This window comes from Caballeronia sp. GAWG1-5s-s (assembly GCF_023631445.1).
In the GTDB taxonomy this organism is placed as follows: Bacteria; Pseudomonadota; Gammaproteobacteria; order Burkholderiales; family Burkholderiaceae; genus Caballeronia.
The window spans coordinates 1-115,343 of record NZ_JALQDC010000001.1 but is presented as its reverse complement, the minus strand read 5'-3'; the positions used below and the strand labels follow the sequence as shown (position 1 = coordinate 115,343).

The window sequence follows — 115,343 nt, the reverse complement described above, 5'->3', positions numbered from 1 at the left end:
GCACGGCGCTCCAGCCATCGGCGGTATCGCTCGACGACAGCGCGCGCCGCACCTCGCCCACGTTTTCCAGCGGCGGCGACGCAAATCGCACGATGCGCCCGTCCGTCAGCCGATACCGCACCACCTGCAGGCGCGGCGCGGTGGCGGGCGCGAACACGCCGCGCACGATCTGCAGCGTGCCGTTGCCGAGCGAGACGGCGGGCTGGCCGGCTTCGTCGTCGGTCGCGGCCTGACGCGCGTCGATGCGCATCTGGTCGAACAACTGCGCGACCACGCGCTCGTCTTCCATCGCGTTCGTGATGGTCGCGCGGCCGCGAATGATCTGGTCCAGCCCGCGCCACGACAACACGGCGATCACCGCGAGAATGGCGATGGCGATGAGCATTTCGAGCAGCGTGAAACCGCGCTGCCGGCGCGCCGCGCGGCGCGAATCAGAGCGAACGATTCGTTTCATTCGCCACCACCGTGACCATCTGCGCGAGATAACCGGCGCGCCCGGGCGTCGCGACGAACATTTCGACGCGACGGAAAATAGGATTCGGCGTCGCCGAGACGCGCTGCGTGCAGACGAGCTTCAGATTGCCCTGCGAGCAGTCGAAGGTGCGCGAGCCGATATCCGGAAACACATGCGCGAGCCGCAGTTGCGCGAGTTCGTTGTCCGCGCTCCAGCCTGCGAGCAGACGCCGATGCAGGTCCGCTTCGCTCGTCGCCATCGATCCGACCGCGCGCAGCGACGCCGCGAGCGCCACCGCGAGGATCGCCAGCGCGACGAGCACTTCGATCATCGTGAAGCCGCGTTGTGCGTCGCGTTCTGTGGATCGCGCGCGCATCACCGCACCTGAAAGCGGCCGTTGCCGCTGCCGATGATCGTCGCGCGCCCCACCGCCGAGACGAGCGTGATTTCCATGGGCGTGTCGATGGCTTCGGTGCCGAAGACGAGCCGGCTCACGGTCTTGTCGGAATCGAGAAATTGAATGCTCACGCTCGTCACGCCGCCTTCCCAGCGGCGCGCGCGCAAGAGGTCGTCGCGCAGCGGGCGCCAGCCGTCTTCGGTGCGAATGTCGAAGCGGAACCCGCCTTCCACCGGCTGAAACGCGATCGGCCGGGCGCGCACTTGCGCTTCGTCGCCCGCCGATTCGAACAGCAGCGCGAGCCGTTGCGCTTCTTCGTTCAGATCCGTGCGCGGATTGCGCGTGAGCTGCAGCGACGCGAGCGACACGAGCAAGCCCGCGATGACCAGCACGACGAGCATTTCCAGCAGCGTGAAACCCGCATTCCGACGCGCCGCCCTGTGCCTGCCGTGCCTGTTCACTTCACGTTCCTTTTACTGCCACGAGCCGACGTCGGCATCGTTGCCCTCGCCGCCCGCCTTGTTGTCCGCGCCGTAGCTGAACACGTCGATTTCGCCGTGCACGCCCGGATTCAGATATTGATACTGGCCGCCCCACGGATCAGCCGGCAGGCGTTCCAGATAGCCGCCGTCCTTCCAGTTGTTCGGCACGGGTTCCGTCGTCGGCTTTTCGACGAGCGCGCGCAGACCCTGCTCCTGCGTCGGATAACGGCCGTTGTCCAGCCGGTACAGCTTCATGGCCTGCATGATGGTGCCGATGTCCTGCTTCGCGGCCACCCGACGCGCTTCGTCGGGGCGGCTCATGATCTTCGGCACGATCAGCGCGGCGAGAATGCCGAGAATCGCGATCACGACCATGATCTCGATGAGCGTAAAACCCCGTTGACGGCGCGCCTTGGCCTTGGTGATTTCCATGCGGCGTTGCGTCCACATTTGCATGACTGCTACCTCGTGTTGATTCAGGGCTTGCGCCCGCTTGATTTAAGAAACATGCGGCTTCGTTTGACCGAAGCCGCCGAGCATTCTATCGACCGGCCTTCATCGCGCCGTGACCGTGCTCAACGGACGTAGATCGTCGGTCCGGGCGGCACGGGCGGCAGGAAAATTTCCGACTTCACGCCGTTGCGCTCGACGATGATCGAACGCGCCTTCACCTGCGAGAGCTTCACGCCCTGCGCGAGCGGCCCGCCGAGCGACACCGCGCGCGGCGGCTCGCCGCCGTAGCTCACGATGGCCGCCGCGCCGCCTTGCAGCGCGAGAATGCCGAACAGATGCACGTCCGAATTCGCTTGCCGCTCCAGTTGCCCGCCGAAGATCGTCGCGGCCTGTTCGACCGACGGCGTACGCGTCGCGGCGGCGGCGGGCAGCGGCGCGGTCTGGCGAGAAGTCAGCGTGACGACCCAATAGGTCACCGTCACGCAAAAGAGCGCGAGCGCGGCGAGCGTGAGCAGGCGGGTTTGCAGGGCGTTCATTACTGCACCAGATTATTCAGTTCGATGATCGGCAGCATCACCGCGAGCACGATCACCAGCACGACGCCGCCCATCGCGAGAATCAAGAGCGGTTCGAGCAGGCTGGTGAGGAACATCGTGCGGCGTTCGAGTTCGCGCGCTTCGCCTTCGGACGCGCGGTCGAGCATCGTGGTGACGTCGCCGGTGGCTTCGCCCGAGCGGATCAAATGCACGAGCACGGGCGGGAACGTCTTCGTATTGGCGAGCGCCCGCGAGAGCGCGGAGCCTTCGCGCACGCGCACGATGGCGTCGTCGACGTTCTGGCGCATCGCGGTATTGCTCAACGTTTCGCCCGCCGCTTGCAGCGCGCGCAGGATCGGCACCCCGGCGGCCGTGAGAATTGCGAGCGTGCTGGCGAAGCGCACGGTGTTATAGCCGCGCACCAGCTTGCCGACGAGCGGCGCCGTCAAGAGCCAGCGGTCGAACGCCAGGCGCGGTCCGGGCCGCGACAAAATGCGCCGCACGAGCCACGCGACCAGCACCACGCCGATCAGCACCGCCCACCAGTAACTGCGCACGAAGGCGGACAGCGCCATCATCATCACGGTGAGAAACGGCAGCGCCTGCTTCGTGCTGGCGAACACGTTCACGACCTGCGGCACCACGTAACTCAGCAGAAACGTGACGATGCCGAACGCGATGATCGTCACGATGCCCGGATACGTGAACGCGAGAACGATCTTCTGCTTCAACGCGTTGCGCTGCTCGATGTAGTCCGCGAGACGCGAAAGCACGAGCCCCAGCTTGCCGGTGTGCTCGCCCGCCGCGACGAGCGCGCGATAAATCTCCGGGAAGTCCTTCGGATGCTGCGCGAGCGCGTTCGCAAACGAATGGCCGCCGAGCACTTCGGCGCGGATCGCGGCCATCAGTTCGCGAATGTAATCGCGCTCGGATTGCTCGGTGAGCACGGACAACGTTTCGCCGAGCGGCAGCCCGGCGATCAACAGACTCGCGAGCTGGCGCGTGAGAATGGCCTGTTCGCGCTGCGACAGCCGTCGCCCGAGCGAGAGCCGCTGCTGCCGTTCGCCGCGCGTGCGCGTGCCCGCCGCCTCGACGACGAGCGGCGTCAGTCCTTGCGTGCGCAGGTGGCTGCGCGCGGCGCGGGCGCTGTCGGCGTCGAGCACGCCGGTCTGCGTCTTGCCCGCCTGGTCGATGGCTTCGAAACGGAACGCCGGCATACGCTTATTCTCCGCCAGTCACGCGCAGCACTTCTTCGAGCGATGTCACGCCCGCGTTCAGCCAGCGGTTCGCGTCCTCGCGCAACGTGCGCATGCCGTTCGCGCGGCCCGCCGCGAGAATCTCGGCGTCGGCGGCGTTGCGATGGATCAGCGGTCGGATGGCGTCGTCGATCAGCAGCAGTTCGTACACGCCGCGCCGGCCCACGTAGCCCGACTGGCCGCACCGGTCGCAACCGACGGGATGCCAGTGCTTCACGCCGTCTTCTTCCTCGCGCGCTTCCTTGCACACCGGGCACAACTGGCGCACGAGACGCTGCGCGAGTACGCCGAGCAGCGACGACGCGAGCAGATACGGCTCCACGCCCATGTCCGTGAGACGCGTGACGGCGGAGGCGGCGTCGTTCGTGTGCAGCGTCGCGAGCACGAGGTGGCCGGTCAGCGACGCCTGCACCGCGATCTGCGCGGTCTCGAGGTCGCGGATTTCACCGATCATGATGATGTCCGGGTCCTGACGCAGAATGGAACGCAGCGCCCGCGCGAACGTCATGCCGATGCGCTCGTTCACCTGCGTCTGGCCGATGCCCGACAGATCGTATTCGATCGGGTCTTCCACCGTCATGATGTTGGTGGTCGTGGTCTCGAGCCGCGACATCGACGCGTAGAGCGTCGTCGTCTTACCGGAGCCGGTCGGCCCGGTCACGAGCACGATGCCATGCGGCCGGCCGATCAGCTTGTCGAACTGGACGAGCGTGTCGCGCGCCATGCCGAGCGTTTCGAGATTCAGCCGCTGCGCGTCCTTTTCGAGCAGACGCAGCACCGCGCGTTCGCCGTGGCCGGTCGGCAGCGTGGACACGCGCACATCCACCGGGCGGCCGCCGACGCGCAGCGTGATGCGGCCGTCCTGCGGCAAACGTTTCTCGGCGATATCGAGCTGCGCCATGATTTTGATGCGCGAAATCAGCGCGCCGTGCAGCGCCTTCTTCGGACGCACGACGTCGCGCAGGGTGCCGTCGACGCGAAAGCGCACGACCGACGCGTTTTCGAACGGCTCGATGTGAATATCCGACGCCTGTTCGCGCGCCGCCTGCGTCAAGAGCGCGTTGATCATGCGGATGATCGGCGCGTCGTCTTCGGACTCCAGCAGGTCTTCCACTTCGGGAATGTCCTGCATCAGGCGCGAGAGATCGACTTCGCCTTCCACTTCGCCGACCACCTGGGCCGCGCTGCCGTCGTTACGGGCGTACGCCGAGTTGATGGCGGCTGCGAGTTCGTCGCCGGACTTGCGGACAATCGTGAGTGCGCCGAAATTGCGCGCGACTTCCGCGAGCGCCGCGTCGTTCGTGCGCTCGCTGATCCACACTTCGATGCCGTCGGCATGCTGCTGGGCGACCAGAATCTGGCCGGTACGCGCGAAGCCGTAGGGCACGAGCCGCGCTGCGAGCGGCGACGCGGCCGTTGCTTCCGTCGCGGTCGTGGTTTCGGCTTCGGCGTTCAGCGTGTTCACGGCTGTCCTCCCGTCTGATTGCCGCCGAGCGGCGCGGCGCTCGGCGCGTTGTTCGGCACCGCGTAGCCCGTGGCGGCGTTGCCGGGCATGGCGTTCGTCGCCGCGTTGCCGGGCATCGCGTTGGTCGCGCCGTTCGCGGGCGCCGGGTAACTATTTTGCGGCGCGCTCTGATACGGCTGCGGCGCCGGACCCGCGTTCGGGTCCTGCGGCAGCGTCGAGCTGGGCACGCCGCGCGTCAGGTTGTTCCAGTCGAGCAGATTCTGGGCCGGGGCGCCACCGCCTTCGCTCGGACCGAGCGGCTTCGGCGGCATCATCGGCACGTTCTGGTCCTTGATGATGCGGTTGTCCGTCGTCGAACCGTACTGCTGATTGCGCAGATATTCATAGCGCGTATTGGCGATCTGCGAGGCCGTCGCCTGATCGCGAACGATCACCGGGCGCAGGAACACCATGAGGTTCGTCTTCGTTCGCGTCTTGCTTTCGCTGCGGAACAGGCTGCCGATGAACGGAATGTCGCCCAGCAGCGGAATCTTGCTGTTGTTGTTGTTGTACTGATCCTGCATCAGCCCGCCCAGCACGACGATCTCGCCGTCGTCGGCCAGAATGGTCGATTGCACCGAGCGCGTGTTGATGGTCACGCCGCCCGGATCGGTCTTGGTCGTCGCGTCGACGCTCGAATCTTCCTGATAGATCTGGAGCTTGAGCACGCCGCCGTCGGTGATCTGCGGCTTGACGTGCAGCGTCACGCCCACGTCGCGCCGGTCGAACGTGTTGAACGCGGTCACGGACGTGGCGGCGTTCGCGGTCGGCGTGGCGTAGGAGCCCGTCACCACCGGCACGTTCTGGCCGACGACAATCTTCGCTTCCTCGTTGTCGAGCGTGATCAGGTTCGGCGTGGACAGAATGTTCGCATCCGCCGAGGTGGACAGCGCCTGAAGCAGGCCGCCGAGCCCGAACAAGTTGCCGAAGCGATGCAGCAGACCGATGTTCAGGCCGTTGGCGAGCAGGCCCGTGGTCGAGGTGACCGCCGACGGATTCTGCGCGATCGCATTGCCCTGCACGGTCAGGTCGAAGATGTTCGTGTTGCCCGAGCCGAAGCTCGTGCTGCCGTAGAGCGCGTTGTTGCCGCCGTTCGAGAGCAGCAGGCCCTGCCACTGAATGCCGAGATTCGCGCCGCTCGTGGCCGAGAGTTCGACGATCAGCGCTTCGATATAAACCTGCGCGCGGCGCGCGTCGAGCTGGTCGATCACCGTGCGCAGATTGCGGTAGACCGGATCGGCTGCCGTGATGATGAGCGAATTCGTCGCGGAATCCGCCTGGATCATGCCGCCGCCGCTCGTGTCGTTGCCGGTGTCGTTGTCCTTGTTCGAGGAAAAGCCCGCGTCGCGCGTGCCGCCGGTGCCGGACATCGGATTGTTGCCCGTGCCCGAACCGCTGCTGCCGAGGCCGCCGGGCAACGGCGGAACGCCTGAGGTGCCCGTGGAAGACGACGAGTTGCCGAGCCCACTCTGCCCGAAGGAATTCGACGAGTTGGAGCCGGAGCTGGTCGACGAGTTGTCCGAGTTGCCGCCGCCCTTGCCCAGCATGGCGCGCAGCGTCTTGGCAAGCCGCGTCGCGTCGGCGTTGCGTAGCGGCACGACGTGCATGTTGCCCGGTTCGGACGTCGGCGCATCGAGCTTTTTCGCGAGCGCCTTGGCCGCCGCGAGCCGCGCGCTGCTGGAGGCACGGAACATCAGCGAATTGGTGCGCGCATCGGGCGTGACGGTGACTTTCAGCGTCGCGTCCGTGCTGCCGATGGTGCCGGGATCGAGCAGCTTGTTCATCTGGTCCGCGACATCGATTGCGTTCGCGTTCTTCAGCTGCACGATGTCGACTTCACGGCCCGCCGCCGTGTCGATGCCCGCGATGATGCCCGCGATGCGCCGCACATTGTCCGCGTAGTCCGTGACGACGAGCGTGTTGTTCGCCGGATAAGCGGCGATGGTGTTGTTCGGCGAGATGAGCGGCCGCAGCACCGGCAGAATGTTGTTCGCCGACTCGTTGTGCAGCACGAACACCTGCGTGACGACCTGGTCGCCGCGCGCCGGCGGCGCATTGCCGACGTACGTCGGCACGCCTTGCAGCTTGGCGTCGGCTTCGGGCACGACTTTCAGAACGCCGTGATCCTGCACGAGCGAGAAGCCCTGCATGCGCAGCGACGCCTGCAGCGTCTTCAGCGCCTGCTCCTCCGGCACCGGATTTTCCGAGACGAGGTTGAGCTGCCCCTTGACGCGGGGATCGACGATGATGGTTTTGCCGGTGGCCGCGCCGATCGCCTTCGCGACCTGGTCGATATCGGCATTGACGAAATTCAACGTCACTTGCGCGTGCGCGGCTTGCGCGACGATAAGTCCCGCCGCCAGCAGTGCCGTCGCGATGCGACGCAGTGCCATAGGTTGTCTTCTCATGGATGTGATGTCTGAGCCGGGATACAAAGAACCGGCTAAGGCAGCACCGTTCGTCAATCCGAGGGCGCTGCCAACCGTGGTGCGAACGTGTCCGCCCGACCACGATTATTTATAAAAATGTGACGATAGCAGCTTTGTGTAACGAAATAGTGCAACTTCGTTCGCCGCCGCTTTCGCCCAGCGGCTGCATGCCAAGTGTTCCAGTGCGCTCAAGCTTTCCGACGCCCTGCCGATAACCCATCGGAAGGCTTTTGTCAGACAAGCGACGCACACGGGACCCGAATTGTAACCCGATTAGATTACTTTATTATTCATACGTTTAAGAAACCGCCGATAGTCAGCAGAGGATTCCCGTTGGTTCAATCCGCGGTCCGTTGGACCTATGTCGGCTAGCCAACTTATGGTCGAAGACGTCAGCCGGTATCATACGGGCGGTTCCGTTCCCCAGGCGTCGGCGTAAAGCTCGGGTTTTCCCGATGCCACGGGCGTCAGACGAGAGCGGACAACGAATCTTGGCGCACGCGCGAGGCGCGGCGCCGGCAGCATGACGGTTCCGCACAGGCGGATGGAGTAGAACGAAGATGAAGCGATTCCTGCGAATACTTGCGATGGGTTGCGGCGCCATGCTGGCGGCCGCGTCCGCTCACGCTGACTGTTTCGACGAAGCAGCGAAGTATCAGAAGGTCAATCCGCTCATTCTGCGCGCCATCGCCTGGCAGGAATCCCACAACAAGCCCGACGCCATCAACAAGAACGCCAATGGCTCGACCGACTACGGGCTGATGCAGATCAACTCCATCCACCTCAACACGCTTTCCCAATACGGCATTTCGAGCGGCACGCTGATGGAGCCATGCAAGAGCGTCTATGTCGCCGCATGGCATTTGCGCCAGAAGATGAACAAGTACGGCAATTCGTGGCAGGCCGTCGGTGCTTACCATTCCGAAACGCCCGCGCTGCGCGACAAGTACTCGGCGCAGATCATCGAGATTCTGCGGCGCTGGAAGTTGCTGCAAGCGTCGAAGTAATTCCCGGTTCTTCAGCGCGCGAGCCGCCGCGCCGCTCGGCGCCTTGCCTCCGCTCACCCCGCGTTTGATGCAGAATCGTGACTTCGATTCTCGTCCACACGCCCGCAATGAACCAAACGCCACTGCCAGTCACCGTGCTCTCGGGTTTCGTCGGCGCGGGCAAGTCCACGCTCCTCGATGCATTGCGCAACAACAGCGAGGGCGTGCGCATCGGTTCCTTCGCTTGCAGCGCGGGCGATGACGCGATGCAGTCCATTGCCGATGCCATCACGCGGCTCACCGAGCAGCAGCCTCGTTTCGATGCGATCGTGATCGAAGCGCCGCCCGGCGTGAATCCGATGGATATCGCCGAGCACTTCGCTTTCGGCGACGACGAAGACGCGCCTTTTGCAGGCCGCGCGCATCTCGATACGTTCGTCACCGTCGTCGACGCATCGACTTTCATGCGCGATTACGCGTCGGCGGAGTCGCTTGCCGAACGCGGCATCTTGCTCGGTGGCGAAGCGTCCGACGAAGACAAAACGGTCGTGGAGGCGCTCGTGGAGCAGTTCGAATTCTGCGACGTGATCGTCATCAACAAGACGGACTTGGTCGGCCAGGACGAAGTGGACCGGCTCGCGCAGATCTTCCGCGCGTTTAATCCGCGCGCCGTTCTGCTGCGGACGGAACACGGCAAAGCGCCGCTCGGCGAACTGGTGAACACCGGCCGTTTCGATCTGGATGCGACCGGCAGCGCCGCAGGCTGGCTCGCGATTCTGAACGATGAACACGAAGACGCTAGCGACGCGGATGCGTCGGGCGTCCGGCATTTCGTCTATCGGGCGCGCAGGCCGTTTCATCCGGAACGGCTGTGGAATCTGCTTCACGAGGAATGGCGCGACGTGCTGCGCGCGAAGGGCTTCTTCTGGCTTGCGACGCGCAGTGTCGTCGGCGGGTCGCTGTCGCAGGCGGGCGGCACGTTGCGGCACGGTCCCGCCGGCGTATGGTGGGCCGCGCAGGACAGAAGCGAATGGCCAACGGATGATCCGGAGCTGGAAGCGGAGATCGTGGCGGAATGGTTCGGCGATCCGGACGACAACAGCATCGGCGATCGACGGCAGGAGCTGGTGCTGATGGGCGTCGATCTCGACATCGAAGCGTGGCAGCGAAAGTTCGACGCGTGCCTCTTGACCGACGACGAATGGACGCGCGGCAGCGATGCGTGGCAGCACTTCGGCGATCCGTTTCCCGCGTGGGATGTCGAGGATCACGACCATGAGCATGATGACGACCACGAGCACGACCACGGCCCCGACTGCGACTGCGAAGACCATCATCGGCATTAGAAGATGAAAAAAAACCCGCCGATGGCGGGTTTCATGGTCCTCTTGGTCTCCGGCTTTTTTCCGCTCATGCGGACGAACCTGAGTAGCTTGCGCAAGACGGGCGCTATCAAGATACGAACACGGTACAACTAAACACGAGCGATGGCGCTGATAAACGCTGAAAGAGCTGCCAGGCGCTGCGCAGCGAGGCGGGCCGCCACGGGCCAGACGCTCAGCGCTTGTTGACTGCGTCCTTGAATGCCTTGCCAGCCGTGAACTTGACGGTCTTGGCGGCCGGAATCTTGATGGATTCGCCGGTCTTCGGGTTACGGCCCGTGCGTGCTGCGCGCTTTCCCGAACCGAAGCTTCCGAAACCGATCAACTGAACTGCGTCACCCTTCGAGACAGCCTTCTTGATGACTTCGAGCAACGTGTCCAGCGTCTCGCCGGTTTGAGCTTTGCTGGCGCCGGTCTGAGCGGCTACGGCGTCGATCAATTCCTGTTTGTTCATTAAGGTTCCTTTATCAGTTTAGGTTGACACGAACAGCGCGAACGCGCCGATTATACGTGCGCAAGCCGTGCAGTCGAGTAGGGACGGGCCTCTGGCGCGTCCGTCCGACGATTCGGCGCAGTTTCGCGCCATGTCACCGGCGTTGCATCCCATCAAATCCCTCGCGCCGCCTTCGAACGAGGCGCTTGGTATGATAGCGCAGCGCAAACCCAATCTGGACAAGGGTTTCAAAGATTTACCCTTATGTAACGGGCTGTTCCGGGCGGCCTCCGTGGGCCGATCACGCGCGGCTCGCTTTCGTCTGCCAAAGCCGCCTGATCGGACAGCGCGCCGTTGGTTTTTGCCAACGTTTCATCGCCAATTCCTTGGCCGTTTCGCGCTGTAAGCCTTGTCGGTACTGGCTTTGGCGGATGCAACCGGTCGTGCTTCAGTGCGGCGCGCGGCGGCGTTCGCCGACTATCCGACGCCTCACAGACGCCCGCTTTCCCTCCCAGGCTTGATGCATGACCGATACATCGCCCGTTAGCGAGCCGCTTCTCGCGCAGCACGATCTTCCGGCGCGCTGGAAGACGAAGCGCGTGTTCACCTTCGTCGATGCCGCCGTGCGCTTCGACACTCAAAGTCTCTTTCTGGCGCTATGGCGTCTTTGGCGCGACGACGCCGCGCGCTGCGAGCGCCTTCATGTGGTCGCGGTGGCGCCACTGCGCGCGCTCGATACGCCGCCGCCCGCCGACAGTGATCCTCTCTTAGCCGAACTCGCCCGCGTCTGGCCGATGCGCGTGCCCGGCGTGCATCGGCTCGAATTCGAAGCGGGGCGCGTCGTGCTCACGCTTGCCGTCGGCGACGACATGCTGTCGAAGCTCTGGCTGCGCGCGGACGCGTTTCATGTCGATGCAACGCAAGACGACGATCCGCGCAAGTGGAGTAAGACGCTAGCGCGCTTCGCGGGCGATGGCGCGACGCTCTGCGTCGACGTCGCCGAGGCAGGCCGCGACTCGTGGACGCGTGCGCTCGCTACCTCCGGCTTCGAATGCCGTCCAAGCGACGGTCGAATCGCTGCGCATTTCGCGCCGCGCTGGCGCGTTCGGCGTCATGAGCCGCCGCTGGCCGCGAACGTGACAGCGCGCGAGGCCATCGTCATCGGCGCGGGACTGGCGGGGTGCGCGGTGACGTCGTGCTTCGCGTCGCGCGGCTGGCGCGTGACGCTGATCGACCGGCACGCATCGCCCGCGCAGGACGCGTCGGGCAATCCTGCCGGCGTCTTTCACCCGATCGTGTGGCGCGACGACAGCATCGCCGCGCGCCTCACGCGGGCGGGCTTCCTGTGCGCGCTGCAACGATGGCAGACGCTCGAAGCCGCAGGCCACGACTTCCGGCGCAGCGCGGGTCTGCTTCAAATCGCCGATTCGGAAGAAGACGCGAATGCGCTCGCCGACGCCATCGCGCGATTCGGCTATCCGCGCGACTACGTGACGCCGCTGACGCGCGACGAGGCTTCGCGCATGGCAGGCGTAGAAGTGGCGCGAGGCGGCTGGCTCTTTCCGCGCGGCGGCGCCATTTCGCCCGCCGCGGTCTGCGCGGCGCAACTCGCCGCTGCCGGCGACGCGCTCACCACGCGCATGAATACGGCCGTGACGCAGATCGCGTTCGACGGCCGCGACTGGCGTGCCTTCGACGCCCAAGGCGAACTGATCGCGAAAGCGCCGGTTATGGTGCTCGCCAATGCGCACGACACGGCGCGTCTCGCCAGCCTGCACGAAGATCCGACGCGCGGCGTGCGCGGTCAGCTTTCGATTGTCGAGAAGAGCCCGCTCGATGCGCTGACGCTGCCCGTGGTCGGCGACGGCTATGCGGTGCCGCTCGGCGCGCGGCGCACGCTGATCGGCGCCACCTACGACATCGACGACACTGATCCGCACGTGCGCGAAGCCGGGCATGCGGAGAACGTCGAGCGCGTCGGACGCATGCTCGGCGGCATCGACGATATACGCGCCGCGCAGGGCCGCGTCGCGTTTCGCTGCGTGACGAGTGATCGCATGCCGATGATCGGCTCGCTCGCCGACGAAACCGCCGGCCGCCGCGATGCCCGGCGTCTTTCCGGCGCATGGCCGCTCGACCTGCCGCGCTTGCCGGGCTTGTATGGCGCGTTCGCCTTCGGTTCGCGCGGGCTCGTCTGGGCGACGCTCGCGGCCGAATTGATCGCGTCCCAAGCGGAGGGCGAGCCGTGGCCGATCGAACGCGAACTGGCCGAAGCCGTCGATCCCGCGCGATTCTTTTTACGAGCGTTACGTCACGGAGAAATCGGCCCGGCCTAGTTATCCTCGGAAATCTGTGGATAAGTCGGCGAAATCCGCAAGAACGAGCTGTGGGCTCGTTGTGCACGTAAACGGGACAAGCCGGAGACCACCCGTTAACCGCCAAAAGTTGTTCCGAGTTAACGGCGCGAGACGACTGGGTTTACCGCGCGCTTTTTCGGTTGACATGTGCTTGATCGGAAAGCACAAAAGCCACTTGTCCACAGCGGCTGCGGCGCCTTGTTAACTACTACTACGTTTATATACAGTAAACCTGTAAACACCTGAAGACGACGTCATCGGAAGCACTGGAAACGCGTGAACTGCCGGTCAGCTTTTCCGAATAAGATCGTTTGCGGTCGGCTTTACCTCATAAGAATCATAAACTTGCAGTTTTCGCCGGGGACATGACTGTGTGGCACAATCGCGCTTCTTCCTGCGTCGCGCCGTCCAGACGGCGAGCGCCTCAATGGAACGACGCTTGCAACGCGAAACTCCGATCATCGCGCTGCAACGCCGTTCGCTGCGTCCGGCCAGTCTCGCTTTAAGCGTCGCACTGGACCGGGGCGCATCGTCTAATCCTTGCACGGCCGGTTCCGTGACGCCGTGTTCGTTCGTATTCGTTTCGCCTGAATGAACTACGCCCGTGGCGGGAGCGGGTCGTGAGCATGCGTGTCGTCCGCTGACGTTTTTCGCCCACCGCGCGGCCGGACGTGCCCCTCTGCCTGAAGCAACGAAGGAGAAGCCCACACGATGAATTCGGCATTTTCATTTCTGCCCGCCTGGCCGCTCGAACCCGACGCCATTCTCTGGGCCGGTCTCGCGCTCGTCACGGCGGGGCTCGCCGGAGAACTGCTATGGCGCGCGTGGCGTCTGCCGCGCATCACCGGCTATGCGGTGATCGGGCTGATCGCGGGCAATGCGGGCCTCGGCGTGATCGACGCGAGCGCGGGCGGTCTGTCGCGTCCGCTGCTCGACGTCGCGCTCGGGCTCCTGCTTTTCGAACTGGGCGGCCGGCTCGATTTGCGCTGGATCCGCCGCAATCCGTATCTGATTCTGTCGAGCATCGCGGAATCGACGCTCACGTTCGGTCTCGTGCTGATCGCGCTGATCCTGTTCCATGTGCCGACGATGCCGTCGGTGGTGATCGCCGCTATCGCGATGTCGACGTCGCCGGCCATGGTCATTCAGCTGAAAACCGAGCTGCGCGCGGAAGGCCAGGTGACGCAGCGCCTGATGACGCTGACCGCGTTGAACAGCATGTACGCGGTGATCGTCGAAAAGCTGGCGGCGGGCGTGCTGCATCAGGAGATTTACGGCAACGCATTCGCGACGATCCTTCAGCCGCTTTATCTGCTGATCGGGTCGCTCCTGCTGGCGTTTTTGCTGGCGCGCGGCTGCAATCTGCTTTATCGACGCCTGAACGCCAACGATGAGCATTCGTTCGTGGCGCTCTTCGGACTCGTGCTGCTCGCCATCGCCATCGCTCACCTCTTCAAGCTTTCGACGATCTTCGCGTTGCTCGCGGCCGGCATCATCGTGAAAAACGCGGACGAGCGGCCGCAGTTATGGCCATCGCACTTCGGTTCGGCGGGATGGCTGCTCACCGTCATTCTGTTTGCGCTCACGCTGACATCGTTTGCGTGGCGAGATATCGCGCTCGGCGGCGTCGCGGCGCTGGGCCTCGTGCTCGCGCGCTTCATCGGCAAGCTCGTCGGCGTGCTGATCTTCGCGAAGCCGAGCGGGCTCGAATGGAAGCAGGGCGTGGCGCTCGGCGTGGCGTTGACGCCGATGTCGGCGCTCGCGTATCTGCTCGTCGACGATATGTATGTGCTGTATCCCGATTACGATCCGACGCTGCGCGCCATCGTGATGTGCTCGATCGTGCTTCTGCAGATCGCGACGCCGTTCGTGGTGTACCGTAGTTTGTCGGCGGTGGGCGAGCGGCGCGAGTGAGCGCGTTCAAGCATCGCCCGGCCGGGAAAGCATTGATTCAACAAGAGGCGTCATGGCACTAGAACCCTTCATCAACTCGGAACCGTTCACGTTCGGCGTCGAGCTCGAAATCCAGGTCGTGAATACGCACGACTACGACCTGACCAAGGCCGCGTCCGACCTCATGCGTCTCATCAAGGACGAGAAGATTCCGGGCAATATCACGCCCGAAATCACCGAAAGCATGATCGAGCTCTCGACCGGCATCTGCACGACGCACGAACAAGCCGTGACGGACTTGCGCAAGATTCGCGATACGCTCGTGGCGGCGGCCGACCAGCTGAATGTCGGGCTGGCCGGCGGCGGCACGCATGCGTTCCAGCAATGGAGCGACCGCCAGATCTACGACGCGCCGCGCTTTCAGTACATCTCCGAGCTGTACGGCTATCTCGCGAAGCAGTTCACGGTGTTCGGTCAGCACGTGCATATCGGCTGCCCCGACCCGAACAGCGCGCTTTTCCTGCTGCATTCGATGTCGCGCTACATTCCGCACTTCATCGCGCTCTCGGCTTCTTCGCCGTATATCCAGGGCGTCGATACGGGCTTTCACTCGGCGCGGCTCAATTCGGTGTTCGCGTTTCCGCTGTCCGGCCGCGCGCCGTTCGTGCTGACGTGGGACAGCTTCGAGGAATACTTCTCGAAGATGGTCCACACGGGCGTGGTGAACAGCATGAAAGACTTCTACTGGGACATTCGCCCGAAGCCCGGCTTCGGCACCATCGAAGTCCGCGTGATGGATACGCCGCTTTCGGTCGATCGCGCGGCGGCCATCGCGTGTTATATCCAGACGCTCTCCCGCTATCTGCTGCTCGACAAGCCGCTCATGCCGCAGGAAGACGATTACCTCGTCTATACGTTCAACCGCTTCGAGGCATGCCGCTTCGGGATGGAAGGCACGTGCGTCCATCCGCAGACGGGCGAGCGGCGCACGGTCGCCGAAGACATTCTGGCGACGCTCGACGTGCTCGCGCCGCATGCGGAAGCGCTCGGATCGCAGGCCGCGCTCGCGCAGATCGCCGACATCGCGCGCGGCGGCGTCAACGATGCGACGTGGCTGCGCGGCGTATTCGACAAAGAAAAGTCGTTGCACGAAGCCGTGAGACAGCAATGTCTGCAATGGCGCGCGTAAGCGAAGCGCGTGAATGGCGTGATTCGAAATCCTTAAGGCACGCTTAAGACTTTTCGAGCATCGTGACGTATTGACGGTTCGCCCACATAGGCCGCTTGGAACATCTCCTAAGCGGCTTTATTGTTTTCCGTGTGTAGGGAATGCGTGCATGCCGCAGTGAGAATAAAATGCGCGCGCTAACGTTTGAGCGTAACCAAAGCACTTCCCTCAAGGTTTCCGTGTAGCGTCCGTATACATCAGGAAGGCTGTCGGTGAACGCGGAGTTAGTGCGGACAACACAGGATTCCTGTAGCGGTAAGAAACGTTACGGAGCGTTACGGGGCATGTAGCCGTTGGCAAAAAAGCAGGCACCATGACGGTAATTGGCAATGAACGGCAGTCCTTTTAGCTCGAGCGGCAGTCGGTTGGTGGTCCAGAGCGCAGTCTCAACGAAATACCGCGCTTTTCCACGGGTTATCCACAGTTTTGCGTGGATAATTAAGGTGTACGTTTGGTCTCAGTCGCTTAGAATGGCGACTTCGCTGATGGCGGGGTATAGTCGGCGAAAAAGCAGCGCCACGGCACCATACAAGAAGGCGCAAAACGAAGAGGGTGCAATGTCCCCATTCAGGCAAACCGAATTGGCTTGGTACGCCTGAATTTTGAGACGGCGGGGACCACAAACCGGGAGTCATCCCGAGAAACGGGGCAACCTGAATCGGGGCGGCTTTCGGGGCGAGGTGTTCGCTTATCAGCGAACGGGCTGTCGAAACCCATAAAGCGGAAAACAAGCGAAATATTATGAGTGAAGGCGTTTACGGAGAGCAGGCGACGGGGCGGGTGACCCACGGCCTGCTGCGGCTGAGCACGGCGATGCGCAGCCAGGCATGGGAATGGGCGGAAGGTGCGGGGCTGACGCCTACCCAGGGTGAAATTCTCGTGTTGCTGATGCAGCGCAAGGGGCCCATGCGCCTCGGCGAAATCGCACGCGAGACGGCGCTGACGGCCGCGACCACGAGCGATGCCGTGAGCACGCTCGAAGGCAAGGGGCTCGTCGAAAAGCGCCGCGCGCTGGACGACGGCCGCGCGCTGGCCGTGCGCCTGACGTCGCGCGGACGCACGGCGGCGAAGAAGGCGCTGCAATGGCCCGACTTCCTGTCGAAGGCGGTCGGCACGCTGCGCGAAGACGAGCAGGCGACGTTCTATCGCACGCTGCTCAAGACCATTCGCCAACTGGAAGCCCAGCAGCACATTCCGGCGCATCGCATGTGTCTCTCGTGCACGCACTTCGAGGTCAGCAAGAACCCGAAGAAGGTCCCGCACCATTGCGCGCTCCTGCAGATCGACATGGCGGACACCGATCTTCGTCTCGACTGTTCGGTATACGAAGAAGGCGATCTGAACACGCAGAAGAAGAGCTGGAAGGTATTCGCGCAGATCGCCTGAGTTCGGGCGCAGCGGCATTTGCGGCATTCCACGCTGTGAGGCGGCGGCCAGTCGGTTAGACTGTGCCCGTCGCGCCTCGCCGCGAGGCGCGGCTCGTCTCGTCATGTAGAGACGTTCCGAGCCACGCACGCCGATCCACGGAAAGCCGCCGATGAAACCTGAAGTCCTGGCCATTCGCCACGTTCATTTCGAAGACCTCGGCAGTCTGGAACTCGTCGTCGGCGACCGCGGCCATCTCGTGCGGTATCTCGATGTCGGGCGCGGGCGCATCGGCGCGCCCAATCCGCTTGATCCGTCGTTGCTCGTCGTGCTCGGCGGGCCTATCGGCGCGTATGAAGACGCGCAGTATCCGCATCTCGCTCCGCTTTTGTCGATGCTCGAAAAGCGCATCGCCGCGGGGCTTCCCACCATCGGCATCTGTCTCGGCTCGCAACTGATCGCGCGGGCGCTCGGCGCGCGCGTCTATTCATCGAATGATCTCGAACTCGGCTGGTCGCCGCTCACGCTGACCGAAGCAGGGCGCGCGTCGCCGTTGCGTCATCTCGAAGCGGACGGTCACGCAGTGCCCGTATTCCACTGGCACGGCGATACGTTCGATCTTCCCGACGGCGCGACGCTGCTCGCGTCCACCGAGCGATGCGCGCATCAGGCGTTTTCTTGGGGCGACCATGTGCTCGCGCTCCAGTGTCACGCCGAAGTGCTCGCGGATCGCTTCGAGAACTGGCTCGTCACCTATCCGGGCGATCTCGCCCGCAGCGGCACGACCGCCGCCGCCTTGCGTGAAGCCACCGCGCAGCATGGTCCCGCGCTGCAACGCGCCGCGCGCGCGATGTTCGGCGAATGGCTCGACCGCTTTCCGATCAACGCGCATCGAGACTGAGCCCGGCGCTGCACGAACAAAACGCCGGTGCTATTCTCGTTCGCTTCTTTCTTCGCGACGGGCTTAACACATGAGCGCGCTGTTCACTCCGGCCACGCTGCGCAGTCTGCAGTTGCCGAATCGCATTGTCGTTTCGCCGATGTGCCAGTACTCCGCCGAGCGCGGCGAAGCCACGGCGTGGCACATGATCCATCTCGGCCATCTGGCGCTCTCCGGCGCGGGCATGCTGTGCATCGAGGCGACGGCCGTGGAGCCCGACGGACGCATCACGCCGGGCGATCTCGGCCTCTGGGACGACGCGACCGAAGCGGCATTGCGTCCCGTGCTCGCCGCCATTCGCCAGCATTCGAAGATCGCGGTGACGATGCAGCTCGCGCACGCAGGCCGCAAGGCATCGAGCCAGAAGCCGTGGGAAGGCGGCCAACTCGTTTCCGTCGCGGATGGCGGCTGGATGACGCATGCGCCGTCCGCCATTGCTCACAAGCCGGGCGAAACACCGCCGCTCGCGCTGGACACCGCCGGCTTGCTGCGCGTGAAGGAAGCGTTTGCCGCGTCGGCGCGGCGTGCGGCACGGCTCGGCATCGACGCGCTCGAAGTTCACGCGGCGCACGGCTATCTGCTGCACCAGTTCCTGTCCCCGCTCGCCAATCAGCGCACGGACGAGTACGGCGGCTCGCGCGAGAACCGCATGCGCTATCCGCTCGAAATCTTCGATGCCGTGCGCGCCGCGTTTCCCGCCGACAAGCCGGTCGGCGTGCGCGTCTCGGCGACGGATTGGGTCGAAGGCGGATGGGATATCGAAGACACCATCGCGTTTGCCGCGCAACTGAAAGAGCGCGGTGTCGACTGGATCGACGTCTCCTCGGGCGGCGTATCGCCGCAACAGAAGATTCCGCTCGAGCCGGGCTATCAGGTTCCGTTCGCCAAGGCCGTGAAGGAAGCGACCGGCGTGAATACCATCGCCGTCGGTCTCATCACGGATGCGAAGCACGCGGAAGAGATCGTCGCGAGCGGGCAGGCCGATTTCGTCGCGATGGCGCGCGCCATGCTCTACGATCCGCGTTGGCCGTGGCACGCGGCGGCCGAACTAGGCGCGACCGTCAGCGCGCCGCCGCAGTACTGGCGCTCGCAGCCGCGCGAGCAGAAGCATCTGTTCGGCGACATCTCGTTCGGACAGCGTTGATGCCAAGCGGTTGAGATCGAAGCGCGCGGGAGTGTACGATACCGTGCTGACGGTCGAACGCGGCGCCTTCGAGGCCACCGCGTTTTTTTATTGCCACAGGCCAAAGCGCCCCACATAGATTCGATATTGAAGGACCATTCGATGAGTTCACGGAGGATCACCGTTCGCCGCTCGGGCGTGCATGGCAAGGGCGTGTTCGCCGCGAAGCCCATCGCGGCCGGCGAAGAGGTGATGGAGTACAAGGGCGAGCGCATTTCGTGGAAAGAGGCGCTGCGCCGGCATCCGCATAACCCGGACGAGCCGAACCACACGTTCTACTTCGCGCTGGAAGACGGGCGCGTGATAGACGGCAAGATCGACGGCAACAGCGCCAAGTACATCAACCATTCCTGCGCGCCGAATTGCGAGGCCGAAGAGATCGAAGGGCGTGTGTTCATTCGCGCGCTGCGCGATATCGAGCCGGATGAAGAGCTCAATTACGACTACGGGCTCGTGATCGAAGGGCGCATCACCAAGAAGCTCAAGAAGGAATACGAGTGCCGCTGCGGCGCGAAGAAGTGTCGTGGAACGATGCTCGCGCTGAAGCCGGAAAAGAAGTCGAAGAAAGAAAAGAAGTAAGCGGACCGCGCCGCCTAGTGCCGCGTGGAATCCGTCGCCGAAGCATGCGCTTTGACCGGCAGACGCACGATGAACCGCGCGCCGCCTTCCGGCGCATCCTCGTAATGCACGCTGCCGCCGTGCAGCGCGACGATGTCGTGCACGATGGCAAGCCCGAGGCCCGCGCCGCCTTCCACGCTTTGTCCGTCGCCACGGAAAAATCGCTTGAAGAGATCCGGCTGCTGGTCGCCCGGCACGCCCGGACCGTTGTCCTCGATCACCACTTCGCCGAAGCGCGCGCCGGTCGCGTCGCGCCATTCGCCGACCGTCAGCGTGATGCGCGCGCCGTCATAGCGTGAAGGCGGCACGTACTTGAGCGCGTTGTCGATCAAATTGGCGATCACTTCCCGCGCCAGCACGACATTGCCGCGCACGACGATCGGATGTTCGTTCTCGGGATCATCCGTGCGTTGAAAGCCGAGATCGACGCCGGCTGAAAGCGCCCGCGGCACCCATTCCGCGCCGGTTTCGAACGCCAGCGCGGCGAGATCGAAATCTGCGAAGCGCGCCGCCTGTTCGCCCGGTTCGGCGCGTGCCAGCGACAACAACTGATTCGACAGCCGCACGGCACGGTCCGCCGACGCGCGAAGTTCCTTCACCGCTTCGACTGCCTTCGCGGGATCGCGTGAACTGAGCGCCTGCTCTGCGTGCAGCTTCACGGCCGTCAGCGGCGTGCGCAACTGATGCGCGGCATCCGCGATGAACTTGCGCTGCGCATCCAGCGCCGCCTGCAAACGCACGAGCAGCGCGTTCATGGCGCTCGTGAGCGGACGGACTTCGCTCGGCACGTGCGATTCGTCGACCGGTTCAAGCGAGATGTGCGTCTGGCGATTGAGCGCGTCGGCCAGATCGGTGAGCGGGTTCAGCTGCTGGTTCACGACGCGCCACACGATCACCCAGCCGGCGAGCAGCAACAACAGCAGCGGCATCATGATCGCGACGAGAAACTCAACCGCGATGCGATACCGCGACCCCACGCGCTGCGCCACTTCGACGACGATCGGATTGCCGCGCGGTTGCGGCACGCGAACCTGCGCGGCGCGCACGCTGGTGCCCTGATAGTGCGTCTCGAAGACGTAGGCGTAGTGAATGCGCCGCACGGAAGTGCCCGTGAGCGGCAAGTCGGAATCGCCGGCGATTTCCTGATCGCCCGTGCTGATGCGATAGACGAGCTGCTCGATGGGATCGGAGAACATTGCCTGCGCGAGCGGCGGCACGGTGACGGGCGCATCGACGCCGGCAAGCTGGATCTGCTTGGAGATGGCCGTGGCGAGATCCGCGAGCGAGCGGTCCACCACATGCTGCGTGTACTGCCACGCGAGCCAGTACGCCATGAGCCCGCTCATCAGCGCGAGCAGGGACAGCGGCGCGGCGAGGCGGCGCAGCAGCGTGCGCCGCAGGCTCGGAGGCGCGGCAGGGTGAGCGGGCTTCGATCGCGCCAGATCGAGCCAGTCTTCGCGGGCGAAACGCTGATCGCCCGCGCGCCGGGTGGGAAGTCGCAAAGCGTTCTAGGGCAGAAGCGGCCGGTGCCTCACGCCGCCTGCCGGATCTCCTGAAGCAGATAGCCGAAACCGCGCACCGTGACGATTTCCACGCGCGTGTTCTCGAGCTTCTTGCGCACGCGATGCACGTAGACTTCGATCGCCGTATCGCCGAGATCGCCGCCGAAGTGCGTCAGATGATCCTGCAACTGCGCCTTGCTCACGACGCGGCCATGACGCAGCAGCAGCATTTCGAGCACCGCGAATTCGCGCGGCGAGAGTTCGAGCGGGCGCTCGTCGTTGAAGATGCGGCGATCCACGCCCGAAAGCCGCAAGCCGCCGAGCGTCACTTCGGGGCGCGGCACGTCGCCGTGCGGCCCGCTGCGGCGCATCACGGCGCGAATGCGGGCTTCCAGTTCCTGCGGCTCGAACGGCTTGAGCATGTAGTCGTCTGCGCCGCTGTTCAGGCCCTGCACGCGGTCGTGCAGTTCGTCGCGCGCGGTGAGGATGATGACCGGCGTGTGCCGGTTGCCCTGGCGAAAGCGCGAGAGCAGCGTCATGCCGTCGATGCCGGGCAGGCCCAGATCGAGAATGACGAGCTCGTGGCGGTTTTGCGCGAGCGCCTGCTCGGCGAAGATGCCGTCGTGAACCATGTCGACGGTGAAGCCGGATTGCTCCAGGCTGCTTTGAATGCCGCGCGCAATAGGGCGGTCGTCTTCAATCAGAAGGATTCGCATGAAGTCGCTCAGTACAATTGGGTTGCGCTCGAGCCGGGCGCCCAGGCCGGTGATTGACGACGCGGCGGCGCAGGTTCGAGCCGGATCAAAACCGTTACCTCTTATGCGGCGCCGCCGACGCCTCGTTCGCGCGAGCGGCTATACACCGAATGCCTGTCCCTGGACGTGGCTGTCTGCCACTCGGCGCACCGTCGAGCCGAATCGTCGTGGATGCGGCCGGTTGCCGTCTCTCAGCGGCACTGCGCTGTCCGTGGTGCGCTGCTGATTGTACAGCTTCAATATCGCGAGCCTCGTTGACGGCCGAACGCCCGTGGGCCGCGAAGTTGAACAAGTTTACGCCGACTTGAAAATCCGCCTACATGAATGAAAGATACGCTCCGCAGCGGCTTACGGTCTTTCTTTTTTTGCCTTGCAGAGCGCGTGCCGACGGGCGCGGACGGCATTGGATGCCTTTCGGCAATGTCATGGTTGGTAATACGCCCGTTACCTTGTTGGCTACCGTAAGCCGATATTCAGGTCGTGCGCGAACGGCGCGCTTCCTGCGTGGTTATGGCGGTTTCCCGCGGCCGATGCGCTAAAGTCGCATCTTCCCCCGTCTTCGCGCGCGCCGCCATGCTGGAACTGGACCATTTCGACCTCGCCCTGCTGGACGTCCTGCAACGCTTCGGGCGCGCGACGCATCAGCAGCTCGGCGAGCAGGTGCCGCTGTCGCCGTCGCAGATCGGACGGCGCTTGCAGCGGCTCGAAGCCATCGGCGTAATCGAGGGCTACCGCGTCATGTTGCGGCCCGAGAAGCTCGGTCTCGGCGTGACCGCGTTCACCAGCCTGAAGCTGAAGCATCACAGCGATTCGGTGATCGAGCAGTTCCAGCAGGAAATCGACACGCTGCCGGAAGTGCTCGAATGCCACGCGACCGTCGGCGATGCGGACTATCTGCTGCGCATCGTCGCGCCGGATCTGAACGCGCTTTCCGGCTTCGTCATGAAGAAGCTGATGCGCGTGCCGGGCGTCGACAGCGTGCGCTCGAACATCGTGCTCACGACGTTCAAGCGCAACGGCCCGCTGCCGCTCGCTCACCTGGCCGCGGACGCGTCCTGACCAGCGTTCAGCAGATCGACATACGCGAGCGGCACGAGATCCGCCGCGCCCACGCCGAGGCGCTCGAACATGGCGTGCGCTTCCGCTTCGCCGCCGGCTTCGTCGTCGTCCTGCCCGAGCAGCACTTCTAGTTCGACGAAATCGCCGAGACCGTCCACGCGATCCAGATGAATGCGCGTGCGCCCGACCAGAAACACATGCCGCTCTTTCGAGACGATGCCGCGCGTGGTGAGCGCCTGCGCCAGCAGCGCGTGCATGGCTTCGGGGTTCGTCACCGGGCTGCGCGAGTAGTAGGAGACTTTCGGGCCGTCGCGGTCGTCGCGCTGATAGAAGATCAGTTCGGACGGCGTGCCGTCGTCGAACTGGCGCAGCTTCAGGCGGCCGGTCGGCACGTCGTAGAAGAAGTCCTGTTGCCGGAACACGAGCGGCGCATCCGTGGCGAGCGCGGCAGCGCGTTCCCGCAGTTGGTCGAATTGATGCGCGCGTGCCTTGATTTCGATGTTGCGTGCCATGAACGAGGTCTCCGGTTGTCCTTCGGGTGAGGGCGCAACAGCGAGACTAGCAAAGAAATCGTGAAGCTTGGGTTACACGGACCACTGCGCATCGATCAGGCGCAGCGCCGCCGCGATGGCCGGTTCCTCGCGACGCTCGGCGAGCGCGACGAACGAAAGCTGCGTCGGCACGGTGACGCCTTCGACGATCGTGAGCGCGTGCGCATGCGCCTCCGCCAGCGCGATGGAGTCCCGCGCGAGCGACAATCCCACGCCCGATTTCACGAGATCGAGCATCGACGGCTCCTGATCCACTTCTGCGACGATCACCGGCGTCGCGCCCGCCTCGCGGAACACGCGCGACAGCAGCCGGTTATGCGCGGATTCCGGCGGCGTCCAGATCCACGGCAGCTTGGCGAGCGTCGCCCACGCGCGCTTGCCCTTGTTCACGCGGTTGTGCCAGCCGGCCGGCGCGAGCACGCGATACGAGAACGGCGTGAGCCGCACGACATGAAAACGCTCGCCGTCGCGCGAACCGTCTTTTGCCGGATCGCCGATGTAATAGCCGACGTCCAGCTCGCGCGAGCGCACGCGTTCCAGCACCCAGCCCGACATGCCGTGACGCAGCGCCGTTTCGATGCGCGGATGCGCTTCGACCAGTTGCCGCAAAAAGCCGCCGAGTCGCAGGAACTCGGGATCGAGAATAGTCCCGATACGCAGCGTTCCGCTGACGTCATGCCGCAGCGCAGCGGCCGCGCGCTGCACGTCGGCGGCGGCCGCGAGCGCGCGTTCGGCGTGCGGCAGCAGGGCTTCGCCATCGCGCGTCAACAAGAGACCGTGCGACGTCCGCGCGAACAGCACGACGCCCAGCGTTTCCTGCAGGTTTTTGATTTGCAGGCTGACCGCCGGCTGTGTGAGATGCAGTTGCGCCGCGGCGCGCGTGAGATTGCCTTCACGCGCCACGGTCAGAAAAGCGCGGAGCAGGGTGTAGTCCATCGGCTGATATTAGCGCGTCTTATATCGCTCTTGAACATATCTCATTGGATCGGCGGACGGCGACCGCAGTACGCTTGACGGCACCGATGTGTCGACACATCGGAAAGGGCGCAGACAAAAGAGACACGCAGACGCCCACGCCGAACAGGAGACAAGTCATGAAACAGAACGCCCGCAAGCTCGAAGGCGAATTCGACTACATCATCGTCGGCGCGGGCACGGCCGGATGCGTGCTTGCCAATCGCCTCACCGAAGACCCCGACGTGACCGTGCTGCTGCTCGAAGCGGGCGGCAAGGACGACTATCACTGGATCCACATTCCGGTCGGTTATCTGTATTGCATCGGCAATCCGCGCACGGACTGGCTGTACAAGACGCAAGCGGAACCCGGCCTCAACGGACGCGCGCTGTCGTATCCGCGCGGGCGCGTGCTCGGCGGATGCTCGTCGATCAACGGCATGATCTACATGCGCGGCCAGCGCGAAGACTACGACGAGTGGGCGCACATCACGGGCGATTCCAACTGGTCGTGGGATTCGGTGCTGCCCGTCTTCATGCGCAGCGAGGATCACCACGGCGGGGCGAATCCATGGCACGGCGTGGGCGGCGAATGGCGCGTCGAGAAGCAGCGGCTCAAGTGGAAGATCCTGGAGACGTTCGCGCAAGCCGCGCAGCAAAGCGGCATTCCCGCCACCGACGACTTCAATCGCGGCGACAACACAGGCGTCGGTTATTTCGATGTGAACCAGCGCGGCGGCATTCGCTGGAATGCGGCCAAAGCGTTCCTCCGCGAAGCGATGAAGCGGCCGAACCTCACGACGATCACCGGCGCGCACACGCAACGGCTCGTGTTCGAAGGCACGCGCTGCGTGGGCGTGGAATATCGCGGCGGCGATGTCGAGTACATCGCGAAGGCGCGCCGTGAGGTGGTGCTAAGCGCAGGCGCGGTGAACTCGCCGCAGATACTCGAACTCTCGGGCATCGGCAATGGCGCGCGCTTGCAGCGGCTCGGCATCGACGTGGTGCGCGATCTGCGCGGCGTCGGCGAGAACCTGCAGGACCACTTGCAGTTGCGCATGGCGTACAGGGTCAACGGCGTGCGCACGCTCAACACGCTTTCGGCGCGCTGGTGGGGCAAGCTTTTGATCGGCATGCAGTACGCGTTCATGCGCAGCGGTCCCATGTCGATGGCGCCTTCGCAACTCGGCGTGTTCGCCAAGTCCAATCCCTACGATGCGTCGATCAAGCGGCCCGATGTTCAGTATCACGTGCAGCCTTTGTCGCTAGAACGCTTCGGCGAGCCGCTGCATGCGTTCAATGCTTTTACGGCGTCGGTCTGCAATCTGCGGCCGACATCGCGCGGGAGCATTCATATCACGTCGCCGGATGCGCATACTCCGCCGCTCATCGCGCCGAACTATCTCTCGACCGACCGCGACCGCGAAGTGGCCGCGAACTCGCTGCGTCTCACGCGGCGCATCGTGAGCGCGCCGGCGTTGGCGCGCTATGCGCCGCAAGAGATTCTGCCGGGCGTGCAGTATCAAACAGAAGAAGAACTCGCGAAGGCGGCGGGCGATATCGGCACGACGATCTTTCATCCGGTCGGCACATGCCGCATGGGCATCGACAACGATCCGGGCGCGGTCGTCGACAGCCGCTTGCGCGTGCTAGGCGTGCAGGGTTTGCGCGTAGTGGATGCGTCGGTGATGCCGGTTATCACATCGGGCAACACCAATTCGCCGACGTTGATGATCGCCGAACGCGCGAGCGACATGATTCGCGAAGACCGACGCGCGGTGCGGTCGCAAGAAGTCATCGCGGCGGCGCTTGCGTAGCCACAAGCCGTCGCGGAGCACGCGTCATGCCTTGGACGCGTGCAGCGACGGGGCTTCGAGGCTTGCATGAGTCAGTGCAAATCCCTTAGTGCAAATCCCAATGATTGCGCTGCATCATTGGCGCGACAATGGCCCCGGATCACGTGATGCTCGCTGTTTGTCGCGCCTGCTTTCCTGCGGTGCGCAACCGGCTACGAAGCGAAGCGGCATCGTGACGGAGACACCGTCCGGTGCGCGCGACAGAAAAATAAAGCGCAGGCGAACACATCGTTCAGCGCCTCACTTCGCATGGAAGGGGACATGATTCTCGGCGACACCATTCTGGAAACGCGAGGGCTCACGAAAGAATTCAAAGGCTTCACGGCCGTGAATGACGTGAACCTGCGCGTGCGCCGCGGCTCGATCCACGCGCTGATCGGACCGAACGGCGCGGGCAAGACCACTTGCTTCAATCTGCTCACCAAATTTCTGGAACCGACCGCGGGCCAGATCGTCTTCAACGGCACCGACATCACGCGCGAGCGGCCGGCGCATATCGCGCGGCGCGGCATCATCCGCTCGTTTCAGATTTCCGCTGTGTTTCCGCATCTGACCGTGCTGCAGAACGTGCGTATCGGCTTGCAGCGGCAGCTCGGCACGTCGTTCCAGTTCTGGCGCAGCGAACGTTCGCTCGATGCCTTGAACGATCGCGCGATGGACCTGCTCACGCAAGTCGGCCTCACCGATTTCGCCGATGTGAAGACCGTCGAGCTTTCGTACGGCCGCAAGCGCGCGCTCGAAATCGCCACGACGCTTTCGATGGAACCCGAACTCATGCTGCTCGACGAACCGACGCAAGGCATGGGACACGAGGACGTGGATCGCGTGACCGCGCTCATCAAGAAGGTATCGGCGGGACGCACCATTCTCATGGTCGAGCACAACATGAACGTGATTGCCGGCATCTCCGACACCATTACCGTGCTTCAACGCGGCGAAGTGCTCGCGGAAGGCAGCTACGCGGAAGTATCGAAGAATCCGCTCGTGATGGAAGCCTACATGGGCAGCGCCGACGCGGCGCTCACTGGAGCGCACGCATGAGCACGATTACGGAAGAACGCCGCTCGCGCGAGGCGAACGGCGCGGCGGGGAATGCGCCGGCGCTGGAAATCGAAGGCTTGCAGGCGTGGTACGGGGAATCGCACATCCTGCATGGCGTGGACCTGAAGGTGAATCGCGGCGAAGTGGTCACGCTGCTCGGCCGCAACGGCGCGGGACGCACCACGACGCTTCGCGCGATCATGGGTCTCACCGGGCGGCGCACGGGCTCGATCCGCGTGGGCGGACGCGAGACCATCGGGCTGCCCACGCACAAGATCGCGCATTACGGGGTCGGCTATTGTCCGGAGGAGCGCGGCATTTTTTCGAGCCTGTCGTGCGAGGAGAACCTGCTTTTGCCGCCGCTCATTGGCGATCCGAAACAGGCCATGTCGCTCGACGAGTTGTATTCCATGTTCCCGAACCTCAACGAGCGGCGCGCGAGCCAGGGCACGCGTCTGTCGGGCGGCGAACAACAGATGCTCGCCGTCGCGCGAATCCTGCGCACGGGCGCGAACCTTCTGCTGCTCGATGAAATCTCCGAAGGCCTTGCGCCCGTCATCGTTCAGACACTCGCGCGCATGATCCTGATGCTGAAGTCGCGCGGCTACACGGTCGTGATGGTCGAGCAGAACTTCCGGTTCGCGGCGCCGCTCGCGGACCGCTTCTATGTGATGGAACACGGGAACATCGTCGAGCATTTCGGCGCGGGGGAACTCGAAGCGAAGATGCCGGTGCTGCACGAACTGCTCGGCGTGTGACACGACACGCATCGCGCATCGGCCGGTTATCACGGCGACAGGACAACACCAGTAACACCAGCAGCGCAGCAACAATCAAAAACTCATGGAGACTGGAATGAAAAAGAAGACCCTCGCGCGCCTCTCTACTCTTTGCTTTGCGGCTGCGGCGGCGAGTGTGACGCTCATGAGCAGCGGCGCGCAGGCTGCCGACGGCAATAGCGTCAAGATCGGCTTCGTCACCGACTTGTCGGGCCTCTATGCCGACATCGACGGACAAGGCGGGCTCGAAGCCATCCGCATGGCGATCGCGGACTTCGGCGGCAAGGTGAACGGCAAGCCCATCGAGCTCGTGTATGCGGATCATCAGAACAAGGCGGATATCGCGGCATCGCGCGCGCGTGAGTGGATCGACCGCGACGGCGTGAACGCGATCATCGGCGGCACCAATTCGGCCACCGCGCTCTCCACCGCGCAAGTCGCGGCGGAAAAGAAGACGCCGTACATCAACATCGGCGCGGGCGCGGACAACCTCACGAATGAACAGTGCTCGCCGTACACCGTGCACTACGCCTACGACACGATGGCGCTCGCCAAAGGCACCGGTTCCGCGGTGACGAAGCAGGGCGGCAAGACGTGGTACTTCCTGACCGCCGACTACGCGTTCGGCAAGGCGCTGGAAAAGAACACGTCGGATGTCGTGAAGGCGAACGGCGGACAGGTGCTCGGGACGGTGCGTCATCCGCTGTCGGCGTCGGACTTCTCGTCGTTCCTGTTGCAGGCGCAGGGATCGAAGGCGCAAGTCCTGGGTCTGGCGAACGCCGGCGGCGACACGATCAATTCGATCAAGGCCGCGAAGGAATTCGGCATCACCAAGTCGATGAAGATTGCCGCGCTGCTGATCTTCCTCTCGGATATTCACAGCCTGGGACTGGAGACGACGCAAGGTCTCGTCGCGACGGACAGCTGGTACTGGAACAAGGACGACAAGACGCGCGAGTGGGCGAAGCGCTACTTCGCGAAGATGAAGAAGATGCCGACGAGCCTGCAAGCCGCCGACTATTCCGCCGTCACGACGTACCTGAAGGCCGTGCAGGCCGCCGGCACGACGGACAGCGACAAGGTCATGGCGCAGATGAAGAAGGCGAAGATCGACGACTTCTACGCAAAGGGCTACGTTCGCGAGGACGGCGCGATGATTCACGACATGTACCTGATGGAAGTGAAGAAGCCGTCGGAATCGAAGGAACCGTGGGACTACTACAAGATCACGGCCACCATTCCGGGCGATCAGGCGTTCGGCACGAAGGCCGAGTCGCGCTGCGCGGCCTGGAAGTAAGTTTTTCGGCGACTGACGCCGCAAGCGGTCCCGCGCGACTGCTTGCGGCCATGCTTCGATCCAACCCTCGGCAGGTTCAATGGAAATATTCGGCATCCCGCTCGCCGCGATGATGAGCCAGTTGCTGCTCGGACTGGTGAACGGTTCGTTCTACGCGATCCTGAGTCTCGGGCTCGCGGTGATCTTCGGCTTGCTCAACGTCATCAACTTCGCGCACGGCGCGCTCTTCATGCTGGGCGCCATGCTCGCGTGGATGGGCTATTCGTACTTCAACGTCCCGTATTGGGCGATGCTGCTGCTCGCGCCGATCATCGTCGGCTTGCTGGGCGTGGTCATCGAGCGGTCCATGCTGCGCTGGCTGTACAAGCTGGACCATTTATACGGGCTCCTGCTGACTTTCGGCCTGACGCTCGTGATCGAAGGCGTGTTCCGTTCCATCTACGGTTCGTCGGGCCAGCCGTACGACGTGCCGTCGCTCCTGTCCGGCGCGACGAATCTCGGCTTCATGTTCCTGCCGAACTATCGCGCGTGGGTCGTGGTGGCGTCGCTCGTCGTGTGCTTCGCGACGTGGTTCGTCATCGAAAAGACGCGCATCGGCGCCTATCTGCGCGCGGGCACGGAGAACCCGAAGCTCGTCGAAGCGTTCGGCGTCAACGTGCCGCTGATGATCACGCTGACCTACGGCTTCGGCGTCGCGCTCGCGGCGTTCGCGGGCGTGCTGGCCGCGCCGGTCATTCAGGTGTCGCCGCTCATGGGCCAGTCGATGATCATCACCGTGTTCGCGGTCGTCGTGATCGGCGGCATGGGCTCGATCATGGGCTCGATTCTCACGGGTCTGCTGCTCGGCGTGATCGAAGGCTTCACGCGCGTGTTCTATCCGGAAGCGTCCGCGACGGTCGTCTTCGTCATCATGGCGCTGGTGCTGCTCGTGCGCCCGGCGGGACTCTTCGGCAAGGAAAAATGATGCAGAGAAAAGTGCTCTACGCGCTGTTGCTGGTCGCGTTGATCGCGGTGCCGTTCGCGGGCGTGTATCCGGTCTTCATGATGAAGGTGCTCTGCTTCGCGCTTTTCGCGGCGGCGTTCAACTTGCTGATCGGCTATACGGGCTTGCTGTCGTTCGGCCACGCGATGTTTCTGTCGAGCGCGGGCTATACGGCGGGCTATGCGATCCAGACGCTCGGCTTCACGCCCGAGCTCGGCATCGTGCTCGGCACGGCAGTCGCGACGCTGCTCGGCGTGATCGTCGGACTGCTCGCGATTCGGCGGCAAGGCATCTATTTCGCGATGGTCACGCTCGCGCTCGCGCAGATGGTCTACTTCGTGTTCCTGCAAGCGCCGTTCACGCACGGCGAGGACGGCCTGCAAGGCGTGCCGCGCGGCAAACTGTTCGGCGTCCTCGATTTGAGCAGCGACGTCACGCTCTATTACGTCGTGCTCGTGTTGATGCTGCTTGCCTTCGCGCTCATCGTGCGCATCGTGCATTCGCCGTTCGGGCAGGTGCTGATTGCGATCAAAGAGAACGAGCCGCGCGCGGTCTCGCTCGGTTACGACACCGCGCGTTACAAGCTGCTCGCGTTCGTGTTGTCGGCGGGGCTCGCGGGCCTCGCGGGCGCGACGAAGACGCTGGTGCTCGGCTTCGAAACGCTCGGCGATGCGTACTGGACGATGTCCGGCCTCGTCGTGCTGATGACGCTCGTCGGCGGCATGAGCACGATGTTCGGACCGTTGCTCGGCGCCGCGATCATCGTGGCGCTGGAAGACCGGCTCGGCGATATCGGCGCGGGCATCGCGAAGGTGACGGGCGTCGCGTGGTTCAACTCGCTCGGCGAATCGGTGACCATCGTGACGGGCATCATCTTCATTGCGTGCGTGCTGGCGTTCAGGCGCGGCATCGTGGGCGAAATCGTCGCGCGGGTGAGGCCGTTGCAGGGATAGGATTTAATTGGGTATCCGAAACGACTGTTATCAGCAAGCCGGTAGTTAACGGCGCGAGAAGCGCCCTTTTAAGGTGCTTGTATGCACCACTAGGGTAAATGCTAGGTTGTGGCGAAATGATACGGCCATTAATATCCGTCCTAGTTCTGAAGCACCCAGATTTTTGAGGTGGAGAACGAGGAGACATGAGGCACGAAGTGCCCGAGACGAAAGGCGCTGTTGGATGAGTCCAACGGCGCCTTTTTATTTTCCCGGCCTGTATTTCCATGCCGCGAATATGAATCGCCTGACGGATTCATTCTCGCCGCGCATCGAGCGCGATTCATCGGTCAGAGCATAGCCACTAAAACGTCTGCCGGATGTGGCCGAAACGCTTGATGCGCGGCGCTTGCATGGCTACACTGCATTTCCCGACTCTTCGGTCGGCGATTCGCATCAGATAATCCGCAGTAAAGAATCAGGCGTTACTTCTATTCGGACACACGATCGACGGGGTGGAAATCAATGAAGTGGGCATTACGCGGTAAGGCGGTCGCAATGGCCGTCGCGGGATTATCGGCGGTATTCAGCACTCAGGTTTTTGCAGACGTGAAAATAGGCGTGACGGTATCGGCCACGGGGCCGGCCGCATCGCTCGGCATTCCCGAAAAGAACACCATCGCGCTATTGCCGAAGGAAGTCGCGGGGCAGAAAGTGCAGTACATCGTTCTCGATGACGCCACCGATTCCACGCAAGCCGTCAAGAACGCGCGCAAGCTCACGAGCGAAGATCACGTCGACGCGCTGATCGGTTCCACGGTCGTTCCGAACTCGCTCGCGATGATCGACATCGCTGCCGACACCACCACGCCGATGATCTCGATGGCCGCGGCCGCGAGCATCGTCGAACCGATGGACAGCAAGCGCGCGTGGGTCTTCAAGACGCCGCAGAACGACATTCTCATGGCAACCGCCATCGCGCAGCACATGTCGAATCACGGCGTGAAGTCGGTGGCGTTCATCGGCTTCTCGGACGCGTACGGCGAGAGCTGGTTCAAGGAATTCTCGAAGGCGGCGGACCTCGCCAAGATCCGCGTCGTCGCGAATGAACGGTTCGCGCGCAACGACGCGTCCGTCACCGGCCAGGTGCTCAAGATGATGTCGCAGAACGCGGACGCGGTGCTGATCGCGGGCGCGGGCACGCCGGCCGCGCTGCCGCAGAAGACGCTGAAGGAGCGCGGCTACAAGGGCAAGATCTATCAAACGCACGGTGTCGCGAACAACGACTTCCTGCGCGTATGCGGCAAGGATTGCGAAGGAACGTTCCTGCCCGCTGGGCCGCTGCTCGTCGCCGAACAACTGCCGGACAGCAATCCCGTGAAGCAGGCCGCGCTGACCTACAAGAAGGCGTACGAAGGCGCGTATGGCGCGGGATCGGTGTCGACGTTCGGCGGCCACGCCTGGGACGCGGGCCTGATTTTGCAACACGCGATTCCCGTCGCGCTGAAGAAGGGGCAGCCGGGCACGCCCGCGTTTCGGGAAGCATTGCGCGCGGCGATCGAAGACACGAAGAATCTCGCGGCATCGCACGGCATTTTCAACATGAGCGCGAACGACCACTCCGGCCTCGATCAGCGGGCGCGGGTGATGGTCGAGATCGTCGGCGGCAAGTGGAAGCTCTCGGGCAACTGACCGTCGATATGTGAGTCGATCTGAACCAAGGCGCGTTTCAACGAACGCGCCTTTTTTTCGTTCCAAAGAAGAGGGCGCACAACTGCGCACGACAGCCTCATTGGTCAGGGAAAACGAGCCTAGGCATGCGCCGGGGTGGTCCATAGATTGGGGCGGCTGAATCGGCAGGGTTATCGATAACAACTCGCAGCAGCGCACCGCGGGGGTGCGCCACAAGCAAGATCGCGTTTGGAGACGAGCAATGAAAACGAAGAAAGCATGGGTCAAGAGCAGCATTGCGCTGGCAGTCGCCGGCAGCGCGATGCTCGGCGCGGGCGCAGTGTTCGCGCAAGTGAAGATCGGCGTGACGCTGTCGGCGACGGGGCCGGCCGCATCGCTCGGGATTCCCGAGAAAAACACCGTCGCGTTGTTGCCGAAGGAAATCGGCGGCAAGTCGGTCGAATACATCGTGCTCGACGACGGCACCGACACGAGCCGCGCCGTGCAGAACACGCGCAAGCTGATCGACGAAGATCACGTCGATGCGATCATCGGCTCGACGGTGACGCCGAATTCGCTCGCGATGATCGATCCGGCGTCGAGCGCCAAGACGCCGATGATCTCGATGGCCGCGTCCGCGTCGATCATCGCGCCGATGGACGCCAAGAAAGCGTGGGTCTTCAAGACGCCGCAAAACGACGCGCTGATGGCCGACGCGATCGCGAGTCACATGGAAAAGCACGGTGTGAAAACGGTGGGCTTCATCGGCTTCGCGGATGCATACGGCGACGGCTGGTACTCGGTCTTCAACGCGGCGGCGACTGCGCACAAGCTGAAGATCGTCACGAACGAGCGGTATAACCGCCCCGATACATCGGTGACCGGTCAGGTGCTGAAGACGATGGGCGCGAATCCCGATGCCGTGCTGATCGCGGGCGCGGGCACGCCGGCCGCGCTGCCGGCCAAGACGCTGAAGGAGCGCGGCTACAAGGGCAAGGTGTACCAGACGCACGGCGTCGCAAATAACGACTTCTTGCGCGTATGCGGCAAGGATTGCGAAGGCGAGATTCTGCCGGCCGGACCCGTGCTCGTGACCGAGCAATTGCCGGACAGCAATCCGGTGAAGAAGTCGTCGGCCGCGTACAAGAGCGCGTACGAGAAGGCGTACGGCGCGGGCTCGCTCTCGACCTTCGGCGGCCACGCCTGGGATGCCGGACAGATGCTCGCCCGCGCGATTCCCGAGGCGCTCAAGAAGGGTCAGCCGGGCACGCCCGAGTTCCGCGAGGCATTGCGCGCGGCGCTGGAGAACCTGAAGGACCTGCCGGTCTCGCACGGCATCATGAACACGACGCCGAACGACCACAACGGCTTCGACGATCGCGCGCGCGTGATGGTGCAGATCGTCGATGGCAAGTGGAAGCTCCTGAACGACTGACCGCGCAGGGTATTTTCAAGATAGAGAAGCGGCGCGCCGGTGGTGCGCCGCTTTTCCCATGTTCATCGGCCGATCACGGCCCTCACGTTTGAAGAAGCTCTGAAGAGGAAGTATGGACTTATCGATTGCGGCGATTCTCGCGCAAGACGGCATCACGACGGGCGCCATCTACGCGTTGCTTGCGCTCGCGCTGGTGCTGGTGTTTTCCGTGACTCGCGTCATCTTCATTCCGCAGGGCGAGTTCGTCGCCTATGGCGCGCTCACGCTGGCGGCGCTGCAAACGCAGAAGCTGCCCGCGACCTGCTTTCTGCTCATCGCGATGGGCGTGGGCTGCTTTATCGCGGAAGTCGCGGGTATCGTGCGGCACCCGGCGCGACATCATCGGATAGGGCGGCTCCTGGCCGTGCTCGCGGGCAAGTATTTGCTGTTCCCGATCGCGGTGTGGGCGCTGACGCAGGCGGTGTTCGCACAGACGCTGCCGATGCTCGCGCAGATCGCGCTGACGCTTTTGATCGTCGTGCCGATGGGACCGTTCGTGTACCGGCTGGCGTATGAGCCGATCGCGGAGGCGAGCACGCTGCTGCTGTTGATCGTCGCGGTGGCGGTGCACTTCGCGATGGTCGGGCTCGGGCTCGTCATGTTCGGCGCGGAAGGTTCGCGCACGACGGCGTTTTCCGACGCCAGCTTTAACCTCGGCAGCGTGTCGATATCGGGGCAGAGTCTGTGGGTCGTCGGCACGGCACTGGTGCTGATCGTCGCGTTGTACTTCTACTTCGACCGCTCGATTTCCGGCAAGGCGCTGCGCGCGACGTCGGTGAACCGGCTGGGCGCGCGGCTTGTCGGCATCGGCACGGCGCAGGCCGGGCGACTCGCGTTCACGCTCGCGGCGGGTCTCGGCGCGCTGTGCGGCGTGCTGGTCGCGCCGATCACGACCATCTACTACGACTCGGGCTTTCTGATCGGCCTGAAGGGCTTCGTCGGCGCAATCGTCGGCGGTCTCGTGAGCTATCCGCTGGCCGCGGCCGGCTCGTTGCTTGTCGGGCTGCTGGAGTCGTATTCGTCGTTCTGGGCGAGCGCCTACAAGGAGGTCATCGTCTTCACGCTCATCATTCCGGTGCTGCTATGGCGAAGCCTGGCCAGCCCGCATTCCGACGAAGACGAGGAGTAAGCCATGACCTTTCTCCATCGATATCGCTTCTTCTGGCTGTTCCTGCTCGTCGTCTTTGCGCTGCCGGTGCTGCCGGGGCCGGTCGCCGTGCCGGAATACTGGATCACGCTTCTGAACTACATCGGCCTGTATTCGATCGTCGCGATCGGGCTGGTGCTCCTGACCGGCATCGGCGGCATGACGAGCTTCGGACAGGCGGCGTTCGTGGGTGTCGGCGCCTACGCGACCGCGTTTCTGACGACGCGTTATGGCGTTTCGCCGTGGCTCGCGCTGATTGCAGGCGTCGTGCTGACGGCGTTTATCGCGCTGCTGCTCGGCCTCATTACGATGCGGCTCTCCGGGCACTTTCTGCCGCTCGGCACGATTGCGTGGGGGCTCTCGCTGTTCTATCTCTTCGGAAATATGGAACTGCTGGGCAAGTACGACGGCATCAACGGGATTCCGGTACTGAACCTGTTCGGCTGGCAGCTCGAATCGGGGCGCAGCATCTACTACCTGATCTGGGTCGTGGTGCTGCTCGCGGTCGTGTCTGTTCAGAATCTGCTTAATAGTCGGCCCGGCCGGGCGATTCGGGCGCTGCGCGGCGGCGGCATCATGGCCGAAGCGATGGGCGTGAACACGGCTTGGATGCGCGTCGTCATTTTCATCTATGCGGCGGTGCTCGCGGCTATCTCGGGCTTTCTCTATGCGCATTTGCAGCGCGCGGTGAATCCGACGCCGTTCGGCCTCAACCACGGCATCGAATTCCTGTTTATGGCGGTCGTCGGCGGGGTGTCGCATGTGTGGGGTGCGATTCTGGGAGCAACCATCCTCACCGTGCTGCAGGACTATCTCCAGACGCTGCTGCCGAAGCTCATCGGCGCGAACGGCAATTTCGAGATCATCGTGTTCGGAGTCGTGATGGTCCTGCTATTGCAATACGCGCGGCAGGGCGTGTGGCCGTTCGTGGCGCGTGTGTTTCCGAGAGGGCCGCGCGCCCACGTGCCGGAGCACGGCGAGCCTTTGCCGCAGCGCAGCAAACCGGCGGCGGGCGAGCCGCTGCTGGTCGTCGATACGGCGCGCAAACAGTTCGGTGGCCTCGTTGCCGTGAACGACGTGAGTTTCGATGTGAAAGCCGGCGAGATCGTCGGCCTGATCGGGCCGAACGGTGCAGGGAAGTCGACCACGTTCAATCTCGTCACGGGCGTGCTGCAGGCGACGAGCGGAGCGATTACGTTCCACGGCGAGCGCATCGACAAGCTGACGTCTCGGGAAATCGTGAAGCGTGGCATCGGACGGACGTTTCAGCACGTCAAGATGCTGCCCGGCATGACCGTGTTGGAAAACGTGGCGATCGGCGCGCATCTGCGCGGCAAGACTGGCGTCTGTCGCAGCGTCGTCCGACTCAATGCGGCTGAGGAGGCGCGGCTTATGTCCGAAGCGGCGAAGCAGATCGCGCGCGTCGGGCTGGAGAAGCATCTCTACGCCGAGGCGGGCAGTCTCGCGCTCGGTCAACAACGGATTCTTGAGATCGCGCGAGCGCTGTGCTGCGACCCGACGCTGCTGCTGCTGGACGAGCCGGCGGCCGGGCTTCGTTATCAGGAGAAGCAGCAACTGGCCGACTTGCTCCGAAAGCTGCGGTCGGAAGGCATGAGCATCTTGTTGGTGGAACACGACATGGACTTCGTGATGAACCTGACGGATCGGCTCGTCGTCATGGAGTTCGGTACCAAAATCGCCGAGGGCTTGCCAAAGGACGTGCAGGAGAATCCGGCAGTGCTCGAAGCTTATCTTGGCGGGGTGGAGTAATGGCTGGAACCATTCTTGAAGTCAGCGACTTGTCCGTGCGCTACGGCAAGGTCGAAGCCTTGCACAACGGGAAGCTGCAAGTAGCCGCCGGGCAGATCGTGTCGGTCATCGGACCGAACGGCGCGGGGAAGTCGACGCTGCTCAATGCCATCGTGGGCGCATTGCCACAGAGTGGCCACGCGAAGGGCGTGATCCGCTACATGGGCGATGACGTGTCGGCGCTGGCGATCGAGCGGCGCGTTTCACGTGGAATGTGCCTCGTGCCGGAAAAACGCGAGCTCTTTTCGACGATGACGGTCGAGGACAATCTTGTGCTCGGCGCATACCGCCGTAAGCGGGCGGGCGAGCACGAATATCTGGACCAACTGGGACACGTTTTCGAACTGTTTCCTCGGCTGAAGGAGCGGCGCAAACAGGCAGCGGGGACGCTCTCAGGCGGTGAGCGGCAGATGCTCGCTGTGGGCCGGGCTTTGATGGGGAAGCCGCGGCTTCTGATGCTGGACGAGCCGAGCCTCGGACTCGCGCCGTTGATCGTCAAGGAAATCTTCCATATCGTCAGCGCGCTAAAGCAAACGGGGGTCGCCACGCTTTTGATCGAGCAGAACGCCCGCGCCGCGTTGCAGATATCCGACTATGGATATGTGCTCGAAACCGGCGAGTTCGCCTTGGAGGGGGAGGCGGAAAGTCTGCGGCACAATCCGCAGGTTATCGAGACTTACCTAGGGCTGGCCAAAAAGGCGGCGTAACGCTTCAGTCAAGGCAACTTCTGATGGCGTGTTTCACGTGAAACACGCCATTTTTTTCGGCTGTACGTTCGGTGTCGAAAACGACTGCGCGCGATGCCTATATAATCTTGCGATATTCCTTCTTCGGTTCGTGTCGTCCGCACACGAAATCTCCATGCTTTATCCCACAGAATTTGACGTGATCGTCGTTGGCGGCGGTCATGCAGGCACTGAAGCCGCGCTGGCTTCGGCGAGAATGGGCTGCAAAACGCTGCTTTTGACCCATAACATCGAAACGCTCGGGCAAATGAGCTGCAATCCGTCAATTGGCGGTATCGGCAAGGGTCACCTCGTGAAGGAGGTCGACGCCCTCGGCGGTGCGATGGCAGCGGCAACCGACGAGTCGGGCATCCAGTTTCGCATCCTTAATTCGTCCAAGGGTCCAGCCGTGCGCGCCACGCGTGCGCAAGCGGATCGGGTGCTCTATAAGCAGGCTATCCGGCATCGGCTCGAGAATCAGCCGAACCTTTGGCTCTTCCAGCAGGCGGTCGACGACTTGATGGTCGAGGGCGACCGCGTGGTCGGTGCTGTAACGCAGGTGGGACTTCGGTTTCGCGCCGGGGCGGTTGTGCTAACTGCCGGGACGTTCCTCGACGGGAAGATTCACGTAGGTCTGAATAACTACGTCGGGGGGCGGGCGGGCGATCCGGCCGCAGTCTCGCTATCGGCGCGCCTGAAGGAGTTGAAGCTGCCGCAAGGGCGGCTGAAAACGGGAACGCCGCCGCGTATCGACGGGCGAACCATCGACTTCTCCGTGCTGGAGGAGCAGCCGGGCGACCTCGATCCGATTCCGGTCTTTTCTTTCCTGGGACGCGTCGAGCAGCATCCGCGGCAGATGCCGTGCTGGGTGACGCACACGAATTCGCGCACGCACGACATCATTCGCTCGGGACTCGACCGCTCGCCGATGTACACGGGCGTGATCGAAGGCGTCGGGCCGCGTTACTGTCCGTCCATCGAGGACAAGATTCACCGATTCGCTTCCAAGGAGGCGCATCAGATCTTCCTTGAGCCCGAAGGGCTGACTACCAACGAGTTTTACCCGAACGGAATCTCCACCAGCCTGCCGTTCGACGTACAGCTCGAACTCGTCCGGTCTATGCGTGGCTTGGAACACGCGCATATCCTGCGTCCGGGCTACGCGATCGAGTACGACTACTTCGATCCGCGCGCTCTGAAGGCGTCGCTAGAGACAAAAGCGATCAACGGCCTGTTCTTCGCCGGGCAGATCAACGGCACGACGGGCTACGAAGAGGCTGCGGCACAGGGGCTGTTGGCCGGCATCAACGCGGGATTGCAGGTCCAAGGGAAGGACGCGTGGTGCCCGCGGCGCGATCAGGCATATCTCGGCGTGCTGGTAGACGATCTCGTTACCCGCGGCGTCTCGGAGCCGTATCGCATGTTCACGAGCCGGGCGGAATATCGCTTGTCGCTGCGGGAAGACAACGCGGACATGCGGTTGACGGAGATCGGTAGGGAAATCGGGGTCATCGACGACGCACGCTGGGATGCATTTAGCCGCAAGCGCGACGCTGTTTCACGTGAAACAGAGCGGCTGCGTTCGACATGGGTCAACCCGAAGACGCTGCCGGCGGAAGAGGCGACCGCCTTGCTAGGCAAGCCGATTGACCACGAATACAGCCTGGCAGACTTGCTGCGTCGCCCTGGCGTCTCGTACGACGGCGTCTGCGCGTTGCGCGGCGGCACGTCCGGTCCCGACGCTCCGCTTGCAGACGATCCAGTGCTCCTCGAGCAGATCAAGGAACAGATTGAGATCGGCGTCAAATACCAAGGCTACATCGAGCGGCAAGCGAACGAAATCGTGCGCAACGGCGCGCAGGAGAACACGCGTTTGCCGGAAGGCATCGACTACAACGACGTCCGTGGCTTGTCGTTCGAGGCGCGGCAGAAGCTGATGCAACATCGTCCGGAGACGATTGGGCAGGCGTCGCGGATCTCGGGCATCACGCCAGCTGCTATCTCGCTGCTCATGGTTCACCTGAAACGCGGGCTCGGCCGTCGAGGCAAGGGGAGCAGTGGCGACGAGCAGACGCCTACGACGTCGGCGGTGCAATGACGGATCTCGCTGCGTTGTTAAATGAGGGCGCAGGCGCGCTAGGCGTCGCGCTCTCCGACGAACAGAAACAGAAACTGCTCGACTACGTCGCACTGTTGAGCAAATGGAACGCGGTCTACAACTTGACTGCCATTCGCGACCCACGGCAGATGCTCATCCAGCATATTCTGGATTCGCTCGCGATCGTGCCCGCAGCTTCGGCCCGCGGCGCAACTACTTTGTTGGACGTCGGTTCGGGCGGGGGTCTGCCGGGCATCGTGCTGGCCATCGCATTGCCGGACGTGCAGGTGACGCTGAACGACATCGTTCACAAGAAAACGGCATTCCAGTCGCAAGCGAAAGCCCAGTTGGGGCTGACGAATTTGTCTGTTGTGACCGGCCGCGTCGAAACGCTGAAGCCGGGAATCGACGTCCCGGGAAAATTCGATGTGATCGTCTCTCGCGCGTTCGCAGAGCTCACGGATTTCGCTACACTTGCCCGACATCTGGTTGCTGACCACGGTTGCATTCTCGCGATGAAAGGCGTGAAGCCCGACGCCGAAATCGCGCGCCTGCCGCAGGGCGCGGCCGTCGAAAGTATCGAACGCCTGGCGGTGCCGTTCCTCGACGCCGAGCGACATCTCGTCGAGATTCGATTCAATGCGTGAGCCCCTGCCGCACTCCAGCCATGCTGATCTTCTGACAGCGAAGAAACGAGGACATTAAACGATGGCAAAAATCTTCTGCGTCGCGAATCAGAAGGGCGGCGTTGGAAAGACGACGACAGCAGTGAACTTGGCAGCCAGTCTCGCGGGTCTCGGCCAGCGCGTGCTGTTGATCGACCTCGACCCGCAGGGGAACGCGACGATGGGCAGCGGCGTGGACAAGGCCGCTTGCGAGAACACGGTGTACGAGGTGCTGGTGGATGGCGTCACGTTGCGCGAAGCACGCGTGAGTCCGGAAGCCGTGGGCTACGATGTGCTGCCGGCAAATCGCGAACTCGCGGGCGCGGAAGTGGAATTGGTCGGGATGGAGAACCGCGAGCGCATTCTACGCGCCGCCATTGCGGACATAGCGCCGGACTATGACTTCGTGCTCATCGATTGTCCGCCCGCATTGTCGCTCCTCACGCTGAACGCGCTGTGCGCGGCGCACGGCGTCATCATCCCGATGCAATGCGAATACTTCGCGCTCGAAGGTCTCTCGGACCTCGTCAACACCATCAAGCAGATTCACGCCAATCTCAACCGCGACCTGAAGGTGATCGGACTGTTGCGCGTGATGTTCGACCCGCGGATCACGCTGCAGCAGCAGGTATCGGATCAACTGAAGGCGCACTTCGGCGACAAGGTGTTCGATGTCGTCATCCCGCGCAACGTGCGTCTCGCCGAGGCGCCCAGCTACGGCTTGCCGGGCGTCGTATTCGACAAGGCGTCCCGCGGCGCGCAGGCGTACGTCCAGTTCGGCGCGGAAATGATCGAGCGCTTGCGCGCGCTGCAACCCCAATCGATGCGGCAGGAAACGCCGACGGAGGAACCGAAATGAACGCTGTGATGAAGAAAAAGGGTTTGGGCCGCGGTCTCGACGCATTGCTCGGCGGCAGCGTCGACATCACGGAAGCCGTGCGCGGCGAGGGCGCGCCGACGGTGCTGGCGCTCGACAAGTTGCAAGCAGGCAAGTACCAGCCGCGCACGCGCATGGACGAAGGCGCGTTGCAGGAGCTCGCGTCGAGCATTCGTGCGCAGGGCTTGATGCAGCCGATTCTCGTGCGCTCCGTCGGCGACGATCATTACGAGATCATCGCGGGCGAGCGGCGTTTCCGCGCGGCGCGTCTTGCGGGTCTGGACGAAGTGCCCGTCCTGGTGAAGAACGTGCCCGATCAGGCCGCCGCGGCGATGGCGCTGATCGAAAACATCCAGCGCGAGGACCTGAATCCGCTGGAAGAAGCGCAGGGCATCCAGCGTCTCCTCGACGAATTCAGCTTCACGCACGAGCAAGCCGCCGAAGCAGTCGGGCGTTCGCGCAGCGCGGTGTCGAACCTGCTGCGTCTGTTGAATCTGGCGTCACCCGTTCAGACGATGCTGCTCGCCGGCGATCTCGACATGGGACACGCGCGCGCGCTCTTGTCTGTCGACGCCGCCACGCAAATTCAGTTGGCCAACCATGTAGTGAACCGCCGCTTGTCTGTGCGGGAAACGGAGCGCCTCGTCGCCGCGACGCTGAAGCAAACGCCCGCGAAGGCGCGCCCGCCAAGCGACGGCGGACGCGACACGCGTCGTCTGGAAGAGGAGTTGTCGGATCTGCTCGCGGCCAGCGTGAAGATCAAGGTCGGCGGCCGGGGGCGCGGTAAGGTCACGATCGACTTCGGCAATCTGGACGCGCTCGAAGGCATTCTGACGAAGCTGCGCGGCAGCATCGAAACGCCGACGCCAGCAGCGTAAAGACAAGGATCGATCTTGTCCGAGCTCGATGCCAAGGGCGTGCGCCCCGACTTCCCGGCACGCATCTGGAAGACGATTTCGAAGGAACCGGTGCTCGCGATACTCGTGCTCGCGCTGGTTCTCATCGAGGTCGTCCGTCCCCAGCCGTTGACGGCGCTGCCCGGTCTGGTCGACTGGCAGACGGTGCTCACGCTCGCCGGCCTGCTGATCCTGACCAAAGCGATCGAATTGTCAGGATTCCTAATGTGGGCGGCGCATCGGCTGGTGCATCACATACATGGCGAGCGCGGGCTCGCGCTGCTGCTCGTCGCGCTGGCGGCCGGGCTGTCCACGCTGCTGACGAACGATGTCGCGCTGTTCGCCGTCGTCCCGCTCGCGCTGTCGCTCAACAAGCTGGCGCCGCTGCCGATCAAGAAGCTCGTGATCGTGATCGCGCTGGCAGTCAACGCCGGCTCGATCCTGACGCCGCTCGGCAATCCTCAGAACCTGTTTCTCTGGCAGACGAGCGGCGTTTCCTTCGGCGTCTTCGTGTGGAAGCTGCTGCCTTTGTGCGCGGCGCTAATGGCATTGTTGTTCGCGCTGACTTTCGCGATGTTTCGCGCGACGCCGCTTGACCTCTCCGGCGATGCGGAGGCGCATCGCGTAGACCGGAGACTATGCGGCATCAGCATCGTCGCGTTTGGCGTTTTCGTGGCGCTGGCGGACGCGCATCACGCGGGACCGGCGCTGGCGGCGCTGGCCGTCGGCTTCCTCCTCTGGCGACGCGAGGTCGTGCTGAAGATCGACTACCTCCTGCTGCTCATCTTCGTGCTGATGTTCATCGTGCTTCGCAGCGCTGCCGCGTTGCCGACCATCCACGATGCCATTGCGCGCATCGGCATCCACTCGCCAATGCGCGCATTCGCCGCCGGCGCGGTGCTCTCGCAGGGCATCAGTAACGTGCCGGCGGCCATCGTGCTCGCGGAGTTCTCGAAGGACTGGCGCGCGCTCGCGTTCGGCGTGAGCGTCGGTGGGTTCGGCGTGGCAATCGGCTCGCTCGCGAATCTCATCGCCGTGCGTCTGTCGGGCGAGAAGGGCATGTGGACGCCGTTCCACGTCGTGTCGATACCCTTCTGGATCGCGGCCATGGTGATCGGCTGGGCGCTCGTTTGAAGCGTCCGGCGCAATCGGTTTCAATCTGAAAATCTACTTGCAATCGCAAGAAAAATCTTGGTTTTGAGACCGTTTTTTAAGGTTCGTCCGCTTGGCTTTTGACGCACCTAAACTATTGAATCCGTGACAACAATCGCTTACAATCCCCCGGATTTATCAGCTAGGCCACCTCGAAAGCGCCGCGAAAGCGCAAGGTGATTCTCCGGACACTGGGTTGAAGGCCTGAAGCCGAGCGCGAGTACTTCGCGTGCGGACGTCAGGCGAATGCGACGCACATGCGCAAACGAAACATGCAAGTCAGTGCTCGCTCGACCGGCGATAACCACGCCACCGGAAATCAGCCGCGCAATTCGACTGACGACTCGTGGGACGCCGAAGCGCAAGATAACAATATCGTTCCGCTCACACGGGATCAGGCAGAAAAGCTGTTCGGCCCGCAAGTGAGTCGTCCATCGCGTGTCACGCCGTATCGTGTCGTGGCGGCGCAAATGGTTTTGTCCCTGGGTGCGACGCTGCTTTGGTGGCTGTTTTACAAGCCGCCGGGCGATGCTGCGCTGTCCGCCTTTCTGGGAGGAGCGATCGCCTGGGTGCCTGCGGCTCTTTTCGCCGCGCGCCTGAAGGCGAAAAGCGGCGCCGAAACGATCATGAGCTGGATGATCGGCGAAGGCGTCAAGATGGGAGCGACGATTGCTATGTTCGTCGCCGTCGCGCTCTGGTATAAGAGCGCGCTGTGGCTGCCGTTGCTCGTCACGTACATCGTCGCGCTGAAAGCGTACTGGGTGGCCATGGCGCTGCGATGATCTTGCGGCGGCCGGTCTTCATGACCTCCCGGGTAAGTGCGGCGCAGCGTGGCCGTAGGTAGCATGAACATGAGTGCGGAACGCGTTCCGCACACGGGCCTCTCGCCCCGGAGCCGCGACGCGAAGCGGCGGCTCGGAAGCGAAGGCGGCGAAAGATTTTTGACAATTTGGGTGGCTTTAACGATATGGCAGCTAGCGAAGGAACGCACGCTCTGGATCCGTCCGAGTACATTGCGCACCACTTGCAGAATCTTTCCACGCATCCGCAGACGTCGATCTTCGACATCCACGTCTGGAATCTGGACACGCTGTTCTGGTCCATCGTATGCGGCCTTTTGACCATCATCATTCTGGGCCTCGCGGCTCGTCGGGCGACATCCGGCGTCCCCGGCCGTTTCCAGTGCGCAATCGAAATGCTCGTGGAAATGGTCGAAGACCAGTCGAAGTCGATGATCCACGGCAGCCGCCGTTTCATCGCGCCGCTCGCGCTGACCGTGTTCGTCTGGGTCGCGCTGATGAACTCGCTCGACTTCATCCCGGTTGACTTGCCTGGCCGCGTGATCGGCTGGCTCGGGCTCGAGCACGCGCTTCCGCATCATCGAATCGTGCCGACGGCCGACCTCAACGGCACCATCGGCATCGCGCTGGGCGTCTTGCTGCTGATGCTCTACTACAACATCAAGATCAAGGGCGCCGGCGGTTTCGTGCACGAACTGCTGTCCGCTCCGTTCGGCTCGCATCCGGTTCTGTGGATTCCGAACCTCGCGCTGAACATCATCGAGTTCGCCGCCAAAACGGTTTCCCTCGGCATGCGACTTTTCGGCAACATGTACGCCGGCGAGCTGCTGTTCCTGCTGATCGCGCTTCTCGGCAGCATGTGGACCTTCGGTGCGAACCTGTCCGTGCTCGGCTTCATTGGCCATGTGATCGCGGGCACGGTGTGGGCAGTGTTCCACATCCTGATCGTGTTCCTGCAGGCCTTCATTTTCATGATGCTGACGCTGGTGTATCTCGGCCAGGCGCATGACACGCACTAACGTGAGCGTGCCGGGGTCCGGAATCGTCAAAGAATCACAGTTTTAATTTTTATAAATCCAGTTCCAAAGTCTTTAATCAAAGGAGTGATCATGCAAGCTTTCATCGCCAACATCCAGGGTCTGACCGCCGTCGGTATCGGCATCATCATCGGCCTGGGTGCAATCGGCGCCTGTATCGGTATCGGTCTGATGGGCGGCAAGTACATTGAAGCGTGCGCCCGCCAGCCGGAACTGATGAACCCGCTGCAGACCAAGATGTTCCTGCTGGCTGGTCTGATCGACGCGGCGTTCCTGATCGGCGTTGGTGTGGCAATGCTGTTTGCGTTCGCGAACCCGCTGCTCGCGCGTCTCGCAGGCTGAGGTTTCTCGGAAGTGCGCGTCCGAATTTTTGACAGGACGCAGAACGGAACGGGTGAGGCGCTGATCGAGCACAACAGCCGGTTAGCGCCTTTTAACCGTTTCACTCTCCGATCAAGCAACGTTTAAGGAAACACCGTGAATCTCAACGCAACCCTGTTTGCGCAAATGGTCGTGTTTCTGATCCTCGCGTGGTTCACGATGAAGTTCGTGTGGCCGCCGTTGATCAACGCCCTCGACGAGCGCTCGAAGAAGATTGCCGACGGCCTCGCCGCCGCCGACAAGGGCAAGGCGGAACTGGAAGCCGCGCACAAGCGCGTCGACCAGGAACTCGCGCAGGCTCGCAACGACGGCCAGCAGCGCATTGCTGACGCCGAGAAGCGCGCCGCAGCCGTCGCCGAAGAAATCAAGGCCAACGCGCAAGCCGAAGCCGCGCGCATCATCGCGCAGGCCAAGGCGGACGCCGACCAGCAAATCGTCAAGGCGCGTGAAGCCCTGCGTGCCGAAGTCGCGGCGCTGGCCGTGAAGGGCGCAGAGCAAATTCTGAGACGCGAAGTCGATCAGAAGGCTCACGCCGATCTGCTGAATCAACTCAAAACCGAGCTCTGATCATGGCCGAATTTGCAACCATCGCTCGTCCTTACGCAGAAGCGCTGTTCCGCGTGGCCGAAACCGGCGATCTCGCGGGCTGGTCCACCTTCGTCGAGGAGCTGGCACAGGTTGCGCGTCTGCCCGAAGTGGAATCGGTCGCCTCGAGTCCGAAAGTGAGCCGCGAGCAGATCACCGACTTGCTGCTCGCCGCGGTGAAGTCGCCGCTCGCTCAGGGCAACGCTCAGGCAAAGAACTTCGTGCGCATGCTGGTGGACAACCATCGTCTGCCGCTGCTGCCGGAAATCGCCGTCCAGTTCGACGAGCTGAAGAACGCCCGTGAAGGTGCGGCCGACGCGCATATCGTCAGCGCGTTCCCCCTCGAAGGCGCACAGTTGAACGACCTGGTCGCAAGCCTCGAACGCAAGTTCGAGCGCAAGCTGAAACCGATCGTCGAAATCGATCAGTCGCTGATCGGCGGCGTTCGCGTGACGGTCGGCGACGAAGTGCTCGATACCTCGGTCCGCGCGCGCCTAGCCAGCATGCAGACGGCGCTCACCGCCTGACGCTTCTTGGAAGCGCCTTAGCTGGCACGCAACAGAATTGACTATCAGGAGCGAATAATGCAACTCAATCCCTCTGAGATCAGCGAGCTGATCAAGAGCCGGATCCAGGGCCTTGAAGCGAGCGCGGACGTTCGCAACCAGGGCACCGTGATCTCCGTGACCGACGGTATCGTGCGTATCCACGGCCTGTCGGATGTGATGCAGGGCGAAATGCTCGAGTTTCCGGGCAACACCATCGGTCTTGCACTGAACCTCGAACGCGACTCCGTCGGCGCCGTTATTCTGGGCGAGTACGAGCACATCACGGAAGGCGACATCGTCAAGACGACGGGCCGCATTCTCGAAGTGCCGGTCGGCCCGGAACTGATCGGCCGCGTGGTCGATGCGCTCGGCAACCCGATCGACGGCAAGGGCCCGATCAACGCCAAGATGACCGACGCTATCGAAAAGATCGCGCCGGGCGTGATCTGGCGTAAGTCGGTGTCGCAGCCGGTGCAGACGGGTCTGAAGTCGATCGACGCGATGGTGCCGATCGGCCGCGGCCAGCGCGAGCTGATCATCGGCGACCGTCAGTGCGGCAAGAGCGCCGTGGCTGTCGACGCGATCATCAACCAGAAAGGCAAGAACCTCATCTGTATCTACGTCGCGATCGGCCAGAAGGCTTCGTCGATCATGAACGTGGTGCGCAAGCTCGAAGAAACCGGCGCAATGGCTTACACCATCGTCGTCGCGGCTTCGGCTTCGGAATCGGCAGCGATGCAGTACCTCGCGCCCTACGCCGGTTGCACGATGGGCGAATACTTCCGCGATCGCGGCGAAGACGCGCTGATCGTCTATGACGACTTGACCAAGCAAGCATGGGCGTATCGTCAGATCTCGCTGCTGCTGCGTCGTCCGCCGGGTCGTGAAGCCTATCCGGGTGACGTGTTCTATCTGCACTCGCGTCTGCTCGAGCGCGCGGCTCGCGTCTCGGAAGAGTACGTCGAGAAGTTCACGAACGGCGAAGTGAAGGGCAAGAGCGGTTCGCTGACGGCGCTGCCGGTCATCGAAACGCAAGCCGGCGACGTGACCGCGTTCGTTCCGACGAACGTGATCTCGATTACCGACGGCCAGATCTTCCTGGAAACCGACCTGTTCAACGCCGGTATCCGCCCTGCGATCAACGCGGGCGTGTCGGTGTCGCGCGTCGGTGGCGCGGCTCAGACCAAGGTCGTCAAGAAGCTGTCGGGCGGTATCCGTACCGACCTCGCGCAGTATCGTGAACTGGCCGCGTTCGCGCAGTTCGCGTCGGACCTCGACGAAGCGACCCGCAAGCAGCTGGAGCGCGGCCGCCGCGTGACGGAACTGCTGAAGCAGCCGCAGTATCAGCCGCTGCAAGTGTGGGAACTGTCGGTGGCGCTGTTCGCGGCCAACAACGGCTATCTCGACGATCTGGAAGTTGCGCGAGTGCTGCCGTTCGAAAAGGGCCTGCGCGAATACCTGAAGACGAGCCATGCCGATCTGATTAAGCGCATCGAAGACAACAAAGACTTGTCGAAGGACGACGAAGGCGCGCTGCATGCCGCGCTGAAGGACTTCAAGAAGTCGGGCGCTTATTGATCGGCACTGAGGAGCAACGCGCGGCGCATCATCGGATGGACGCCGCGCGGCTTCGATCAAGGAGTAAGCAATGGCTGGAATGAAGGAAATTCGCGGCAAGATCAAGAGCGTGCAGAACACGCGCAAGATCACGAAAGCGATGGAAATGGTCGCCGCATCCAAGATGCGCCGCGCCCAGGAGCGCATGCGTTCCGCCCGTCCGTACGCTGACCGAGTCCGCGCAATCGCAGCGCACATGAGCGCCGCGAATCCCGAGTATCGTCACCCGTTCATGGTGAAGAACGACGGCGCGAAAGCGGCTGGCCTGATCCTCGTCACGACCGACAAGGGTCTGTGCGGCGGCATGAACACGAACATCCTGCGTGCGTCGCTGAACCGCATCAAGGAACTGGATCAGAGCGGCGTGACCATCGAGGCTTCGGCCATCGGCGGCAAGGGACTCGGCTTTCTGAACCGGCTGCGCGCCCGCGTTGTGTCGCAAGTCACGCAACTGGGCGACACGCCGCATCTGGAAAAGCTGATCGGCGCGATCAAGGTGCAGCTCGACCTGTATTCGGAAGGCAAGGTCAACGCGGTGTACCTGGCGTACACGCGCTTCGTCAACACGATGAAGCAGGAGCCGGTGATCGAGCAACTTCTGCCGCTGTCGATCGACGATCTCCATAAGCAGGAAAGCGAAGCCGAGACGCCGAAGACGTCGTGGGATTACATCTACGAGCCGGACGCGCAAACCGTGGTGGACGACCTGCTCGTGCGCTACGTCGAGGCGCTCGTCTATCAGGCGGTCGCGGAGAACATGGCGTCGGAACAATCCGCGCGCATGGTCGCGATGAAGGCGGCGTCGGACAACGCGAAGAGCGTGATCAACGAACTGCAGCTCGTCTACAACAAGAGCCGTCAGGCAGCGATTACGAAAGAATTGTCGGAAATCGTCGGCGGCGCCGCGGCGGTCTGAGTTTGCTGACCGCGTGAAAGAACACAGTATCTAAAGGAAATGCGATGAGTACTACTGCTTTGGTAGAAGGCAAGATCGTACAGTGCATCGGCGCCGTTATCGACGTGGAATTTCCGCGTGCGGAAATGCCGAAGATTTACGACGCGCTCATTCTGGAAGGCACGGAACTGACGCTCGAAGTCCAGCAGCAGCTGGGCGACGGCGTGGTCCGCACCATCTGTCTGGGTGCATCCGACGGCCTGCGCCGCGGCACGATGGTCAAGAACACCGGCAAGCCGATCAGCGTGCCGGTCGGCAAGCCCACGCTCGGCCGGATCATGGACGTGCTCGGCCGTCCGATCGACGAAGCGGGCCCGATCGAATCGACGAACCTGCGTTCGATTCACCAGCAAGCGCCTTCGTTCGACGAGCTGTCGCCGTCGACCGAACTGCTCGAAACCGGCATCAAGGTTATCGACCTGATCTGCCCGTTCGCGAAGGGCGGCAAGGTGGGTCTGTTCGGCGGTGCAGGCGTGGGCAAGACCGTGAACATGATGGAACTCATCAACAACATCGCAAAGGAACACGGCGGTTACTCCGTGTTCGCGGGCGTTGGCGAGCGTACCCGTGAAGGGAACGACTTCTATCACGAAATGAAGGACTCGAACGTTCTGGACAAGGTCGCGCTGGTGTACGGCCAGATGAACGAGCCGCCGGGCAACCGTCTGCGCGTCGCGCTGACCGGCCTGACGATGGCCGAGCACTTCCGTGACGAAGGTCTCGACGTGCTGTTCTTCGTGGACAACATCTACCGTTTCACGCTTGCAGGCACGGAAGTGTCGGCACTGCTCGGCCGTATGCCGTCGGCAGTGGGCTATCAGCCGACGCTGGCTGAAGAAATGGGCAAGCTGCAAGAGCGCATCACGTCGACCAAGACCGGCTCGATCACGTCGGTTCAGGCCGTGTACGTCCCTGCGGACGACTTGACCGACCCGTCGCCGGCTACGACCTTCGGCCACCTGGACGCAACCGTCGTGTTGTCGCGTGACATCGCTTCGCTCGGTATCTATCCGGCCGTGGACCCGCTCGATTCGACCTCGCGTCAGATCGACCCGAACGTGATCGGCGAAGAGCATTACTCGATCACGCGGGGCGTGCAGCAAACGCTGCAGCGCTACAAGGAACTGCGCGACATTATCGCGATTCTGGGCATGGACGAACTGTCGCCGGAAGACAAGCTGTCGGTCGCGCGCGCTCGCAAGATCCAGCGTTTCCTGTCGCAGCCGTTCCACGTCGCTGAAGTGTTCACGGGTTCGCCGGGCAAGTACGTGCCGCTGAAGGAAACCATTCGCGGCTTCAAGATGATCGTGGAAGGCGAATGCGATCACCTGCCGGAACAGGCGTTCTACATGGTTGGCACGATCGACGAAGCCTTCGAAAAGGCCAAGAAGATCCAGTAAAGGTCGGGTGTATCGAAGCGGACGCCGGCTCGCGCCGGCGTCCTCGAACTACGCTCAACCCAGGAGTTGGACAACATGGCAACCATCAAAGTAGACGTCGTCAGCGCGGAAGAGCAGATCTTCTCGGGCCAGGCGAAGTTCGTCGCGCTGCCGGGCGAGTCCGGTGAGCTCGGCATTCTGCCGGGGCACACGCCGCTCATCACGCGCATTCGTCCGGGTGCGGTCCGCATCGAGGCGGAAGACGGTTCGGAAGAGTTCGTGTTCGTCGCGGGCGGCATTCTGGAGATTCAGCCGGGCATCGTTACCGTACTGGCCGACACCGCCATCCGCGGCGCCGATCTGGACGAAGCGAAAGCCGAGCAAGCGAAGAAGCGCGCCGAGGAAGCGATGCAGAACAACGCATCCGAACTCGAGTATGCTACGGCGCAAGCCGAACTGGCGTACGCCGCGGCGCAGCTCGCAGCGATTCAGCGTCTGCGCAAGGCGCACGCGAAGCACTGAGCGAGACGCACATTCGCGGGTCAAGAAAGCAGCCTCCGGGCTGCTTTTTTTATGCGTGCATGCCTCGGCAAATGTGCATGTCGGATGCGCGACGTTTCCCTATGCGCCTAACGCATTGATTCCGCGAAGCCGCGACCGATCTGACCGGCAAGCATTGCGGGTAACACTGAATGCCCTCGGGCGGCGTCGCCATGCACAATGGCCTTCCAGTTAGCCTTCATCCGGGCGGAGTCCATCGATGGCACACGAACCGACGCACGCCGGCGCGCAGATCGAACCGCGCGACGGCCTCTCCTATGTCCGCGGCGCGACCGATATCCCGCTCAGTGATGCCACCGTCTCGCGCTTTCTTCTGGAAACGGTCGCGCGCTTTCCAGACCGACCGGCCGTCGTGTTCCGCGAAAAAAACATCCGCTGGACGTGGCGTGAGTTCGCCAATGAGGTCGACGCGCTCGCGACCGCGCTGTTGCAGCTCGGCCTCAAAGCGGGCGATCGCGTCGGCATCTGGTCGCCGAACCGCGCTGAATGGCTGCTGACGCAGTTTGCTACCGCGCGCATCGGCGCCGTGCTGGTGAACATCAACCCGGCGTATCGGCTGGCCGAGCTAGAATACGCGCTGCAGAAGGTCGGCTGCACGGCCATCATCGCGGCCGAGCACTTCAAGACGTCGAAATACCTCGACATGCTTCAGGCACTCGCGCCCGAGTTGTCCGACGCCGAGCTCAACGACTTGCACGCGGCCAAGCTGCCTGCGCTGCGCACAGTGATTCGCATGGGCGACGGCACCACGCCCGGCATGCTGAATTTCGACGACGTCATGCGCCGGGGCCGCGCCGCGCTCGACACTGCGCGCCTCGACGCGCTCGAAGCGAAACTCGACGCCCGCGACGCGATCAACATCCAGTTCACGAGCGGCACCACCGGCAATCCGAAGGGCGCGACGCTCACGCATCGGAACATCGTCAACAACGCGCGCTATATCGCGATGGCCATGCGCCTGACCGAGGCCGATTCGCTCTGCATTCCCGTGCCGCTGTATCACTGCTTCGGCATGGTGCTGGCGGTGCTCGCGTGCGTATCGACGGGCGCGGCGATGGTCTTTCCCGGCGAAGCGTTCGATCCCGCTGCGACGCTCGCCGCCGTCCACGAAGAGGGCTGCACCGCGCTGCACGGCGTGCCGACGATGTTCATCGCGGAACTGGATCACCCCGACTTCGCGAAGTACGACCTGAGCCGCCTGCGCACGGGCATCATGGCGGGCTCGCCGTGCCCGATCGAAACGATGAAGCGCGTCGTGTCGAAGATGCACCTGAGCGAGATCACCATCGCCTACGGCATGACGGAGACGAGCCCCGTTTCGTTCCAGAGCTCGACCACGGACCCGCTCGACAAGCGCACAGCCACCGTCGGCCGCATTCAGCCGCATCTGGAGGTGAAGATCGTCGATGCGCTCGGGCAAATCGTGCCGGTCGGGGAAACGGGCGAACTTTGCACGCGCGGTTATTCGGTGATGAAAGGCTATTGGGGCGACGAAGCCAAGACGCGCGAGGCGATTGTCGATGGCTGGATGCACACTGGCGATCTCGCGACGCTCGACCCCGAGGGCTACTGCAATATCGTCGGGCGGCTAAAGGACATGCTGATACGCGGCGGCGAGAACATTTATCCGCGCGAAATCGAAGAATTTCTGTTCCGTCATCCCAAGATCCAGTCGGTTCAGGTTTTCGGCGTGCCCGACGCGAAATACGGCGAGGAAGTCTGCGCATGGATCGTGGTGCGTCCGGGTGAGCAGGCGACGGAGCAGGAAATCCGCGCTTTTTGCGAAGGGCAGATCGCGCACTACAAGATTCCGCGCTATATCCGTTTCGTCGACGAGTTGCCGATGACGGTTACCGGCAAGGTGCAGAAGTTCGTGATGCGCGCGCAGATGATCGACGAACTGAAGCTGATCGAAGCGAAAACCGCCTGATCGAGGTGTCCAGACGGCCGGCAAACGACAAAGGGAGCGCAGCGCGCTCCCTTCTGTCATGGGCAAACGATACGACAAACGCCCGAAGCGCAAGCGCGCAAACGTTTGTCCAGGCGAAAAAAAAGCGGGCCTGGAGCCCGCTAAAAACCACACGCTACGGGGTTAGCGCGAGGAGACCAACTGTGGGAGCTTCGGTTCTGCTTCAAACCGAAGAACGATCCCAACACGGATGTCCCCTATTCGGAGGGCCGGACCATGCCGGCTTGCGATTTGCGTTGCGGTTTGCGCAGCGCAATCGAGACCACCCGTGTTGAAACCGTTTGAACAGATTGTGGGCGAATTGATTGACGAGGGCCGTAACAAAGTGTTTCAGGTTGTAACCCAACGTGCATAATCGTCGGGCTAAACATTCTCCCGCGAAACCCCTAATGTCTGGCCATTTATTGCGAGTTAATCGGGCCATTTACTCATTTGCCCCGAGGCCAGTGCAAAATGCAGTTTAAACGGCGGCGGCCAATTTCGCTATTCTTCAGAAAAATAGCACGGGTGGACGCATGAAAACGATTTTTTGGTGTGTTTTCAACGCGCCGCCACTACGCAAAACACCAATTGGAGACGTGCATGACGATCGATTCAGACCTTCTTCAGTATTACAGCCGCGTCGCGGAAGCCTTCCCGCCGCTCGGCCCCGACGCGGATGCATCCGCCGTGCGCCAGCGCTTCAAGGCGGTCGCGCAGGCCTATTCAGGCGACCGCGACGACGCGATCGCCGTCGAGGACATTGACGTTTCTTTACAAAGCCGCACGATTGCCGCGCGCATTTATCGGCCGGAGGCGGCAAGCGGACCGCTGCCGTTGCTCGTCTACTTTCACGGCGGCGGCTGGGTAGTGGGCGACATCGAGACGCACGACGGGCTCGTCGCGCGGCTCGCGCTCGATGCGCAGTGTGCCGTCGCGAGCGTCGATTACCGGCTCGCGCCGGAGCATCCGTTTCCGGCTCCGTGCGACGACGCATTGGACGCGCTTCTGTGGCTGGCGGAACATCGCTCGCGGCTTGGCTTCGCGACGGACAGGCTGGGCGTCGGCGGCGACAGCGCGGGCGCGCATCTGGCGGTCGTCGCGGCGCGCGGCGCGAACCAGCGCGTGGCGGGCCTCGTCAACGTGCAACTGCTGCTGTATCCGGTGATGCGACGCCAGTTCGAGAGCCCGAGCTGTCTCGCCAATGCGAACGGGCCCGGTCTCACCAACGACGAAATGCGCTGGTACTGGACGCAGTTTCTGTCCGGCGCCGCGCCCGACGAGCACGACGTGCGCGCGTTCCCGCTTGCCGAGCCGTACGAGCGGACGCCGGCGCGCGCCTTGATCGTCGCGGCCGCCTACGATCCGCTCTACGACGACGCCTACGAGCTTCAGCGCTTCCTCGAAGCCAACGGCGGCCGCGTCGAGCTGATCGACGCGACGAACATGACGCATGGCTTCGGCCGCCTGCATGCGCAGTCCGGCGCGGCGCGCGACTGGTTGCGGCAAATCGGCGAGCGCGCGGGCGAACTGCTGCGCGCGGATCGCTGACTCGTTACTTCAACCACTTGTCGACGACAGTCTGAAACTCGCCGGTCGAGCGCGCGAGGTGCAGCCACTGATCCACATACTGCTGCCACGCGACGTCCCCGCGCGGCAGCAGATACGCTTTCTCGCCGAACTGGAACGGCTTGTCCGGATGCACCGAGCACAGGCCGGGATTTAGCTTCTGCTGAAGCAGCGTCTCGGATGCGTCCGTGACCATGACGTCGGCGCGGCCGTCGAGTATCTGCTTGAAGATCGTCACGTTGTCCGGATACTCGATCAGCTGCGAGTGCGAGAAGTATTGCTTCGCGAACCGCTCGTTGGTGCCGCCCGGATTGACGATCGTGCGCACGTTCGGCTGGTCGATTTGCGCGACGGTCTGATACTTGTCGACGTCGCCGCAACGCACGATCGGCGTCTTGCCGTCTTCCATGTACGGCGCGGTGAAGAACGCGCGCTTCTGCCGCTCCAGTGTCGTCGACACGCCGCCGACCGCAATATCGCACTTCGCGACGAAGTCGTTCATCAGATTCGACCACGACGTTTTGACGTAATCGGCTTTCGCGCCGAGCGACTTCGCGAGACTGTCCGCGAGATCGATGTCGATGCCTTCGAACTGACCGTCCGGCCGCAAGAACGAATACGGCTTGTAGTCGCCGGTCGTGCAGACGCGCAGCGTGTGGCGCGCGAGCACTTCGTCGAGCCGGGAGGCGTACGCGGGCGCGGCCTGCACGACGCTGCCGCCTTGAACGGTCTGGGCGTGCGCGACGCTCGATGCGAGAAGCGGCCAAGTCAGCGCGCAGGCGGCAAGACTGAAGGACATGCGTTTCATCGAATCTCCTGGTTCTAGTTGTATTGGGCCGCGACGACGCCGGCGGCCATCGATGATAACGAGCGTCCGTGCGTCTGCAAATCATCTCGAAAAGCCTGCGACGCGCGCCGATTTGCCGCCGCGCTGCTGCGAAAACGGGCAGCCGGTCCGGTAGAATGGATGATTCTTCAGGCTTCGGCACCGAGCGACGTGGCACACACACTTCTCAACGACACCTTCTTGCGTGCGCTGCTGCGCCAGCCGACCGAATACACGCCGATCTGGCTGATGCGTCAGGCCGGCCGTTATCTGCCCGAATACAACGCCACGCGCGCGCGCGCCGGCAGTTTCCTCGGCCTCGCGAAGAATCCGGATTTCGCCACCGAAGTCACGCTGCAACCGCTCGAACGCTATCCGCTCGACGCCGCGATTCTCTTCTCCGACATCCTCACCGTCCCTGACGCGATGGGCCTCGGCCTGAATTTCGTGCAGGGCGAGGGTCCGCGTTTCGAACGCACGGTGCGTACGGAAGACGACGTGAAGCGTCTCTCTGTGCCGGACATGGACGCGACGCTGCGCTATGTGACCGACGCCGTGAGCCAGATCCGCCGCGCGCTCACCGACGCGCAAGGCCGCCAGAAGGTGCCGCTCATCGGTTTTTCCGGCAGCCCGTGGACGCTCGCGTGCTACATGGTCGAAGGCGGCGGCTCGGACGATCACCGGACCGTGAAGGCGATGGCTTACGCGCGGCCCGACCTCATGCACCGCATTCTCGACATCAATGCGCAAGCCGTGACCGCGTATCTGAACGCGCAGATCGAGGCGGGCGCGCAGGCGGTCATGATCTTCGATACGTGGGGCGGAGCGCTTGCCGATGGCGCGTATCAACGCTTTTCGCTCGACTACATTCCAAAGGTCGTCGCGGGTCTGAAGCGCGAACACGACGGGGCGCGCGTTCCGGTCATCACGTTCACGAAGGGCGGCGGGCTGTGGCTCGACGAGATCGCCGCCACGGGCGTGGATGCGGTCGGCCTCGACTGGACGGTGAACCTGGGCGCGGCGCGTGAGCGCGTCGGCGGTCGCGTCGCGCTGCAAGGCAATATCGATCCAGCCGTGCTTTTCGCGCCACCGGGAGCGATTCGCGCCGAAGCGCGCGGCGTCCTGGACAGCTTCGGGAATTTTCCGGGCCACGTGTTCAATCTGGGGCACGGCATTTCGCAGTTCACGCCGCCGGAGCACGTCGCCGAACTGGTCGACGAAGTGCATCGGTACAGTCGCGAGATGCGGGCGCGCGGGGTCGCTCGATAATCGCTCATGCTGCAGTGCAGCGAACGTCGACACGCGGCTCAGCCGACGTGCGCGGCGGTGCAATCGGAATCGCCCGCCGTTCGCGGTCTCTCGCGATGTCAAGATGGACTTATGCACATTTTGTTCGTTGCGTCGCGCCATCAGACGTATCGACGCGCATAGCCCATAAAAGCTCGCTATTCTTCGCTTAAGTCGCTGATTTCAAACAACTTATAAGAGTATTGTCCGATATGTGGGCAAACGCACGCAAGCGATCCGTGACATTCTTTGCGGCGGGCCGCGCGGAACTTCTCAACAAAGTTATCCACAGGGCTGTGGAAAGCGGTGGAAAACCAGAAAAAACCGCACACTTCCCGCCGACTTTGACGTTTCACTTTAAGTTCGTCCGCGTGAGTCTTGTGCTGCCGTGGCGCGCCAAAAGCGCCGGGCCTCGCGGGCGCTTGGCGCGATGACGGACGTCTTCGTGCGTGTTGCCGTCGATCAGCCCATGCCCGTGCTGTTCGACTACCGGTACGCGCTGGCCGGCGAACCGGCCGTCGGCGCACTCGTCGAGGTACCGTTCGGACGGCGCGACGTCGTCGGGCTGATCTGCGAAGTGACGTCCGCCACCGACGTGCCGCCCAACAAACTGCGCGACGTGACGCGCATGTGCCGCGAGTGCCCGCCGCTTTCCGCGCAGTGGATCGCGCTCGCGCATTTCGCGGCGGAATATTACCAGCGCGGACTGGGCGAAGTGGCGCTGCCGGCGCTTCCGCAAGCCTTGCGCGACGCGTCGCGCTGGGATCGGCTGCTCGCGGTCGAGGAGCGTTTCCGGCTGCTCCCCGCCGGCCGCGATGCGCTCCCGGACGCGCTGCCCGCGCGTGCTCACGCGCTGCGCCGTCTCGCGGCGGCGCTCGCGGAACATGACTTGTTGACCCTATCCGACGCTCGCGCGATGCATCCGAAGGCGTCCGCCACTTTCGACGACTGGCTCGCGCGCGGCTGGATCGAACGCGCCGCGCAAGGCGAAGCCACACGGCTCGACGCGCCGTCTTCTCCAACCGGCGGGGCGTCGCTCCCGCAACTCACCGACGAACAACGCGAAGCTGTCGATGCCATCGCGGGCGCGCAGGGCTTCGCGCCTTTCCTGCTGCACGGCGTCACGGGTAGCGGCAAGACCGAGGTCTATCTCCACGCGCTCGCCGCGTTGCTCGCGGCGCGGCCCGATGCGCAGGCGCTCGTCCTCGTCCCGGAAATCAATCTCACGCCGCAGTTCGAAGCGGCTTTTCGCCAGCGATTCGCCGCGCTCGCGCCGGATTCCATCGTCACCATGCACAGCGGTCTCGCTGAAGGCGAGCGCGCGCGCAACTGGCTCGCGGCTCACACCGGCAGCGCGCGAATCGTGCTCGGCACGCGGCTCGCCATTCTCGCGTCGATGCCGGGCCTCGCGATGATCGTCGTCGACGAGGAACACGATCCCGCCTACAAGCAGCAGGAAGGCTTGCGCTACTCGGCGCGCGATCTGGCGGTGTATCGCGCGAAGCAACTGGAAATTCCGGTGGTGCTCGGGTCCGCGACGCCCTCGCTCGAAACCTGGTGGCAGGCCGAGCAGGGCCGCTACACGCGACTCACGTTGACGCGCCGCGCGGTGACGGACGCCGCGCTGCCGACCGTGCGACTCATCGATCTCGAGGAAGAACACCGGCGCGGCCGGGCGTCAGTCGAAGGGCTGTCGGGGCCGCTCATCGCGGCGCTGAAATCGCGGCTGGAGCGCGGCGAGCAGAGCCTCGTCTTTCTGAACCGACGCGGCTACGCGCCGATCCTCTCGTGCGACGCCTGCGGCTGGGTCGCGGGCTGCCCGCGTTGCAGCGCCTATGCGGTGCTGCATAAGCCGGAGCGCGCGCTGCGCTGCCACCACTGCGGCTGGGAATCGCGCATTCCGAAGTCGTGCCCGGATTGCGGCAATATCGATATCGCGCCGATGGGCCGTGGCACGCAGCGCGTCGAGGAAACGCTCGCGAGCGTGGTGCCGGGCGCGCGGGTGCTGCGCATCGACGCCGACAGCACGCGGCGCAAAGGCAGCGCGCAGGCGCTGTTTTCGGACGTCCACGCGGGCGAGGTCGATATTCTCGTCGGCACGCAGATGATCGCGAAAGGACACGATTTCCGGCGCGTCACGCTCGTCGGCGTGCTGAACGCGGACACGGCGCTCTTCTCGCACGACTTCCGCGCGAGCGAGCGGCTCTTCGCGCAACTGACGCAGGTCAGCGGCCGCGCGGGCCGCGCCGGGCTGCCGGGCGAAGTGCTAATCCAGACGCGCTATCCGCGCCACGCGCTTTACCTCGCTTTGTCGCGACAAGACTACGTCGGATTCGCGAACGCCACGCTCGCCGAGCGACGCGACGCGCGCCTGCCGCCCTTCGTCTATCAGGCGATGCTGCGCGCCGAAGGCCGCACGCTCGAAGCCGCGATCGCGTTTCTCGAAGACGCCGCCGCCGCGTTCGCGCCGTTGCCCGGCGCGGACCGCGTGACCGTCTATGATCCCGTGCCGCTCACCATCGTCAAGGTCTTCAACGTGCACCGCGCGCAACTGCTGCTGGAGAGCGGCTCGCGCGCCGCGTTGCAAACGGCGCTGCGAGCGTGGCAGCCGGTGCTGCGCTCGCTCAAAGGCGTGCTGCGCTGGAACGTGGAAGTCGACCCGCTCGACGTGTAAAACGCGGCGGGCCGCCCGCCGCTCGTCAGACTTTCGCGCGCGATGCCTCCGCGCCGCCGCGAACCGGCGTCGCCTCGTCGCGCGTATCGTCGACATGATGCGTACGCGACGACGCTCCGCGCACGAACAGCACCATGCAAAGCGCGAACATCGCCCAAACCCCGACCACCACCATCCACGTGCTCATGTTGTCGTTCCCCGTAGCTGCTTTTGTAGCGCCGGACGGCGCGCATCGCTTTATATCGGCAGCGGGGACGCATTTACTTAGGGGGTGTCCCAAAAAAGAGTGGGTTAGGGAAACTACTAGGCGATTTCCGCCACCGGACAAGCATCCAAAAAACCACGGAGAAGCCCGCCCCACAAGGGTTTCGACGCGGTGCAACCGTCTCGAAAATGCTGGTTGCACCTTTTATATCAGCGGAGTACGATTCGCCAACTTTTAGGTCCCTGGCCGGGTAAGCGTGACCGGCAAACGAAGGAAATATGGCGAGCACAACCCTTGGCGTGAAAGTCGACGATTTGCTGCGGTCCCGGCTGAAAGACGCCGCCACGCGACTGGAACGCACTCCACACTGGCTCATCAAGCAGGCGATCTTCGCGTATCTGGAGCGGATCGAGCACGGCCAGCTTCCGCCGGAACTCTCGGGCGTGAACGGCACGTCGGAGATGAGCGACGCCGCGACTGTCGAAGGCGACGAAGACGGCGCGCCGCACCCGTTCCTCGAGTTCGCGCAGAACGTGCAGCCGCAGTCCGTGCTGCGCGCGGCGATCACGGCGGCGTACCGCCGTCCGGAGCCGGAGTGCGTGCCGTTCCTCATCGGTCAGGCGCGACTGCCGGCCACCGTCGCCGCCGACACCGAAAAGCTCGCGACGAAGCTGGTCGAAACGCTGCGCGCGAAGAGCAAGGGCGGCGGCGTCGAAGGGCTGATCCACGAATTCTCGCTGTCGAGTCAGGAAGGCGTGGCGCTGATGTGTCTCGCCGAGGCGCTCTTGCGCATTCCCGACCGCGCCACGCGCGACGCGCTGATTCGCGACAAGATCAGCAAGGGCGACTGGCGCTCGCACATGGGCCAGGCGCCGTCGTTGTTCGTCAACGCCGCGACGTGGGGCCTGATGATTACCGGCAAGCTCGTGACGACGAACAGCGAAGCCGGCCTCTCGTCGGCGCTCACGCGCATGATCGGCAAGGGCGGCGAGCCGCTGATCCGCAAGGGCGTCGATATGGCGATGCGTCTGATGGGCGAGCAGTTCGTCACCGGCGAGACCATCTCCGAAGCGCTCGCCAACAGCCGCAAGTTCGAAGCGCGCGGCTTCCGCTATTCCTACGACATGCTCGGCGAAGCCGCGACGACGGAAGAAGACGCGCAGCGTTACTACGCGTCGTACGAGCAGGCCATTCACGCGATCGGCAAGGCGGCCGGCGGGCGCGGCATCTACGAAGGCCCGGGCATTTCGATCAAGCTGTCGGCGCTGCATCCCCGTTACTCGCGCTCGCAGCAAGAGCGCACGATGAGCGAACTGCTGCCGCGCGTGCGCGCGCTGGCGCAACTCGCGCGGCGCTATGACATCGGCCTGAACATCGACGCCGAGGAAGCCGACCGGCTCGAGCTGTCGCTCGATCTGCTCGAGGCGCTGTGCTTCGATCCGGAATTGGCGGGCTGGAACGGCATCGGCTTCGTGGTGCAGGCGTATCAGAAGCGCTGCCCGTTCGTGATCGACTATCTGGTGGATCTCGCGCGCCGCAGCCGTCACCGTTTGATGATTCGTCTCGTCAAGGGCGCGTACTGGGATACCGAAATCAAGCGCGCGCAAGTGGACGGCCTCGAAGGCTATCCGGTCTACACGCGCAAGATCTATACGGACATCTCGTACCTCGCCTGCGCGAAGAAGCTGCTCGGCGCGCCGGATGCCGTCTATCCGCAATTCGCCACGCACAACGCGTACACGCTGTCCGCCATCTATCACCTCGCGGGCCAGAATTACTATCCCGGCCAGTACGAGTTCCAGTGCCTGCACGGCATGGGCGAGCCGCTGTACGAGGAAGTCACCGGCCGCGACAAGCTGAACCGCCCGTGCCGCGTGTATGCGCCGGTCGGCACGCACGAAACGCTGCTCGCGTATCTGGTGCGGCGTCTTCTGGAAAACGGCGCGAACACGTCGTTCGTGAACCGCATCGCCGATGAATCGGTTCCGGTGAAGGACCTCGTGCGCGATCCGATCGACGAAGCGCAAGCCATCACCCCGCTCGGCGCGCCGCACGCGAAGATCCCGCTGCCGCGTCAGCTCTACGGCAACGAGCGCCTCAATTCGATGGGCCTCGACCTGTCGAACGAGCATCGGCTGGCGTCGCTGTCGTCGGCGCTGCTCGCGAGCGCGAATCATCCGTGGCAAGCCGTGCCGATGCTGGAACGCGACGACCCGCAAAACGGCGTCGCGCGCGAGATTCGCAATCCGGCCGATCATCGCGATGTCGTCGGCACCGTGGTCGAAGCGTCGTCGCAACAGGTGAGCGCGGCGCTCGCGAACGCGGTGGCCGCCGCGCCGATCTGGCAGGCGACGCCCGTCGAAGACCGCGCCGATTGCCTCTCGCGCGCCGCCGACCTGCTCGAAGCGCAGATGCACACGCTGATGGGCCTCGTCGTGCGCGAAGCGGGCAAGTCGCTGCCGAACGCGATCGCGGAGATTCGCGAAGCCGTCGATTTCCTGCGCTACTACGCGTCGCAGATTCGCGCGGAGTTTTCGAACGACACGCATCGCCCGCTCGGGCCGGTGGTGTGCATCAGCCCGTGGAATTTCCCGCTGGCCATCTTCATGGGTCAGGTCGCGGCCGCGCTCGCGGCGGGCAACCCCGTGCTCGCGAAACCCGCCGAGCAGACGCCGCTGATCGCCGCGCAAGCCGTGCGCATTCTGCGCGAAGCCGGCGTGCCGGCGGGCGCGGTGCAACTGCTGCCGGGCGATGGCGAAACCGTCGGCGCGGCGCTCGTCGCCGATGCCCGCACGCGCGCCGTGATGTTCACCGGCTCGACCGAAGTCGCGCGCCTGATCAACAAGACGCTGTCGGAGCGCCTCGATTCCGACGGCCGCCCGATCCCGCTCATCGCGGAAACCGGCGGGCAGAACGCGATGATCGTCGATTCGTCGGCGCTCGCGGAACAGGTCGTGGCGGACGTGATGCAGTCTTCGTTCGATTCGGCCGGTCAACGCTGCTCGGCGCTGCGCGTTCTCTGTCTGCAGGACGATGTCGCCGACCGCACGCTCGACATGCTGACCGGCGCGATGAAGCAGCTCGCCGTGGGCAATCCGGACCGCCTGTCGGTGGATGTCGGTCCCGTGATCGACGCCGACGCGAAGCGCAGCATCGACGCGCACATCGCGGCGATGCGCGAGAAGGGCCGCAAGGTCGTGCAGCAGCCGCTGCCCGATGCGTGCGCCCAAGGCACCTTCGTGCCGCCGACGCTGATCGAACTGGAAAGCATCGACGAGCTGAAGCGCGAAGTGTTCGGGCCGGTGCTGCATGTGGTGCGTTACCGCCGTGCGTCTCTTGATAAACTCCTCGACCAAATTCGCTCGACGGGGTACGGACTGACGCTCGGCATCCACACGCGGATCGACGAAACCATCGCGCATGTGATTCAGCGCGCACACGTGGGCAACATCTACGTGAACCGCAACGTGATCGGCGCCGTGGTCGGCGTGCAACCGTTCGGCGGCGAAGGTCTGTCGGGCACGGGTCCGAAGGCAGGCGGCGCGCTGTACTTGCAGCGTCTGTTGGCCAAGCGCCCGACCGGCTTGCCGAAGTCGCTCGCGAGCACGCTGGTCGTCGATGAAACGCCGTCCGCCAATACGCCCGCCGCCGCGCTTACCGCGTTGCGCGACTGGGCCATCGGCGAACGCGATCCGCAGACGGCCGCGCGTTGCGACGGTTATCTGCAACACGTACTCGCGGGCGCGACGGCGGTGCTGTCCGGTCCGACGGGCGAGCGCAACACGTACACGTTGAGCGCGCGCGGCACGGTGTTCTGCGTGGCATCGACGGCGAGCGGCGCGCGCGCGCAATTCGCCGCCGTGCTGGCGACCGGCAACAAGGCGCTCTTCGCGGGATCGGCGGGCGAGCAACTGGTGGCATCGCTGCCACCCGCGCTGAAGGCCCATGCGTCGGTGAGCAAGGATCCGGCAGCCGGCTACGATGCCGTGCTGTTCGAGGGCGACAGTGACGAACTACTGTCGCTGGTGAAGGAAGTCGCTAAGCGCCCGGGGCCGATCGTATCGGTGCAGGGCGTCGCGGCGGGCACGTTCGCCGACGCTGGCCACGACGGCGAAGACTACGCGCTCGAACGTCTGCTGACGGAACGCTCGGTGAGCGTGAACACGGCGGCGGCGGGCGGTAACGCGAATTTGATGACGATCGGTTGAGACTTGCGGCGCCCGGTTCAGACAAATTCAAAACAAACGGCAGCAGGCACGGCGATCCCGGCAAGAAGCTGCCATCCACACTGGTATTAGGAGAAGCTATGAAGCACACGATGACCAAGCTGGCAGCCGCCATGACGCTCGCCGGCCTGTCGTTCGCGGGGACCGCATTCGCACAGCAGGCAGACGACGTGAAGGTCGGCTTCGCCGGCCCGATGACGGGCGCGCAAGCCCACTACGGCAAGGACTTCCAGAACGGCATCACGCTCGCGGTCGAAGAGTTCAACGCGACGAAGCCGGTGATCGGCGGCAAGCCGGTTCGCATCGTGCTGGATTCGGCGGACGACCAGGCCGACCCGCGCACGGGCACGACCGTCGCGCAGAAGCTCGTGGACGACGGCATCAAGGGCATGCTCGGCCACTTCAACTCGGGCACGACCATTCCGGCATCGCGCATTTACGCGAACGCCGGCATCCCCGAAATCGCGATGGCTACCGCGCCGGAATACACGACGCAGGGTTTCAAGACAGCGTTCCGCATGATGACCTCGGACACGCAGCAAGGCTCGGTCGCAGGTGAGTTCGCTGTGAAGAACCTGAAGGTCAAGAAGATCGCCATCGTCGATGACCGCACGGCGTACGGCCAGGGCCTTGCCGACCAGTTCGAGAAGGCAGCCAAGGCGGCGGGCGGCACGATCGTCGATCGCGAATTCACGAACGACAAGGCTGTCGACTTCAAGGCGATTCTGACCAAGATCAAGTCGATGAATCCGGACCTCGTGTACTACGGCGGCGCGGATTCGCAGGCCGCCCCGATGGTCAAGCAGATGAAGACGCTCGGCTTCCGCGCGCCGCTGATGGCGGGCGAAATGGTGAAGACCGACACGTTCATCAAGATTGCGGGCGAATCGGCGGAAGGCACGGTGGCATCGCTCGCCGGCCTGCCGATGAATGAAATGCCGGGCGGCGCGGCGTACGAAGCGAAGTACAAGAAGCGCTTCAACGAAGACGTGCAGACGTACTCGCCGTATGCCTACGACGGCGCGATGGCCATGTTCACCGCGATGAAGGCGGCCAACTCGACGGACCCGGCGAAGTATCTGCCGGTGCTCGCGAAGACCGACATGCAAGGCGTGACGACGAGCCACCTCGCGTACGACGCGAAGGGCGATCTGAAGAACGGCGGGATCACGCTGTATAAGGTCGTCGGCGGGAAGTGGACGACGTTGCAGAGCGTGGGCGGGAAGTAAGGCTTAGTCGCAAGGCTTGAAGAGGACGGCCCGGCGTGCGTAATGCACGCCGGGCCGTTTGTCTTGGCTAGAGCGCATCGACTTCCTAGACTCGATCACGTCGCCGACGGCGCATCAGGCAAATTCCCGCGAACAGGCATACGATTGCTCCGCCTAGCGCGCTTTCGAGTGCCGTCGCCAGCGCCCGACCGCCGCATTCATCGCTGCAAGGCGTGTTTGAATTCGGTAGCACAAGATACAAGCTAGTGAGACCAGCGACGAGCGCGCCACAGACTAATAGTCCGGCATATAGAAGCGCGCGCTTCACTTTATGTCCCAGAACAGAATCGTCTTCGCCTGCGAGAGGTCCGAGTAGAAATTCTCGGGTCCGATACCGATGGCAGAGAGCGGGTTCCATACGTGCGAAATGCCAAGGCCGAATCTCAAAGTAGTTTCCGTGCTCGGCGTAAGGCGCTGTCCGTCCCACAGGTCGATGTGGTCGCCGCTCGGTTGTCTCTCTTTGAGCGAGCGCCGCCAATAGCTGCCGAAGAACGCGATCCCGGTACGCCCTGTAATCTTGTCCTTCCAGTCTTCGCCCGTAACGGTCTCGGGCGTCGGGCAACCGGCGAATGGTTGCAAGTGAAGCCATTGCGCTACCTCCTTTGCGCGAAGCGTATGGCTTCGGGGATGACCGTGAAACCAGCACGTTTCTCCCTTGAAGGATTTATTTGTGATGCCGACTGCGGCCAGGCATGCTCCGAAACGAATCGCGCATTCGTCTTCGAATGCAGCTTTTCCAGTTGATGGATCAATGCATGGCGCAGACTTCGGATAGGCGGCCCATAGTTCGGCGAACGGGACCACTCTTAGATTCACGAGTCTTACCGAGCCGGGGATTCGGTTAGTCTGGACGATGGTTTTTGCGTTCGGCATTACTTCCAATCCTTGTGGCTGAGAGCATCGTCGCCCCAGTAGATTTCGTAAGTCTCCGCGCTACCCGTGCGAATGCGAGGCAAACGGCAAGTACTGTCGGTCCGGCCGCACAGGCTTTCTCCGTCTGCTTTCGCTATCAAGTACGGGTAACCTTCCGGGACATTCAGACCGCATACGCACTCATCGAAAGCGCCTGTGCTTATCGACGCGCAATCTGTACCGGCAGCCCTTTCCGAACCCATCGTACCGAGGATGTCGGCCAGATCGTCGTACCACGCTTCTCCCGCGAGTTTCGCCACGATGTGAGGATGCTCGGGACAGCCGCAAATCACCCAGTCTTGGTCTAGCGCAATCTCACTCTTTCCGATGGTCATACGACGAGGACCGCCGACTTTGGCGATGTAGCCGGTACTATCACAGGCCGGGCAGTAAGCCGCTCCATTGATGAGCGCAGCCTGATGTCCTTCACTGCCCATCGTGAACGGCATTTCCACCTGTAGGCGAATTTCGCCGCCGTTACTTAGGGTGTCGCCAACTACTGCGATTCGTCGCATCATGAGCAGTCTCCTGTGTTGCTTCGTTATCCTTGATAGTTGTCTGGTGTAGCGGCTCTCGTTTATTGACCGCTTACGCAGGGCCAACTGCTAGCGTACTAACTAGACGAACGATGGCGCCACGACAACCGCAAAAGGATCGCCGAAATTACAAATCTTCACGACGCCCGTAGGATCGACGCGCAGAAAGAGCGTTAGTCGGAGGTTTCCTGATCGTCGAATTGCCGCTTCACCGAATACGCGCGGCTCATATCGGCGCGTTCGCGAAAACGGCTGGCCGCCCCAAAACCGGCAGCCATGCGCTACCTGTTTGAAGAGGTAATCAGCCGCTAGGGCCGAACGCATCCCCAAGAGCCGGCGCTATGTCCGACGCTTGGGGTCGTTTTCGAATGTCCCTCGCAGCCAAGCAGCCAAATCTCACTTCCTCCCCTGCTCCCGCACCTGCTCCAGCGTCGCCCCCGGCGTACTCTGATCCTGCGGAATCCGAATCTCGATGACCGCAGGCAGCCCCGAACTCACCGCGCGCTCGAACGCCGGCATGAACTGCTCGGTCGCCTCCACACGCTCCCCGTGCGCCCCGAACGCCCGCGCATACGCGACGAAATCCGGGTTCGTCAGCCCCGTGCCATGCACGCGATGCGGATAGTGCCGCTCCTGATGCATGCGGATCGTGCCGTACTGCGCGTTGTTCACCACCACGAAAATCACCGCCAGCCCATACTGCATGGCCGTCGCGATTTCATGGCTCGCCATCATGAAGCAGCCGTCGCCCGCAAAGGCGATTACCGTGCGCTCCGGATACAGCGACTTCGCCGCGATCGCAGCCGGCACGCCGTAGCCCATCGCGCCGCTCGTCGGTGCAACCTGCGAGCGAAAATGCCGGTACGCGTAGTGCCGATGCAGCCACGTCGCGTAATTCCCCGCGCCGTTCGTGACAATCGCGTCGGCGGGCAAGCGCTCCGACAGCGTGCGCATGATTTCGCCGAGCTGGACGTCGCCGAGCATCGGGCGCGGCTTGCGCCAGTCGAGATACGCCGCGTGCGCGGCTTCCGCGCTTCCGGCCCAGGCAATCTCGGCAGGCGGTTCCAATGAAGTCAGCAGCGACGCAATCTCCGGCATCCCCGAAACGATCGGCAGATCCGCGCTATAGACACGCCCCAGTTCCTCCGCGCCCTGATGAACGTGGATGAGCGTCTGCTTCGTCTTCGGGATGTCGAGCAGCGTGTAGCCGCCCGTCGTCGATTCGCCCATGCGCGGCCCGAGCACGAAGAGCACGTCGGCGTCGCGCACGCGAGCGGCCAAGGCCGGATTGATGCCGAGGCCCACATCGCCCGCATAGTTTGGATGCTCGTTGTTCAGCGTGTCCTGGAAGCGGAACGCGCAGCCCGCCGGCAGTTGCCATCGCTCGATGAAGCGAGCGAAATCCTGCGTCGCCGCTTCGGTCCAGCCGCTGCCGCCCGCGATCACGAACGGCTTCTTCGCATTCGCCAGCAGATCGCGCAGCCGCTCCATCTGCGCGGGCGCGGGCGATGCCGCGACGCGCTGGTAATGCGGCGCGGGCGGCACGGCTTCGCACGCTTCGGTGAGCATGTCCTCGGGCAGCGCGAGCACGACCGGCCCGGGCCGCCCCGCCATCGCCACATGAAACGCGTGACTCATGTATTCCGGCACGCGGCGCGGATCGTCGATCTGCGCGACCCACTTCGCCATCTGGCCGAACATGCGGCGATAGTCGATTTCCTGAAACGCCTCGCGATCCATATGGTCGCGCGCGCATTGGCCGATGAGCAGGATCATCGGCGTGGAGTCCTGATACGCGGTGTGCACGCCGATGGACGCGTGCGTCGCGCCCGGCCCGCGCGTCACGATGGCGACGCCCGGCCGCCCGGTCAGCTTACCGACGGCTTCGGCCATGTTCGCGGCGCCCGCCTCGTGGCGGCAGACGATGGTCTGGATCTGCGCAGTCTCGTCGTGCAGTGAATCGAGGACGGCGAGAAAGCTCTCGCCCGGCACGCAAAAGACGCGCTCGACGCCGTGGTGCACGAGCGCATCCACGACAAGACGCGCGCCGGTGGTCTCACGGGAAAGAGCGGAGGAAGCGTCGGAGGTCATGCGGTCAAGTCTCCTGTTGTGTTCCGGCCGAAGCCGGGCATTGCGCGTTGAGCCCTAGAGCTTACGCCGCCGCGCGGCCCGTTGTCCGCTAACAAGCGGAATACAAGCGGAATCTTTTCCCGGTCGGCTGCCGCCGGGACGCACGGGCGTCGTCCATCAGTCGAAATACCCCTGTTTCTCACCCTTTATCCCGCGATAGGCCGAAGGGCATCTTCGCAATAATGGCTTCACTGAAAAGCGGGCGCCCCAAAACATCCGGCAGCGCCCGCCTCGCAAAGATCGCAGTCTCATACCTCATCGGGGGCAAGTTTGAACATTCGTAAATTCATTGGCGCGAACAGCCGCGACGCTCTGCGCCAGGTTCGTGAAGCGCTCGGCCCCGATGCCGTCGTGTTGTCGAATCGCACGCTGGACGACGGTTCGGTCGAGATCGTGGGCGTGGCGGATCGCGACATCGCATCCATTTCGCCGGCCGCGCACGAACAGGCGCCGGCCGCATTCCCGAGCGCCACGCCGCGCTCCGCGCTCGCGCAAGCCGCAGCCGCCGTGGCCGCGAAGCAACCGGCCGCCGCGAATCCGTACGCGAGCGGCGACGTGTTCTCGTCGGTTTTCGGCGCGAATCCCGAAGCGCATGCAGATGACCTCGATCACCACGACGCCCCGCGCGACGCCTTTGCCGACGAAGCACCGCGCACGATGGCCGAGTCGAATCCGTGGCTGATCGAGCACGCGCGACGCATCGCCGAGCAGGCCGCGATGCCGTCGAATCGTCCGCTCTCGGCATCCGCTGCGATCGCTCGCGGTCTCGGCGTGCCGGTGCCGCCGAAGGCATCCGCGCCGAAGGCCGCCGAGAAGCTCGCCGACCAGCGCGCCGAGAAGCCCGAGCCGAGCAACTACGCGATGCGCCAGCCGGCGCAGCCGAAGATCGACACGCCCGACTGGGCGCGCGAAGCCGCGCAAGTCGCCGCGCGCCGCGCCGCCCACAAGATCAACGCGGGCGCGCCGCAAGCCGAAGCTTCGCCCGACAGCGCGCTCGAAGGTCTGCCCGCGAACGCGGCGGCCGTCGTGACCGACGCGATTCGCGCGCGCATGGAGCAAGTCGTCAACGAAACGGTGATGCACGAACTCTCGTCGATGCGCGAGATGATGGAAGAGCACTTCTCCGGTCTCCTGTGGGGCGAGCGCCAGCGCCGCAGCCCGGGCAATGCCGGCCTGACCAAGCGCCTGTTCGCGGCCGGTTTCTCCGCGCAACTCGTGCGCATGGTCGTGGACAACATGCCCGAGATGGAAAGCGCCGAGCACGCGATGGAATGGGTGCAGCAGGTGCTCGAATCGAACCTGCCGGTGATGGCGAGCGAAGACGCGCTGATGGAACGCGGCGGCGTGTTCGCGCTGATGGGCCCGACGGGCGTCGGCAAGACCACGACCACGGCCAAGCTCGCCGCGCGCTGCGTGATGCGCTTCGGCGCGAGCAAGGTCGCGCTGCTCACGACAGACAGCTACCGCATCGGCGCGCACGAGCAACTGCGCATCTTCGGCAAGATTCTGGGCGTCTCGGTCCACGCGGTGAAAGACGCCGCCGACCTGCAACTCGCGCTCTCGGAACTGCGCAACAAGCACATCGTGCTGATCGACACCATCGGCATGAGCCAGCGCGATCGCATGGTGTCCGACCAGATTTCGATGCTCTGCGGCGCGGGTCATCCGGTGCAGCGCCTGTTGCTGCTCAACGCGACGAGCCACGGCGACACGCTCAACGAAGTGGTGCAGGCGTACAAGAGCGCGGCCGACCAGCCGCCGCTCGCGGGCTGCATCCTGACCAAGCTCGACGAAGCGACGAATCTCGGCGGCGTGCTCGATACCGTGATCCGCTACAAGCTGCCGGTGCATTACGTCTCGACCGGGCAGAAGGTGCCGGAGAACCTGTACGTCGCGACCAAGCGTTTTCTGATCAAGAGCGCGTTCTGCATTCCGCGCGAAGGCTCGCCCTTCGTGCCGCAGGACGACGAGGTGCCGGCACTGCTCTCCGCATTGTCCGCGCGCGCCACCACCGAACTGCATGAGGTCCGCTTTGGATAAGTTCGTGCTCGATCAGGCCGAAGGTCTGAGAAGGCTGCTCACGCGAGGCGGTTCGCGCGTGGTGGCGGTGGCGGGCGGGCCGGCGGGTATCGGCTGCACGTCGGCGGTCGTGAATCTGGGCGCGGCGCTGTCCGTGCATGGCAAGGACGTGCTCGTGATCGACGAGCGGGCGAACGCGGCATCGGCTGCGCGCCTCGCCGGTACGTCAGGCGCTGGGGCGCTCGCCGCGGTGATGTCGGGCCGCGAGGCGCTTCACGACGCGGTGACGCGCACGCCGTTCGGCTTCTCGCTGCTCGCCGCGCCACGCGACGAACGCATCAGCCACGACGCCGCGCAGTGCCGCGCGCTGCTCGACGGTCAGGCGGACATCGTTCTGATCGACGCGCAGCTCGACCGATACGGCGCGCTCTCGTCGCTCGCGGCGCAGGCGCATGACTTTCTCATCGTGACGCGGGTGGCCGCGTCCGCGATCACCGAGGCGTACGCGTGCATCAAGCGTCTGCACTACGCCCATGCGATCGGCCAGTTCCGCGTGCTCGTCAATCACGTGCAGAACCCGGCCGACGCGGCGGTCGCGTTCGACAACCTGTCGGGCGTCGCGAGCCGGTATCTGGCCGTGTCGCTCGTGCAGGCAGGGTATGTGTCCGAGGATGCGCGCGTCACTCGGGCGAAGGAGCTCTCGCGCTGCGTGGTGGAAGCGTTCCCGGCGACAGCCGCGGCGCGCGACTACCGGCAAATCGCGGCGGAGCTTCTGCATTGGCCGATGCGTCCCGCGCCGTCAGGGAGCGAGACGCAGGTCCGGAATGACGCGCGGTTTTCGGTTGGCGAGGCTGACAAGGGCGGACGGGAGACGGGGCGCATGGCGTCGATGTTCTCCAGTCATGCATTGACCAGTACGGCGTCGATGTGATCAAGATTAAGGTGACTCAGATGTACAACGCCCAAGGCAAACTCTCACAGTCGGACGTCCTGACTAAATATGCGCCGCTCGTTCGTCGGCTCGGACTTCAGCTCGTCGCCAAGATGCCGGCGAGCGTCGATCTCGACGACCTGATTCAGGCCGGCATGATCGGCCTTCTGGATGCGGCGAGCCGCTACAAGGAAGATCAGGGCGCGCAGTTCGAAACCTACGCGAGCCAGCGCATTCGCGGCGCCATGCTCGACGAGTTGCGTGCGAACGACTGGCTGCCGCGCAGCATGCGCAAGACGTCGCGCGAAGTCGAATCGGCGGTGCACAAGGTCGAGCAGAACCTCGGCCGCGCCGCGAGCGAAGTGGAAATCGCCGAGCACATGAAGATGCCGCTCGACGAATATCAGTCGATGCTGCAGGACCTGCACGGCAGCCAGCTGATCTACTACGAAGACTTCGACCGCTCCGCCGACGACGAGCCGTTCCTCGACCGCTATTGCGTCGATCGTTCGGACCCGCTGTCCGCGCTGCTCGACGACAGCCTGCGCGGCGCGTTGATCGAAGCCATCGACAAGCTGCCGGAACGCGAGAAGCTGCTGATGAGCCTCTACTACGAACGCGGCCTGAACCTGCGCGAAATCGGCGCGGTCATGGAAGTGAGCGAATCGCGCGTGTGCCAGCTGCACAGCCAGGCGGTCGCCCGCTTGCGCGCCAAGCTGCGCGAGCAGTCGTGGACGAGCGTGGAGGCTTAATGCGCTAGCCGGCTTCGAAGTCTCGCGCTTCGGCGAACACCGTTTTGCCGATGCCGAGACTTTTCGCGCGATACATCGCGCGGTCGGCGGCGCGCAGCACGGCGTGGATGTCGGCGTGGCGCGCGTCGGCGGCGCTCGACAGCATGCACGCACCGATGCTCGCCGAGACCGAAACCGGCCGGCCGTCCACCGACGTGATCGACGCGAGCGCCGCGTGAATGCCCTCGGTGATCGCGAGGACGGCCGTGCGGCTCTGCGCCTGAAGCGCGAGCACCACGAACTCGTCGCCGCCCAGGCGCGCCACGGTGTCGCTATTGGACATGCGGCGGGCGAGCACGTTGGCGAACTGCTGCAATAGCAGGTCGCCGACCGCGTGGCCGTAGGTATCGTTGACTTCCTTGAAGCCGTCGAGGTCGATCAGGAGCAGAACGGTGTCCTGCGAGGCGTCGGACATCGTGCGATTGACGATGTGTTCCAGCGCATACCGGTTCGCGAGACCCGTGAGCGGATCGGTCGATGCCTGACGCGCGAGATCGCGATTGGCGTTGCCGAGACGATCGACGAGCACGGTCAGATACACCGATGCCGCCAGCACGCTCAACGCGAGCCCGAGCGCGGCGGATAAGTTCGCGTTCCACCACGGCTGCCAGAGCGCGAGCGCGCCGATGACTACCATCGCGGTGGCGCAGGAGACGGCGAGCGTGCGCTTGCCGTAGCGGCAGCCCGAGCCGATCAGAAACCAGAAGACCACCCACAAGAGCGGCAACGCGGTTTCCCCGCCTGCCGCGAGCGCGGCGCCGACGAGCGCCTGATCGGCGATGGTCGTGACGACGAGCCGCTTCTTCGATGGCGACGCCATGCGGCTGACGATGAGCAGCGTGACCGCGCCGTAGAACACATAGAGTCCGACGATTTGCGCGACCAGCGACGCATCGTGCGAAGGGGCGAGCAACGCGTAGCAGGCGTAGGCCAGCAGGACCGCGGCGCCCAGCACGACGCGCAGCGTGGCTTGTTCGCGTTCGGGATGCCGAAGCGCCGCCCATGCGAACGCATGAGACCAGCGTGGCGGGTGGTGGGCCTGCTGCATGTGAACCCCTGGATTTTGTTTTTGTTCGGTCGACGCGGTCAGAATGGGCGCGGTCGGCCGTAGGGTTAACGGCAAAGCGTTGCGTTGCTTGAGTTTCGTGGGGATGACGTCGAAGCGACTGATGTGCGACTTGGCGCGCCCGGCTGGGATCGAACCAGCAACCCCTTGTCTTCTCGTATACCGTTATCGAGCAGGTCATGGCACGGCCTTCGTGTACGCCGAGTATTGGTCAATCAGCATGGCCAGTAAAGCTGGTGCCTGTTTTGGCAAAGCAGACAAAGTAGGTCAAGTTCGCACGGACGCGTCAGAGTTGCTTGGAACCCACGCGAAAGCCAGCGCCGTCGAGCCTATGCGAAACCACGCGTGTGAGGCATGAACGGACGGCCAACGAGCCTCGTTACGCGACGCGAACGCAAGGAAGAAACGACGAGCGAATCGGGCGAAGGATTGAGCTTCGATCCGGAGCTGATCAAGCAACCGGTGCCCGGAACGCTTGACCGCGCGGATGAAAGAGCAACTGCCCGCGAGCGCGCGCTTGGGCGGCGAGCAGACGCACTTTCTCGGCTACGGAAAGGCGAAACCAAGCCGGTGGGCAGCACGATCACTGCAACCGCACCGGCCACAAGCGCGTCACGACTGACGACGGTTTCTCTACAGCGAATTTCCGCGACCGAGCAGAGGCCTTCCATCCGGTGCTCATTGCCAACGGCGAGCCACGCTTTAGCGGCTTCGACGACAAGATCATCGCCATGTACGCGCACGAAGTCCGTAGATGCTTCGATGCCGTGCGTCAGCACGGTGACCGGCGGAGTGATCGACGATGTGCGCGAATGGCCACAGCGACCGCGCGAGCCGATCTATCGAGTGCGTTTTGCTCGACTCGCTGCGGGCCAAGATCCGCGACGAAGACGCGGTCCTCAACAGGGCGATCTACATGGCGCTGGGCGTGCGCCGCGGCGGCACGCGTGACGTGCCGAGGCTCTGGGTCGAGCAGACCGAGGGCGCGAAGTTCTGGCCATGCGTGGTCAATGACCTGGAGCCGCGCGGTGTGCAGAACGTACTGAATGTTTCACGACGTCTTCGCGCCCGGCCGGCGGGCAGCCGGGCACGCGCTGGCTAACCCGCCACAGCTTCGGTGGGCGCGACGTGCGCCGCCCACATGCCATGCAACGCGTCTTCCAGATGCTTCGCGAAGCGGGGAGCGTCGCACAGCGGCGAAGCGACGAGTTGCGCGCGCAGGCCGCTGCGAAGCGCTTGCAGTTGCGACGCATCGGCGGCGAACTGCGTGGCTTTGGCGACATAGTCGTCTTCGCTCTGTGCGATCCAGTCGGGAAAGCCGGCAGCATGCAGCATGCTTTCGCAGATATGCGACAGAAACCGCTCGCCGCGCAGGCACAGGACGGGCACGCCCATGAACAGGCCTTCCGCCGTCGTCGTGCGGCCGGGATACGAGAACGGGCTCAACCCGATGTCCACCCGACGATACGCGGCCAGATACTCGGCACGCGGCGAACGGTCTTCCAGGATCAGGCGCGATGCATCGACGTCGTGTGCGGCAAAGCGCGCGACGATCGACTGGCGAACGTGATCCAGATCGAGATTCTGCGCCTTGATGAACAGACGCGAATGCGCGACGGCATGCAACACGCGTGACCACAACATCACCGTCTGATCCGAAATCTTGGCGAGCTTGCCGAAATAGCCGAACGTCACATGTCCGTTGTCGAGCATCGGCAGGTTGCCTACGTCCAGCTGCTCGGCAGGCGGCGTGAAGCACAAGTAGCTGTCGGGCATCCGCCACGCGCGCTCGGTGAAGTGGTGTGCCTCGCTCTCCGGCATCACGTGACGGTCGCCGAGCATGTAGTCGATCGCGCGCACACCCGTGCTTGCGAAGTAACCGGGCCAGCTGACCTGCACGGGCGCGGGCTTGCGCGCAAACACGGGCAGGCGGTTGAACTGCGTATGGCCCGATGCATCGATCAGCACGTCGATGCGATCGTCGCGGATGCGCGCGGCGGCGGCATCGTCCGTCATGCCGGCGAGGCTCGTCCACGTCGCAAAGTGCGGCCGGATGCGCAGCGTCAGCGCATCTTCGACATCGCGCGTCGCATACGCGTGCAACTCCACGCGCGCTGCGTCGACATGATTCGCCACGCTTTCGAGCAAATAACCGACGGCGTGCTGATTCAGGTCGCCGGACACAATGCCGACGCGCAATGCTCGGCGTGTCGCGGGCGTCGCTTCGACGAGCCAGTCACGGTACGGCGTAACGCCCTGCGTGATGGCTTCATCGAAAGCTTTGGCTTCCTCCAGGTACGCGGCGGGCGTCACACCGCTGTAGTAATTCGACGCGAACAACCGGTTGCTGCGCGGCGCCGGCAACTCGGGGCGTAACGCAATGGCCGTGCTGTACGCCTCGATGGCAGCATCGAGTTCGTCGAGTTGCATCATCGTCGTGGCAAGGTTGTTATAGGCTTGCGCGTGATCAGGCTTCAGCGACACGACCTTGACGAAAGAATCGACAGCGCCGGTCAGGTCGTGCATCGCGCGCTGTGCAATCCCGAGGTTGTAATACGCGTCGATATAGTCGGGCTGCTGCGCGATCGCCTGGCGGAAGCACTCGACGGCAGCAGCAGGCCGGTTGTCCGCCTGCATGACGTTGCCGAGGTTGTAATAAAACGCGGCCGCCGGTCGAACCGCGATGGCGGCCATGATCAACTCGGACGCTGTCGCGTATTGGCCGAAGGCGTGAGCAACGAGGCCCAGCAGATGCAGTGCTTCGGGGTGGTTCGGATCTGTCGCCAGGATCTCGCGATACAGCGTCTCGGCTTCGTCGAGCCGATCGGCCTGATGACATTCGACGGCGCGCGCGAGCAGCGCCTCGACAGCGGGATTCGTCGTCGCCGGCTTCTCGGCGGCGGCCACATTGGCTTCCGGCGTCCGCAGACGAGCCGCCGCGCGCGCGTGCATTCTTTCGTTCGCCATTGCCGCGTCGGCGCGAAAACGCGGGGACGCATAGAGTCCCGCAGTCGGCTGTTTGACCAGCTCGTCGAGGTTGGCGCGCAATGGCTGCAATTCGACCATGCCGAGCGTGTCGATGCCATGCGTGTACAAGCGAGTCAGTTGCGCTTTTGCGCGCATCAACGCTTCCGCGGACATCTGACCCGCCGCCGCCTCGCCGCGCACCATCACTTCCCATTCGTAGTAGCCCGCAACGAGAATTGGACTCGCGACACCCGAATTCTGCGTACCGTGCCGGCGGAAACAGCTCAGATAGCCGCCCAGCAGCACGAGCGGACCCTGTTCTGCGAGGTTCAGATACATGCTGACGTCGTTGAGGAACGTAATGTCCCAGCCGCGGTACAACATGACCGTCGACATGTCGACGGCATCGCGCACCATCATGATGTTGCTAGGCTCGCCGATGAAGTTGTTCGCCAGCGCGACCATGTGCTCGACGAGTACCGGACGTTCGACCAATGCAACCTGGCCAGCCGGAACAAGGGGCGGCGGCGTGTGCAGGACGTTGTCGTCGGCGTCGATCAAGACGCGCTCATGAACGGCGATGGCCGAGCCGGGATGCTGGCGCAGCGCGTCGACCAATGCTTCCACGGAGCGCGGCATGAGCAGGTCGTCGTCGTAAAGCCACTTGATGTACTCGCCGCGCGCCTGTTCGAACAGCAGAAACGAATTGCGACGCGCGTCCCCGCTGGCATGATGGAAATAGCGAATGCGCGGATCGTCGAAGCTCTCGACGATGGGGCGCAAGCGACCGTCCACCGTGTCGTCGCCGACCAGGATTTCGATGTCCACGAAGCTCTGTGCCTGCGCGCTCGCGATTGCCTTCGCAAGGTAGTCCGGCTTGAACGCGGGAATGAGGATGCTGACGGTGGTCATGGAAAAACGGGTCCTGTTCGAGAAAGAGGGCGCACATCGGCAGCCTGAAGTTGCATGGCCGCGCCCGGGCATTTATGGCACGACGGCTTGCATACAGAATAGCGAGCGGTCGCTCGACGCGATCCACGGAACAGCGAGGCGTTTCCATCCCTATTCGCAACTGATGTCGCGCCTGACGTCGCGCTGGATCGCGCTTACGCTTCCTCGCGCGCCCGCGCGAGCGAACCATTCCTCGAAATAGCAGCGTTTGGCCCGCTTGATCAATCGATCGGATTGCCATGGCCGAGGCTATTCTCGTTTCATTGGACGTGCGCCTGTTGCGCATTCCGCTCATTCGCGACTGCCATGCAAACACTCGTTCCGGTCACCCAGCCCTACCTGCCTCCCCTCGAGGAGTTTCTTCCGTATCTGCAAAAGATCTGGGACAGCAAGCAGGTGACCAATGGCGGCCCCTTCCACACGCAGCTCGAAGCGGCGCTTTGCGAATACCTCGGTGTCGAGTATCTGTCGCTGTTCTCGAACGGCACGCTCGCGCTGATCACCGCGTTGCAGGCGATGAAAGTGACGGGCGAAGTCATCACGACGCCGTTCAGCTTTGTCGCGACGACGCACGCGTTGCACTGGAACGGCATCAAGCCCGTCTTCGCCGACATCGACCCCGTGACGATGAACCTCGATCCGCGCAAGATCGAGGCGGCCATTACGCCGCAAACCACGGCTATCCTGCCCGTTCACGTCTACGGCAACCCGTGCGACGTCGAAGAGATCGAACGGATCGCTGACACGTATGGCCTGCGCGTGCTCTACGACGCGGCTCATGCGTTCGGCGTGCGCCGGTCGGGCGAGTCCGTGCTGAAGTTCGGCGACATGTCGGTGCTCAGTTTTCATGGCACGAAGATCTTCAACACGTTCGAAGGCGGCGCGATCATCTGCCACGACGCCAAGACAAAGCGCCACATCGACCATCTGAAGAACTTCGGTTTCGCCGATGAAGTCACGGTCGTGAAACCCGGCATCAACGCGAAAATGAACGAACTCCAGGCGGCCTTCGGCCTCTTGCAGTTGCAGCACATGGACAGGATCGCTGTTGCGCGCGCGCGGATTGCGGCGCGCTACGAGGCGGCGCTCTCAGGCGTGAAGGGACTGCTGCTGCCTGTCGCGCCCATCGACAGTACGCGCAACCATTCGTACTTCCCGGTCCGCGTGACGGCAGACTTCCCCATCACGCGCGACGCGCTTTACGATGCGCTGCGCGCGGAAGACATCCTCGCCCGGCGGTATTTCTATCCCCTCATCAGCGAGTTTCCTAGCTACCGTGGCCTGCCGTCGGCGGGGCCGGCGAATTTGCCCGTGGCGACGGCTGTCTCCCGCGAAGTGCTGTGCCTGCCTATCTTCCCGGCACTCGACAGCGACACGCAGGACAAGATCATCGAACTGGTGCTGACGGCAGCGACGGTGCGTGATCGCGCCAGCGAACTGGCGCACGCGTAAGCGGCCATGGCGTTAGCGCGCTGCCGTTGCATTGGGTCCGTGCGCCATTTATCAAGGTATCTTCTATGTCAAATGTGCTGTCCATGCCCGACGTCTACCTGAATTCCATCGTCGTCGTTCAGGGCGAGCGGATCGAGCAAAACGACGCTTCGACGTTGGGCATTGCCGATGCGAATTACGAGCGCATCGTGCGAAAAACAGGCGTGCACAGCCGGCCTGTCGCAGGTCCCGATCAATATACGAGCGACCTCGCATTCGCGGCCGCGCAACAGTTGCTCGCAGCGAGCCCTGCAACAGGCGTCAGCGCGTTGATCGTCTGTACGCAAACGCCGGATCATCTGATTCCGGGCGTATCCTCGCGCATTCACGGTAGGGCGAAGCTGGCAAACGATTGCCTCGTCATGGACATCAACCAGGGCTGCTCCGGCTTCGTGCTGGGAACACAGACGGTCGTCGCGCTGCAGCGCTCGTTCGCGACAGAGAAAAGCGCGATCCTCATCAACGCTGATACCTACTCGCGCTTGCTTCGACGCGACGACATCACGACACGCGTGTTATTCGGCGATGCCGCGACGGCGTGCGAATTCTCGACGCGTCCCCAAGGATTGCGCTTCCTTTACTGCCGCAGCTTTGCAGACGGCTCGGGATACGATGCGTTCGTCGCTCACGGGTCCGCGATTCGACCGAGCGAGCAGGCGCCCGGCATTTACATGGATGGCACCGCGATTTTCAATTTCGCGCTGCGCGAAGTCCCGAAAGCGGTCGAAACGGCGTTGAGCGATACCGGGTTGAGCATCGGTCAGATCAGGAAGTTCGTTTTCCATCAGGCAAACGACTTCGTGACATCGCAGTTGGCCAAGAAGCTTCGGCTGAGCGACGAGCAGGTTCCGAACAACTGCGCGTATATGGGCAATACTGTCTCGGCCTCCGTGCCTATTCTGCTCGCGGAACAGATGGCATTGCTGGAGCCCGGCGATATCGTGATGACGGTCGGCTTCGGCGTCGGATTGTCCTGGGGCGTCGCGCTATTCGAGTATGCAGGCAATTCTCCGGCGTAATGGCAAACCGGCGTCAACCGAGTGACGCCAAAAAAGCAAAAAGGCACGACTGCGTAAGTCGTGCCTTTTTGCTTTGGGAAAGCGTACGCCTTCCAGTTCAGCTTACGTCCTCAAGCATGACTGGGCAGCACGCGCACTGGATTCTCGAATTGCGGCGAGATGAAGGTCTTGGGAGCGATCTTGCCCGCATACTGCCGCGGGATGTTCAGGTATGAATGCGCGCCGATCACAGACGCCCGTGCAAGACTGCTGTTCGCGCAGATGGTGACGAAGTCGCCTATGATCGCCCGTTCACGGACCGAGACATTGGCTTCGAGCGTCACATAGTCGCCGACCGTGACTTCTTCCGTCACCACGACATTGGGACGCAGCACGCAGTGATGGCCGATTCTGCTGCCAGCACCGACGAAAGCGCCCGTGTGAATGATCGTGTTGTCGCCAATGACCGCGTCCGAAGCAATCTGCGCACGCGGCGAAACAAGCGAGACAGCGCGATAGCCGAGCGCGGCTGTCGCCTCGTGCAGCGCGCGTCTCACATCGTTTATATAGAACTCGTTGGCCGCGATGGCGATGTCCCATTCCTCTGGCGAGAAGCGTTGAAGTTCGCTCAGATCGAAGACGTAGTAGTCCTTCGACGGAATGTGCAGCATCGCCACATCGCGTTGCGAATGGGCCTGCAATGCAAGCGCGTGGACGTCGCGCAGAGAATCGTCGGGACCCGCGATCAGCAGAGACTTCATGGCGTACCTTCTTCATTCAGATGTTGCATGTACCACGTCCCCACCGCCGCGAGCGGCGCCTCGTGGTCGCCCAGAACGTTGATGGGCGATCCCGACTTCAGCGACTTCTGCAGCGCGTTGAGCAGAACCACGTCTTCATCGACGACCCGTTTTTCCGCATGATGGATGCCCCACAGCAGATGCGGTTGCGGCGGCGTGCCGTCTTTGAAACGTGCCGTGAAGACCCACGAGTGGTACTCGAACTTGTCCGGTGCGACGGGCACATACTGCTGCAAGTAAAAGTGCTCGCCGTGGATTGAGCCGAAGTTCACGTTCGGAAACAGCACGCAGTGGAGCACCGCCCCCGGATCTGCCGCCCGCTCGAACAAGCCGGAATACCAGTGAGGCGCATAACGCAAGCTGCACCGCCTGAGCTGCGAAAGATCGGCGAGCTCGACGGGACGCGCCGGTATTTCGCCCGAGTAGAATTCGACGTCCGCAAGAGGACGCCCTTTTCCGAACAATGGAGAGGTGGTCGTCGACGCGCCATGCTGCGAACCGTCGCTGGCATAGTCGAACAGCGGTGCGAAGGTGTCCTTATGCACGAACGAAACGTGATTCCAGTCGAGAACGTTCTCGAAGTTCAGCTTCCAGTTGTAATCGACGTTGAAGGTCGTGTACGACACTTCGGGCGCGAAGTATGCCGAGATCGCCTCAAGCACACGCAGCATGTCGCTTGAATATTGTTCGGTGATGGGTATCGGTTCCGCGCTCAGATTGACGAACACGAAGTTGCCGACCACCTCGAGCGCGAACGTCTGCAAACGCAGTTCGCTTCGTTGACTCTTGCAGATCTGGTAGAGCTTGTCGTTCGGGATGCCGCGCAGGCTTCCATCGCCGTTATAGGACCAGCTGTGATACGGGCAGATCAGCTTGCGTTTGCCGCAGTCGGCCTGCTGAATGGGCATGCCACGGTGGGCGCAGGCGTTGCGATAAGCGCGCAGCTCCCCGTCGACCCTCTGTACGAGCACGGGCACGCCGCCTAGGTTACGCGTGATGAAGCTGTTCTCGTCTTGCAGTTGCTGCGTGAGACCGACGAGCAGCCAAAGTTCGCCGAAGACTTTTTTCTGCTCACGATCGAACCACGCTTGGTCCGTATAGCAGGCAGGTGGCAGGACAGGTTCAATCATGGCGAATGTTCATCACTGGAGTGAGTTCGATGCAACGACGCGCGCTTGCCAGTGCCCCGCGACTTTCGCGGAACCTTGCGCGACGCGCGTGCCGATGCCGCCGCGGAGCATCGGCCGCGGCGTGAAAACGTTCAGATCGTCCGTGCGGGGTTGCCGAAAACGGTCACGCCCGGCGGTACGTCCCTGACAACGACGGAGCCGATGCCGATCGTCGCCCCGGCCCCGATGGTGACGCCCTTCGCAATCGTCGAGCGCGGATTGACGGTCACGCCATCGCCGATGTTCACGCCGCCCGCGATGAACGTCATTGCACCGATCATGCAATGCTCGCCCACCGTGACGTCGTGTCCAACGATCGTGTAGGTGTCGATATAGGTGAACGCACCGATCGCGCAGTCCGTCGAAATGACTGCGCCTGGCGTCACGAAGGTGCCTTCGCCGATCCGCACGCGCGCTGCTACGGACGCGCCGTTCTTGAAGCTGAAGAACGCCGCGCCTTGCGCCTGCAACGGCGCCACGAGCTTCCTGCGCCAAACGGGGTCACCGACGGCCGGAATGAACAAATCGCCTTCCCGAACCTTGTAGTCGAGCGGATTGCCGACGACAGCGCAATCCAGGCCTTCGGGTATAGCGACGTCCGCGCGCGTGTCGAGGAATCCGCCGAGCTCGATTTCGTCGCGCAGCGAGGCGTCTTTCGACAGCACGTCGTACACGATGCGGCCCAAACCGCCGCCGCCGATAATCAATAGCCTTGTACGCATGGCTGAATTACCCGACCGTGTGCCCGCCGTCCATCACGAGCGTGGTGCCCGTGATCCATCGGCTTGCGCTGGAAAGAAAAAAGATCGCGGCATACGCAACGTCATCCGGCACTCCCAACCCTAGTGGATAGCGGGCGGCCGTTTCGTCGATGCTGTCCGTCGTGCGCCGCGCTGCCTGCAGCATGGGCGTCTCGACTAAGCCCGGCGCGAGACAGTTGACGCGAATCGCTCGCTTGGCAACTTCCATCGACAACACGCGCGCCATGCTTTCTAGCGCGCCCTTGCTGCCGCCATAAGCGCCGACGCCCGCCACGCCGATATGCGCCGATATCGATGAGATAAACACGATCGAGCCACCGCGGTTCACCGCGTTGCGGACAAGAAGCTGCTGCGTCAGCAAGATCGGGCCCAGTGCGTTGATGCGGAACTGGTCTTCGATGTGGCTACGCGATGCAAGCCTCAACGGCGCGAGCGCAGCGACGCCCGCGCTGTGCACGATGCCGTCGAACTTGCCGACGTCTTGCGCCAACTGTTTGATGCTGTCGTCGTTGCCCAGGTCGCACGTGAAATAGCCGTGACCTTCGCCGCCCAGTTCGTCGATGAGGCTACGCAAGCGCGCGTCGTCGCGTCCGGTCGCGATCACCGTCGCGCCAGACTGCGCGCAGCGCACGGCGATCTCCCGCCCGATGCCGGACGAAGCGCCCGTCACGAGTATGCGTTTGCCGTCGAGTGAGAATGCGTCTTGCACGGTCATGCCTCTATCAGCGCCGGGAACGTGGCCGATTCGATGTCGACGATCGCGCCGCCCCATGACAGCCCGATGCCGAATCCGCACAGCAGCAGCCGATGCTTTGCGTCGTCGAGCGTGGTGTGAAGCCGCGCGGTCATGGTCACGGGCAGCGATGCGCCGCTCGTGTTGCCGAAGTCATGCAGCGTCGACGGCACTTTCTCCGAGGCGAGGCCGAGCTTCTTGCGGATCGTCTCGTTGATCATGCGGTTCGCCTGGTGGAAGACGAAGTAATCGATCTGCTCCTTCTCCGTTTTCGCGTAGTTCAGCAGCGTGTCGACTGCAGGCGGCACGCGCTGCGTCGAGAAGCTGAGGACAGCCGTCCCGTCGAGGATCAGATCCATCGGCGACCGCAAGAAGCCGTTTTCATCCCGATGCTGAAGCGTGTGTTGCGTTGTGACCGGCTCGCGATGGCCGCCGACGGGCAGCATGATCGCCTTGTGTCCGCTGCCATCGCTGTTCAGGTTGAAGAACATCGGCGCGGCGTTCGCATCGAACTCCAGCGCGGTCGCGGTGCCGGCGTCGGAAAAGATTGGATCCTTGATTGAACCGGCGCGGTCGCCGACCAGCAGCAGTCCCTTCTTGATCGCACCCGACGCAATCATGCTGCCGAGCAGATGAATGCCGAACGGATAGCCGGAGCAACCCAGGTTCACATCGAAAGCGATGGTCGTGTGCGGCAGGCCGAGACGGTCCTGCAGAATGATGGACGTGGCGGGAATGATGTAGTCAGGCGACTGCGTGACGACGATCAGTGCGTCGATCTCATCGCGTGACCATTCGAGGTCCGCCAGCAACTTTTCCGCAGCGACGAATGCGAGGTCCGAGAAACATTGCCACTCGGGGCACAGACGGCGTTGCCGGATGCCGATATTGCGCACCAGCCTCTCGCGCTCCGAGCGGATCTGCGGCGGCGCGTCTTCGATGTTGTCAACGACGCGCTTGGGCACGCAGGTCGCCATGCCTGCGAAGCGCACGTTGTGCAGAGTGGAAAGGCCCATGGTGTGTGTTATCCGAGCAGCTTGTGCAGGTCGGCGAGCGTCACGCACTTTCTGATGTCGTCGCCGGAGATGGTTTTGCCGAAGTCGGTGTCGAACATGACGATCACGCCGAGCGACGCGAGCGAATCCCACTCAGGCAGGCTGAGGAGTTCCGTTTCCGCCGTGACTTCGACGGGTTCCTGGAAATCGACGGCAATCAGAAATTGCTCGATGAACTGTTCGATGGTGGGAAGCGTTGTGACGGAAGACATCAATGACTCCTTGGATATCGCGGCATAGGCGCGAATGGTGATTCGCTCAGAATGGGCGGCTCGGCGGCGGTCCATGCCGCAGAGCCATGCACCAGGTTTGTCGGGAGCGTTTGTCATCGCAGCCCGTCAAGCCTGGCTGCCGGAAGTCCTGTCGGAGCGGTCGAACGACGTGAATGGTGCTCACGTCGCCCGTCATCGAGCGGGAGTGGCGGCAGATGAAGGGACTATACCGACGCACCCGATCATCCAATTCGGTCAACAGAGGCCGATTCTCCCTCCAAATCAGGCCAATACCGGTAGATGGAGGGGGCGTGCATCGGGCGGGTCAGTCCAGTGACGGCGCCGTTACTGGCTGCCATGCCGGGAGACGGCCCGGCGACACGAGTGGGCTCGCGGTGCAGTGATGTAGGAAGCGGCAAACGGGAAGACGGGGAGACCGGAAGACGGGGAGACGGTGGTGCGTGCGGTGGAAGGTACGTACCTGCACTGACGCAACACCGACGATCTTTTGGCGCGCCCGGCTGGGATCGAACCAGCAACCCCTGCCTTCGGAGGGCAGTACTCTATCCATTGAGCTACGGGCGCTTCGGCGGAAAGCCTTGCGTGCGGGTGCCGGAAGACGGCTGCAAGGCCCATGCGAATCCGAGAGGATACCTGTTTTCCGTGAATCCGTCCATCGCGCGGGGTTCGACGCCGCCCGCGAAGCATCACACGATTCGGGTAAACGCCCGCGCCACGGCGCCCGCCGCCCCGCGCCTTCCGGTAAGCGTTCCGTCTATAATCGACCGTGCCCTCGGCGACGCAGGGCGTCAAGCGCGGTAGCTGTCACGCTGTCACTGAACCGACTCACCTAAAAAAACGGGAGACGAGACAAGCATGAGCGAAGCCCCACACGGAGCCCCGATCAAGACACCCGGCCAACTCATCGCGGCGGTCATCGCTGGGTTCGGCATTCCCGTCGCCATCATCGTTCTGCTCGCGGTCTACGTCGACAATACGACGCGCACCGGCGCCGGCACCAATCTCGACGCCTCCGTCGAACAGAGAATCGCGCCGGCCGCTCAAGTGAATATCCGCGACGCCAACGCGCCGCGCGTCTACAAAACCGGCGAGGAAGTCTTCAAGGCCGTGTGCTCGACGTGTCACGCCACCGGCACAGCCGGCGCGCCCAAGTTCGGCGATGCGGGGGCATGGGCGCCGCGCATCGGCCAAGGCTACGACACGCTCGTCCATAACGCACTGAACGGCAAGGGCGCGATGCCCCCGCGCGGCGGCACCAGCCCGGACGACTACAGCGATTTCGAGATTGCGCGCGCCGTCGTCTACATGGCGAACAACGGCGGCGCGAAGTTCGACGAGCCCGCGCAGCCCGCGCCGGGCGCTGCGGCATCGGCATCGGCGCCTTCGTCCGCTTCCGCGCCGGCGTCCGGCGCAGCCGGTGCAAGCTCGACCGAAAACGCGCAAGCCGCAGCCGCCGTCGCGGCACTCGCGTCGGTGCCGCAGACGGCGTCGGCTCCGGCGGCGGGCGCGCAAAGCGCCGATGCGTCGCAGGCCGGCAAGGCGCTCTACGAGCAGGTCTGCCAGGCGTGTCACGCGGCCGGCGTGCTCAACGCGCCGAAGTTCGGCGACAAGGCCGCGTGGGCGCCGCGTCTCAAGGACTCGATGGAGACCGTCTACAACTACGCGCTGCACGGCAAGGGCGCCATGCCGCCGAAGGGCGGATCGAACGCGTCGGATGCGGACGTGAAGGCCGCCGTCGATTACATGGTGAACGCGGCGAAGTAACGCGGAACGAAGAACCGTCAGTTCTTCTGCAACATCGCCTTCAACATCGCCATGCGATCCTTCGGCGAGAGCGGCGCTTCTTCCGGCGTCGGGGGCGGGGCGTCGTCGAGCAGCATCTCGGGAATGAAGCGCGACGGCTCGCACACCACCGTCTCCCGCGCGCGCTTGCGCTTCTTGCACCAGTTCAGATGCAGGCTGCGCTGCGCCCGCGTGATCGCCACATACATGAGCCGGCGCTCTTCCTCGATGCGCGCGTCGTCGATCGGCGCGTCGTCGTCCGAACTGCCGCGATGCGGCATGATGCCTTCCTCGACGCCGACCAGAAACACGTGCGGATATTCGAGTCCCTTCGACGCATGCACGGTCGAGAGCCGCACCGCGTCGGGGTCTTCGTCCTTGCCTTCGAGCATCGACATCAGCGCGACAGTCTGGATCAGCCCGAGCAGATTCTTGCCTTCGTCGGCGAGACCATCGGCTGTGTCGTAGCCGGTCTGTTCCGCTTCAGGCGACGCTTCGGGCTTGGTGCCCTTGCGCTTGAGCCATTCGAGAAACTCCAGCACGTTCTGCCACTTGGACTGCGCCTGCCGCTCGTCGAACGCATCGTAGAGATACGCTTCGTAGTGGATGGCTTCCATCATGTCGTCGAGCACTTCGGTCGCCGGATCGCGGCCCGCGCGGTCCGACAGACGGCGAATCCACTCGCAGAACGTGCGCAACGGCTCGACCTGCCGCGCCGACAGCCGCGCCTCGATGCCGCCCATGAACACCGCTTCGAACAGCGACACCTTCGCCGCGCCCGCGAACGCGCCGAGCGCCTCGAGCGTCGTGTTGCCGACGCCGCGCCGGGGCGTCGTGATGGCGCGGATGAACGCGGGATCGTCGTCGGGATTTGCGATCAGACGCAGATACGCGATCAGATCCTTGATTTCCGCGCGGTCGAAAAACGACTGCCCGCCCGAGAGGACATACGGAATGCGCTCGCGCCGCAGCACTTGCTCGAAGATGCGCGCCTGGAAGTTGCCGCGATACAGAATGGCGTAATCGCGAAACGCCGCGCGCCGCTCGAACTTGTGCGCCGACAGACGAAACACGACGGACTCGGCCTCGTGCTCTTCGTCGTTGCAGCCGGTCACAGTGATGGTGTCGCCCATGCCGTGCTCGGACCACAGCTTTTTCTCGAAGAGCTTCGGATTGTTCGCGATGACGTTGTTTGCCGCCGTCAGAATGCGCACCGTCGAGCGATAGTTCTGCTCCAGCTTCACGACATGCAGCTTGGGAAAGTCCTTGCTCAACTGCGCGAGGTTTTCGAGCGTCGCGCCGCGCCAGCCGTAGATGGCCTGATCGTCGTCGCCGACCGCCGTGAACGCGGCGCGCGGACCGGCGAGCAGCTTCAGCAGTTCGTACTGGCAGGCGTTCGTGTCCTGATATTCGTCGATCAGAAGATAGCGCAGGCGGTTTTGCCACTTTTCGCGCACCTGCTCGTTCTGCGCGAACAGCTGCGCGGGGCGCAGGATCAGATCGTCGAAATCGAGCGCCTGATACGTGTGCAGCGTCGCCGCGTAGCTGCGATAGACGATCGCCGCCTGATGCTCGTCCTCGTTGCTCGCGAGCACGGCGGCCTGATCGGGCGAGACCATCGCGTTTTTCCACAGCGAGATGATCGACTGAATCTTGCGGATCAGCCCTTTGTCCGTGGTGCCGAGTTGCTCCTGAACCATGCCGAAGCAGTCGTCGGCATCCATGATCGAAAACTGCGGCTTCAGGCCGACGTGCTCCGCTTCCTGCCGCATGATCTGCACGCCGAGCGAGTGAAACGTGCAGATGGTCAACTGATTGACCGGCACCTTGCGGCCTTCCTTGCCGGGCGTCGTGAGCGTCTTGCCTTCGAGCAGCTTCGCGGTGCGCTCGCGCATTTCGAGCGCGGCCTTGTTCGTGAAGGTGAGCGCGGCAATGTGCTTCGGCTCGAAGCCGCGTCCTTCTATCAGATGCGCGATTTTCTGCGTGATGACGCGCGTCTTGCCGCTGCCCGCGCCGGCGAGCACGAGACAGGGACCATCGAGATAGCGCACCGCTTCGCTTTGGGCGGCGTTGAGACCTGCGGACATCGTTCTGGACTTTGGCGAGTGAGGCGAGCGGCGCAAGAGCCAAGCCGCGCCGCTGATTGAACTGCGAACACCGCCGCGCAACCCGTTGATCGCACGGCAAATTCGAGAGCGCGATGTTAACACGATAGAACGCGGCGGGTTTTGGCCCCTGTTCGCTGGCCGATGGCGCTTCTGGCGGCGCAGGCTCATGCCACAATATCCGACCGATTCACGACAGGATGATGCCTTCCATGAGTTCAGCACTGAAAGTCGGCCTGATGGGCTATGGCCTCGCCGGCGCGACGTTCCACGCGCCCGTCATCGAGCATTGCGGCCGCGCGAAGGTCGCCGCCATCGCGACGAGTCAGGCCGAGCGCGCGCTCGCCGATTATCCGGACGCGCGCATCGTCGCCGACTTCGATGCGCTCATCGCGCTCACCGACGTTCCCTGCGTCGTGATCGCCACGCCGAACGACACGCACTTCGACCTCGCGCACCGCGCGCTGTCGGCGGGCAAGCATGTGGTCGTCGACAAGCCGGTGACGCTGTCCGCCCGTGATGCCCGCACGCTCGCCGATCTCGCTGCCGAGCGCGGGTTGCTCTTCGCGCCGTTCCACAATCGCCGCTGGGACGGCGATTTCCTGACGGTGCGCGCGCTGATCGAAAGCGGGCGGCTCGGGCGCGTCACGCATTACGAATCGCATTTCGACCGTTTCCGCCCGAAAGTGCCGCAGCGTTGGCGCGAAGAAGCGGCGCGCGGCGGCGGTCTGCTGTTCGATCTGGGGCCGCATCTGATCGATCAGGCGCTCACGCTGTTCGGCGCCCCGCAGACGGTGACGGCGTTCGTGAAGGCGCATCGCGATCACGCGCACGCGCCGGACTACGTGCATCTCGTGCTCGGTTACGCGGACAAGGAAGTGGTGCTGCACGCGAGCGCGCTTGCGGCGCTGGAGCCGCCGCGCTTTTCGATTCACGGCACGCGCGGCAGTTATGTGAAGACCGGCCTCGACGTGCAGGAAGACCAGCTTCGCTCGGGCATGCGGCCGGGCAATCCGGAATTTGGGAAGAATCCGCCGGGTCTCTTGCGCGAAGTGGACGGCGATCACGATCTGCGGCATCAGTTCGCGACGCGCGATGGCGCGTACGTGGAGTTCTATCGCGCGCTGGCGGCGTCGGTGATCGACGGCAAGCCGTTCCCCGTGACGCCGCAAGATGCCGTCGATGTGATGACGGTTATCGAGCTCGCGATGCAAAGCGAGCGGGAAGGGCGGAGGGTGGAGTTCGTGCGGGGCTAGGTGTCAGCGCCTGTTGATGTTGCCGGACGTCGTGCTCACATTCCCGCCGACGTCGCGGCACGCGACATTTCCCGACACCGTCTGCACCGACCCGCCGACATCGCCGCACAAGACGTTGCCCGACACGACCGATACGGCCCCGGCTTTCCCGTGCACCGTGAGCTTGTCGCAGGCTTCGACCTCGATCCGTTCGACGTCGCCGTGAATTTCGATGGTGATGCGCGGCACGTCGTCCCCGCTGACGGTCTCGCCGTCCACGGTCACTTGCTTGCCGCGAACGGAAATCGCGTTACCGGTGACCGTCCGGCCATTAATGGTGACTGAAGCCATGATCGATTCGAAAGTGAGTCGGCGAACATCCGAGTGTAGGCGACGGCCGCGCCGCGAACGTAACGATTCGTGCCAATCACGCCCGTCCGTTTCGGGCAATCGCCCCCGTCCGAATCCGTTTGACAACCCCATTCCCCTCGCGTAAATTCTGCCGCACGCGTCGGGAGAGCGCGTGGCCGCTTCATGGAAGCGAGAGCCGCGCCGCCGAAGGGGCACACCCACAAACTCTCAGGCAAAAGGACCGGCCGCGTCGAGGACACATTCCTCGCACTCTGGAGAGCGGCAACGGCACGCATCAGGCCAGTTGCCCACCGAAGGGGCGCGCGATGGACCGCCAGCACACGCTCGCGAATCCGCGCAATCTCTCAGGTACCGAGGACAGAGGGGTCACGCATCGCAACCGCATCGCGGGTCGGTGTCTTGTCTTGGCTGCATGGAGCGGCGAGCAAGGCGGCCGTCCGCAGCGAAAGCGCGCTGCGTGGCCTTTTTTGCTCCGCGAACCGAGGCCCCGATGACCGAACTTCAACACACGCCCTTGCACGCCGCTCACCTCGCGCTCAACGCGCGCATGGTCGATTTCGGCGGCTGGGACATGCCCGTCAACTACGGTTCGCAGATCGACGAGCATCGCGCCGTGCGCACCGACGCCGGCATGTTCGATGTGTCGCACATGCGCGTCGTCGATTTCGAGGGCGACGGCGTCCGCGCGTTCTTCCGCCACGCGATCGCCAACAACGTCGACAAGCTGACGACGCCCGGCAAAGCGCTCTACTCCTGCCTGCTGAAAGACGACGGCGGCGTGATCGACGACCTCATCGTTTATTACTTCTCCGAAACGCAGTTCCGCGTGGTCGTGAATGCGAGCACGGCGGACAAGGACATCGCGTGGTTCGGGAAGCTCAACGCCGACGGCAACTTCAACCTCGCGATCACGCCGCGCGGCGATCTCGGCATCATCGCGGTGCAAGGGCCGAACGCACGCGAAAAGGTCTGGAACGTGCTGCCGGAAACGCGCGCCGAAACGGAAGCCGCCAAGCCGTTCAACGCGGTCATGTTCCCCTCCACGCAGTACGGCGAACTGATGCTCGCGCGCACCGGCTATACCGGCGAGGACGGCTTCGAGATCGTCGTGCCGGCCGCGAACATCGAAAAGCTGTGGAACGCGCTGCTCGCCGCGGGCGTGAAGCCCGCCGGTCTGGGCGCGCGCGACACGCTGCGGCTCGAAGCCGGCATGAACCTCTACGGCCAGGACATGGACGAAACCGTGTCGCCGCTCGACGCGGGCCTCGCGTGGACCGTCGATCTGAAAACGCCGCGCGATTTCGTCGGACGCGCGGCGCTGGAGGCGAACGGCTCGAAGGCGAACTTCGTCGGGCTCGTGCTTATCAAGGAAAACGGTCGTGCGGGCGGCGTGCTGCGCGCGCATCAGAAAGTCGTCACGCCGCACGGCGAAGGCGAGATCACGAGCGGCACGTTTTCGCCGTCCATGCAGGAGTCGATTGCGTTCGCCCGCGTGCCGACGGCCGTCGCGCCGGGCGATACGGTGCAGGTCGTCATTCGCGACAAGCAAGTTCCCGCGCGCGTGGTAAAACTTCCGTTCGTGCGCAACGGCAAGGTGCTCGTCGAACTGGCATAACGCCGCCGAGCGCCGTCGCGCCCGTTCCCTCCGACCCAGAATCTCACGAACGAACCACGCAAGGAGCATCCAATGAGCATCCCGGCCGATCTGAAATACACCGAATCGCACGAATGGGTCCGCACGGAGTCCGACGGCACGCTGACCGTCGGCATCACCGATCACGCGCAAGAGGCGCTCGGCGACATCGTGTTCGTCGAACTGCCGGCGGCGGGCAAGTCCGTCGCGGCGGGCGATGCCATCGCGGTCATCGAATCGGTGAAGGCCGCCTCCGACATCTACGCGCCGGTTTCGGGCGAAGTCGTCGCGGCGAATGACGCGCTGACGTCGTCGCCGGATCAGGTGAACGGCGCGCCGTACGAAAGCTGGCTCTTCAAGATCAAGCCCGCGAGCGACGCGGGCCTCGACAAGCTGCTCGACGCCGAAGGCTACGGCAAGTCGATCGGCGAATAACTCTCTATCAGACGAGGGCGGCTCGCACGCGGGCCGCTTTCGCAGGAATTCACATGAAGCTCGAACACCCGGATCGTCCGATGAACCGCACTTCCCTGTCACTCGCCGCGCTCGAATGCCACGATGCGTTCGCCGGCCGGCACATCGGCCCCGACGAGGCCGACCAGCGCGCAATGCTCGATGCGCTCGGTTTCGCGTCGCGCGCGGCGTTCATCGACGCGGTGATTCCGGACACGATCCGCCGCAAAGAAACGTTGCCGCTCGGCGCGTTCACGCAGCCGAAAAGCGAAGCCGAGGCGCTCGCGGCGCTGCGCAAGCTCGCGGACGAGAATCTGGTGTTTCGAACCTTCATCGGCCAGGGGTATTACGGCACGCACACGCCTGCCGTGATCCTGCGCAACGTGCTCGAAAATCCGGCGTGGTACACGGCCTACACGCCGTATCAGCCGGAAATTTCGCAGGGGCGTCTCGAAGCGCTGCTGAACTTCCAGCAGATGGTGATGGACCTGACCGGCCTCGCGATGTCGAACGCATCGCTGCTCGACGAAGCGACGGCCGCCGCCGAAGCCATGACGCTGCTGCAACGTGTCGGCAAGCCGAGGTCCAACGTGTTCTTCGTCGCGGACGACGTACTGCCGCAAACCATCGAAGTGGTGAAGACGCGCGCGAAGCCCGCGGGTATCGAAGTGAAGGTCGGTCCGGCAGCGGATGCCGCCAGCGCGAACGCATTCGGCGTGCTGCTGCAATATCCCGGCGCGAACGGCGACGTGCATGACTATCGCGCGCTCGCCGAAGCGGTTCACGCGGCGGGCGGCCACGTCGTCGCGGCGGCGGATCTGCTGGCGCTCACGCTCATCACGCCGCCCGGCGAATGGGGCGCGGACGTCGCCATCGGCAACACGCAGCGGTTCGGCGTGCCGGTCGGCTTCGGCGGTCCGCACGCGGCTTACATGGCCGTGCGCGACGAATTCAAGCGTCAGATGCCGGGGCGTCTCGTCGGCGTGACCGTCGATGCGCAAGGCAATTCCGCGCTGCGTCTCGCGCTGCAAACGCGCGAGCAGCACATTCGCCGCGAGAAGGCGACATCGAATGTCTGCACGGCGCAGGCGCTGCTCGCGATCATGGCGAGCATGTACGCGGTCTATCACGGCCCGCAAGGTCTGAAGACGATTGCGCTGCGCGTGAACCGCGTCGCGTCGATTTTCGCGGCGGGCGTCGCGAAGCTCGGCTACAGCATCGCGAACAAGACGTTCTTCGATACCGTCACCATCGAAAGCGGCGCGAACACGACCGCGCTGCATCAGGCCGCTTACGCCGCGCATATCAATCTGCGGCGCGTGAGCGCGACCCAGGTCGGCGTATCGCTCGACGAAACCACCACGCGCGACGACCTGCAGAAGCTCTTCGCGCTGTTCGCGGAAGTCGCGGGCAAGACCGAAACGTTCGATATCGACGCGCTCGACGCGTCCATCAGCGATTCGCTTCCGGCAGACCTCAAGCGCACGAGCGATTACCTCACGCATCCGGTATTCAACCGCCATCACTCCGAACACGAAATGCTGCGCTATCTGCGCAGCCTCGCCGACAAGGACCTCGCGCTCGACCGCACGATGATCCCGCTCGGCTCGTGCACGATGAAGCTCAACGCCACGTCCGAGATGCTGCCCGTGACGTGGCCGGAGTTCGCGCAGATTCACCCGTTCGCGCCGGCCGAGCAGACGCTCGGCTATCGCACGATGATCGACCAGCTCGAACAGATGCTAGTCGCGTGCACCGGCTATGCGGCCGTGTCGTTGCAGCCGAACGCGGGTTCGCAGGGCGAGTACGCGGGCCTGCTCATCATTCACGCGTATCACGAGTCGCGCGGCGAAGGGCATCGCAATGTGTGTCTGATTCCGGCGTCCGCGCACGGCACGAACCCGGCGTCGGCGCAAATGGCGGGCATGCAGGTCGTGGTCGTCGCGTGCGATGCGAACGGCAACGTCGATATCGACGATCTCAAGGCGAAGGCCGAGAAGCATTCCGCGAATCTCGCTGCGATCATGATCACGTATCCGTCGACGCACGGCGTGTTCGAGCGCAACGTGCGCGAGATTTGCGACATCGTGCATCAGCACGGCGGGCAAGTGTATGTCGATGGCGCGAACATGAACGCGATGGTCGGTCTGTGCGCGCCCGGCCAGTTCGGCGGCGACGTCTCGCATCTGAACCTGCACAAGACGTTCTGCATTCCGCACGGCGGCGGCGGACCGGGCGTCGGTCCGGTCGCGGTCGGCGCGCATCTCGCGAAGTTCCTGCCGAACCAGACTTCGACCGGCTATCAGCGCGACGAAGCGGGCATCGGCGCGGTGTCGTCGGCGCCGTACGGCTCGGCCGCGATCCTGCCGATTTCGTGGATGTATATCGCGATGATGGGCGCGAAGGGCCTCACCGCCGCCACCGAAAGCGCGATTCTCGCGGCGAACTACGTCGCGAAACGTCTCGCGCCGCATTACCCGGTGCTGTACAGCGGCCCGGGCGGGCTCGTCGCGCACGAGTGCATTCTCGACGTGCGGCCGATCAAGGAAGCGAGCGGCATTTCGGTGGAAGACGTGGCCAAGCGCCTGATCGACTACGGCTTCCACGCGCCGACCATGAGCTTCCCCGTGCCCGGCACGCTGATGGTCGAGCCGACGGAATCTGAGTCGAAGGAAGAGCTGGACCGCTTCATCGACGCGATGATCGCCATTCGCAACGAGATCCGCGCAGTCGAAGAAGGCCGCGCCGATCGCGAAGACAATGTGCTGAAGAACGCGCCGCATACGGCTGCCGTCGTCACGGCGGACGAATGGGAGCACGCCTACACGCGCGAAGAGGCGGCGTATCCGGTGAAGACGCTCATCGCGCGCAAGTACTGGTCGCCGGTGGGCCGCGCCGACAACGCATATGGCGACCGCAATCTGATGTGCTCGTGCGTGCCGGTGTCGGAGTACGCCGACGCGTGACGCACGGCGCGCCGCGCCGCCCGAAAGCGTCAAGCTTTGTCGGGCGGTTTTGCGGTGCGTTCGAGAACGGCTAACATCTCACCCCGGACCAAGCCAATCAGGGAGTGCGTATGGCGCCGAAGGTGCGAAAGGGGAACGAGGCGAGCCGCTTCAGGGCGACACGCGCGACGCTGGCGACGCTTTGCGCGCTTTCGATGACCGCGCCTGCCGCGCATGCAGCGATGAACTTCTGCGCCGCGCCGGCCATGCAGACGAGCGAGCGCACGAATGCCGATCCCGGCGTGAAGGCGCTGGTGAACGCGGTGCAGGCGCACGTCAACGAGACGCCGAAGGCCCGCGCCACGCTGCACACCGAAGGCACGTTGCCGCACGAAGGCATCTATGACCAAAGCGTCGAAGCGGAGAAGGACCTCGACCTGATGCGCAATGCCGCGCTCGCCTGGCGCGCCACGGGCAACGAGCGCTATCTGCGCCTCGTCGACCGCTTTCTGCTGGCGTGGACCACGACGTATCAGCCGAGCTTCAACCCGATCGACGAAACGAACTTCGAATCGCTGATCCTTGCGTACGATCTGACGGCGAGCGCGTTGCCAGTGAAAACGCGCAACGCGGCCAATGCGTTCATCGCGAAGCTGGTGAACGGTTACGTCGCGGATATCGACAAGCAGCCGCGGCCGCTCAAGGGCACGTACCGGAACAACTGGCAGAGCCATCGCGTAAAGCTGATCGCGATGGGCGCGTTCACCATCGACGACCGCAAGATGATCGACGCGGCGCAGCGGCTTTTTGTCGAGCATATCGGCGACAACATCGCGCCGGACGGTTCGACGGTCGATTTCGCCGAGCGCGACGCGCTGCACTATGTCACCTACGACTTGCAGCCCCTCGTGACGGCGGCGCTCGCGGCGCGGCGGCACAACCGCAACTGGCTGCCGGAGCGCGCGCCGACGGGCGCGACGCTCGCCGGCGCGCTCAACTGGCTGACGCCGTACGCGCTCGGCACGAAGACGCACGACGAGTTCGTGCATTCGAGCGTCGCCTTCGACGCGAAACGGCGCGAGGCCGGCTTGCCGGGCTACTCGGGCCAGTGGGACCCGAAGAACGCGGCGGAGCTTTTTTATCTGGCGGCGCGTCTCGACGGCCGCTATGCGCCGGTGGCGCTGCGGCTCGCGCCGACGCCGCCCGCGTGGCTCGCGGTCTGTCTGCCGCTGCCGGCGCGGTAACTTCCAATTGCAGGAGCAGTCATGGCAGTCAGCGTTTTCGATCTCTTCAAGGTCGGCATCGGACCTTCCAGCTCGCACACCGTCGGCCCGATGCGCGCCGCACTCATGTTCGCGCAAGGGCTCGAACGCGACGCGCTGCTGGACGCGGTGGCATCGGTCAAATGCGAGCTGTACGGCTCGCTCGGCGCCACGGGGAAGGGCCACGGCACGGATCGCGGCGTCATGCTCGGACTCTTGGGCGACGCGCCGGATACAGTGGATGCCAGCACCATCGTGCCGCGGCTCGAAGCGGTGCGCGCAACGAAGACGCTCGCCTTGCTCGGCAAGCACGAAATCCCGTTCACGGTGAAGGACAACATCGCGTTCTATCGGCAGGCGCTGCCCGAGCATCCGAACGGCATGAAGCTCTATGCGTTCGATGCCAGCGCTCAATTGCTACGCGAATCGACATATCTCTCGGTGGGCGGCGGCTTCGTCGTGACGGCGGGCGCGCCGAATACGGCGGTGCTCACGGCGCACGCGCAATTGCCGTATCCGTTCCAGACCGGCGACGAACTGCTGAAGATGTGCGCCGAATCCGGCAAGTCGATCGCGCAACTCATGTGGGACAACGAGTGCGTCTGGCGCAGCCCCGATGAAATCCGCGCGGGCCTCTTGCATATCTGGAGCGTGATGCAGGATTGCGTCGCGCGCGGGTGCGGCATCGGCAATCCGGATGCGGAAGGGCATCTGCCGGGACCGTTTCAGGTCAAGCGCCGCGCGCCGCAGCTTTATCGCGCGCTGACGGGACGGCCCGAGCAGGCGTTGCGCGACCCGCTTTCGATGATCGACTGGATCAACCTGTACGCCATCGCCGTGAACGAAGAGAACGCGGTCGGCGGCCGCGTCGTGACGGCGCCGACCAATGGCGCGGCGGGCATCATCCCGGCCGTGCTGCATTACTACGACCGCTTCGTGCCGGGATCGAATGCGCAAGGCGTGATCGACTTCCTGTTGACGGCGGCGGCCATCGGCATTCTGTACAAGATGAACGCGTCGATATCGGGCGCGGAAGTGGGATGCCAGGGCGAAGTGGGCGTCGCGTGCTCGATGGCGGCGGGCGGCCTCGCGGCGGTGCTCGGCGGGACGCCTGCGCAGGTGGAGAACGCGGCGGAGATCGGCATGGAGCACAACCTCGGGCTCACGTGCGATCCGGTGGGCGGCATGGTGCAGATTCCGTGCATCGAACGCAACGCGATGGGCTCGGTCAAGGCCGTGAACGCGGCGCGCATGGCCATGCGCGGAGATGGCTCGCACTACGTGTCGCTGGATTCGGTCATCAAGACCATGCGCGAGACAGGGGCCGATATGAAGACGAAGTATAAGGAGACGTCGCGCGGGGGGTTGGCGGTGAATATTGTGGAGTGTTGAGTTTTTGCTGTGCGCTGGCAGGCGTTCCGTCCTGCGAGTGCAACATTTCTTGTACTGAGCGCGCGGCGTCGGTTCGAGCGGCTAGCATGGTCGGAGCCAAAACGAATCTATCGACCGCATCCTCGATGCCTGTCTGACGATGACTGCGCGCCGCTCAATGCGTCGGTAGCAATACCTGAGAGAAACGCATTGAAACCGAAGGACCTTGCCGCGCACAGGGATGCGTGTAAAACGCTCAACGGTTCCCCGAAGTTCCGGCCAATGGTCAAGCAGCGATGGCCGAAGCCCTTCAACAAGATGGCTCGGCCCCGCGTTCAGGCGACCGACCTCATTCCAGTTTCAGCCGATCACGCCGTGCTTTTCCTTTGGCGCGATGGCGATCAACTCGAAGACCGCTCGTTTTACGGACACCTGGTCTGCACAATGCCGCGTGGCGACATATACCCGCTCTTCGAACTGCATTACCATCCGAGTCACAAGGGGTTGCACTGCAAGCTGCCCTGCAATACGTCGAGCGATTACACAAATCGCTTGTTGCCCGGCGCACCCGAACTCGACTTGAAGCTGCCGAGACGCTTTGACCCGCGTGCCGCCACTGACCGTGCCGCGCTTATCGTATTCTTTTGCAACGCTGTAGGCATAACCATCTTCAACGATCAGGACGGACAAGGCGATCTATTGTGCTAGCAGACCCGCTCAAACAAACGCTCTGCTCTTTGTTCGAAGTGCACGCCGATACAAACGGCGTGCAGCGAATCGTGACGCCGTTGCAGTACCCGGGAACGGGGGATCAGGTGGTCGTGCGCATTCGTCCGTCTCAGGGCGGCTATTCGATTGATGAAAACGGAGAAGCCTGCTTCAACGCAGGCATGATGGGCGGGGAAGTGGAATCGGGCGCCGTGGAACGCTGGTCGCAGGAAATCGCGCAGTGGAGTCCCGTTCGGCTGTGCGAGGACGAAGTCATCCGCGCCTCGACCTCAGACGAACGTCTTCTTGCGCCTTACGTCTTTCGCGTGGCCGAGGCGGCACAGCAGCTTTTCGCGGTCGCGACATCCCGCGTCGAGCGTCAGCAGTCAAGCGATTTCAAAGGACGGCTCACCCGCGCGATCGCGGATATCGCCGCCGAGTTCGGGCTCGAGCACCGGTCGGAAGTCGAATTGCCGATTTCCGGCGGGCTTGTTGCCGATCATGTCATCGAGACGCCGACGCCCTCCATCGTCATCGCCGCGACTTCGGCCAAGCGGCTGCTGGAAGGCGAACTCATTCACCTGCAATATCGTGCCGAGAAACTTCCGGGCTCCGTGCTGGCCATTGCGGAAAGTCAGTTGGCGGTCGGCAAGACGGAGTTCGAGCGCGCCAACTACTACACATGGAAGACGGTCGTTTTCGACGCGCGCAATCTTCGCAGTCTCATCGGCTCCGTCCTGCATTGAGACGGATGCTCACGCCCCAATCAAATTAACCACCTTCACATTCCGCGTATCCGGCACTTCCGCATAAGACAGCACCTTCAGTTGCGGCAAGCTCCGGCGCAGGAACCGCGCGAGCATCGCGCGCAGCGAATGCTGCACGAGCAGCACCGGCGGCAATCCCAGATTCTGCTGGCGCATGATCGCGTTCTGCGTCGAGTTCATCAGCGTCTGCGCGAGTCCCGGCTCCAGTCCCGGATTCGGCCCCGTCGATAGCGCCTGCGACAGCACGCGCTCCAGCGTCGGATCGAGGCCCATCACCTGCAAATCGTCGGCGCCCGGATACCACTGTTGCGTGATCGCGCGACCGAGCGCGAGACGCACCGCCGACGTGAGTTCGTACGGATCCGAGATGCGCGGCGCGTGTTCCTGCAACGCGTCGAGAATCGTGCGCATGTCGCGGATCGGCACGCTTTCGTCGAGCAGATTTTGCAGCACCTTCTGCAGCGTCGTGAGGGAAAGCGTCTTCGGCACGAGGTCTTCCGTGAGCGACGGCGTGTCCTTGCCGATACGCTCCAGCAGCGCCTGCACTTCCTGTCGGCCGAGCAGTTCCGCGGCATGCGTGACGACGAGGTGATTCAAGTGCGTCGCGACCACCGTGCTCGCATCCACCACCGTATAGCCGTAGACCTGCGCCTGTTCGCGCATGTTCGTTTCGATCCACACCGCCGGCAAGCCGAACGCGGGATCGGTCGTCTGCGTGCCCGGCAGCGCCGCCGACACCTGACCCGGATTGATCGCGAGCCATTGGCCGGGGAACGCCTCGCCCACGCCGACTTCTACGCCCTTCAGCGCAATGCGATACCCGTTCGGCCGCAATTCCAGGTTGTCGCGAATATGGATGACCGGCGGCAAAAAGCCGATTTCCTGCGCGAACTTCTTGCGAATGCCCTTGATGCGCTTCAGCAGTTCGCCATCCGCGTTGCGATCCACGAGCGGAATCAGGCGGTAGCCCACTTCGAGCCCGAGCGGATCGATGAGCGCCACGTCTTCCCAGCTCGCCTCGGCGTTCTCTGCCGATGCCGCCACGGCCGATGCGATCGGCGTGACATCCGTGATCGCGCTCGTCTTCTTGTTCGCGGCGCGCTTGTTCATCGTGCGCGCGGCGTAAATGAGCCCGCCGCCCAGCAGCATGAACGCGAAGTGCGGCATGCCCGGAATCAGTCCCATCACGCCGATGATCACGCCGGTAATCATCAACACGCGCGGGTTCTGGAACAACTGGCCGGTCAGCTGCGTGCCGATGTCCTCTTCGGTCGCGACGCGCGAGACGATCACGCCCGCCGCCGTCGAAATGATGAGCGACGGAATCTGCGCGACGAGGCCATCGCCGATGGTAAGCAGCGTGTAGTTGGTCGCCGCGTGCGCGAAGTCCATGTCGTGCTGAAGCATGCCGACGATCAGGCCGCCCACCACGTTGATGACCATGATGAGCAAGCCCGCGATGGCGTCGCCGCGCACGAACTTGGACGCGCCGTCCATCGAGCCGTAGAACTCGGCTTCCTGCGCGACGCTCTGGCGGCGCTTCTTCGCCATGTCCTCGTTGATGAGACCGGCGTTCAGGTCGGCGTCGATCGCCATCTGCTTGCCGGGCATCGCGTCTAGCGTGAAGCGCGCGCCGACTTCCGCGATACGTCCCGCGCCCTTCGTGATGACCATGAAGTTGATGATCATCAGGATCACGAACACGACGATGCCGACCGCGAAGTTTCCGCCGACGAGAAAGTGCCCGAACGATTCGATCACCTGTCCAGCCGCGTCCGGGCCGGTATGGCCTTGCAGCAGCACGATACGCGTCGACGCCACGTTCAGCGACAGGCGCAGCAGCGTGGAGAACAAGAGCACGCTCGGGAACGCCGCGAAGTCGAGCGGCTTTTGCGTGTACATGCTGACGAGCAGCACCATCACCGACAGCGCGATGTTGAAGGTAAACAGCAGATCCAGCAGAAACGCCGGCAACGGCAGAATCATCATGCCGAGAATCATGCAGATCAGGATCGGGCCGGCGAGCGCCCGAATGTTCTGCGTGCCCAGCGCGTCGGGGCGTTTGGCGAAAAATCCTGCGCGCGCGTTCATGCTGCGGCTCCCTTGTCAGTGTTACCGTCGTTCAGGGCTTCGGCAGCTTCCTGATCGGCGTCGGCGTCGGATACGCCGCCTTTGTCCAGTTCCTTCGGAACGTCGAGATCGGTGGGATCGTCCGGCTTGATGCCGCCGTCTTCCTTGTAGCGCTTCAACTGGTAGACCCACGCCAGCACTTGCGCGACCGCGCCGTACAGCGCGCCCGGAATCTCCCGGTTGATCTCCACGTTGTGATACAGCGCCCGCGCGAGCGGCGGCGCTTCTAGCAGCGGCACGTTGTTCTCGCGGCCCAGCTCGCGGATGCGCGCGGCCACCAGATTCACGCCCTTGGCGACGACGCGCGGCGCGCGCATCTCGCCGTCCGTGTACTTCAGCGCGACGGCGAAGTGCGTCGGATTGGTCACGATCACGTCGGCGGTCGGAATGGCCTGCATCATGCGGCGGCGGGCGGCTGCGCGCTGCTGCGCGCGGATGCGGCCCTTCACGTGCGGATCGCCTTCGTTTTCCTTGTGCTCGCGCTTCACTTCTTCCTTGCTCATGCGCAGCTTCTTCGCGTACGACCACATCTGATACGGCACGTCGACGGCGGCGACGAGAAACAGTCCGCCGATCGCCATGCCGCAGCACACGACGATGAGGTGCATGGCGTCGGCGAGCGCGAGACCGAGCGGCTTTGTGATCAGTCCGAGCACTTCGGCCTTGCGGCTCCAGATTTCCCAGCCCGCCACGCCGCCGACGATGAGCGTCTTCAACACGGACATGCCGAGCTGGATCGGGCCTTGAATCGAAAAGATCTTGCCGAGCCCGCTGATCGGGTTGAGGCGGCCGAAGTTCGGCGCGAGCGGCTTGGTGGTGATGAGCCAGCCGCCGAGCGCCATGGGCGCGGCGAGCGCGGCGAACGCGGTCATCGCGAGCACGGGCAGCACGGCGAGCATGCCTTCCTTGCTGGCGTTGGCCGCGCCGATCATCGTCTGGCGCGTGTCCAGCACCACGTCGTGATTGAACGTGAAGGCGTTGCGCAGGATCGACTGCAAGTGTCCGCTGATGGACCCGGACAACGCCAGCACGCCGAAAAATCCCGCCGCCAGCAGCGCGAACGACGCGAATTCCCGCGAGCGCGCAACCTGGCCTTCCTCCCGCGCCTTTTCCAGGCGCTTGGGAGTGGCTGATTCGGTTTTTTCGAGATCGCTTTCTTCTGCCACTGCGTGCTCCGCTTCGTGCTTCGTTGCCCACGGCATGAAGCCGCTTTCTGATGCAAACGATTATTGCGGAAGGCGTCGAGTGGCTATCGGGGGATTAAGTCGGGGAAAGGGGGGTTAATCGACGGATAAACGAAAACGGCGCGCGACCTCGTGCAAGGTCGAGCGCCGCAATGAGACGAATCGGCAAGACGATCAAACGCCCGGCACGCGCCCGTCCGGGCCGTAGAACCCGGCCTTCGACGGCGCGACCTGCAAGGCGGCGAGCGCCTTGCGGTTGTATTCCATGCGCGTGCGGATCAGCACGCCGTTGTTGTTGTTGCCCTGTTTCGCGCGCCGGGCGGCGGCGCAGAGCAGCTTCCATTGCTCGGCGATGCGGGTATCGGCTTCGGCGGCGGCTTCCATGCCGGCGAATCCGCCGGAAAAACCGAGCGCGTTCAGATGCGCGTCGCGCTCTTTTTCGAGCCCGCTGATGCGCTCGGTCAGCGCCGTCTTCTGGCCGATGATTTCCGGCAGCGCGGCAAGCGGCTGCGCGGCGATCAGGGCTTTTTCCTCGTGCTCGAGGAGGGCTTCGAAGGCCTGAACGGCGGCGACTTCTTCGGTGACAGTGGCAAGCAGGGCGTCTCTCATTGCAGCTCGCTAAAAACGCGGTTCATAAGCGCCGCCCGGCTCCTGTCCACTTCGCGCGCCGGGACGTTGCCCGGGCCGTTGCGTTCAGCCGCCGGTCGGCGGGGTTCTCGTTTGCAGCAGGTCGCGCGCGGTGCTCAAAATGCCGTCGGCGATCTTGCTGGTGTCCATCTTCAGGCTGCCGTCGCGAATCGCGGCCTTGATCGATTCGACCTTCGCCGTATCGATGTCCGAGCCGTTCGACGCGCGCAGGTCCGACGACAAGGTCGACAGGCTGACCGTCGACTGGCCGGCGCTGGCGCCGTTCGCTTGCGCGGTCGGCGCGGCAGTCTTCGCATCGCCTTGCGATGCACGTTGCAGCCCGTCTTGCAGGCCGCTCAAAGAGGTGTTGCTATTCGATTCGATTTTCACGATGTCCATTCCCGAACGTGTTGAGTCCTTTATCGGCGGTGGCTTTGAAAAACTTTACCCTGCCGGGGAAGGCGCAACCTGCTCGGTGCCTGGTCATCTGCCGCTCTGCCTTGTCCCACAAGGCTTTGACGGGTTTGCAACAAATTGCAACAGAACGTCTGGTGCCGCACACAAGCCCGCTTACATGCGGACTTCCACCGTCTGACTGTCCTTCACGATGCCGGTGATGATCTGTCCTCCGGCCGTCTTCACGCGAACTTGCTGGCCGGGCGCGGCGTTGTTCATCGCGCTGCCATCGGCGGAAATCGAGAAGCCGCTGCCGTCGGCGACCACGTGCACCGTCTGGCCGATCGCCACCGAACTCGCGGCGCGCAGCATGTCCGTGCGCAGCGGCAAGCCGGCCGGCACGCGCGACAACGCCACCGCGCCGACCGCCTGCGACGGATCCGTGACGACGGCTTGCGGCATCGCCGTGAGATCGCCGTCTCGGGCGACGAGGTCCGCGCTCGCGAGCACTTCGCCCGGCGCGATGGCGCGCGCGGCGGTGTAGTACGTCGCGTTGATGGAGACGCGCGCCTGCACATACAGCGTCCACGGCCGCTCGCCGACGCAGCGCACGCCCACGGTCACGCGACCCCACAGACGCGCGCCGGTCGGCATGAACGGATCGAGCGCGGAGCAGGGCGCGAGGCCGCGCGGGAAGACCGGCGTCACGGTGATATCCACCTTGCCGGGCAAGCCCGCTGCCTGCTGTTGAAGGAACGCGAGCGCGGCGACGCGGATGGATTCGCCGTCCTGCGCAGTCGCGGCGGCTGACGGCGTTTGCGCGGCGGCCGGCGCCGGCGAGAAACTCACGCGTTTCATCGGCGAGGCGGCGGCAGCGGCGGCCGAGTAATTAGCGGGGCGAATCGGCGATGCAGCGGCGGCCGCGATCGGGCGCGCGCCAGCGGCGCCGGGCGTCGCGTCGTCGCGCGTGACGACGACCGGCATCACGTCGCGCGATGCGATCTGCCTTGCGCTGGTCGCGCCGGTCGCGCTGGCATCGCCGCGCGAGACGGCGACGGGCGCCTTCGCCGACGTGGCCGCAGCGGGCTTCGCATCGCCCGGACCCGGAACCACGATCAGGCCGCCTGCGTCGTCCATGGCGTCGTCGGCGGCTTCGGCGCGCGCTTCCAGCGCGAGCGCGGCGTGGCGCATGGCGGCGTCGGCGGCGCTCGTCGCGGCGCGATAGCCCGAGGCCCGCGCGATGTCGGCCACAGGAGCGGGCGTCGGCGCGGGCGAGGCTGCGGCCACGGACTTCGACGAGCCGAGACTCTTCGCCATTTCCGCGACGGCGGCGGGATTGGTCTCCGCGTTGCCCGGAATCGCGATCATGCCGTCGCTCTGCTGCGCGAACGCGCTCGCCGCGAAGCCGAGCATCAGCGACGCGCCCGCCACGCCGCGCGCCGCTGCACGCGCGCCGCGCTTCATCGCGCTTGCACGCATCGCAACGTTCGACGACTGTCTGGCGCACCTGCTCATCACTGCTCTCCTCGCCGCCGCGTAGCTAGCGACTGCGTACCTGAAGGGATCGGGCCGCTCGCTGCGGCCACTCCGTGCGGTCGCGGCCATGAAAACGCCGCTTCCCACTCTCGACGCAGATTCTAGATACGCCGGGCCGCGCTCAAGCCTCGAATAGAGGCCGCGTTTCCCGGTTATTCATCGGATTAGTTATTGCGCGCCGCTCCTAAGATGCGTGTCATGCAAAAACCCCCCAGCGATTGGGCGGGGACAGGCGACAACCATCCCCGACGGGACCGGAGAAGAAACGAATGCTAGACAGACTCGACAAGGAACTCGCGTTCGGCCGTGAGGCGCTCGATGTGCGCGCTTACCGGCAGGAACTGCTGTCGTCGAATATCGCGAACGCCGACACCCCCGGCTACAAGGCGCGCGATGTCGATTTCTCGACCGCGCTCGCCGGGGCGCTGAAGAAGGACGGCGCGTCCGCCACGGCCTCGAACACGGCGACGCTCAAGATGGCGCAGCCGGTCTCGGTGAGCACGAGCGGTTCGCTCGCCGTGACCGCGAAGGGCCACATGTCCGGCACCTCGACGCTCACCGCGTCCGGCGGCTCGACCGACGACTACGGCCGCCTCGCGTATCGCGTGCCGAGCCAGCCCTCGCTCGACGGCAACACCGTCGATCTCGACGCCGAACGCGTGCAGTTCGCGGACAACGCGCTGCATTTCGAAGCCGGAATGACCGTGATGACCTCGCAGATCAAGTCGATGTTGTCCGCCATCACGTCCAACAGTTAAGAAAGCCATGCCTTCATTGATGAACATTTTCAGCGTCGCCGGTTCGGCGATGTCTGCTCAGGCCCAGCGCCTGAACGTGACCGCGTCGAATCTCGCGAACGCGGACAGCACGACCGGTCCCGACGGCCAGCCGTACAAGGCGAAGCAGGTCGTCTTCGCCGTCGATCCGCTCGGCGGCGCGAAAAGCGGCTCCGGCCAGCAAGTCGGCGGCGTGCAGGTGACGGGCGTGATCGACGATCCGAGCCCGATGAAAACCAGCTACGACCCGACCAACCCGGCGGCCAACGCGGACGGCTATGTGACGCTGCCGAACGTCGATCCGGTGCAGGAAATGGTCAACATGATTTCCGCGTCGCGTTCCTACCAGGCGAACGTCGAGACGCTCAATACCGCCAAGCAATTGATGCTCAAGACTCTGACCATCGGAACCTGAGGAATCCAACCGTGACGACGAACACCACCATCGGCAGCAACGGCACCACGGTGTCGCAGACGCTGCTGGACACCATGAACGGCACGAAGAGCGCGTCCAGCTCGTCGACCAGTACCAGCGGCACGGGCGGCACGTCCGCTTCGGATCTGCAGAACACGTTCCTCACGCTGCTCGTGACGCAGTTGAAGAATCAGGACCCGACCAATCCCGCCGACAGCTCGCAGATGACCTCGCAGCTCGCGCAGATCAACACGGTGACGGGCATCGGTCAGCTCAACACGTCGCTCAGCTCGCTCGCGACGCAGCTTTCCGCAGGCCAGTCCACGCAGGCCGCCATGCTGATCGGCTCGAACGTGCTCGCGCCGGGAAACAGCATGACGGTGTCGAGCGGCGCGTCGTCGACGTTCGGCGTGCAGCTCGCCAACGACGTGAGCGACCTGCAGATCGTCGTGAAGGACAAGTCCGGCAACATCGTCAACACGTTGGATCTCGGCGCGCAAGGCTCGGGCGTCGTGCCGGTATCGGGCTGGAAGCCGGTCGACTCGAAGGGCGCCACGCTCGCCGACGGCACCTACACGATCACCGCGCAAGGCACGATCAACGGCCAGCAGGCGACCGCGACGACGCTGTCGGCCTCGCAGGTGCAGAGCGTCGTGCAAATGACGGGCGGCACGCCGGGCCTGAAGCTGTCCAACGGTTCGACGGTCGGGCTGTCGAGCGTCGCTTCGATTCTTTGATTCCACTTTCCTTTGACGCCGGGATGCGCCCGGCGAAGAGATAAATCATGAGCTACCAACAAGCACTGAGCGGCCTCGGCGCCGCGTCGAGCGACCTCGACGTGATCGGCAACAACATCGCGAACTCGAACACCGTCGGCTTCAAGCAGGGCGCCGCGCAGTTCGCGGACATGTACGCGAGTTCGATGGCGACGGCCGTGTCGAACCAGATCGGCATCGGCACGCGCCTCGCGGAAGTCCAGCAGCAGTTCTCGCAAGGCACGATCACGACGACCAACCAGGCGCTCGACGTCGCGATCAACGGCAACGGCTTCTATCAGCTGTCGAACAACGGCTCGACGGTGTATTCGCGCAACGGCGTGTTCCATCTGGACGACAGCGGCAAGATCGTCAACTCGGCGGGTCTGCAACTGATGGGCTACGCGGCCGATTCGGGCGGCGTCGTCAACAGCGCGAGCACGGTGCCGCTTTCCGTCCCGACCGCGAACATCGCGCCGACGGCGACGAAGACGATTACCGCTGCGTTCAACCTGAACTCGCAGGACAGCAACAACGCGGCGAGCAGCTTCGATCCGGCCAACGGCAACACGTACAACGCGTCGACTTCCGTGGATGTGTACGACACGCTCGGCGGCACGCAGAAGGTGTCCGTGTACTTCACGAAGACCGGCACCGGCTCGTGGGAAGCGTTCGCGGGTTACGGCGACCCGGTCTCGCAGAAGACCGACCTCGGCGCGGTGACGTTCGATTCGTCGGGCAACATGACGAGCGGCTCGAAGTTCACGTTCACCATTCCGAACGGCGCGGACCCCTCCGGCGCGACGACGCAATCGTTGACGCTCGATCTCTCCGGCACCACGCAGTACGGCGCGAAGAGTGGTCTCACGAACCTGCATCAGGACGGCAACAGCACGGGCGAACTGACGGGCTTCACCGTCGGCACCGACGGCATGCTGACCGGCAACTACTCGAACGGCGAAACGAAGGCGCTCGGGCAAATCGCGGTCGCGAACTTCAACAACCAGAACGGCCTGCAGAACCTCGGCGGCAACGTGTACGCGCAAACGGCCGCTTCGGGCGCGCCGCAAGTGGGCGTGCCGGGCTCGACGAACCACGGCACGCTGCAAGGCGGCGCGGTGGAAAACTCCAACGTCGATCTGACGAGCGAGCTCGTGAATCTGATCACCGCGCAGCGCAACTATCAGGCGAACGCGCAGACGATCAAGACGCAGCAGACTGTCGACCAGACGCTGATCAATCTGTAATCACCGTCCGCACGCACTAGACGCATCAGGAAAGAAGGAAGCGATTCATGGACCGTCTGATCTACACCGCGATGACCGGCGCAAGCCAGTCGCTGGAACAGCAAGCTGTCGTGGCGAACAACCTGGCGAACGCATCGACCACCGGTTTCAAGGCGCAACTCGCGGCGTTCCGTCAGGTGCCGATGTCGTTCGAGAACCAGTCCGCCGACGGCACGACGCGCACTTTCGTGCTCTCGTCGACGCCGACGGCGGATTACTCGGCCGGCCCGATCCAGCAGACCGGCAATCCGCTCGATGTCGCCGTGCAAGGGCCGGGCTGGCTCTCCGTGCAGACGGCGGACGGCGGCGAGGCGTACACGCGCGCCGGCAATCTGCACGTCGACCAGAACGGCCAGCTCGTTACCGCGAACAACCTGCCGGTGCTCGGCAACGGCGGCCCGCTATCGGTACCTCCGGGCGCTGAAGTGACCATCGGCAAGGACGGCACGGTGTCCGCGCTGATTCCGGGCGATCCGCCGACCGCGATTGCGACGGTGGATCAACTGAAGCTCGTCAATCCGGACCCGGCCACGCTCTCGCGCGGCGACGACGGTCTTTATCGCACGGCGTCGGGAGACCCCGCCGATGCGGACCCGAACGTGGTCGTGGCCGGCGGCGCGCTCGAAGGCAGCAACGTGAACCCGGTCTCCGCGATGGTCTCGATGATCACCAACGCGCGCCAGTTCCAGATGCAGACGAAGCTCATGGAATCGGCGGACCAGAACGAACAATCGGCCAACAAGCTGCTCAACTTCTCCTAAGCGGCCTGCAAGATACTAGGACAACACAGACATGAATCGCTCTCTCTATATCGCCGCGACCGGCATGAATGCGCAGCAGGCGCAGATGGACGTCATCTCGAACAACCTCGCCAACGTGAGCACCAACGGCTTCAAGGGCTCGCGCGCCGTGTTCGAAGACCTGCTGTACCAGACCACGCGCCAGCCGGGCGCGAACTCGACCCAGCAAACCGAACTCGCCTCGGGCGTGCAGCTCGGCACGGGCGTGCAGCAAGTCGCAACGGAACGCCTCTACACGCAGGGCAACTTGCAACAGACCGGCAACTCGAAGGACGTGGCCATTAACGGGCAGGGCTTCTTCCAGGTGACCATGCCGGACGGGACCACGGCATACACGCGCGACGGCTCGTTCCAGACCAACGCGCAGGGCCAGCTCGTCACGTCGAGCGGCTATCAGCTGAATCCGGCTATCACCATTCCGACCAACGCGACGTCGATCACCATCGGCTCGGACGGCACCGTGTCCATCACGCAACCGAACTCGACGGCCGCGACGAACGTCGGCTCCATTCAGCTCGCGACCTTCATCAACCCGGCCGGTCTGGAAGCGCGCGGCGAGAACCTGTTCTCCGAGACGGGCAGCTCCGGCGCGCCGAACGTGTCGCAGCCGGGTCTGAACGGCGCGGGCACGTTGCAACAGGGCTATGTGGAAGCGTCGAACGTGAACGTGGTGCAGGAACTGGTCAACATGATCCAGACGCAGCGCGCGTACGAGATCAACAGCAAGGCCGTGACCACGTCCGACCAGATGCTGCAAACGCTTTCTCAGATGCAGGTTTAACCCTCTTTTCAACGGATGAAAACGCAAGGGATGGCGTCACACTAACGCTTCATTCAGCTTCATACGAGTCACCAAGATGTCGCCCACTCAAATCTTCACGCGTGCAGCGGTTGCCGCACTCGTCGCCGCGCTCGGCGCATGCGGCCTCGTGCCGAAGGAGCCGATCGTCCAGCAGCCGATGACCGCGCGTCCGCCGCAGCCGCCCAGCGGCGGGCGCTCGCCCGGCGCGATCTACAACGCGGGCTACGCGGGCCGGCCGCTCTTCGAAGACCAGCGTCCGCGCAATGTCGGCGACATCTTGACCATCGTGATCTCGGAAAACGTGAACGCGACGAAGTCGTCCGCGGCGAACACCAATCGCGGCGGCTCCGGCTCGTTCTCCGTGCCGACGACGCCCGGCATCTTCGGCGGGCTCTTCAACAACACGAACCTCTCCGCGACCGGTGCGAACAAGTTCACGGCGGCGGGCGGCGCGAGCGCGGCCAACACGTTCAGCGGCACGCTCACCGTCACCGTCACCGAAGTGCTGCCCAACGGCAACCTGATGGTGAGCGGCGAAAAACAGATGCTCATCAACCAGGGCAACGAATTCGTGCGCTTCTCGGGCGTCGTCAATCCGACGACCATCTCGGGCAGCAACACCGTGTACTCCACGCAGATCGCCGACGCGAAGATTGAATATTCCGCGAAAGGCTATATCGACGAAGCGCAGAACATGGGCTGGCTGCAGCGCTTCTTCCTCAACGTGGCGCCGTTCTGATCATGAATCCGCTTCTCCGTTTCGTTTCGTTTTCGCTCGCGGCCGCGCTCGTGGCCCTGACCTCCGCGCAGCACGCGCACGCCGAGCGCCTGAAAGACCTCGTCTCGTTCCAGGGCGTGCGCGATAACCCGCTGATCGGCTACGGCCTCGTCGTCGGGCTCGACGGCACGGGCGACCAGACCATGCAGACGCCGTTCACCACGCAGAGCTTGACGAACATGCTCGGCAACCTCGGCATCACGGTGAACTCGGCGACGACGCAGAACATGCAGTTGAAGAACGTCGCCGCCGTGATGGTGACCGCGACGCTGCCGCCTTTCGCGCGTCCCGGCGAAGCGATCGACGTCACGGTGTCGTCGCTCGGCAATGCGAAGAGCCTGCGCGGCGGCACGCTGCTCATGTCGCCGCTCAAGGGCGCGGACGGCCAGGTGTACGCGATGGCGCAGGGCAACCTCGTCGTCGGCGGCGCGGGCGCGAGCGCGAACGGCAGCAAGGTGCAGGTGAATCAACTCGCGGTGGGCCGCATTTCGGCGGGCGCCATCGTCGAGCGCGCGGTGCCGACGGCGTTGCAGCAGCAAGGCGGCGTCTTGCAGATGGAACTGCGCGAGATGGACTTCGACACGACGCAGCGCATTGTCGCGGCGGTGAATAACCAGTTCGGCATGGGCACGGCGCTCGCGCTCGACGGCCGCACCATTCAGCTGCACGCGCCGCAAGACGCGAGCGAGCAGGTGCAGTTCATGGCGCAGTTGCAGAACATCGACGTGCGTCCGGCGCAGGCCGCCGCGAAGGTGATCCTGAACGCGCGCACCGGCTCCATCGTGATGAATCAGATGGTCACGCTGCAGAACTGCGCGGTCGCGCACGGCAATCTCTCGGTCGTCATCAACACGCAGACGGCGGTGAGCCAGCCGAACGCGCTCTCGAACGGGCAGACCGTGGCGGCGAAGCAGTCGCAGATTCAGCTGAAGCAGGACAGCGGCGCGCTCAAGATGCTCTCGGCCGGCGCGAATCTCGCCGATGTCGTGAAGGCGCTCAACGCCCTCGGCGCGACGCCCGCCGACCTGATTTCGATTCTCCAGTCGATGAAGGCGGCAGGCGCGCTGCGCGCCGACCTCGAAATCATCTAAGGAGCCCGGCACATGAACTCGAACCTGACGAGCGGCATCGCCAACTCCGCGCTGGCATCGACCGATGGAAGCGGTGGCCTCGCGAATCTCACGAACCGCTTCGCGCTCGACACGCAGGGCTTCGACGCGCTGCGCGCGCAGGCGCAGGCCAATCCGCAGCAGGGCCTGAAGGCGGCCGCCAAGCAGTTCGACGCCGTCTTCACGCAGATGATGCTAAAGAGCATGCGCGACGCGACGCCGTCCGACAGCCCGTTCGATTCCAACGATTCGAAGTCTTTCACCGCGATGCTCGATCAGCAGTTGTCGCAGCAGATGTCCTCGAAGGGCATCGGCGTGGCGGACATGATGCTCAAGCAGCTGATGCGCAACGCGGGCGGCAAGACCGACCCGGGCGGCATGGGCGGCGGCGCCAACGCAATGACCGCGATTAACGCGATGAGCGGGCTCTCGGGCGGCGGCGGCGATATCGAATCGAACGCGGGCAACATCGCCGCGATGAACGCGATGGCGAAAGCCTACGCGGCCGCGCAGGCCAACAAGAACGGCGCGTCGCTCTCGGAAGGCAAGGGCTATACGGCGGCCAGCGCGCTCGAACCGCCGGCACACGGCGTGGGCTCCGACAAGGTGAATGCGTTCGTCGAGCGGCTGGCTGCGCCCGCGCAGGCGGCGAGCGCGGCGACGGGCATTCCGGCGCGCTTCATCATCGGCCAGGCGGCGCTGGAATCGGGCTGGGGCAAGCGCGAGATCAAGCATGCGAACGGCGCGACGAGCCACAACATCTTCGGCGTGAAGGCGACGCCCGGCTGGACCGGCAAGACGGTCGATTCCGTCACGACCGAGTACGTGAACGGCCAGCCCAAGAAGGTCGTCGAGCGTTTCCGCGCCTACGATTCATACGAAGATGCGCTCAACGACTACGCGAGCGTCATCAAGAACAATCCGCGCTATGCGCCGGTGATCGAGGCGTCGCGCGACGTGGCGGGCTTCGCGCACGGCATGCAGAAGGCCGGCTACGCGACCGATCCGCACTACGCGAAGAAGCTGATTTCGATCATGCGACAGATCGCCTGACGACGCGCCGGCGTGGTGCGTCGCGCAAGCGCGAGGGGACTTTGTGTCCAGCAAACGTTTTACGTCGGATGGGACGGCGCACCACATAAGAAAGTTGCGAGCGCCCCTAAACTTTCCAAGAGGCATGCCGCTAACCCGAAGACGACAGTGCCGGATCGATAGCGGTCCGGCGAGCCGCGCGGCGTGGGCCGCAGGCGATGCGCGGGCAAAATGGACACGGCTAGCACCATGAATAGTTATCAGAAACACGATGTCGCCGAGGAAGACAGCGACCACGAAGTGGATTTCGGACGCCGCAATCCGCTGGAAATTGGCGTGGCGCTGCGCAATCTGGCCAATCGCGGCGATTTCCTGACCGCGCAATACGGCGACGCGCAGATCGTCACGCGACTCCTCGATGTCGATGTGACGTCGCACCGCTTCACATTCGATTGGGGCGGCGTCGCGGAGCAGAACCGCGACGTGCTGCAAGCGCCGAAGCTGATTTTCCACGCGGCGCCGGATGGCGTGCGCGTCGAGTTCACGACGGCCACGCCGCGCGAGACGACGTTCGACGGCCGACCGGCTTTCGAGGCGGAATTTCCGTCGGTGCTGTATTACATGCAGCGCCGCGAATACTTCCGCGTGGAAGCGCCGGTGCTGGACCCGTACATTTGCAGCGGCTCGCTGCCGGGCGGCGACCGGTTCCGTTTCGAGGTGCATGATCTGTCTTTGGGCGGCGTGGCGCTGCGCACGACCGACGCGCGCGTGGCCGACATGGAACTGGGCGTGGAAATTCAGGATGCCGAACTGCACTTCACCGCGACGGGCAAGGTGACGCTCGATATGAAGCTGGTGTCGCATCGCGAGTCGACTACGCTCAAGGGCGACCGGCGGTTCACGCTCGGGTTCAAGTTCACTTCGATGCCGGGGTCGGCGGAGAATACGCTGCAGCGGCTCATTACTCAGCTTGAGATGAAGCGGCGGGCTTTAGCACGGTAGGGTTGTTTGCCGTTTGCTTGGAACCGCAAGTTGGACCGCTTTTTTGCTCTTCTAGCGTTGCTGTCTCTCGGGGCGTGGGCTTTCTCTTCGTGGAACTTGTTTTCGCGTCGGTCTATTAGCGTTGCCCCTCCCCGGGGCGGGGGTCACTTTCTTTGCTGCTGTGTATAGACCGGAGACACGGGTAACAGGTGTGTCAGGACATAGGTAACACATTCAACTGCTTCTGCTGCGCTCTTTCAAGTCGACCGTATCGATTCGATGATGAAGGAAGTACACGTCATAACAGCCGTCGATTTCCGGACACGCCCGCAGGGCGATCGGCAGGTTCGCCAGTGCGCTTGAGACTCGGAAGCGTCGCGACCGGAAACGCACCTCGCCGTTGAGCCCGACGCGAACCACCGCGTCTGCGTCCCCGTATTCGATCGGCGGCATGCGCTCCGGATACGCTCGCGGGCTGGGTCGATAGCGCGAAATCGGTGTGGCCATGTCCAGCGCCTGATGCGGCCGCTCGTGGTTGTACACCTGGCGCCACGCGTCAAAGGCTTGCTGGGCGCT

99 protein-coding genes, 1 tRNA gene, 2 pseudogenes and 2 riboswitches (1 of these 104 running past the window's edge) are annotated in these 115,343 nt (G+C 63.8%); of the genes and pseudogenes, 65 read left to right on the top strand and 37 right to left on the bottom strand.

The window, feature by feature from the left end:
- The 8 genes from NCR34_RS00510 to gspD form a co-directional block, all read right to left on the bottom strand.
- A protein-coding gene (locus NCR34_RS00510) for a prepilin-type N-terminal cleavage/methylation domain-containing protein (RefSeq protein ID WP_248320768.1) crosses the window boundary here: on the bottom strand, window positions 1-454 show its 5' portion. 230 nt of this gene lie to the left of the window's left edge; only the first 454 of its 684 coding nucleotides appear in the window; it begins with the start codon at window positions 452-454; its stop codon lies off the left edge, out of view.
- The gene (gspI, locus tag NCR34_RS00505; protein ID WP_248320767.1) at window positions 432-830 is read right to left on the bottom strand and encodes a type II secretion system minor pseudopilin GspI; all 399 of its coding nucleotides are present in this window, start codon (window positions 828-830) and stop codon (window positions 432-434) included. The genes NCR34_RS00510 and gspI overlap by 23 nt, the downstream gene beginning before the upstream one ends.
- Window positions 830-1,312 (bottom strand): GspH/FimT family pseudopilin, encoded by a 483-nt coding sequence (locus NCR34_RS00500; protein WP_255774822.1) that lies wholly within the window; start codon window positions 1,310-1,312, stop codon window positions 830-832. The genes gspI and NCR34_RS00500 overlap by 1 nt, the downstream gene beginning before the upstream one ends.
- A 12-nt stretch (window positions 1,313-1,324) precedes the next feature.
- On the bottom strand, window positions 1,325-1,789 hold the full coding sequence (gene gspG / locus NCR34_RS00495) for a type II secretion system major pseudopilin GspG (RefSeq protein ID WP_244139978.1): 465 nt from the start codon (window positions 1,787-1,789) through the stop codon (window positions 1,325-1,327).
- Window positions 1,790-1,908: 119 nt separating this feature from the next.
- The gene (locus tag NCR34_RS00490) at window positions 1,909-2,322 is read right to left on the bottom strand and encodes a general secretion pathway protein GspC (RefSeq protein ID WP_206467272.1); all 414 of its coding nucleotides are present in this window, start codon (window positions 2,320-2,322) and stop codon (window positions 1,909-1,911) included.
- Entirely contained in the window at window positions 2,322-3,539 is a 1,218-nt protein-coding gene (gene gspF / locus NCR34_RS00485) for a type II secretion system inner membrane protein GspF (RefSeq protein ID WP_175938722.1), read from the bottom strand. Before gspF ends, NCR34_RS00490 begins: the two co-directional genes overlap by 1 nt.
- A 4-nt stretch (window positions 3,540-3,543) precedes the next feature.
- Window positions 3,544-5,034, bottom strand: coding sequence for a type II secretion system ATPase GspE (gspE, locus tag NCR34_RS00480; RefSeq protein WP_175940558.1), 1,491 nt, complete (start codon window positions 5,032-5,034; stop codon window positions 3,544-3,546).
- Between the two features lie 5 nt (window positions 5,035-5,039).
- Window positions 5,040-7,475 (bottom strand): type II secretion system secretin GspD, encoded by a 2,436-nt coding sequence (gspD, locus tag NCR34_RS00475; protein ID WP_248320766.1) that lies wholly within the window; start codon window positions 7,473-7,475, stop codon window positions 5,040-5,042.
- Window positions 7,476-8,071: 596 nt separating this feature from the next.
- Between gspD and NCR34_RS00470 the strand changes: the two genes are divergently transcribed.
- On the top strand, window positions 8,072-8,518 hold the full coding sequence (locus NCR34_RS00470) for a lytic transglycosylase domain-containing protein (protein ID WP_175938720.1): 447 nt from the start codon (window positions 8,072-8,074) through the stop codon (window positions 8,516-8,518).
- Window positions 8,519-8,625: 107 nt separating this feature from the next.
- Window positions 8,626-9,843, top strand: a complete 1,218-nt coding sequence (locus tag NCR34_RS00465; RefSeq protein WP_248320765.1) for a GTP-binding protein — start codon at window positions 8,626-8,628, stop codon at window positions 9,841-9,843.
- 211 nt (window positions 9,844-10,054) lie between these two features.
- Here the strand turns inward: NCR34_RS00465 and NCR34_RS00460 are convergent, their stop codons facing one another.
- Window positions 10,055-10,333: an HU family DNA-binding protein gene (locus NCR34_RS00460; RefSeq protein ID WP_008352404.1), complete on the bottom strand. Its 279-nt coding sequence runs from the start codon at window positions 10,331-10,333 to the stop codon at window positions 10,055-10,057.
- Window positions 10,334-10,836: 503 nt separating this feature from the next.
- Here NCR34_RS00460 and mnmC1 point away from each other — a divergent pair.
- The 7 genes from mnmC1 (at window position 10,837) to NCR34_RS00425 (ending at window position 19,857) form a co-directional block, all read left to right on the top strand.
- Window positions 10,837-12,648, top strand: a complete 1,812-nt coding sequence (mnmC1, locus tag NCR34_RS00455) for an FAD-dependent 5-carboxymethylaminomethyl-2-thiouridine(34) oxidoreductase MnmC1 (protein WP_248320764.1) — start codon at window positions 10,837-10,839, stop codon at window positions 12,646-12,648.
- A 732-nt stretch (window positions 12,649-13,380) separates the two neighbouring features.
- Window positions 13,381-14,583: a cation:proton antiporter gene (locus tag NCR34_RS00450; protein ID WP_250498867.1), complete on the top strand. Its 1,203-nt coding sequence runs from the start codon at window positions 13,381-13,383 to the stop codon at window positions 14,581-14,583.
- A gap of 52 nt (window positions 14,584-14,635) precedes the next feature.
- Window positions 14,636-15,751, top strand: coding sequence for a YbdK family carboxylate-amine ligase (locus NCR34_RS00445; RefSeq protein ID WP_175938712.1), 1,116 nt, complete (start codon window positions 14,636-14,638; stop codon window positions 15,749-15,751).
- Between the two features lie 780 nt (window positions 15,752-16,531).
- Window positions 16,532-17,176, top strand: a complete 645-nt coding sequence (locus tag NCR34_RS00440; RefSeq protein WP_175938710.1) for a MarR family winged helix-turn-helix transcriptional regulator — start codon at window positions 16,532-16,534, stop codon at window positions 17,174-17,176.
- Between the two features lie 151 nt (window positions 17,177-17,327).
- Window positions 17,328-18,056 (top strand): glutamine amidotransferase, encoded by a 729-nt coding sequence (locus NCR34_RS00435; protein WP_250498866.1) that lies wholly within the window; start codon window positions 17,328-17,330, stop codon window positions 18,054-18,056.
- Between the two features lie 70 nt (window positions 18,057-18,126).
- Window positions 18,127-19,239, top strand: a complete 1,113-nt coding sequence (locus NCR34_RS00430; RefSeq protein ID WP_206467267.1) for an NADH:flavin oxidoreductase/NADH oxidase — start codon at window positions 18,127-18,129, stop codon at window positions 19,237-19,239.
- Window positions 19,240-19,380: 141 nt separating this feature from the next.
- Window positions 19,381-19,857, top strand: coding sequence for an SET domain-containing protein (locus tag NCR34_RS00425; protein ID WP_248320761.1), 477 nt, complete (start codon window positions 19,381-19,383; stop codon window positions 19,855-19,857).
- Window positions 19,858-19,871: 14 nt separating this feature from the next.
- Here the strand turns inward: NCR34_RS00425 and NCR34_RS00420 are convergent, their stop codons facing one another.
- Window positions 19,872-21,398 (bottom strand): sensor histidine kinase, encoded by a 1,527-nt coding sequence (locus tag NCR34_RS00420; RefSeq protein ID WP_248320760.1) that lies wholly within the window; start codon window positions 21,396-21,398, stop codon window positions 19,872-19,874.
- 29 nt (window positions 21,399-21,427) lie between these two features.
- Window positions 21,428-22,114: a response regulator transcription factor gene (locus tag NCR34_RS00415; RefSeq protein ID WP_035962098.1), complete on the bottom strand. Its 687-nt coding sequence runs from the start codon at window positions 22,112-22,114 to the stop codon at window positions 21,428-21,430.
- A gap of 612 nt (window positions 22,115-22,726) precedes the next feature.
- Here NCR34_RS00415 and NCR34_RS00410 point away from each other — a divergent pair.
- The gene (locus NCR34_RS00410; RefSeq protein WP_175938702.1) at window positions 22,727-23,212 is read left to right on the top strand and encodes an Lrp/AsnC family transcriptional regulator; all 486 of its coding nucleotides are present in this window, start codon (window positions 22,727-22,729) and stop codon (window positions 23,210-23,212) included.
- On the opposite strand, the gene NCR34_RS00405 is transcribed toward NCR34_RS00410, so the two are convergent.
- Both NCR34_RS00405 and NCR34_RS00400 read right to left on the bottom strand, forming a co-directional pair.
- Window positions 23,188-23,724 carry a class IV adenylate cyclase gene (locus NCR34_RS00405; RefSeq protein WP_244847546.1) on the bottom strand — a complete coding sequence of 179 codons (537 nt, stop codon included), beginning with the start codon at window positions 23,722-23,724 and terminating at the stop codon, window positions 23,188-23,190. The genes NCR34_RS00410 and NCR34_RS00405 overlap by 25 nt on opposite strands.
- A gap of 72 nt (window positions 23,725-23,796) precedes the next feature.
- Entirely contained in the window at window positions 23,797-24,699 is a 903-nt protein-coding gene (locus NCR34_RS00400) for a LysR family transcriptional regulator (protein ID WP_248320759.1), read from the bottom strand.
- Window positions 24,700-24,857: 158 nt separating this feature from the next.
- Between NCR34_RS00400 and NCR34_RS00395 the strand changes: the two genes are divergently transcribed.
- The 27 genes from NCR34_RS00395 to NCR34_RS00265 all read left to right on the top strand — a co-directional run bounded on the left by NCR34_RS00395 (window position 24,858) and on the right by NCR34_RS00265 (window position 55,480).
- Window positions 24,858-26,534 carry a GMC family oxidoreductase gene (locus NCR34_RS00395; protein ID WP_250498865.1) on the top strand — a complete coding sequence of 559 codons (1,677 nt, stop codon included), beginning with the start codon at window positions 24,858-24,860 and terminating at the stop codon, window positions 26,532-26,534.
- Between the two features lie 300 nt (window positions 26,535-26,834).
- On the top strand, window positions 26,835-27,614 hold the full coding sequence (locus tag NCR34_RS00390) for an ABC transporter ATP-binding protein (RefSeq protein ID WP_175938694.1): 780 nt from the start codon (window positions 26,835-26,837) through the stop codon (window positions 27,612-27,614).
- Window positions 27,611-28,372 (top strand): ABC transporter ATP-binding protein, encoded by a 762-nt coding sequence (locus tag NCR34_RS00385; protein WP_250498863.1) that lies wholly within the window; start codon window positions 27,611-27,613, stop codon window positions 28,370-28,372. Before NCR34_RS00390 ends, NCR34_RS00385 begins: the two co-directional genes overlap by 4 nt.
- 97 nt (window positions 28,373-28,469) lie before the next feature.
- A complete protein-coding gene (locus tag NCR34_RS00380; RefSeq protein ID WP_248320756.1) occupies window positions 28,470-29,690 on the top strand; it encodes an ABC transporter substrate-binding protein in 1,221 nt (406 codons plus the stop codon).
- Window positions 29,691-29,769: 79 nt separating this feature from the next.
- On the top strand, window positions 29,770-30,654 hold the full coding sequence (locus tag NCR34_RS00375) for a branched-chain amino acid ABC transporter permease (protein WP_175938688.1): 885 nt from the start codon (window positions 29,770-29,772) through the stop codon (window positions 30,652-30,654).
- Window positions 30,654-31,625 (top strand): branched-chain amino acid ABC transporter permease, encoded by a 972-nt coding sequence (locus tag NCR34_RS00370; RefSeq protein WP_175940556.1) that lies wholly within the window; start codon window positions 30,654-30,656, stop codon window positions 31,623-31,625. Before NCR34_RS00375 ends, NCR34_RS00370 begins: the two co-directional genes overlap by 1 nt.
- 504 nt (window positions 31,626-32,129) lie before the next feature.
- A complete protein-coding gene (locus tag NCR34_RS00365) occupies window positions 32,130-33,296 on the top strand; it encodes an ABC transporter substrate-binding protein (RefSeq protein ID WP_250498861.1) in 1,167 nt (388 codons plus the stop codon).
- Between the two features lie 241 nt (window positions 33,297-33,537).
- A complete protein-coding gene (locus NCR34_RS00360) occupies window positions 33,538-34,710 on the top strand; it encodes an ABC transporter substrate-binding protein (RefSeq protein ID WP_250498860.1) in 1,173 nt (390 codons plus the stop codon).
- Between the two features lie 112 nt (window positions 34,711-34,822).
- The gene (locus NCR34_RS00355) at window positions 34,823-35,878 is read left to right on the top strand and encodes a branched-chain amino acid ABC transporter permease (RefSeq protein ID WP_250498859.1); all 1,056 of its coding nucleotides are present in this window, start codon (window positions 34,823-34,825) and stop codon (window positions 35,876-35,878) included.
- Window positions 35,879-35,881: 3 nt separating this feature from the next.
- Window positions 35,882-37,666: a branched-chain amino acid ABC transporter ATP-binding protein/permease gene (locus NCR34_RS00350; protein WP_250498858.1), complete on the top strand. Its 1,785-nt coding sequence runs from the start codon at window positions 35,882-35,884 to the stop codon at window positions 37,664-37,666.
- Window positions 37,666-38,412: an ABC transporter ATP-binding protein gene (locus tag NCR34_RS00345; RefSeq protein ID WP_250498856.1), complete on the top strand. Its 747-nt coding sequence runs from the start codon at window positions 37,666-37,668 to the stop codon at window positions 38,410-38,412. Before NCR34_RS00350 ends, NCR34_RS00345 begins: the two co-directional genes overlap by 1 nt.
- Before the next feature lie 154 nt (window positions 38,413-38,566).
- Window positions 38,567-40,528, top strand: a complete 1,962-nt coding sequence (gene mnmG, locus NCR34_RS00340; RefSeq protein ID WP_250498854.1) for a tRNA uridine-5-carboxymethylaminomethyl(34) synthesis enzyme MnmG — start codon at window positions 38,567-38,569, stop codon at window positions 40,526-40,528.
- The gene (gene rsmG, locus NCR34_RS00335; RefSeq protein ID WP_250498853.1) at window positions 40,525-41,175 is read left to right on the top strand and encodes a 16S rRNA (guanine(527)-N(7))-methyltransferase RsmG; all 651 of its coding nucleotides are present in this window, start codon (window positions 40,525-40,527) and stop codon (window positions 41,173-41,175) included. Before mnmG ends, rsmG begins: the two co-directional genes overlap by 4 nt.
- A 61-nt stretch (window positions 41,176-41,236) precedes the next feature.
- On the top strand, window positions 41,237-42,052 hold the full coding sequence (locus NCR34_RS00330) for a ParA family protein (RefSeq protein WP_175938673.1): 816 nt from the start codon (window positions 41,237-41,239) through the stop codon (window positions 42,050-42,052).
- Window positions 42,049-42,948, top strand: coding sequence for a ParB/RepB/Spo0J family partition protein (locus tag NCR34_RS00325; RefSeq protein ID WP_250498851.1), 900 nt, complete (start codon window positions 42,049-42,051; stop codon window positions 42,946-42,948). Before NCR34_RS00330 ends, NCR34_RS00325 begins: the two co-directional genes overlap by 4 nt.
- A gap of 15 nt (window positions 42,949-42,963) precedes the next feature.
- Window positions 42,964-44,100 carry an SLC13 family permease gene (locus tag NCR34_RS00320; RefSeq protein ID WP_284506429.1) on the top strand — a complete coding sequence of 379 codons (1,137 nt, stop codon included), beginning with the start codon at window positions 42,964-42,966 and terminating at the stop codon, window positions 44,098-44,100.
- 275 nt (window positions 44,101-44,375) lie between these two features.
- Complete coding sequence (locus NCR34_RS00315) at window positions 44,376-44,900, top strand: ATP synthase subunit I (protein WP_250498849.1); 525 nt, start codon at window positions 44,376-44,378, stop codon at window positions 44,898-44,900.
- A gap of 185 nt (window positions 44,901-45,085) precedes the next feature.
- Entirely contained in the window at window positions 45,086-45,937 is an 852-nt protein-coding gene (atpB, locus tag NCR34_RS00310) for a F0F1 ATP synthase subunit A (RefSeq protein WP_175938667.1), read from the top strand.
- Between the two features lie 90 nt (window positions 45,938-46,027).
- Window positions 46,028-46,297: a F0F1 ATP synthase subunit C gene (atpE, locus tag NCR34_RS00305; RefSeq protein ID WP_175938665.1), complete on the top strand. Its 270-nt coding sequence runs from the start codon at window positions 46,028-46,030 to the stop codon at window positions 46,295-46,297.
- Window positions 46,298-46,432: 135 nt separating this feature from the next.
- A complete protein-coding gene (locus tag NCR34_RS00300) occupies window positions 46,433-46,903 on the top strand; it encodes a F0F1 ATP synthase subunit B (RefSeq protein ID WP_175938663.1) in 471 nt (156 codons plus the stop codon).
- Between the two features lie 2 nt (window positions 46,904-46,905).
- Window positions 46,906-47,448 carry a F0F1 ATP synthase subunit delta gene (locus NCR34_RS00295; protein WP_175938660.1) on the top strand — a complete coding sequence of 181 codons (543 nt, stop codon included), beginning with the start codon at window positions 46,906-46,908 and terminating at the stop codon, window positions 47,446-47,448.
- A gap of 57 nt (window positions 47,449-47,505) precedes the next feature.
- Entirely contained in the window at window positions 47,506-49,047 is a 1,542-nt protein-coding gene (gene atpA, locus NCR34_RS00290) for a F0F1 ATP synthase subunit alpha (RefSeq protein ID WP_250498847.1), read from the top strand.
- A gap of 70 nt (window positions 49,048-49,117) precedes the next feature.
- A complete protein-coding gene (gene atpG, locus NCR34_RS00285; RefSeq protein ID WP_250498845.1) occupies window positions 49,118-50,002 on the top strand; it encodes a F0F1 ATP synthase subunit gamma in 885 nt (294 codons plus the stop codon).
- 44 nt (window positions 50,003-50,046) lie between these two features.
- Window positions 50,047-51,441, top strand: coding sequence for a F0F1 ATP synthase subunit beta (atpD, locus tag NCR34_RS00280; protein ID WP_175938653.1), 1,395 nt, complete (start codon window positions 50,047-50,049; stop codon window positions 51,439-51,441).
- Between the two features lie 75 nt (window positions 51,442-51,516).
- Window positions 51,517-51,942, top strand: a complete 426-nt coding sequence (locus NCR34_RS00275; protein ID WP_175938650.1) for a F0F1 ATP synthase subunit epsilon — start codon at window positions 51,517-51,519, stop codon at window positions 51,940-51,942.
- 238 nt (window positions 51,943-52,180) lie between these two features.
- Complete coding sequence (locus NCR34_RS00270; protein WP_250498843.1) at window positions 52,181-53,911, top strand: AMP-binding protein; 1,731 nt, start codon at window positions 52,181-52,183, stop codon at window positions 53,909-53,911.
- A 621-nt stretch (window positions 53,912-54,532) separates the two neighbouring features.
- On the top strand, window positions 54,533-55,480 hold the full coding sequence (locus NCR34_RS00265) for an alpha/beta hydrolase (protein ID WP_250498842.1): 948 nt from the start codon (window positions 54,533-54,535) through the stop codon (window positions 55,478-55,480).
- 4 nt (window positions 55,481-55,484) lie between these two features.
- Here the strand turns inward: NCR34_RS00265 and NCR34_RS00260 are convergent, their stop codons facing one another.
- The gene (locus NCR34_RS00260) at window positions 55,485-56,306 is read right to left on the bottom strand and encodes a transporter substrate-binding domain-containing protein (RefSeq protein ID WP_175938645.1); all 822 of its coding nucleotides are present in this window, start codon (window positions 56,304-56,306) and stop codon (window positions 55,485-55,487) included.
- A 189-nt stretch (window positions 56,307-56,495) separates the two neighbouring features.
- Between NCR34_RS00260 and hemE the strand changes: the two genes are divergently transcribed.
- A complete protein-coding gene (gene hemE / locus NCR34_RS00255) occupies window positions 56,496-57,593 on the top strand; it encodes a uroporphyrinogen decarboxylase (protein ID WP_350029416.1) in 1,098 nt (365 codons plus the stop codon).
- Window positions 57,594-58,041: 448 nt separating this feature from the next.
- Window positions 58,042-60,285 (top strand): primosomal protein N', encoded by a 2,244-nt coding sequence (locus NCR34_RS00250; RefSeq protein WP_250498838.1) that lies wholly within the window; start codon window positions 58,042-58,044, stop codon window positions 60,283-60,285.
- A 25-nt stretch (window positions 60,286-60,310) separates the two neighbouring features.
- On the opposite strand, the gene NCR34_RS00245 is transcribed toward NCR34_RS00250, so the two are convergent.
- Entirely contained in the window at window positions 60,311-60,472 is a 162-nt protein-coding gene (locus tag NCR34_RS00245; protein WP_175938639.1) for a hypothetical protein, read from the bottom strand.
- Between the two features lie 296 nt (window positions 60,473-60,768).
- Here NCR34_RS00245 and putA point away from each other — a divergent pair, with 296 nt between their 5' ends.
- Together putA and NCR34_RS00235 are read left to right on the top strand one after the other, a co-directional pair.
- On the top strand, window positions 60,769-64,698 hold the full coding sequence (putA, locus tag NCR34_RS00240; RefSeq protein WP_206467247.1) for a trifunctional transcriptional regulator/proline dehydrogenase/L-glutamate gamma-semialdehyde dehydrogenase: 3,930 nt from the start codon (window positions 60,769-60,771) through the stop codon (window positions 64,696-64,698).
- 98 nt (window positions 64,699-64,796) lie between these two features.
- Window positions 64,797-65,945: a branched-chain amino acid ABC transporter substrate-binding protein gene (locus NCR34_RS00235; RefSeq protein WP_250498836.1), complete on the top strand. Its 1,149-nt coding sequence runs from the start codon at window positions 64,797-64,799 to the stop codon at window positions 65,943-65,945.
- A 303-nt stretch (window positions 65,946-66,248) separates the two neighbouring features.
- On the opposite strand, the gene NCR34_RS00230 is transcribed toward NCR34_RS00235, so the two are convergent.
- The 3 genes from NCR34_RS00230 to NCR34_RS00220 form a co-directional block, all read right to left on the bottom strand.
- Complete coding sequence (locus NCR34_RS00230) at window positions 66,249-66,857, bottom strand: T6SS effector amidase Tae4 family protein (protein ID WP_250498833.1); 609 nt, start codon at window positions 66,855-66,857, stop codon at window positions 66,249-66,251.
- A complete protein-coding gene (locus NCR34_RS00225) occupies window positions 66,857-67,414 on the bottom strand; it encodes a PAAR domain-containing protein (protein WP_250498831.1) in 558 nt (185 codons plus the stop codon). Before NCR34_RS00225 ends, NCR34_RS00230 begins: the two co-directional genes overlap by 1 nt.
- Window positions 67,415-67,828: 414 nt before the next feature.
- A complete protein-coding gene (locus tag NCR34_RS00220) occupies window positions 67,829-69,523 on the bottom strand; it encodes a thiamine pyrophosphate-binding protein (RefSeq protein WP_250498830.1) in 1,695 nt (564 codons plus the stop codon).
- A gap of 309 nt (window positions 69,524-69,832) precedes the next feature.
- Here NCR34_RS00220 and flhF point away from each other — a divergent pair, with 309 nt between their 5' ends.
- The 3 genes from flhF to NCR34_RS00205 are packed head-to-tail and all read left to right on the top strand — an operon-like array spanning window position 69,833 to window position 73,264.
- Entirely contained in the window at window positions 69,833-71,602 is a 1,770-nt protein-coding gene (gene flhF, locus NCR34_RS00215; protein ID WP_250498829.1) for a flagellar biosynthesis GTPase FlhF, read from the top strand.
- Complete coding sequence (locus tag NCR34_RS00210) at window positions 71,595-72,512, top strand: MinD/ParA family ATP-binding protein (RefSeq protein WP_250498827.1); 918 nt, start codon at window positions 71,595-71,597, stop codon at window positions 72,510-72,512. The genes flhF and NCR34_RS00210 overlap by 8 nt, the downstream gene beginning before the upstream one ends.
- Window positions 72,513-72,532: 20 nt before the next feature.
- Window positions 72,533-73,264 (top strand): RNA polymerase sigma factor FliA, encoded by a 732-nt coding sequence (locus tag NCR34_RS00205; protein ID WP_175938629.1) that lies wholly within the window; start codon window positions 72,533-72,535, stop codon window positions 73,262-73,264.
- A 4-nt stretch (window positions 73,265-73,268) separates the two neighbouring features.
- Here NCR34_RS00205 and NCR34_RS00200 read toward each other — a convergent pair whose 3' ends face one another.
- Window positions 73,269-74,351, bottom strand: coding sequence for a GGDEF domain-containing protein (locus NCR34_RS00200; RefSeq protein ID WP_250498826.1), 1,083 nt, complete (start codon window positions 74,349-74,351; stop codon window positions 73,269-73,271).
- A 372-nt stretch (window positions 74,352-74,723) separates the two neighbouring features.
- On the opposite strand from NCR34_RS00200, the pseudogene NCR34_RS00195 reads away from it, so the two are divergent.
- Window positions 74,724-75,414, top strand: a pseudogene (locus NCR34_RS00195) (transposase); the annotation flags it as partial.
- Window positions 75,415-75,467: 53 nt separating this feature from the next.
- On the opposite strand, the gene NCR34_RS00190 reads toward NCR34_RS00195, so the two are convergent.
- Entirely contained in the window at window positions 75,468-77,321 is a 1,854-nt protein-coding gene (locus NCR34_RS00190) for an O-linked N-acetylglucosamine transferase, SPINDLY family protein (RefSeq protein ID WP_502800033.1), read from the bottom strand.
- 600 nt (window positions 77,322-77,921) lie between these two features.
- A pseudogene (locus tag NCR34_RS00185) lies at window positions 77,922-78,248 on the bottom strand (glycosyltransferase family 2 protein); the annotation flags it as partial.
- 345 nt (window positions 78,249-78,593) lie between these two features.
- Here NCR34_RS00185 and NCR34_RS00180 point away from each other — a divergent pair.
- Both NCR34_RS00180 and NCR34_RS00175 read left to right on the top strand, forming a co-directional pair.
- Window positions 78,594-79,739, top strand: a complete 1,146-nt coding sequence (locus NCR34_RS00180; protein ID WP_250498824.1) for a DegT/DnrJ/EryC1/StrS family aminotransferase — start codon at window positions 78,594-78,596, stop codon at window positions 79,737-79,739.
- Window positions 79,740-79,804: 65 nt separating this feature from the next.
- On the top strand, window positions 79,805-80,797 hold the full coding sequence (locus tag NCR34_RS00175; protein ID WP_250498822.1) for a 3-oxoacyl-ACP synthase III family protein: 993 nt from the start codon (window positions 79,805-79,807) through the stop codon (window positions 80,795-80,797).
- 110 nt (window positions 80,798-80,907) lie between these two features.
- Here NCR34_RS00175 and NCR34_RS00170 read toward each other — a convergent pair whose 3' ends face one another.
- The 7 genes from NCR34_RS00170 to NCR34_RS00140 form a co-directional block, all read right to left on the bottom strand.
- The gene (locus NCR34_RS00170) at window positions 80,908-81,537 is read right to left on the bottom strand and encodes an LbetaH domain-containing protein (RefSeq protein WP_250498821.1); all 630 of its coding nucleotides are present in this window, start codon (window positions 81,535-81,537) and stop codon (window positions 80,908-80,910) included.
- Window positions 81,534-82,706 (bottom strand): aromatic ring-hydroxylating oxygenase subunit alpha, encoded by a 1,173-nt coding sequence (locus NCR34_RS00165; protein ID WP_250498819.1) that lies wholly within the window; start codon window positions 82,704-82,706, stop codon window positions 81,534-81,536. Before NCR34_RS00165 ends, NCR34_RS00170 begins: the two co-directional genes overlap by 4 nt.
- A 131-nt stretch (window positions 82,707-82,837) precedes the next feature.
- Entirely contained in the window at window positions 82,838-83,467 is a 630-nt protein-coding gene (locus NCR34_RS00160; RefSeq protein ID WP_250498817.1) for an acetyltransferase, read from the bottom strand.
- A 7-nt stretch (window positions 83,468-83,474) separates the two neighbouring features.
- Complete coding sequence (locus tag NCR34_RS00155; protein WP_250498816.1) at window positions 83,475-84,221, bottom strand: SDR family NAD(P)-dependent oxidoreductase; 747 nt, start codon at window positions 84,219-84,221, stop codon at window positions 83,475-83,477.
- Window positions 84,218-85,255, bottom strand: a complete 1,038-nt coding sequence (locus NCR34_RS00150) for a ketoacyl-ACP synthase III (protein WP_250498814.1) — start codon at window positions 85,253-85,255, stop codon at window positions 84,218-84,220. The genes NCR34_RS00155 and NCR34_RS00150 overlap by 4 nt, the downstream gene beginning before the upstream one ends.
- Before the next feature lie 8 nt (window positions 85,256-85,263).
- On the bottom strand, window positions 85,264-85,506 hold the full coding sequence (locus NCR34_RS00145) for an acyl carrier protein (RefSeq protein WP_250498813.1): 243 nt from the start codon (window positions 85,504-85,506) through the stop codon (window positions 85,264-85,266).
- Between the two features lie 509 nt (window positions 85,507-86,015).
- A tRNA-Arg gene (locus NCR34_RS00140) sits at window positions 86,016-86,091 on the bottom strand.
- Window positions 86,092-86,382: 291 nt separating this feature from the next.
- Between NCR34_RS00140 and NCR34_RS00135 the strand changes: the two genes are divergently transcribed.
- Window positions 86,383-87,291: a c-type cytochrome gene (locus NCR34_RS00135; RefSeq protein WP_250498812.1), complete on the top strand. Its 909-nt coding sequence runs from the start codon at window positions 86,383-86,385 to the stop codon at window positions 87,289-87,291.
- Window positions 87,292-87,308: 17 nt separating this feature from the next.
- On the opposite strand, the gene NCR34_RS00130 is transcribed toward NCR34_RS00135, so the two are convergent.
- Window positions 87,309-89,396: a UvrD-helicase domain-containing protein gene (locus tag NCR34_RS00130; RefSeq protein ID WP_250498811.1), complete on the bottom strand. Its 2,088-nt coding sequence runs from the start codon at window positions 89,394-89,396 to the stop codon at window positions 87,309-87,311.
- Between the two features lie 230 nt (window positions 89,397-89,626).
- Here NCR34_RS00130 and NCR34_RS00125 point away from each other — a divergent pair, with 230 nt between their 5' ends.
- Window positions 89,627-90,670, top strand: a complete 1,044-nt coding sequence (locus NCR34_RS00125) for an oxidoreductase (RefSeq protein ID WP_248320724.1) — start codon at window positions 89,627-89,629, stop codon at window positions 90,668-90,670.
- A 3-nt stretch (window positions 90,671-90,673) separates the two neighbouring features.
- Here NCR34_RS00125 and NCR34_RS00120 read toward each other — a convergent pair whose 3' ends face one another.
- Entirely contained in the window at window positions 90,674-91,000 is a 327-nt protein-coding gene (locus tag NCR34_RS00120; protein WP_248320723.1) for a hypothetical protein, read from the bottom strand.
- A gap of 151 nt (window positions 91,001-91,151) precedes the next feature.
- Window positions 91,152-91,255: riboswitch (glycine riboswitch) on the top strand.
- A gap of 7 nt (window positions 91,256-91,262) precedes the next feature.
- Window positions 91,263-91,392, top strand: a riboswitch (glycine riboswitch).
- A gap of 119 nt (window positions 91,393-91,511) precedes the next feature.
- Between NCR34_RS00120 and gcvT the strand changes: the two genes are divergently transcribed.
- The 5 genes from gcvT to NCR34_RS00095 all read left to right on the top strand — a co-directional run bounded on the left by gcvT (window position 91,512) and on the right by NCR34_RS00095 (window position 98,706).
- Window positions 91,512-92,636, top strand: coding sequence for a glycine cleavage system aminomethyltransferase GcvT (gcvT, locus tag NCR34_RS00115; RefSeq protein WP_250498809.1), 1,125 nt, complete (start codon window positions 91,512-91,514; stop codon window positions 92,634-92,636).
- 72 nt (window positions 92,637-92,708) lie between these two features.
- Window positions 92,709-93,089, top strand: coding sequence for a glycine cleavage system protein GcvH (gene gcvH / locus NCR34_RS00110; protein WP_175938591.1), 381 nt, complete (start codon window positions 92,709-92,711; stop codon window positions 93,087-93,089).
- 53 nt (window positions 93,090-93,142) lie between these two features.
- Window positions 93,143-96,073 (top strand): aminomethyl-transferring glycine dehydrogenase, encoded by a 2,931-nt coding sequence (gene gcvP, locus NCR34_RS00105; protein WP_248320721.1) that lies wholly within the window; start codon window positions 93,143-93,145, stop codon window positions 96,071-96,073.
- Between the two features lie 194 nt (window positions 96,074-96,267).
- On the top strand, window positions 96,268-97,296 hold the full coding sequence (locus tag NCR34_RS00100; protein WP_248322359.1) for an alginate lyase family protein: 1,029 nt from the start codon (window positions 96,268-96,270) through the stop codon (window positions 97,294-97,296).
- A gap of 21 nt (window positions 97,297-97,317) precedes the next feature.
- Window positions 97,318-98,706, top strand: coding sequence for an L-serine ammonia-lyase (locus tag NCR34_RS00095; protein WP_248320720.1), 1,389 nt, complete (start codon window positions 97,318-97,320; stop codon window positions 98,704-98,706).
- Window positions 98,707-99,045: 339 nt separating this feature from the next.
- Here NCR34_RS00095 and NCR34_RS00090 read toward each other — a convergent pair whose 3' ends face one another.
- On the bottom strand, window positions 99,046-99,375 hold the full coding sequence (locus NCR34_RS00090) for a hypothetical protein (protein ID WP_248320719.1): 330 nt from the start codon (window positions 99,373-99,375) through the stop codon (window positions 99,046-99,048).
- Window positions 99,376-99,431: 56 nt separating this feature from the next.
- Here NCR34_RS00090 and NCR34_RS00085 point away from each other — a divergent pair, with 56 nt between their 5' ends.
- Window positions 99,432-100,139 carry a hypothetical protein gene (locus NCR34_RS00085; RefSeq protein WP_248322358.1) on the top strand — a complete coding sequence of 236 codons (708 nt, stop codon included), beginning with the start codon at window positions 99,432-99,434 and terminating at the stop codon, window positions 100,137-100,139.
- A gap of 9 nt (window positions 100,140-100,148) precedes the next feature.
- Here NCR34_RS00085 and flhA read toward each other — a convergent pair whose 3' ends face one another.
- The 5 genes from flhA to flgA form a co-directional block, all read right to left on the bottom strand.
- On the bottom strand, window positions 100,149-102,251 hold the full coding sequence (gene flhA / locus NCR34_RS00080) for a flagellar biosynthesis protein FlhA (protein ID WP_248320718.1): 2,103 nt from the start codon (window positions 102,249-102,251) through the stop codon (window positions 100,149-100,151).
- Window positions 102,248-103,456, bottom strand: a complete 1,209-nt coding sequence (gene flhB / locus NCR34_RS00075) for a flagellar biosynthesis protein FlhB (RefSeq protein WP_248322357.1) — start codon at window positions 103,454-103,456, stop codon at window positions 102,248-102,250. Before flhB ends, flhA begins: the two co-directional genes overlap by 4 nt.
- A gap of 192 nt (window positions 103,457-103,648) precedes the next feature.
- The gene (locus NCR34_RS00070) at window positions 103,649-104,083 is read right to left on the bottom strand and encodes a flagella synthesis protein FlgN (protein ID WP_248320717.1); all 435 of its coding nucleotides are present in this window, start codon (window positions 104,081-104,083) and stop codon (window positions 103,649-103,651) included.
- 84 nt (window positions 104,084-104,167) lie between these two features.
- Window positions 104,168-104,491, bottom strand: coding sequence for a flagellar biosynthesis anti-sigma factor FlgM (flgM, locus tag NCR34_RS00065; protein WP_248322356.1), 324 nt, complete (start codon window positions 104,489-104,491; stop codon window positions 104,168-104,170).
- A gap of 180 nt (window positions 104,492-104,671) precedes the next feature.
- Window positions 104,672-106,012 carry a flagellar basal body P-ring formation chaperone FlgA gene (gene flgA, locus NCR34_RS00060; protein ID WP_248320716.1) on the bottom strand — a complete coding sequence of 447 codons (1,341 nt, stop codon included), beginning with the start codon at window positions 106,010-106,012 and terminating at the stop codon, window positions 104,672-104,674.
- Window positions 106,013-106,302: 290 nt separating this feature from the next.
- On the opposite strand from flgA, the gene flgB reads away from it, so the two are divergent.
- The 10 genes from flgB to NCR34_RS00010 all read left to right on the top strand — a co-directional run bounded on the left by flgB (window position 106,303) and on the right by NCR34_RS00010 (window position 114,788).
- Entirely contained in the window at window positions 106,303-106,791 is a 489-nt protein-coding gene (flgB, locus tag NCR34_RS00055) for a flagellar basal body rod protein FlgB (protein WP_248320715.1), read from the top strand.
- Window positions 106,792-106,798: 7 nt separating this feature from the next.
- Window positions 106,799-107,224, top strand: coding sequence for a flagellar basal body rod protein FlgC (flgC, locus tag NCR34_RS00050; RefSeq protein ID WP_175938568.1), 426 nt, complete (start codon window positions 106,799-106,801; stop codon window positions 107,222-107,224).
- An 11-nt stretch (window positions 107,225-107,235) separates the two neighbouring features.
- Window positions 107,236-107,961: a flagellar hook assembly protein FlgD gene (locus tag NCR34_RS00045; protein ID WP_248320714.1), complete on the top strand. Its 726-nt coding sequence runs from the start codon at window positions 107,236-107,238 to the stop codon at window positions 107,959-107,961.
- Window positions 107,962-108,008: 47 nt separating this feature from the next.
- Window positions 108,009-109,226, top strand: a complete 1,218-nt coding sequence (flgE, locus tag NCR34_RS00040; RefSeq protein ID WP_248320713.1) for a flagellar hook protein FlgE — start codon at window positions 108,009-108,011, stop codon at window positions 109,224-109,226.
- Window positions 109,227-109,273: 47 nt separating this feature from the next.
- Complete coding sequence (flgF, locus tag NCR34_RS00035; protein ID WP_175938563.1) at window positions 109,274-110,026, top strand: flagellar basal-body rod protein FlgF; 753 nt, start codon at window positions 109,274-109,276, stop codon at window positions 110,024-110,026.
- Window positions 110,027-110,057: 31 nt separating this feature from the next.
- Window positions 110,058-110,846: a flagellar basal-body rod protein FlgG gene (flgG, locus tag NCR34_RS00030; protein WP_175938561.1), complete on the top strand. Its 789-nt coding sequence runs from the start codon at window positions 110,058-110,060 to the stop codon at window positions 110,844-110,846.
- Between the two features lie 76 nt (window positions 110,847-110,922).
- Window positions 110,923-111,606, top strand: coding sequence for a flagellar basal body L-ring protein FlgH (locus NCR34_RS00025; RefSeq protein WP_175938559.1), 684 nt, complete (start codon window positions 110,923-110,925; stop codon window positions 111,604-111,606).
- Between the two features lie 2 nt (window positions 111,607-111,608).
- A complete protein-coding gene (locus NCR34_RS00020) occupies window positions 111,609-112,736 on the top strand; it encodes a flagellar basal body P-ring protein FlgI (protein WP_248320712.1) in 1,128 nt (375 codons plus the stop codon).
- 12 nt (window positions 112,737-112,748) lie between these two features.
- Window positions 112,749-113,807, top strand: coding sequence for a flagellar assembly peptidoglycan hydrolase FlgJ (gene flgJ / locus NCR34_RS00015; RefSeq protein ID WP_250498807.1), 1,059 nt, complete (start codon window positions 112,749-112,751; stop codon window positions 113,805-113,807).
- A gap of 228 nt (window positions 113,808-114,035) precedes the next feature.
- Window positions 114,036-114,788: a flagellar brake protein gene (locus tag NCR34_RS00010; protein ID WP_248320710.1), complete on the top strand. Its 753-nt coding sequence runs from the start codon at window positions 114,036-114,038 to the stop codon at window positions 114,786-114,788.
- A 213-nt stretch (window positions 114,789-115,001) separates the two neighbouring features.
- On the opposite strand, the gene NCR34_RS00005 is transcribed toward NCR34_RS00010, so the two are convergent.
- The coding region (locus NCR34_RS00005) for an integrase core domain-containing protein (protein ID WP_250498805.1) at window positions 115,002-115,343 on the bottom strand (342 nt) is incomplete at its 5' end.

Excerpts from the sequence above, each read along its gene's own strand:
- gspI (WP_248320767.1), bottom strand. The coding sequence starts at position 830 with ATGCGCGCGCGATCCACAGAACGCGACGCACAACGCGGCTTCACGATG.
- gspG (WP_244139978.1), bottom strand. The coding sequence starts at position 1,789 with ATGCAAATGTGGACGCAACGCCGCATGGAAATCACCAAGGCCAAGGCG.
- NCR34_RS00490 (WP_206467272.1), bottom strand. The coding sequence starts at position 2,322 with ATGAACGCCCTGCAAACCCGCCTGCTCACGCTCGCCGCGCTCGCGCTC.
- gspF (WP_175938722.1), bottom strand. The coding sequence starts at position 3,539 with ATGCCGGCGTTCCGTTTCGAAGCCATCGACCAGGCGGGCAAGACGCAG.
- gspD (WP_248320766.1), bottom strand. The coding sequence starts at position 7,475 with ATGGCACTGCGTCGCATCGCGACGGCACTGCTGGCGGCGGGACTTATC.
- NCR34_RS00470 (WP_175938720.1), top strand. The coding sequence starts at position 8,072 with ATGAAGCGATTCCTGCGAATACTTGCGATGGGTTGCGGCGCCATGCTG.
- NCR34_RS00465 (WP_248320765.1), top strand. The coding sequence starts at position 8,626 with ATGAACCAAACGCCACTGCCAGTCACCGTGCTCTCGGGTTTCGTCGGC.
- NCR34_RS00460 (WP_008352404.1), bottom strand. The coding sequence starts at position 10,333 with ATGAACAAACAGGAATTGATCGACGCCGTAGCCGCTCAGACCGGCGCC.
- mnmC1 (WP_248320764.1), top strand. The coding sequence starts at position 10,837 with ATGACCGATACATCGCCCGTTAGCGAGCCGCTTCTCGCGCAGCACGAT.
- NCR34_RS00450 (WP_250498867.1), top strand. The coding sequence starts at position 13,381 with ATGAATTCGGCATTTTCATTTCTGCCCGCCTGGCCGCTCGAACCCGAC.
- NCR34_RS00445 (WP_175938712.1), top strand. The coding sequence starts at position 14,636 with ATGGCACTAGAACCCTTCATCAACTCGGAACCGTTCACGTTCGGCGTC.
- NCR34_RS00440 (WP_175938710.1), top strand. The coding sequence starts at position 16,532 with ATGAGTGAAGGCGTTTACGGAGAGCAGGCGACGGGGCGGGTGACCCAC.
- NCR34_RS00435 (WP_250498866.1), top strand. The coding sequence starts at position 17,328 with ATGAAACCTGAAGTCCTGGCCATTCGCCACGTTCATTTCGAAGACCTC.
- NCR34_RS00430 (WP_206467267.1), top strand. The coding sequence starts at position 18,127 with ATGAGCGCGCTGTTCACTCCGGCCACGCTGCGCAGTCTGCAGTTGCCG.
- NCR34_RS00425 (WP_248320761.1), top strand. The coding sequence starts at position 19,381 with ATGAGTTCACGGAGGATCACCGTTCGCCGCTCGGGCGTGCATGGCAAG.
- NCR34_RS00415 (WP_035962098.1), bottom strand. The coding sequence starts at position 22,114 with ATGCGAATCCTTCTGATTGAAGACGACCGCCCTATTGCGCGCGGCATT.
- NCR34_RS00410 (WP_175938702.1), top strand. The coding sequence starts at position 22,727 with ATGCTGGAACTGGACCATTTCGACCTCGCCCTGCTGGACGTCCTGCAA.
- NCR34_RS00405 (WP_244847546.1), bottom strand. The coding sequence starts at position 23,724 with ATGGCACGCAACATCGAAATCAAGGCACGCGCGCATCAATTCGACCAA.
- NCR34_RS00400 (WP_248320759.1), bottom strand. The coding sequence starts at position 24,699 with ATGGACTACACCCTGCTCCGCGCTTTTCTGACCGTGGCGCGTGAAGGC.
- NCR34_RS00395 (WP_250498865.1), top strand. The coding sequence starts at position 24,858 with ATGAAACAGAACGCCCGCAAGCTCGAAGGCGAATTCGACTACATCATC.
- NCR34_RS00390 (WP_175938694.1), top strand. The coding sequence starts at position 26,835 with ATGATTCTCGGCGACACCATTCTGGAAACGCGAGGGCTCACGAAAGAA.
- NCR34_RS00385 (WP_250498863.1), top strand. The coding sequence starts at position 27,611 with ATGAGCACGATTACGGAAGAACGCCGCTCGCGCGAGGCGAACGGCGCG.
- NCR34_RS00380 (WP_248320756.1), top strand. The coding sequence starts at position 28,470 with ATGAAAAAGAAGACCCTCGCGCGCCTCTCTACTCTTTGCTTTGCGGCT.
- NCR34_RS00375 (WP_175938688.1), top strand. The coding sequence starts at position 29,770 with ATGGAAATATTCGGCATCCCGCTCGCCGCGATGATGAGCCAGTTGCTG.
- NCR34_RS00370 (WP_175940556.1), top strand. The coding sequence starts at position 30,654 with ATGCAGAGAAAAGTGCTCTACGCGCTGTTGCTGGTCGCGTTGATCGCG.
- NCR34_RS00365 (WP_250498861.1), top strand. The coding sequence starts at position 32,130 with ATGAAGTGGGCATTACGCGGTAAGGCGGTCGCAATGGCCGTCGCGGGA.
- NCR34_RS00360 (WP_250498860.1), top strand. The coding sequence starts at position 33,538 with ATGAAAACGAAGAAAGCATGGGTCAAGAGCAGCATTGCGCTGGCAGTC.
- NCR34_RS00355 (WP_250498859.1), top strand. The coding sequence starts at position 34,823 with ATGGACTTATCGATTGCGGCGATTCTCGCGCAAGACGGCATCACGACG.
- NCR34_RS00350 (WP_250498858.1), top strand. The coding sequence starts at position 35,882 with ATGACCTTTCTCCATCGATATCGCTTCTTCTGGCTGTTCCTGCTCGTC.
- NCR34_RS00345 (WP_250498856.1), top strand. The coding sequence starts at position 37,666 with ATGGCTGGAACCATTCTTGAAGTCAGCGACTTGTCCGTGCGCTACGGC.
- mnmG (WP_250498854.1), top strand. The coding sequence starts at position 38,567 with ATGCTTTATCCCACAGAATTTGACGTGATCGTCGTTGGCGGCGGTCAT.
- rsmG (WP_250498853.1), top strand. The coding sequence starts at position 40,525 with ATGACGGATCTCGCTGCGTTGTTAAATGAGGGCGCAGGCGCGCTAGGC.
- NCR34_RS00330 (WP_175938673.1), top strand. The coding sequence starts at position 41,237 with ATGGCAAAAATCTTCTGCGTCGCGAATCAGAAGGGCGGCGTTGGAAAG.
- NCR34_RS00325 (WP_250498851.1), top strand. The coding sequence starts at position 42,049 with ATGAACGCTGTGATGAAGAAAAAGGGTTTGGGCCGCGGTCTCGACGCA.
- NCR34_RS00315 (WP_250498849.1), top strand. The coding sequence starts at position 44,376 with ATGCGCAAACGAAACATGCAAGTCAGTGCTCGCTCGACCGGCGATAAC.
- atpB (WP_175938667.1), top strand. The coding sequence starts at position 45,086 with ATGGCAGCTAGCGAAGGAACGCACGCTCTGGATCCGTCCGAGTACATT.
- atpE (WP_175938665.1), top strand. The coding sequence starts at position 46,028 with ATGCAAGCTTTCATCGCCAACATCCAGGGTCTGACCGCCGTCGGTATC.
- NCR34_RS00295 (WP_175938660.1), top strand. The coding sequence starts at position 46,906 with ATGGCCGAATTTGCAACCATCGCTCGTCCTTACGCAGAAGCGCTGTTC.
- atpA (WP_250498847.1), top strand. The coding sequence starts at position 47,506 with ATGCAACTCAATCCCTCTGAGATCAGCGAGCTGATCAAGAGCCGGATC.
- atpG (WP_250498845.1), top strand. The coding sequence starts at position 49,118 with ATGGCTGGAATGAAGGAAATTCGCGGCAAGATCAAGAGCGTGCAGAAC.
- atpD (WP_175938653.1), top strand. The coding sequence starts at position 50,047 with ATGAGTACTACTGCTTTGGTAGAAGGCAAGATCGTACAGTGCATCGGC.
- NCR34_RS00275 (WP_175938650.1), top strand. The coding sequence starts at position 51,517 with ATGGCAACCATCAAAGTAGACGTCGTCAGCGCGGAAGAGCAGATCTTC.
- NCR34_RS00270 (WP_250498843.1), top strand. The coding sequence starts at position 52,181 with ATGGCACACGAACCGACGCACGCCGGCGCGCAGATCGAACCGCGCGAC.
- NCR34_RS00265 (WP_250498842.1), top strand. The coding sequence starts at position 54,533 with ATGACGATCGATTCAGACCTTCTTCAGTATTACAGCCGCGTCGCGGAA.
- NCR34_RS00260 (WP_175938645.1), bottom strand. The coding sequence starts at position 56,306 with ATGAAACGCATGTCCTTCAGTCTTGCCGCCTGCGCGCTGACTTGGCCG.
- NCR34_RS00250 (WP_250498838.1), top strand. The coding sequence starts at position 58,042 with ATGACGGACGTCTTCGTGCGTGTTGCCGTCGATCAGCCCATGCCCGTG.
- NCR34_RS00245 (WP_175938639.1), bottom strand. The coding sequence starts at position 60,472 with ATGAGCACGTGGATGGTGGTGGTCGGGGTTTGGGCGATGTTCGCGCTT.
- putA (WP_206467247.1), top strand. The coding sequence starts at position 60,769 with ATGGCGAGCACAACCCTTGGCGTGAAAGTCGACGATTTGCTGCGGTCC.
- NCR34_RS00235 (WP_250498836.1), top strand. The coding sequence starts at position 64,797 with ATGAAGCACACGATGACCAAGCTGGCAGCCGCCATGACGCTCGCCGGC.
- NCR34_RS00230 (WP_250498833.1), bottom strand. The coding sequence starts at position 66,857 with ATGCCGAACGCAAAAACCATCGTCCAGACTAACCGAATCCCCGGCTCG.
- NCR34_RS00225 (WP_250498831.1), bottom strand. The coding sequence starts at position 67,414 with ATGATGCGACGAATCGCAGTAGTTGGCGACACCCTAAGTAACGGCGGC.
- NCR34_RS00220 (WP_250498830.1), bottom strand. The coding sequence starts at position 69,523 with ATGACCTCCGACGCTTCCTCCGCTCTTTCCCGTGAGACCACCGGCGCG.
- NCR34_RS00205 (WP_175938629.1), top strand. The coding sequence starts at position 72,533 with ATGTACAACGCCCAAGGCAAACTCTCACAGTCGGACGTCCTGACTAAA.
- NCR34_RS00200 (WP_250498826.1), bottom strand. The coding sequence starts at position 74,351 with ATGCAGCAGGCCCACCACCCGCCACGCTGGTCTCATGCGTTCGCATGG.
- NCR34_RS00190 (WP_502800033.1), bottom strand. The coding sequence starts at position 77,321 with ATGCACGCGCGCGCGGCGGCTCGTCTGCGGACGCCGGAAGCCAATGTG.
- NCR34_RS00180 (WP_250498824.1), top strand. The coding sequence starts at position 78,594 with ATGCAAACACTCGTTCCGGTCACCCAGCCCTACCTGCCTCCCCTCGAG.
- NCR34_RS00175 (WP_250498822.1), top strand. The coding sequence starts at position 79,805 with ATGTCAAATGTGCTGTCCATGCCCGACGTCTACCTGAATTCCATCGTC.
- NCR34_RS00170 (WP_250498821.1), bottom strand. The coding sequence starts at position 81,537 with ATGAAGTCTCTGCTGATCGCGGGTCCCGACGATTCTCTGCGCGACGTC.
- NCR34_RS00165 (WP_250498819.1), bottom strand. The coding sequence starts at position 82,706 with ATGATTGAACCTGTCCTGCCACCTGCCTGCTATACGGACCAAGCGTGG.
- NCR34_RS00160 (WP_250498817.1), bottom strand. The coding sequence starts at position 83,467 with ATGCGTACAAGGCTATTGATTATCGGCGGCGGCGGTTTGGGCCGCATC.
- NCR34_RS00155 (WP_250498816.1), bottom strand. The coding sequence starts at position 84,221 with ATGACCGTGCAAGACGCATTCTCACTCGACGGCAAACGCATACTCGTG.
- NCR34_RS00150 (WP_250498814.1), bottom strand. The coding sequence starts at position 85,255 with ATGGGCCTTTCCACTCTGCACAACGTGCGCTTCGCAGGCATGGCGACC.
- NCR34_RS00145 (WP_250498813.1), bottom strand. The coding sequence starts at position 85,506 with ATGTCTTCCGTCACAACGCTTCCCACCATCGAACAGTTCATCGAGCAA.
- NCR34_RS00135 (WP_250498812.1), top strand. The coding sequence starts at position 86,383 with ATGAGCGAAGCCCCACACGGAGCCCCGATCAAGACACCCGGCCAACTC.
- NCR34_RS00130 (WP_250498811.1), bottom strand. The coding sequence starts at position 89,396 with ATGTCCGCAGGTCTCAACGCCGCCCAAAGCGAAGCGGTGCGCTATCTC.
- NCR34_RS00125 (WP_248320724.1), top strand. The coding sequence starts at position 89,627 with ATGAGTTCAGCACTGAAAGTCGGCCTGATGGGCTATGGCCTCGCCGGC.
- NCR34_RS00120 (WP_248320723.1), bottom strand. The coding sequence starts at position 91,000 with ATGGCTTCAGTCACCATTAATGGCCGGACGGTCACCGGTAACGCGATT.
- gcvT (WP_250498809.1), top strand. The coding sequence starts at position 91,512 with ATGACCGAACTTCAACACACGCCCTTGCACGCCGCTCACCTCGCGCTC.
- gcvH (WP_175938591.1), top strand. The coding sequence starts at position 92,709 with ATGAGCATCCCGGCCGATCTGAAATACACCGAATCGCACGAATGGGTC.
- gcvP (WP_248320721.1), top strand. The coding sequence starts at position 93,143 with ATGAAGCTCGAACACCCGGATCGTCCGATGAACCGCACTTCCCTGTCA.
- NCR34_RS00100 (WP_248322359.1), top strand. The coding sequence starts at position 96,268 with ATGACCGCGCCTGCCGCGCATGCAGCGATGAACTTCTGCGCCGCGCCG.
- NCR34_RS00095 (WP_248320720.1), top strand. The coding sequence starts at position 97,318 with ATGGCAGTCAGCGTTTTCGATCTCTTCAAGGTCGGCATCGGACCTTCC.
- flhA (WP_248320718.1), bottom strand. The coding sequence starts at position 102,251 with ATGAACGCGCGCGCAGGATTTTTCGCCAAACGCCCCGACGCGCTGGGC.
- NCR34_RS00070 (WP_248320717.1), bottom strand. The coding sequence starts at position 104,083 with ATGAGAGACGCCCTGCTTGCCACTGTCACCGAAGAAGTCGCCGCCGTT.
- flgA (WP_248320716.1), bottom strand. The coding sequence starts at position 106,012 with ATGAGCAGGTGCGCCAGACAGTCGTCGAACGTTGCGATGCGTGCAAGC.
- flgB (WP_248320715.1), top strand. The coding sequence starts at position 106,303 with ATGCTAGACAGACTCGACAAGGAACTCGCGTTCGGCCGTGAGGCGCTC.
- flgC (WP_175938568.1), top strand. The coding sequence starts at position 106,799 with ATGCCTTCATTGATGAACATTTTCAGCGTCGCCGGTTCGGCGATGTCT.
- flgE (WP_248320713.1), top strand. The coding sequence starts at position 108,009 with ATGAGCTACCAACAAGCACTGAGCGGCCTCGGCGCCGCGTCGAGCGAC.
- flgF (WP_175938563.1), top strand. The coding sequence starts at position 109,274 with ATGGACCGTCTGATCTACACCGCGATGACCGGCGCAAGCCAGTCGCTG.
- flgG (WP_175938561.1), top strand. The coding sequence starts at position 110,058 with ATGAATCGCTCTCTCTATATCGCCGCGACCGGCATGAATGCGCAGCAG.
- NCR34_RS00025 (WP_175938559.1), top strand. The coding sequence starts at position 110,923 with ATGTCGCCCACTCAAATCTTCACGCGTGCAGCGGTTGCCGCACTCGTC.
- NCR34_RS00020 (WP_248320712.1), top strand. The coding sequence starts at position 111,609 with ATGAATCCGCTTCTCCGTTTCGTTTCGTTTTCGCTCGCGGCCGCGCTC.
- flgJ (WP_250498807.1), top strand. The coding sequence starts at position 112,749 with ATGAACTCGAACCTGACGAGCGGCATCGCCAACTCCGCGCTGGCATCG.
- NCR34_RS00010 (WP_248320710.1), top strand. The coding sequence starts at position 114,036 with ATGAATAGTTATCAGAAACACGATGTCGCCGAGGAAGACAGCGACCAC.